At 71.8% G+C, this 113585-nt stretch carries 100 protein-coding genes, 2 pseudogenes and 1 riboswitch (2 of these 103 only partly in view); of the genes and pseudogenes, 52 read left to right on the top strand and 50 right to left on the bottom strand.

Annotation, left to right across the window (positions count from 1 at the left end; translation table 11 throughout):
* On the bottom strand, positions 1–110 hold the start of the coding sequence (locus tag ACWEN6_RS21490; protein ID WP_452572157.1) for a hypothetical protein. Its footprint begins 262 nt before the window's first position; 110 of the gene's 372 nt are visible here — the first part of the coding sequence; it begins with the start codon at positions 108–110; its stop codon lies off the left edge, out of view.
* A 223-nt stretch (positions 111–333) separates the two neighbouring features.
* A complete protein-coding gene (locus ACWEN6_RS21485) occupies positions 334–1146 on the bottom strand; it encodes an SAM hydrolase/SAM-dependent halogenase family protein (RefSeq protein ID WP_452572155.1) in 813 nt (270 codons plus the stop codon).
* Positions 1147–1562: 416 nt separating this feature from the next.
* Here ACWEN6_RS21485 and ACWEN6_RS21480 point away from each other — a divergent pair, with 416 nt between their 5' ends.
* Positions 1563–1808, top strand: a complete 246-nt coding sequence (locus ACWEN6_RS21480; protein ID WP_452572191.1) for a DUF3263 domain-containing protein — start codon at positions 1563–1565, stop codon at positions 1806–1808.
* A 22-nt stretch (positions 1809–1830) separates the two neighbouring features.
* Positions 1831–2670, top strand: a complete 840-nt coding sequence (gene otsB, locus ACWEN6_RS21475) for a trehalose-phosphatase (protein WP_354845351.1) — start codon at positions 1831–1833, stop codon at positions 2668–2670.
* An 85-nt stretch (positions 2671–2755) separates the two neighbouring features.
* Here the strand turns inward: otsB and ACWEN6_RS21470 are convergent, their stop codons facing one another.
* Positions 2756–4183: an alpha,alpha-trehalose-phosphate synthase (UDP-forming) gene (locus tag ACWEN6_RS21470; RefSeq protein WP_354845354.1), complete on the bottom strand. Its 1428-nt coding sequence runs from the start codon at positions 4181–4183 to the stop codon at positions 2756–2758.
* A gap of 164 nt (positions 4184–4347) precedes the next feature.
* Here ACWEN6_RS21470 and ACWEN6_RS21465 point away from each other — a divergent pair, with 164 nt between their 5' ends.
* From ACWEN6_RS21465 to groL, 5 genes are all read left to right on the top strand, one after another.
* Positions 4348–4914: an RNA polymerase sigma factor gene (locus ACWEN6_RS21465; RefSeq protein WP_354845357.1), complete on the top strand. Its 567-nt coding sequence runs from the start codon at positions 4348–4350 to the stop codon at positions 4912–4914.
* A 214-nt stretch (positions 4915–5128) separates the two neighbouring features.
* Positions 5129–5295: riboswitch (SAM riboswitch) on the top strand.
* 15 nt (positions 5296–5310) lie between these two features.
* Positions 5311–6603, top strand: coding sequence for a threonine synthase (gene thrC, locus ACWEN6_RS21460; protein WP_452572153.1), 1293 nt, complete (start codon positions 5311–5313; stop codon positions 6601–6603).
* Positions 6604–6616: 13 nt separating this feature from the next.
* Positions 6617–6892 (top strand): MoaD/ThiS family protein, encoded by a 276-nt coding sequence (locus ACWEN6_RS21455; RefSeq protein ID WP_354928565.1) that lies wholly within the window; start codon positions 6617–6619, stop codon positions 6890–6892.
* A gap of 393 nt (positions 6893–7285) precedes the next feature.
* Positions 7286–7486 carry a cold-shock protein gene (locus ACWEN6_RS21450; protein WP_354845365.1) on the top strand — a complete coding sequence of 67 codons (201 nt, stop codon included), beginning with the start codon at positions 7286–7288 and terminating at the stop codon, positions 7484–7486.
* Positions 7487–7881: 395 nt separating this feature from the next.
* Positions 7882–9507, top strand: coding sequence for a chaperonin GroEL (gene groL, locus ACWEN6_RS21445; protein WP_354928562.1), 1626 nt, complete (start codon positions 7882–7884; stop codon positions 9505–9507).
* Between the two features lie 100 nt (positions 9508–9607).
* Here the strand turns inward: groL and ACWEN6_RS21440 are convergent, their stop codons facing one another.
* Positions 9608–10333: a TetR/AcrR family transcriptional regulator gene (locus ACWEN6_RS21440; RefSeq protein ID WP_452572151.1), complete on the bottom strand. Its 726-nt coding sequence runs from the start codon at positions 10331–10333 to the stop codon at positions 9608–9610.
* Positions 10334–10405: 72 nt separating this feature from the next.
* Between ACWEN6_RS21440 and ACWEN6_RS21435 the strand changes: the two genes are divergently transcribed.
* Complete coding sequence (locus ACWEN6_RS21435) at positions 10406–12019, top strand: FAD-dependent oxidoreductase (protein ID WP_452572149.1); 1614 nt, start codon at positions 10406–10408, stop codon at positions 12017–12019.
* 158 nt (positions 12020–12177) lie between these two features.
* On the top strand, positions 12178–12522 hold the full coding sequence (locus ACWEN6_RS21430; RefSeq protein ID WP_452572147.1) for a hypothetical protein: 345 nt from the start codon (positions 12178–12180) through the stop codon (positions 12520–12522).
* A 337-nt stretch (positions 12523–12859) separates the two neighbouring features.
* Here the strand turns inward: ACWEN6_RS21430 and ACWEN6_RS21425 are convergent, their stop codons facing one another.
* From ACWEN6_RS21425 to ACWEN6_RS21415, 3 genes are all read right to left on the bottom strand, one after another.
* Complete coding sequence (locus ACWEN6_RS21425) at positions 12860–13498, bottom strand: TetR/AcrR family transcriptional regulator (protein ID WP_452572145.1); 639 nt, start codon at positions 13496–13498, stop codon at positions 12860–12862.
* A gap of 104 nt (positions 13499–13602) precedes the next feature.
* Positions 13603–14037 carry a GNAT family N-acetyltransferase gene (locus ACWEN6_RS21420; protein WP_452572143.1) on the bottom strand — a complete coding sequence of 145 codons (435 nt, stop codon included), beginning with the start codon at positions 14035–14037 and terminating at the stop codon, positions 13603–13605.
* Between the two features lie 26 nt (positions 14038–14063).
* Positions 14064–16115 (bottom strand): HelD family protein, encoded by a 2052-nt coding sequence (locus ACWEN6_RS21415; protein WP_452572141.1) that lies wholly within the window; start codon positions 16113–16115, stop codon positions 14064–14066.
* A gap of 166 nt (positions 16116–16281) precedes the next feature.
* On the opposite strand from ACWEN6_RS21415, the gene ACWEN6_RS21410 reads away from it, so the two are divergent.
* On the top strand, positions 16282–16626 hold the full coding sequence (locus ACWEN6_RS21410; RefSeq protein ID WP_452572139.1) for a hypothetical protein: 345 nt from the start codon (positions 16282–16284) through the stop codon (positions 16624–16626).
* Between the two features lie 233 nt (positions 16627–16859).
* Here the strand turns inward: ACWEN6_RS21410 and ACWEN6_RS21405 are convergent, their stop codons facing one another.
* From ACWEN6_RS21405 to ACWEN6_RS21395, 3 genes are all read right to left on the bottom strand, one after another.
* Positions 16860–18506, bottom strand: a complete 1647-nt coding sequence (locus ACWEN6_RS21405) for a DNA repair helicase XPB (RefSeq protein WP_452572137.1) — start codon at positions 18504–18506, stop codon at positions 16860–16862.
* 178 nt (positions 18507–18684) lie between these two features.
* Positions 18685–19539 (bottom strand): hypothetical protein, encoded by an 855-nt coding sequence (locus ACWEN6_RS21400; RefSeq protein WP_452572135.1) that lies wholly within the window; start codon positions 19537–19539, stop codon positions 18685–18687.
* 72 nt (positions 19540–19611) lie between these two features.
* A complete protein-coding gene (locus ACWEN6_RS21395; protein ID WP_452572133.1) occupies positions 19612–22002 on the bottom strand; it encodes a helicase-associated domain-containing protein in 2391 nt (796 codons plus the stop codon).
* A 237-nt stretch (positions 22003–22239) separates the two neighbouring features.
* Between ACWEN6_RS21395 and ACWEN6_RS21390 the strand changes: the two genes are divergently transcribed.
* The gene (locus ACWEN6_RS21390) at positions 22240–23436 is read left to right on the top strand and encodes a hypothetical protein (protein ID WP_452572131.1); all 1197 of its coding nucleotides are present in this window, start codon (positions 22240–22242) and stop codon (positions 23434–23436) included.
* Here ACWEN6_RS21390 and ACWEN6_RS21385 read toward each other — a convergent pair.
* Positions 23384–24028, bottom strand: a complete 645-nt coding sequence (locus tag ACWEN6_RS21385; RefSeq protein ID WP_452572129.1) for a TetR/AcrR family transcriptional regulator — start codon at positions 24026–24028, stop codon at positions 23384–23386. The genes ACWEN6_RS21390 and ACWEN6_RS21385 overlap by 53 nt on opposite strands.
* Before the next feature lie 135 nt (positions 24029–24163).
* Between ACWEN6_RS21385 and ACWEN6_RS21380 the strand changes: the two genes are divergently transcribed.
* Positions 24164–24796, top strand: coding sequence for an HAD family hydrolase (locus tag ACWEN6_RS21380; RefSeq protein WP_452572127.1), 633 nt, complete (start codon positions 24164–24166; stop codon positions 24794–24796).
* A gap of 63 nt (positions 24797–24859) precedes the next feature.
* Positions 24860–25258 (top strand): cold-shock protein, encoded by a 399-nt coding sequence (locus tag ACWEN6_RS21375; protein ID WP_354845405.1) that lies wholly within the window; start codon positions 24860–24862, stop codon positions 25256–25258.
* A gap of 84 nt (positions 25259–25342) precedes the next feature.
* Here ACWEN6_RS21375 and ACWEN6_RS21370 read toward each other — a convergent pair whose 3' ends face one another.
* Positions 25343–27142: an MFS transporter gene (locus ACWEN6_RS21370; RefSeq protein ID WP_452572125.1), complete on the bottom strand. Its 1800-nt coding sequence runs from the start codon at positions 27140–27142 to the stop codon at positions 25343–25345.
* 326 nt (positions 27143–27468) lie between these two features.
* Between ACWEN6_RS21370 and ACWEN6_RS21365 the strand changes: the two genes are divergently transcribed.
* Positions 27469–28284 (top strand): DUF3027 domain-containing protein, encoded by an 816-nt coding sequence (locus ACWEN6_RS21365; RefSeq protein ID WP_452572123.1) that lies wholly within the window; start codon positions 27469–27471, stop codon positions 28282–28284.
* 370 nt (positions 28285–28654) lie between these two features.
* A complete protein-coding gene (locus tag ACWEN6_RS21360) occupies positions 28655–31702 on the top strand; it encodes a sacsin N-terminal ATP-binding-like domain-containing protein (RefSeq protein WP_452572189.1) in 3048 nt (1015 codons plus the stop codon).
* 240 nt (positions 31703–31942) lie between these two features.
* Here ACWEN6_RS21360 and ACWEN6_RS21355 read toward each other — a convergent pair whose 3' ends face one another.
* Positions 31943–32224, bottom strand: a complete 282-nt coding sequence (locus tag ACWEN6_RS21355) for a DUF2530 domain-containing protein (protein ID WP_452572121.1) — start codon at positions 32222–32224, stop codon at positions 31943–31945.
* A gap of 151 nt (positions 32225–32375) precedes the next feature.
* Here ACWEN6_RS21355 and ACWEN6_RS21350 point away from each other — a divergent pair, with 151 nt between their 5' ends.
* Together ACWEN6_RS21350 and ACWEN6_RS21345 are read left to right on the top strand one after the other, a co-directional pair.
* Complete coding sequence (locus ACWEN6_RS21350; protein ID WP_354928517.1) at positions 32376–33851, top strand: NCS2 family permease; 1476 nt, start codon at positions 32376–32378, stop codon at positions 33849–33851.
* A gap of 448 nt (positions 33852–34299) precedes the next feature.
* The gene (locus ACWEN6_RS21345; protein WP_452572119.1) at positions 34300–34563 is read left to right on the top strand and encodes a hypothetical protein; all 264 of its coding nucleotides are present in this window, start codon (positions 34300–34302) and stop codon (positions 34561–34563) included.
* A 42-nt stretch (positions 34564–34605) separates the two neighbouring features.
* Here the strand turns inward: ACWEN6_RS21345 and ACWEN6_RS21340 are convergent, their stop codons facing one another.
* Both ACWEN6_RS21340 and ACWEN6_RS21335 read right to left on the bottom strand, forming a co-directional pair.
* Positions 34606–35928, bottom strand: a complete 1323-nt coding sequence (locus ACWEN6_RS21340) for an FAD-dependent oxidoreductase (RefSeq protein ID WP_452572117.1) — start codon at positions 35926–35928, stop codon at positions 34606–34608.
* 48 nt (positions 35929–35976) lie between these two features.
* Positions 35977–36522, bottom strand: coding sequence for a PadR family transcriptional regulator (locus ACWEN6_RS21335; RefSeq protein ID WP_452572115.1), 546 nt, complete (start codon positions 36520–36522; stop codon positions 35977–35979).
* 157 nt (positions 36523–36679) lie between these two features.
* Here ACWEN6_RS21335 and ACWEN6_RS21330 point away from each other — a divergent pair, with 157 nt between their 5' ends.
* Positions 36680–37672: an RNA polymerase sigma factor gene (locus tag ACWEN6_RS21330; RefSeq protein WP_452572113.1), complete on the top strand. Its 993-nt coding sequence runs from the start codon at positions 36680–36682 to the stop codon at positions 37670–37672.
* Between the two features lie 4 nt (positions 37673–37676).
* The gene (locus tag ACWEN6_RS21325) at positions 37677–38432 is read left to right on the top strand and encodes a GNAT family N-acetyltransferase (protein WP_452572111.1); all 756 of its coding nucleotides are present in this window, start codon (positions 37677–37679) and stop codon (positions 38430–38432) included.
* A 110-nt stretch (positions 38433–38542) separates the two neighbouring features.
* Here ACWEN6_RS21325 and ACWEN6_RS21320 read toward each other — a convergent pair whose 3' ends face one another.
* On the bottom strand, positions 38543–38956 hold the full coding sequence (locus ACWEN6_RS21320; RefSeq protein ID WP_452572109.1) for a VOC family protein: 414 nt from the start codon (positions 38954–38956) through the stop codon (positions 38543–38545).
* Between the two features lie 255 nt (positions 38957–39211).
* On the opposite strand from ACWEN6_RS21320, the gene ACWEN6_RS21315 reads away from it, so the two are divergent.
* Positions 39212–39646, top strand: coding sequence for a GNAT family N-acetyltransferase (locus ACWEN6_RS21315; protein WP_452572107.1), 435 nt, complete (start codon positions 39212–39214; stop codon positions 39644–39646).
* Positions 39647–39780: 134 nt separating this feature from the next.
* Here the strand turns inward: ACWEN6_RS21315 and ACWEN6_RS21310 are convergent, their stop codons facing one another.
* The 3 genes from ACWEN6_RS21310 to ACWEN6_RS21300 form a co-directional block, all read right to left on the bottom strand.
* Positions 39781–41283 carry an ATP-binding protein gene (locus tag ACWEN6_RS21310; protein WP_452572105.1) on the bottom strand — a complete coding sequence of 501 codons (1503 nt, stop codon included), beginning with the start codon at positions 41281–41283 and terminating at the stop codon, positions 39781–39783.
* An 88-nt stretch (positions 41284–41371) separates the two neighbouring features.
* Positions 41372–42169 (bottom strand): SGNH/GDSL hydrolase family protein, encoded by a 798-nt coding sequence (locus ACWEN6_RS21305; protein ID WP_452572103.1) that lies wholly within the window; start codon positions 42167–42169, stop codon positions 41372–41374.
* Between the two features lie 56 nt (positions 42170–42225).
* On the bottom strand, positions 42226–42789 hold the full coding sequence (locus ACWEN6_RS21300) for a PadR family transcriptional regulator (protein WP_452572101.1): 564 nt from the start codon (positions 42787–42789) through the stop codon (positions 42226–42228).
* A 198-nt stretch (positions 42790–42987) separates the two neighbouring features.
* Here ACWEN6_RS21300 and ACWEN6_RS21295 point away from each other — a divergent pair, with 198 nt between their 5' ends.
* The 3 genes and pseudogenes from ACWEN6_RS21295 to ACWEN6_RS21285 all read left to right on the top strand — a co-directional run.
* Positions 42988–43494 (top strand): helix-turn-helix transcriptional regulator, encoded by a 507-nt coding sequence (locus ACWEN6_RS21295; RefSeq protein ID WP_354928490.1) that lies wholly within the window; start codon positions 42988–42990, stop codon positions 43492–43494.
* The gene (locus ACWEN6_RS21290; protein WP_452572099.1) at positions 43491–43919 is read left to right on the top strand and encodes a VOC family protein; all 429 of its coding nucleotides are present in this window, start codon (positions 43491–43493) and stop codon (positions 43917–43919) included. The genes ACWEN6_RS21295 and ACWEN6_RS21290 overlap by 4 nt, the downstream gene beginning before the upstream one ends.
* Positions 43920–44142: 223 nt before the next feature.
* Positions 44143–45000: pseudogene (locus ACWEN6_RS21285) on the top strand (PIN-like domain-containing protein); the annotation flags it as partial.
* A gap of 58 nt (positions 45001–45058) precedes the next feature.
* Here ACWEN6_RS21285 and ACWEN6_RS21280 read toward each other — a convergent pair.
* Both ACWEN6_RS21280 and ACWEN6_RS21275 read right to left on the bottom strand, forming a co-directional pair.
* Positions 45059–46273: a cellulose binding domain-containing protein gene (locus ACWEN6_RS21280; protein WP_452572097.1), complete on the bottom strand. Its 1215-nt coding sequence runs from the start codon at positions 46271–46273 to the stop codon at positions 45059–45061.
* A 209-nt stretch (positions 46274–46482) separates the two neighbouring features.
* A complete protein-coding gene (locus ACWEN6_RS21275; protein ID WP_452572095.1) occupies positions 46483–47094 on the bottom strand; it encodes a peroxiredoxin-like family protein in 612 nt (203 codons plus the stop codon).
* A gap of 155 nt (positions 47095–47249) precedes the next feature.
* Between ACWEN6_RS21275 and ACWEN6_RS21270 the strand changes: the two genes are divergently transcribed.
* The 5 genes from ACWEN6_RS21270 (at position 47250) to thpR (ending at position 52050) form a co-directional block, all read left to right on the top strand.
* Complete coding sequence (locus ACWEN6_RS21270) at positions 47250–47876, top strand: TetR/AcrR family transcriptional regulator C-terminal domain-containing protein (RefSeq protein ID WP_452572093.1); 627 nt, start codon at positions 47250–47252, stop codon at positions 47874–47876.
* Between the two features lie 274 nt (positions 47877–48150).
* On the top strand, positions 48151–49422 hold the full coding sequence (locus ACWEN6_RS21265) for an MFS transporter (protein ID WP_354928605.1): 1272 nt from the start codon (positions 48151–48153) through the stop codon (positions 49420–49422).
* A 168-nt stretch (positions 49423–49590) separates the two neighbouring features.
* Positions 49591–50052, top strand: a complete 462-nt coding sequence (locus tag ACWEN6_RS21260) for a MarR family transcriptional regulator (protein ID WP_354928474.1) — start codon at positions 49591–49593, stop codon at positions 50050–50052.
* Positions 50049–51533 (top strand): MFS transporter, encoded by a 1485-nt coding sequence (locus ACWEN6_RS21255; protein ID WP_452572091.1) that lies wholly within the window; start codon positions 50049–50051, stop codon positions 51531–51533. The genes ACWEN6_RS21260 and ACWEN6_RS21255 overlap by 4 nt, the downstream gene beginning before the upstream one ends.
* A complete protein-coding gene (gene thpR / locus ACWEN6_RS21250) occupies positions 51487–52050 on the top strand; it encodes an RNA 2',3'-cyclic phosphodiesterase (protein WP_452572089.1) in 564 nt (187 codons plus the stop codon). Before ACWEN6_RS21255 ends, thpR begins: the two co-directional genes overlap by 47 nt.
* Positions 52051–52211: 161 nt before the next feature.
* Here thpR and ACWEN6_RS21245 read toward each other — a convergent pair whose 3' ends face one another.
* On the bottom strand, positions 52212–53183 hold the full coding sequence (locus ACWEN6_RS21245) for an aldo/keto reductase (protein ID WP_452572087.1): 972 nt from the start codon (positions 53181–53183) through the stop codon (positions 52212–52214).
* Between the two features lie 213 nt (positions 53184–53396).
* On the opposite strand from ACWEN6_RS21245, the gene ACWEN6_RS21240 reads away from it, so the two are divergent.
* Positions 53397–54566: a hypothetical protein gene (locus ACWEN6_RS21240; RefSeq protein ID WP_452572085.1), complete on the top strand. Its 1170-nt coding sequence runs from the start codon at positions 53397–53399 to the stop codon at positions 54564–54566.
* A gap of 238 nt (positions 54567–54804) precedes the next feature.
* Here the strand turns inward: ACWEN6_RS21240 and ACWEN6_RS21235 are convergent, their stop codons facing one another.
* Both ACWEN6_RS21235 and ACWEN6_RS21230 read right to left on the bottom strand, forming a co-directional pair.
* Entirely contained in the window at positions 54805–55677 is an 873-nt protein-coding gene (locus ACWEN6_RS21235) for a hypothetical protein (RefSeq protein WP_452572083.1), read from the bottom strand.
* A gap of 160 nt (positions 55678–55837) precedes the next feature.
* Positions 55838–56230 carry a hypothetical protein gene (locus ACWEN6_RS21230; protein WP_452572081.1) on the bottom strand — a complete coding sequence of 131 codons (393 nt, stop codon included), beginning with the start codon at positions 56228–56230 and terminating at the stop codon, positions 55838–55840.
* A gap of 160 nt (positions 56231–56390) precedes the next feature.
* Here ACWEN6_RS21230 and lhgO point away from each other — a divergent pair, with 160 nt between their 5' ends.
* From lhgO to ACWEN6_RS21210, 4 genes are all read left to right on the top strand, one after another.
* The gene (gene lhgO / locus ACWEN6_RS21225; protein WP_452572079.1) at positions 56391–57575 is read left to right on the top strand and encodes an L-2-hydroxyglutarate oxidase; all 1185 of its coding nucleotides are present in this window, start codon (positions 56391–56393) and stop codon (positions 57573–57575) included.
* Positions 57576–57598: 23 nt separating this feature from the next.
* Positions 57599–58300, top strand: a complete 702-nt coding sequence (locus tag ACWEN6_RS21220; RefSeq protein ID WP_354845490.1) for a response regulator transcription factor — start codon at positions 57599–57601, stop codon at positions 58298–58300.
* Positions 58297–59967: an ATP-binding protein gene (locus ACWEN6_RS21215; protein WP_452572077.1), complete on the top strand. Its 1671-nt coding sequence runs from the start codon at positions 58297–58299 to the stop codon at positions 59965–59967. The genes ACWEN6_RS21220 and ACWEN6_RS21215 overlap by 4 nt, the downstream gene beginning before the upstream one ends.
* Before the next feature lie 266 nt (positions 59968–60233).
* Complete coding sequence (locus ACWEN6_RS21210) at positions 60234–61298, top strand: cobalamin-independent methionine synthase II family protein (protein ID WP_452572075.1); 1065 nt, start codon at positions 60234–60236, stop codon at positions 61296–61298.
* 108 nt (positions 61299–61406) lie between these two features.
* On the opposite strand, the gene ACWEN6_RS21205 is transcribed toward ACWEN6_RS21210, so the two are convergent.
* Positions 61407–63554 carry an efflux RND transporter periplasmic adaptor subunit gene (locus tag ACWEN6_RS21205; RefSeq protein WP_452572073.1) on the bottom strand — a complete coding sequence of 716 codons (2148 nt, stop codon included), beginning with the start codon at positions 63552–63554 and terminating at the stop codon, positions 61407–61409.
* Between the two features lie 224 nt (positions 63555–63778).
* Between ACWEN6_RS21205 and ACWEN6_RS21200 the strand changes: the two genes are divergently transcribed.
* From ACWEN6_RS21200 to ACWEN6_RS21170, 7 genes are all read left to right on the top strand, one after another.
* Positions 63779–64972, top strand: a complete 1194-nt coding sequence (locus ACWEN6_RS21200) for an efflux RND transporter periplasmic adaptor subunit (RefSeq protein WP_452572071.1) — start codon at positions 63779–63781, stop codon at positions 64970–64972.
* 185 nt (positions 64973–65157) lie between these two features.
* Entirely contained in the window at positions 65158–65916 is a 759-nt protein-coding gene (locus ACWEN6_RS21195; protein WP_354845912.1) for an ABC transporter ATP-binding protein, read from the top strand.
* Positions 65913–67214, top strand: a complete 1302-nt coding sequence (locus tag ACWEN6_RS21190) for an ABC transporter permease (protein WP_452572069.1) — start codon at positions 65913–65915, stop codon at positions 67212–67214. Before ACWEN6_RS21195 ends, ACWEN6_RS21190 begins: the two co-directional genes overlap by 4 nt.
* Before the next feature lie 27 nt (positions 67215–67241).
* The gene (locus tag ACWEN6_RS21185) at positions 67242–67889 is read left to right on the top strand and encodes a hypothetical protein (protein WP_452572067.1); all 648 of its coding nucleotides are present in this window, start codon (positions 67242–67244) and stop codon (positions 67887–67889) included.
* A gap of 171 nt (positions 67890–68060) precedes the next feature.
* On the top strand, positions 68061–68750 hold the full coding sequence (locus ACWEN6_RS21180) for a response regulator transcription factor (RefSeq protein ID WP_452572065.1): 690 nt from the start codon (positions 68061–68063) through the stop codon (positions 68748–68750).
* A gap of 48 nt (positions 68751–68798) precedes the next feature.
* Positions 68799–70364, top strand: a complete 1566-nt coding sequence (locus ACWEN6_RS21175; RefSeq protein ID WP_452572063.1) for an ATP-binding protein — start codon at positions 68799–68801, stop codon at positions 70362–70364.
* A 193-nt stretch (positions 70365–70557) separates the two neighbouring features.
* Positions 70558–71076: a hypothetical protein gene (locus ACWEN6_RS21170; RefSeq protein ID WP_452572061.1), complete on the top strand. Its 519-nt coding sequence runs from the start codon at positions 70558–70560 to the stop codon at positions 71074–71076.
* 82 nt (positions 71077–71158) lie between these two features.
* Here ACWEN6_RS21170 and ACWEN6_RS21165 read toward each other — a convergent pair whose 3' ends face one another.
* From ACWEN6_RS21165 to ACWEN6_RS21125, 9 genes and pseudogenes are all read right to left on the bottom strand, one after another.
* On the bottom strand, positions 71159–71728 hold the full coding sequence (locus ACWEN6_RS21165) for an RBBP9/YdeN family alpha/beta hydrolase (RefSeq protein ID WP_452572059.1): 570 nt from the start codon (positions 71726–71728) through the stop codon (positions 71159–71161).
* Between the two features lie 2 nt (positions 71729–71730).
* A pseudogene (cmlS, locus tag ACWEN6_RS21160) lies at positions 71731–73431 on the bottom strand (chloramphenicol-biosynthetic FADH2-dependent halogenase CmlS); the annotation flags it as partial.
* A gap of 26 nt (positions 73432–73457) precedes the next feature.
* Positions 73458–74102, bottom strand: a complete 645-nt coding sequence (locus ACWEN6_RS21155) for a hypothetical protein (RefSeq protein WP_452572057.1) — start codon at positions 74100–74102, stop codon at positions 73458–73460.
* Positions 74099–75457: a long-chain fatty acid--CoA ligase gene (locus ACWEN6_RS21150; protein ID WP_452572055.1), complete on the bottom strand. Its 1359-nt coding sequence runs from the start codon at positions 75455–75457 to the stop codon at positions 74099–74101. The genes ACWEN6_RS21155 and ACWEN6_RS21150 overlap by 4 nt, the downstream gene beginning before the upstream one ends.
* 1 nt (position 75458) lies before the next feature.
* Positions 75459–76145 carry an SDR family NAD(P)-dependent oxidoreductase gene (locus ACWEN6_RS21145; RefSeq protein WP_452572053.1) on the bottom strand — a complete coding sequence of 229 codons (687 nt, stop codon included), beginning with the start codon at positions 76143–76145 and terminating at the stop codon, positions 75459–75461.
* 57 nt (positions 76146–76202) lie between these two features.
* Positions 76203–76553 carry a hypothetical protein gene (locus ACWEN6_RS21140; protein ID WP_452572051.1) on the bottom strand — a complete coding sequence of 117 codons (351 nt, stop codon included), beginning with the start codon at positions 76551–76553 and terminating at the stop codon, positions 76203–76205.
* Positions 76554–76616: 63 nt separating this feature from the next.
* On the bottom strand, positions 76617–77903 hold the full coding sequence (locus ACWEN6_RS21135) for an MFS transporter (RefSeq protein WP_452572049.1): 1287 nt from the start codon (positions 77901–77903) through the stop codon (positions 76617–76619).
* A complete protein-coding gene (locus ACWEN6_RS21130) occupies positions 77900–80386 on the bottom strand; it encodes an ATP-grasp domain-containing protein (protein ID WP_452572048.1) in 2487 nt (828 codons plus the stop codon). Before ACWEN6_RS21130 ends, ACWEN6_RS21135 begins: the two co-directional genes overlap by 4 nt.
* 78 nt (positions 80387–80464) lie before the next feature.
* Positions 80465–81757, bottom strand: coding sequence for a condensation domain-containing protein (locus ACWEN6_RS21125; protein ID WP_354845535.1), 1293 nt, complete (start codon positions 81755–81757; stop codon positions 80465–80467).
* Positions 81758–82290: 533 nt separating this feature from the next.
* On the opposite strand from ACWEN6_RS21125, the gene ACWEN6_RS21120 reads away from it, so the two are divergent.
* Positions 82291–84228, top strand: a complete 1938-nt coding sequence (locus ACWEN6_RS21120) for an ABC transporter (RefSeq protein WP_452572046.1) — start codon at positions 82291–82293, stop codon at positions 84226–84228.
* Positions 84225–86069, top strand: a complete 1845-nt coding sequence (locus ACWEN6_RS21115; RefSeq protein WP_452572044.1) for a GTPase — start codon at positions 84225–84227, stop codon at positions 86067–86069. The genes ACWEN6_RS21120 and ACWEN6_RS21115 overlap by 4 nt, the downstream gene beginning before the upstream one ends.
* Positions 86070–86132: 63 nt before the next feature.
* On the opposite strand, the gene ACWEN6_RS21110 is transcribed toward ACWEN6_RS21115, so the two are convergent.
* The 5 genes from ACWEN6_RS21110 to ACWEN6_RS21090 all read right to left on the bottom strand — a co-directional run bounded on the left by ACWEN6_RS21110 (position 86133) and on the right by ACWEN6_RS21090 (position 92641).
* On the bottom strand, positions 86133–87221 hold the full coding sequence (locus ACWEN6_RS21110; protein ID WP_452572042.1) for an SPFH domain-containing protein: 1089 nt from the start codon (positions 87219–87221) through the stop codon (positions 86133–86135).
* Between the two features lie 2 nt (positions 87222–87223).
* Positions 87224–87655: an NfeD family protein gene (locus ACWEN6_RS21105; RefSeq protein ID WP_354845546.1), complete on the bottom strand. Its 432-nt coding sequence runs from the start codon at positions 87653–87655 to the stop codon at positions 87224–87226.
* Between the two features lie 292 nt (positions 87656–87947).
* Entirely contained in the window at positions 87948–89153 is a 1206-nt protein-coding gene (fahA, locus tag ACWEN6_RS21100; RefSeq protein WP_452572187.1) for a fumarylacetoacetase, read from the bottom strand.
* 905 nt (positions 89154–90058) lie between these two features.
* Positions 90059–91234, bottom strand: a complete 1176-nt coding sequence (locus ACWEN6_RS21095; RefSeq protein WP_452572040.1) for a homogentisate 1,2-dioxygenase domain-containing protein — start codon at positions 91232–91234, stop codon at positions 90059–90061.
* 177 nt (positions 91235–91411) lie between these two features.
* Positions 91412–92641 (bottom strand): serine hydrolase domain-containing protein, encoded by a 1230-nt coding sequence (locus ACWEN6_RS21090; protein WP_452572038.1) that lies wholly within the window; start codon positions 92639–92641, stop codon positions 91412–91414.
* A gap of 285 nt (positions 92642–92926) precedes the next feature.
* On the opposite strand from ACWEN6_RS21090, the gene ACWEN6_RS21085 reads away from it, so the two are divergent.
* Positions 92927–93709, top strand: a complete 783-nt coding sequence (locus tag ACWEN6_RS21085; protein ID WP_452572036.1) for a helix-turn-helix domain-containing protein — start codon at positions 92927–92929, stop codon at positions 93707–93709.
* Here ACWEN6_RS21085 and ACWEN6_RS21080 read toward each other — a convergent pair.
* From ACWEN6_RS21080 to ACWEN6_RS21070, 3 genes are all read right to left on the bottom strand, one after another.
* Positions 93706–94323 (bottom strand): hypothetical protein, encoded by a 618-nt coding sequence (locus ACWEN6_RS21080; protein ID WP_452572034.1) that lies wholly within the window; start codon positions 94321–94323, stop codon positions 93706–93708. The genes ACWEN6_RS21085 and ACWEN6_RS21080 overlap by 4 nt on opposite strands.
* A gap of 2 nt (positions 94324–94325) precedes the next feature.
* Positions 94326–94892: an RNA polymerase sigma factor gene (locus ACWEN6_RS21075; protein ID WP_452572032.1), complete on the bottom strand. Its 567-nt coding sequence runs from the start codon at positions 94890–94892 to the stop codon at positions 94326–94328.
* 236 nt (positions 94893–95128) lie between these two features.
* A complete protein-coding gene (locus ACWEN6_RS21070; RefSeq protein ID WP_452572030.1) occupies positions 95129–98428 on the bottom strand; it encodes a glycosyl hydrolase family 95 catalytic domain-containing protein in 3300 nt (1099 codons plus the stop codon).
* A 358-nt stretch (positions 98429–98786) separates the two neighbouring features.
* On the opposite strand from ACWEN6_RS21070, the gene ACWEN6_RS21065 reads away from it, so the two are divergent.
* Together ACWEN6_RS21065 and ACWEN6_RS21060 are read left to right on the top strand one after the other, a co-directional pair.
* Entirely contained in the window at positions 98787–99224 is a 438-nt protein-coding gene (locus tag ACWEN6_RS21065; RefSeq protein WP_452572028.1) for a TIGR03618 family F420-dependent PPOX class oxidoreductase, read from the top strand.
* Between the two features lie 649 nt (positions 99225–99873).
* A complete protein-coding gene (locus ACWEN6_RS21060; RefSeq protein WP_452572026.1) occupies positions 99874–100329 on the top strand; it encodes a hypothetical protein in 456 nt (151 codons plus the stop codon).
* Between the two features lie 119 nt (positions 100330–100448).
* Here the strand turns inward: ACWEN6_RS21060 and ACWEN6_RS21055 are convergent, their stop codons facing one another.
* On the bottom strand, positions 100449–101075 hold the full coding sequence (locus ACWEN6_RS21055) for a DUF6518 family protein (protein ID WP_452572024.1): 627 nt from the start codon (positions 101073–101075) through the stop codon (positions 100449–100451).
* Positions 101076–101207: 132 nt separating this feature from the next.
* Positions 101208–102566 carry a helix-turn-helix domain-containing protein gene (locus tag ACWEN6_RS21050; RefSeq protein ID WP_452572022.1) on the bottom strand — a complete coding sequence of 453 codons (1359 nt, stop codon included), beginning with the start codon at positions 102564–102566 and terminating at the stop codon, positions 101208–101210.
* Between the two features lie 300 nt (positions 102567–102866).
* On the opposite strand from ACWEN6_RS21050, the gene ACWEN6_RS21045 reads away from it, so the two are divergent.
* Positions 102867–103136, top strand: a complete 270-nt coding sequence (locus ACWEN6_RS21045) for a hypothetical protein (protein WP_452572020.1) — start codon at positions 102867–102869, stop codon at positions 103134–103136.
* The gene (locus tag ACWEN6_RS21040) at positions 103133–103477 is read left to right on the top strand and encodes a hypothetical protein (protein WP_452572018.1); all 345 of its coding nucleotides are present in this window, start codon (positions 103133–103135) and stop codon (positions 103475–103477) included. The genes ACWEN6_RS21045 and ACWEN6_RS21040 overlap by 4 nt, the downstream gene beginning before the upstream one ends.
* A gap of 128 nt (positions 103478–103605) precedes the next feature.
* On the opposite strand, the gene ACWEN6_RS21035 is transcribed toward ACWEN6_RS21040, so the two are convergent.
* From ACWEN6_RS21035 to ACWEN6_RS21025, 3 genes are all read right to left on the bottom strand, one after another.
* Entirely contained in the window at positions 103606–104742 is a 1137-nt protein-coding gene (locus ACWEN6_RS21035; protein ID WP_452572016.1) for a radical SAM protein, read from the bottom strand.
* 4 nt (positions 104743–104746) lie between these two features.
* On the bottom strand, positions 104747–105520 hold the full coding sequence (locus tag ACWEN6_RS21030; RefSeq protein WP_452572014.1) for a hypothetical protein: 774 nt from the start codon (positions 105518–105520) through the stop codon (positions 104747–104749).
* Positions 105521–105605: 85 nt separating this feature from the next.
* The gene (locus ACWEN6_RS21025) at positions 105606–106421 is read right to left on the bottom strand and encodes a hypothetical protein (protein ID WP_452572012.1); all 816 of its coding nucleotides are present in this window, start codon (positions 106419–106421) and stop codon (positions 105606–105608) included.
* A gap of 290 nt (positions 106422–106711) precedes the next feature.
* On the opposite strand from ACWEN6_RS21025, the gene ACWEN6_RS21020 reads away from it, so the two are divergent.
* Complete coding sequence (locus ACWEN6_RS21020; protein WP_452572010.1) at positions 106712–107356, top strand: helix-turn-helix domain-containing protein; 645 nt, start codon at positions 106712–106714, stop codon at positions 107354–107356.
* A gap of 17 nt (positions 107357–107373) precedes the next feature.
* On the opposite strand, the gene ACWEN6_RS21015 is transcribed toward ACWEN6_RS21020, so the two are convergent.
* Positions 107374–108009, bottom strand: coding sequence for a transcriptional regulator (locus ACWEN6_RS21015; RefSeq protein WP_452572008.1), 636 nt, complete (start codon positions 108007–108009; stop codon positions 107374–107376).
* On the bottom strand, positions 108006–108401 hold the full coding sequence (locus ACWEN6_RS21010; RefSeq protein ID WP_452572006.1) for a DNA-binding protein: 396 nt from the start codon (positions 108399–108401) through the stop codon (positions 108006–108008). The genes ACWEN6_RS21015 and ACWEN6_RS21010 overlap by 4 nt, the downstream gene beginning before the upstream one ends.
* A 58-nt stretch (positions 108402–108459) precedes the next feature.
* Between ACWEN6_RS21010 and ACWEN6_RS21005 the strand changes: the two genes are divergently transcribed.
* Together ACWEN6_RS21005 and ACWEN6_RS21000 are read left to right on the top strand one after the other, a co-directional pair.
* Positions 108460–109728 carry a PEP/pyruvate-binding domain-containing protein gene (locus ACWEN6_RS21005; protein WP_452572004.1) on the top strand — a complete coding sequence of 423 codons (1269 nt, stop codon included), beginning with the start codon at positions 108460–108462 and terminating at the stop codon, positions 109726–109728.
* 128 nt (positions 109729–109856) lie between these two features.
* Positions 109857–110471 (top strand): histidine phosphatase family protein, encoded by a 615-nt coding sequence (locus tag ACWEN6_RS21000; RefSeq protein WP_452572002.1) that lies wholly within the window; start codon positions 109857–109859, stop codon positions 110469–110471.
* A 136-nt stretch (positions 110472–110607) separates the two neighbouring features.
* Here ACWEN6_RS21000 and ACWEN6_RS20995 read toward each other — a convergent pair whose 3' ends face one another.
* On the bottom strand, positions 110608–111630 hold the full coding sequence (locus tag ACWEN6_RS20995) for an aldo/keto reductase (protein ID WP_452572000.1): 1023 nt from the start codon (positions 111628–111630) through the stop codon (positions 110608–110610).
* A 290-nt stretch (positions 111631–111920) separates the two neighbouring features.
* Here ACWEN6_RS20995 and ACWEN6_RS20990 point away from each other — a divergent pair, with 290 nt between their 5' ends.
* Together ACWEN6_RS20990 and ACWEN6_RS20985 are read left to right on the top strand one after the other, a co-directional pair.
* A complete protein-coding gene (locus ACWEN6_RS20990) occupies positions 111921–112763 on the top strand; it encodes a helix-turn-helix transcriptional regulator (protein ID WP_452571998.1) in 843 nt (280 codons plus the stop codon).
* Between the two features lie 275 nt (positions 112764–113038).
* On the top strand, positions 113039–113585 hold the 5' portion of the coding sequence (locus tag ACWEN6_RS20985; protein ID WP_452571996.1) for a hypothetical protein. It continues 731 nt past the right edge of the window; 547 of the gene's 1278 nt are visible here — the first part of the coding sequence; its start codon is at positions 113039–113041; its stop codon lies off the right edge, out of view.

Here is a 113585-nt window from a genome sequence, read left to right as displayed (position 1 = left end):
TCTCCCCGGTGGATGCCGGCGGAGGCGGGGCTGTGGGCGCAGGCCGCGGCGGCCGGCACGACGATGGCGACGGCGGCGCAGGCCGTGGTGATCAGAAGACGGCGAATCATTTTTGTTGCTCCTCCCGAAGGAAACCCGTCACGGCGCCCCGGTCCAGGTCCCCTGGGAGACAGAGGTCTTTGATCAAGAACTGTCCGCGTGCGGGTGACTACTCTGGGCGCCGGTGTGACCGTACCCATCGCCCGAATGCGGATAAGAGTGATGAACGGTCAGCGGATGGCAAGGATTGCCGATCTCCGGCAGGGAGCCGCGGATGCCCGCTGTCGCGGCCGGTCAGACGTCGGTCGCCCGCGCCAGCCGCACATGGGCGCCGGGCGGCAGGCCGAGGCGCTCGGCGGCGTCGCCGGAGCGCACGGCGAAGGTGATGTGCCCCGCCGAGTCGGTGAAGGCGACCAGGCTGCCCGGCGGGACGGCGGCGAAGGTGTCGCGCAGCGGCACCGTGATCTGCCGCCTGCCCATGGAGACCGCCAGGGTGTCCCCGACGTGGACGCCGATGGAGGCGAGGTCGTCGGCGGTCACCGACAGTTGCACGTTGCCGTTGCGGTCGAGCGAGAGGACCTCGCCGTCGGCCGCCCCCTCTCCGAGCCGCGCGGTCGGCGCCGGCAGCGACAGCAGGCGGTCGAGCGGGACCTCGGGGCCGACGTCCGCGGGCTTGCTGCCGGTGCACAGGCGCGCCGCGACCGGCGCGTAGATGTCCCTGCCCGGGAAGGCCGGCGACAACCTGTTGAGGAACAGGTCGCGGTTGGAGATCTCGTAGGCCACCCGCGCGCCCCCCGCGGCCATCAGCGCCCACGAGAGCAGGCCGTTGTCGGGGCCGATGAACACGCGGTGCCCCGCCTCGACGACGACCGAGCGGCGGGCGCCCGCGGTGGCGGGGTCCACGGCGCCGACGTGCACACCGGCGGGCAGATATGGCAGCGTCTGGGCGAGGATCGCGGCGCCGCGCCGGATGTCCCCGGCCGGGACCAGGTGACAGACGTCGATGATCCGTGCCTGCGGGGCGATTCCCATGATCACCCCGTGGCAGGAGGCCACGAACCCGTCTTCCAAGCCGTAGTCAGTGAGAAGCGTGATGACAGAGGTCACACTTGGTGACTGTACGTCGTTGGACCGCGGTGTCATAGGGGCCCATCCGCAGACGCCGGCAACCTTGCCGATCTCCGTGCACGGCGGCCCGAGGCGGCGGGCTTTCGCCCCGATATGGCGGTCATCGGTGCTCGGCGCCGCCGGGCGCGCGCGGCGTTCCCCGGCGATGCTCGGGTCCGGGTCTCCCGAAGTGTCATGAACAGCCGCGAATTCCCGACTACGATTGCCACGGGCCGCACGCGCGCGTCGTGGCTCAGGGTCGCGCTCGACCGGGTGCACGACGCATCTCCCTCGCCCTGCCCGGCCCTCCGTCCACGTCTCCCGTGTACCCGACCGAGGAGGACATCTTGGACACCGCACCAGATCGTGGTGACAGCGATCCCGAGGAACCCTCCACCCCCGAGACCCCCGGCGGCCTGACCGAGCGCGAGCGCGAGCTGCTGGCCTTCGAGCGCCAGTGGTGGCGGTACGCGGGCGCCAAAGAGCAGGCCATCCGCGACGCCTTCGACATCTCGGCGACGCGCTACTACCAGCTGCTCGGCCGGCTCGTCGACCGGCCGGAGGCCATGGCGTTCGACCCGCTCACCGTCAAGCGGCTGCGGCGGCTGCGCGCCTCGCGGCAGCGCGAGCGCGCGGCCCGCCGCCTGGGCATGCGCCCGTGATCCGGGGGGTAGTGCTGAACGCGTGACTCATGATGTGTTGCCGGACATCGCCGGATTGGCGGCTATCAAGGCCGATCCCCAGGGCGCCGTGATCGGGCTGGACTTCGACGGCACGCTCGCGCCGATCGTCCCCGATCCCGCCGACGCCCGCGTCGACCCGCACGCCGCCGCCGCGCTGGTGCGCCTCGGCGGCCTGGTCGGGGCGGTGGTGCTCGTGACCGGCCGCCCCGCCGCCACGGCCATCGCCTACGGCGAGGTGCCCGGCGGGCCCGGCCTCGCCGACGTGCCCGGGCTCGTGGTGCTCGGCCAGTACGGCCTGGAGCGCTGGGAGGACGGCACGCTGAGCGCCCCCCCGCCGCCGCCCGGCGCCGATCGCGTCCGCGCCGAGCTTCCCGGCCTGCTGGCCTCGCTGGGGCACCCCGTCAGGGACGGGAGCGAGCCGGGGATCACCGTGGAGGACAAGGGCAGGGCGATCGCCGTCCACACCCGCAGGGCCGCCGACCCCGAGGGCAGCCTGCGGGCGCTGCGCGACCCGCTGGCCAAGCTCGCCGCCGAGACCGGCATGCTGGTCGAGCCGGGGCGGCTGGTGCTCGAGCTGCGGCCCGCCGGGATGGACAAGGGGCACGCCCTCGGGGCGTTCCTCGCCGAGCGCGGCGCCCGGTCGGTGCTGTTCGCCGGGGACGATCTCGGCGACCTGGCCGCGTTCGAGGCCGTCCGCCTGTCGGGCCTGCCCGGCGTGACGGTGTGCAGCGCCTCCGCCGAGGTCACCGCGCTCGCCGAACGCGCCGACCTGGTCGTGGAGGGCCCGGCGGGTGTCGCGGCCCTGTTGTCGGCGCTCTCCGACGCCCTGACCCGCCACTGAGACCGGTAGGTGGCGAAGCACTCGAACGGCGCAAAACCGTGTCAGCGCGCGATCGACCGCCTCCAGACGCGCCGGACGGCCGCGGTCAGCGGTCGAGGGCGGCGAGCTGGTCGGCGAACCACTGGCGCGGGGGCAGAGCCGTGGCCGCCGCGCGCAGGCGGGTGCCGCGCTTGGCGCGCTCCTCCTCGGGGAGCATCAGCGCCTCGTACAGGGCGCCGGCCGTGCCCGAGACGTCGTAGGGGTTGACCATCAGCGCGTCCCGGCCCAGCTCGGCGGCGGCCCCGGCCTCCCTGGACAGCACCAGCGCGCAGTTGGGCGCGAGGATGGGGCCCTCCTTGGCGACGAGGTTCATGCCGTCGCGGATGGGGTTCACCAGCAGCACGTCGGCCAGGCGATAGGCGGCGAGCGAGCGGGCGTAGTCGTCGTCCACGTTGAGGATCAGCGGGTCCCAGTCCTCGCCGGCGAACTCGTCCTCGATCTGCTTGGCGCACCGCTGCACGGCGGCGGTGTACTCGCGGTATTCGGGCAGGTCGTGCCGGGAGGGGTAGGCGAAGGCCAGGTGCACGACCTTGCCGTGCCACTCGGGATGGTCGGCGAGGAACTGCCGGTAGGCCGACAGCCCCCGGACGATGTTCTTGGACAGCTCGGTGCGGTCGATGCGCACGATGAGCTTGCGGTCGCCCACCCGCTCGCGCAGGGCCAGCATGTGCGACTCGACGTCCGGCTCCAGGGCCCGCGCCCACAGCGCGTCACCGTCGACCCCGAGAGGGTGCACGCCGATGCGGGTCGTGCGTCCCTCGTAGGTGATCGTGCGCTGGACGCGGTCGACCTGGGCGCCGAGCAGGGTCTCGCAGCAGTCCATGAACGCCGACGCCCAGCGCGCGGTCAGGAAGCCGGCCTGGTCGGCGCCGAGGATGCCGGTCAGCAGCTCGGCCGCGATGTCGTCGGGCAGCAGCGAGAAGTACTCCGGCGGCGCCCACGGGGTGTGCGAGAAGTGGGAGATGCGCAGGTCGGGGCGCTCCACCCGCAGCATCGCCGGGGCGAGCGTCAGGTGGTAGTCCTGGATCATCGCGCGGGCTCCGTGCGCGGCCTCCTCGGCCAGCGCCAGCGCGAACGCGGCGTTGTAGTCCTGGTAGGACTCCCACTCCCGGCGGAAGCGCATGTCGAACTGCGGCGAGTTGGGCGTGTCGTACAGCAGGTGGTTGACGAACCACAACGTGGAGTTGGCCACCGCGTTGTAGGCCCGGTGGAACGTCGCGGGCGGAATGTCCAGCATGCGCACCGGGCCGGTGTCGTAGCCGGCCTGGTCCAGGCGCCCGCCCGACGCCAGCCGCACGGCGCTGCGGTCGCCGTCGGACAGCGCGGCGCACACCCACAGCACCTCGGCGTCCTTGGCCACCTCGGACAGGCCGGAGACCATGCCGCCCCCACCGCGGCGCATCGTCAGCGTGCCGTCATCGGCGAGCGTGAACGACACGGGCCCCCTGTTGGAGGCCAGCAGAACTGTGTTCATCCGCCCATCACCACTCCTCGTCCGCCCTGCGGCGGTCGTCCCTCGCCGGTTCATCTCCGCTGTGACGCGCACCTGGCCGCAGATTAATTGAATTTAACGCTCCCAATAAGATGGGTTGGCGGTCAGGTCAGGGCTGGCCGCAGGCGGTCGAGAGGAGCTCCGGCATGGCGCTTGACGAGACGACCGAGGATCTGGCCCGAGCGGCCGCCGCGGGCGACCACCGTTCGCTGGGTGAGCTCCTGCGCCGCATCGAGGCCGACGTGCTGCGCCACTGCTCGCGGCTGCTGCCGTACCACCAGGACGCCGAGGAGGCCTGCCAGGACACCCTGCTGGCCGTGGCGCGCAACATCGGGCGGTTCGAGGGGCGAGCCCGCTTCTCCACCTGGCTGCACATCGTGACGACCAACTGCGCCCGCACGACCTACCGCACCCTCAAGCGCCGTGCGGCCGAGCAGACGGCCGATGAACTGCCCGAATTGCGGGCCGACCCGCGCAGGGTCAGCGTCATCGCCGGGTCGCGGCTCGACCTGCTCGACGCGATGGAGTCCCTGGAGGCCGACAAGCCCGAGCTGGCCCAGGCCCTGGTGCTGCGCGACATCTGCCAGCTCGACTACAACGAGGTCGCCGAGCAGCTGGGCATCCCGCTGGGGACGGCCAAGTCGCGCATCCACCAGGCGCGCAAGTACGTCCAGGCGGCGCTCGGCGACGCCTACGGCCGGCCCTTCGCCTAGCGGCCCGCGCGGTGCGTCACGCGCCCTCTCCTGCCTGCGCTGTTCTGGGACAGAGCTTCTCGCAACGCTTCTCGCAACGTGCTCACCTGCGGCTTCGGTTTCTCCCATCGTGCTCTCACGTCTCGGAGAATGAGACGGACGGCCGTCCGCGCCGGTGGGCGAGGTACAGTTCTTAAGGCCTGCTTGTGATACAGGCGGGATCACAACTTCATATTGCTCATCCAGAGGGGTGGAGGGACCGGCCCTGCGAAGCCCCGGCAACCCTCCCGGCTGTGGTCATCCGCGTCTGCCGAACGACGCGGCACTCAAAGACCAGTGAGACCGGCCGGGACAGGTGCCAATTCCGGCCCGTGACCAAGGTGGTCCGGGCGAAGATGAGGGGAAAGGCCTCGCTTCATGGCGCTCGCAACAGCTGAGACAACGACCACGCTCGACTTCGGCCCCGCCGTCGCTCTCTCGTGCCGCGAATGCGGCACCAGGTTCGACCTGGGACCGATCTTCGCCTGTGCCGAGTGTTTCGGGCCACTCGAAGTGGCCTACACCTGGAGCTCTCCCGGCGAGACCGGGACGGCGGTGACCCGTGAGCAGATCGCCTCGGGTCCGAGCAACATCTGGCGCTACCGCGGGCTGCTGCCGGTGCCCGCCGACGTCGCCTCCCGGCCCAACCTGGCCCCCGGCTGGACCAAGCTGGTCAAGGCCGACAACCTGGCTCGCGAACTGGGCCTGCGCAGCCTGCATGTCAAGGACGACTCCGGCAACCCGACCCACTCGTTCAAGGACCGGGTCGTCGCCATCGCGCTGGAGGCCGCGCGCAACTTCGGCTTCCACACCTTGTCGTGCTCCTCCACGGGCAACCTCGCGGGCGCGGTGACGGCAGCGGCGGCGCGCGCGGGGCTGGACGCCTGCGTGTTCGTCCCGTCCGACCTCGAAGAGGCCAAGATCGTCATGGCCTCGGTGTACGGCGGCCGGCTGGTGGGCATCGAGGGCACCTACGACGACGTCAACCGGTTCTGCTCCGAGCTCATCGGCGACCCGCTGGGCGACAAGTGGGGCTTCGTCAACGTGAACCTCCGGCCGTACTACGCCGAGGGGTCCAGGACGCTGGCCTTCGAGATCGCCGAGCAGCTCGGCTGGCGCCTGCCCGAGCAGATCGTCATCCCGGTGGCCTCCGGCTCCCAGCTCACCAAGATCGACAAGGGATTCCGGGAGCTGATCAAGCTCGGCCTGGTCGAGGACCGCCCCTACAAGGTCTTCGGCGCGCAGGCCGAGGGCTGTTCGCCGGTGTCGGCGGCCTTCAAGGCGGGCCACGACATCGTGCGCCCCGTCAAGCCCGACACCATCGCCAAGTCGCTCGCCATCGGCAACCCGGCCGACGGCCCGTACGTGCTCGACATCGCTCGTCGCAGCGGCGGCGCGGTGGAGGACGTCACCGACGCCGAGGTGGTGGACGCCATCCGGCTGCTGGCGCGCACCGAGGGCATCTTCGCCGAGACCGCCGGCGGCGTGACCGTCGGCGTGCTGCGCAAACTCGTCTCCAACGGCCTGCTCGACCCCGAGGCCGAGACGGTGGTGCTCAACACCGGGGACGGCCTCAAGACGCTCGACGCGGTCTCCGCCGAGGCGAGGCCCACCGCGGTCATCCGTCCTTCGCTCGACGCATTTCGTACGGCTGTCGCCGACCACTCCTGAAAGGGCCCGATAAATGAGCGTTTCTGTGCGGATTCCGACGATTCTTCGCACCTACACCGACGGTGCGTCGGAGGTGAGCAGTGACGGGGCGACCCTGCGCGAGGTGCTCCAGAAGCTCGACGCCGACTTCCCGGGAATCGGGGCTCGTATTCTGGACGAAACGGGCAAGATCCGCCGTTTTGTCAACGTGTATGTCGGAGAAGAGGACGTCCGATTCGTCGACGGTCTCGACACCGCAACCCCCGAAGGAACCAACATCTCGGTGATCCCCGCCGTCGCCGGGGGCTGACCTCCGCGCCCTTCTGGCCTTTGTGAGGAGGGCTCAAGTCTCACCGGCCCCATCAGTCACATCACGCCCATGCGTCCTAGCTGGACGCATGGGCGTCGCCATGTCCGCAAGGGGGGCCCGGTAGCGGGACGACTATCATAATAGAAGTGATTACCGGGTCCTCCGTTAGTGTAATTGTCAACTAACTAAACGCGAGCGGGAAATAGCCGAGTGCCGCTGAGAGCGAACGTCAAGTAGTAGTTTCCCGATTGACTCTGTTGCTTCAACCCTTGCCACAGGTATGGTCGAGAACGATCGACGTAGCCGAGGAGTTCGCATGCGTCTCGGCTCCGAAGGTCACGGACCTCGCGGAGGAGTGGGCGGGGTCCGGAGCCCAGCAAGAGGAGTCGGAAAGTGGCGCAGGGCACCGTCAAATGGTTTAACGCGGACAAGGGCTACGGCTTCATCGCGGTAGACGGTGGTAAGGACGTGTTTGTCCACTACTCAGCGATCCTGTCCGAGGGATACCGGTCCCTAGAGCAGGGTCAGCGGGTGGAGTTCGAGATCACGCAGGGGCAGAAGGGCCCGCAGGCGGAGTCCGTTCGCACTGTGTGACGTGGCCGGCGTCGCCCGGCCGGACGAAGATCCACTAGTCTCTCCCCGTCAGTAGCTGGAAGGTTCGGTCTGTCATGCACCAAGACGGGCCGGGCCTTCCTTCATGTCAGCCTGCGGGGCTGTACCGCCTACCCTGTGGGGGCGGGCCCAATATTCGGCATACGGTCGGAGAAATCCTTGTGCCGCCCAGGTCATAGGGGTTGTCGCTTGCACTCGACCGGGTAGAGTGCTAAACAGTTCGTTGGCACTCTCCTGTCGAGAGTGACAAACCTGGATCGAGGCGATGGGGCCTGGCGATCCACGGCGACAGGTGCCGTGGAGGCGCGGGTTTCATGCCGTCGCGGGCGTCGGCTCGATCCGCTGCAAGCCACCCTGTATCTGGGAGGTCTAGCCGTATGGCAGCCAAGATGATCGCGTTTAACGAGGACGCCCGGCGCGGTCTCGAGCGCGGTATGAACCAGCTCGCCGATGCCGTCAAGGTGACCTTGGGTCCCAAGGGCCGCAACGTCGTGCTGGAGAAGAAGTGGGGCGCTCCCACCATCACCAACGACGGTGTCTCCATCGCCAAGGAGATCGAGCTCGAGGACCCGTGGGAGAAGATCGGGGCCGAGCTCGTCAAGGAGGTCGCGAAGAAGACCGACGACGTCGCGGGTGACGGCACCACCACCGCCACCGTGCTCGCCCAGGCGCTGGTACGCGAGGGCCTGCGCAACGTCGCCGCCGGCGCCAACCCGATGTCCCTGAAGAAGGGCATCGAGGCCGCCGTCGAGCGCGTCAGCGAGGAGCTCTCCAAGATCGCCAAGGATGTGGAGACCAAGGAGCAGATCGCCTCCACCGCCTCCATCTCCGCCGGCGACACCCAGATCGGCGAGATGATCGCCGAGGCCATGGACAAGGTCGGCAAGGAAGGCGTCATCACCGTCGAGGAGAGCAACGCCTTCGGCCTGGAGCTCGAGCTCACCGAGGGTATGCGCTTCGACAAGGGCTACATCTCCGGTTACTTCGTGACCGACCCGGAGCGCATGGAGGCGGTCCTCGACGACCCCTACCTCCTGATCGTCAACTCCAAGGTGTCGGCCAACAAGGACCTCCTCCCGCTGCTCGACAAGGTCGTGCAGGCCGGCAAGCCGCTGGTGATCATCGCTGAGGACGTCGAGGGCGAGGCCCTGGCCACCCTGGTCGTCAACAAGATCCGCGGCCTGTTCAAGTCCGTGGCCGTCAAGGCCCCCGGCTTCGGCGACCGCCGCAAGGCCATGCTCGGCGACATCGCCATCCTCACCGGTGGCCAGCCGATCAGCGAGGACGTGGGCCTCAAGCTCGAGACCGCCACCCTCGACCTGCTCGGCCGCGCGCGCCAGGTCATCATCACCAAGGACGAGACCACCATCGTCGACGGTGCGGGCGACCCCGAGCAGATCGCCGGCCGGGTCAACCAGATCCGCGCCGAGATCGAGAACACCGACTCCGACTACGACCGCGAGAAGCTCCAGGAGCGTCTGGCCAAGCTGGCCGGCGGCGTCGCCGTCATCAAGGCCGGCGCGGCGACCGAGGTCGAGCTCAAGGAGCGCAAGCACCGCATCGAGGACGCCGTGCGCAACGCCAAGGCGGCCGTCGAGGAGGGCATCGTGCCCGGCGGTGGCGTGGCCCTGCTCCAGGCGGGCGCCAAGGCCTTCGACAAGCTCGAGCTGTTCAACGACGAGGCCACCGGCGCCGCGATCGTCCGCAAGGCGCTCGAGGAGCCGCTGAAGCAGATCGCCGTCAACGCCGGCCTCGAGGGCGGCGTCGTGGTCGAGCGTGTGCGCAACCTCGAGACGGGCGTCGGCCTCAACGCCGCGACCGGCGAGTACGTCAACATGCTCGAGGCCGGCATCATCGACCCGGCCAAGGTCACCCGTTCGGCGCTGCAGAACGCCGCCTCCATCGCGGCGCTCTTCCTCACCACCGAGGCCGTCATCGCCGAGAAGCCCGAGAAGACCCCTGCCGCTCCCGCCATGCCCGGCGGCGGCGACATGGACTTCTGAGCCTCCGGCTCACGCCACATCGAAAGGGCCGCTTCCGGATTCGTCCGGGGGCGGCCCTTTCGGCGTCCGCGCGGGCTCGTCCTTTCGGCGCGGGCTCCCCTCAGAAGCCGGGGCAGGCCCGCTCGACGGCGTCGAAGGCCCGCTCCAGCAGGGCCAGGTGGTCGGGCACGACCTCGGCCGCGCGCTCCCCGGCCATCATCCGCCGCGCGCTCGCGACGTACACCGTGCGGTAGGCGGCCAGGAACAGCGCGGCGGCCAGCTCGGCATCGACGTCCCCTGAGCCGGGGCCGCCACCGACGTTCCCTGAGCCGGCGCCGCCGTGGACGTCACGGGACCCGGCATCGACGTCGCCAGGGCCGGCGTCGGCGTCGCCAGGGCCGGGGCCGGTCGCCTCCGCGAGCAGGGCGGCGATCAGCGCCTCCAGGTCCTCCAGTGCCTCCCGCACCCTGGCCCGCAGCGCCGGGGAGTCCAGGATGACCTGCCAGAAGGCCTGCTGGCCTTCCCTGATGCCCGACAGGGCATGACCGCTTCGCAGCAGCTCGAAGATCAGACGGCGCAGCGCCGCCAGTGGCGGGCAGCCCTCGGGCCGGTCGCGGACCGCCCGGGTGACCAGCTCGACCATCTCGGGGACCCGGTCGAGGAACAGGTCCTCCTTGCGCGGGAAGTAGTTGAACACGGTCTTGGCCGAGACGTTCGCCGCCTCCGCCACCTCGGCCACCGTGACGTTGTCGAACCCGCGCATGAGGAACAGGCCGGAGGCCACGTCCGAGATCAGCTGCCGGGTCTGCCGCTTCTTGCGTTCACGAAGCCCGAGGTCGGTGTCCACGCTGTCCAATATAGTGGCTAAAAAACTACTGTTACAGTAAGTTTTTAGCCGAGGAACGGAATTGGAGGCGGCATGTCGTACGACGTGGACGTGGTGGTGGCCGGGGGCGGTCCGGTGGGGCTGATGCTGGCCTGCGAGCTCGCGCTCGGGGGCGTCTCGGCCATGGTGGTCGAGCGGCTCACGGAGGTGGACCCCACGATCAAGGCCGGAGCGCTCAACATGCCGAGCGTCGAGGCGCTGTACCGGCGCGGCATGCTCCCGGCGCTCCGCGAGGCCCAGGAGCGCAACCTGGAGCATTTCGCCGCCTTCATGCGGCAGCAGGCCGCCCATCGCGAGGGCGCCGGGGACGGACGGGCGGCAACGGCCGACGCCTCCGAGGAGGCACGGCCCCCGCGGGCGCCGCGGACGCCGCCGAAGTTCGCCGGGCACTTCGCCGGCATCATGCTGGACGCGGCCCGGCTCGACGACGCCGACCCCGACCTCGCCGGTCACGGCCCGGCCGGGGACATCGGCCTGGTCAACCAGCAGCAGATCGAGGGCATCCTCGGCGAGCACGCCGCGCGGCTGGGCGTCCAGGTGCGGCGGGGCGCCGAGCTGACCGATCTGTCGGCCGACGACGAGGGCGTCACCGTCTCGACGAGCGCGGGCCGGGTGCGGGCCCGCTGGCTGGTCGGCTGCGACGGGGGGCGCAGCGTCGTCAGGAAGCTCGCCGGCTTCGACTTCCCCGGCACCGACCCCGAGATCACCGCCTACCAGGTCCTCGGCGAGATGGAGGGCGCCGAGGGCCTGGGCGTCGGCTGGCACGCCACCCCGACCGGCGTGTACGCGCACGGTCCCGTCCCGGGACGCATCCTCACCGTCCAGTTCACCGGTCCGCGCGCCGACCGCGACACCCCCGTCACCCGCGAGGAACTGCAGGAGGCGATCCGGCACGTCACCGGCGTCGAGGTGACCGTGACCGCGATCAAGACCGCCACCCGCTTCACCGACAACGCGCGCCAGGCCTCCACCTACCGGCTGGGCCGGGTGCTGCTCGCCGGTGACGCCGCGCACGTGCACTCGCCGTTCGGTGGCCAAGGACTGAACCTCGGCCTCGGCGACGCGGTGAACCTGGGCTGGAAGCTCGCCGCGACCGTGCGCGGCTGGGCGCCGCACGGCCTGCTCGACACCTACACCGCGGAACGGCACCCGATCGGGGCCTGGGTGCTGGACTGGACCCGCGCCCAGGTCGCGCTGATGCGCCCCGATCCCCGCGCCAGGGCCCTGCGGAGCGTCGTGAACGACCTGGTCGAGACCGTCACCGGCACCACCTACTTCGCCAAGAAGATCTCCGGCGTCTGGCAGCGGTACGACCTGCCGGGCGACCACGCGCTGGTCGGCGCCAGTGCCCCCGACCTGGAGCTGTCCGACGGATCGCGGCTGGCCGACCACCTGCACGACGGCAAGGCGCTGCTGCTGGACCCCAAGGGCGAGCTGCGCGACCTGGCCGAGAGCCACCGCGACCGGATGACCGTGCTCGCCGCGAGCGCGGACGAGCGTCCCGAGCTCACCGGGCTGTTCCTGCGGCCCGACGGGATCGTCGCCTGGGCCGGTGAGCAGGACCGGGACGACCGCGGCGCGCTGGAGAAGGCCCTGGCCACCTGGCTCGGCGCACCGGCCGCGGACGCCGGTGACCAGCGGCGTTAGCCGATTCCCAGCGCGGCGGCGACCTGGCGGGATACGGCCAAGGCGACCTTAAGCGGCCTCCCAGCCCGCCCGGACACTCTTGGTTCATCGGGACGCGCGACCGGCCGCGACAGCGGCGGGCACGCCTCCAGGGAATCCACGAGTCTGAGGAGAACGTCATGAAGGTCCGTCACAGCCTCCGCGCCGTCGCCGCCGCCACCGCTCTGGCCGGAGGGCTGCTGGCCGTCGCCGGCCCCGCCTCCGCCGCCACCATCGCGAAGATCTCCAACTACACCCCGATCGCCCCCGGCGCGACCACGTCGATGCGCCTGGTGTGCCCGTCCTACGCGCCCACCATGCTGCTCGACACCGTCGCCTTCACCCCCAAGGCCGGGGTCACCGTGACCGGCACCTCGCTGGACACCTCCTCCGACGCCTTCCACCGCCACATCCTGACGATCACCGCGCAGAACGGCTCTGCGGCCTGGAGCGGTCTGACCGCCCTCGCCACCTGCACCAGCTGACCGTCCGGCATACCCACGGTCGCACACGCAAGCCGCCCGGGGAGAAACGAACGGGGAGGGCCGCCGGGCGGATGGAAGGTGAACCAAGGGGAACGGGGCACGCGAACCGTGAAGGATGGGGGGAACGGGGCCCACGAACCGGGCCACGGACACGGGGCGCGAACAGGGGACGCGGCGCGCTGACCGGGGGCGAGGGGAAGGAAGGGGGAACGGGGTCCACGAACCGGGGCCGTCGAACCGGGGCCACGGACAGGGGACGGGGCGCGCTGACCGGGGGCGACGGGGAAGGGAGTGGGCACGCGAACCGGGGAACGGCGGCGCCGGTGAGCCGCGAGGCTCAGCCGGCGCCGTAGCGGCCGAGGCCCTTCTCCAGCAGGCCGAAGGCGAGCAGGGCCTGGGCGCGGACGCCGGCGACGACCTGCTCGTGGCCTTCCCCCGCCGCCTTGCGGCGCACGCCGTCCGCCGCCAGCCGCCGCGTGACCGCGCAGATCTGGGCGGCGGCCAGCACCGGCATGACGTCGTCCTCGGCGGCGCCGGTCACCTCCGCCAGGGTCTCCGCCAGGCGCTCCTCCCGGCGTTCGGACAGCTCGCGCATGCGCGCCTGCAGCGAGGGGCTCTGGTCGATCATGCGGGTGACGACCTCGGCCCCCTCGTTCAGCCCGGAGCGCCAGTCGCCCTCGTCGAGCGCCTGGAGGTAGTCGCGGCGCAGCGCCTCGATCACGGACTCGCCGGGGCGCCGCTCGCGGACGATGCGGCTGGGCTGCTCGACGAAGGCGTCCTGGCGGTCGAGGAAGAGGTCTTCCTTGGTCCTGAAGTAGTTGAACACCGTGTTGACGGAGACGTCGGCCACCCGGGCCACCTCGGCAACGGTCACGTTGTCGAACCCGCGCATCATGAACAGGCCCATGGCGATGTCGGCGATGCGCTGCCGCGTCTCGCGCTTCTTGCGTTCGCGCAGGCCGAGCCGTTCTTCCATGCGCCCGATCCTAGGCAAGGAAAATGGGGCGGCACCACCTATGGGGCCGCCCCACGTTCGCCGGGGCGTGCGGCCGGGTCACATGTGACCGCGGCGCGGCGGGGTCACAGTGGCTTGACCCAGCGGCCCCACTGGGGCTGGCGGACGTAGCCGGCCGCGGTCCAGGCGTGGTGGGCGAGCGTGTTGTCGTCCAGGACCATCGCGTCGACCCGCATCCCGCCGTGCTCGGCGAAGCGCTTCTCGGCGGTGTCCAGCAGGAAGCGGGCGATGCCTCTGCGGCGGTGGGCGGGATCGACGGCCAGCCGGTACAGGTGGCAGCGCCATCCGTCCCATCCCGCGATCACCGTGCCCACCATGCGCCCGTCCAGCTCCGCGATCAGCAGGGCCTCGGGGTCGCGCTCCATCAGCCGCCGAACGGCCGGCTCGCTGTCACGCCGGTCGGTGCCCTCGGCGGCGTGGGACCAGAACGCCAGCACCGCCTCAACGTCCTGCGCCGTCCCGGCCCGCACCGTGAGGGCCTCGTGCATCGCATCAGTCACGACGGCCACGCTAACCGACTGTGGCGTTATGTGAGTTCGGCGGGCAGGTCGCGGGTGTGCAGGACGGTGAGGGAGGTGACGGCCCGGGTGAGGACGACGTAGAGGCGGGCGAGGCCGCGGTCCTCGGCTTCGGCGATGTCGGCGGGCTCGACGACGATGACGTGGTCGTACTCCAGGCCCTTGGCGAGCGAGGCCGGGATCACCGAGACGCGCTGCTCGGGGACCCCGTCCGGGCCGAGCAGGTCGTGCGGGAGGCCCGTGGCGGCCAGGACGGCGGCGACGGCGTCGGTCGCGGCGTCGGCGGCGATCACGCCGATGGAGCCCTCGCGCTCGGCGGCCTCGCGGGCGGCCGCGGCCAGGCCGGCGTCCAGGTCGGCGGTGCGGCGCAGGGACAGCGACCCGGCGCCGGGGCGCAGCGACCTCGGGGCGGCGAGCGTGGGGGCGACCGAGGGGAGCAGGCGGGCGGCGAAGTCGAGCACCTCGCGGGGGACGCGGAAGCCGAGGGTCAGCTCGGTCACCGCGCCTTCGGCGAAGCCGAGGTGGCCGAGCACCTCCTCCCAGGACCGGGCCGACCACGGGGTGGTGCCCTGGGCGAGGTCGCCGAGGACGGTCGCCGAGCCGGTGCGGCAGCGGCGGCCGAGCGCGCGCAGTTGCATGGCCGACAGGTCCTGCGCCTCGTCCACGACCACGTGCCCGAGGGTGGGGGTGCGCTCGATGAGGTCGGCCAGCTCGTCCAGCAGGGCGGCGTCGGCGGCGGACCATCGGGCGGACTTCCACGACCGGGCGGGCTTGGCCCAGAGCAGCCTCTGGCACTCCTCCGGCGTCAGATCGGACTTCGCGGCGGCGGCGGCGAGGAAGTCGCCGTCGGACAGCAGCCGGAACAGCACCTGCTGGGGCGTCACCCGGGGCCAGATCTGGTGGATGAGCTGCTTGACGGGCTTGGACCTGGCCACGGCGTCCTGCACCCGGTCGTCGGGGGACTCCCCGCGCTGCTCCATGCGCACCAGCACCGCGTGCGCGAGCCGCTGGGCCAGGGCGGCGCGCCCCGGGCCGTACCGGGTGGTGCCGCGCAGCGAGGCGACGATCTCGCGCACCTCGTGGTCGGGGACGCGGAAGCGGTTGACGCCCCGGGTGATCAGCAGGCCCTCCTCGGGCTTGCTGATGTGCAGCCACAACGCCCGGCGGAGCACCGGCGCCATGCGGGCGTCGCCCTTGAGCGTCGCGACGGCCGGCGCCTCGGGGGCGGCGTGGTCGCCGAGGATGCCGGCGACGGTGGTCTGGTCGACCTTCACCTCGCCGAGGGCGGGCAGGACGGAGGAGATGTAGGAGAGGAAGGCGCGGTTCGGACCGATGATCATCACGCCGGACCGGGCGAGCTTCTCGCGGTGGGTGAACAGCAGGTAGGCCGCGCGGTGCAGGCCGACGGCGGTCTTCCCGGTGCCGGGCGCGCCCTGCACGCAGACGGTCTGGGTGACCTCGGCGCGGACGATCTCGTCCTGGTCGGGCTGGATCGTGGCGACGATGTCGCGCATGGGGCCGGTGCGCGGCCGCTCGATCTCCTCGGTGAGGATGCGCGACTCCTGGAGCGTGGCGCCCTGGTCGAGGGGCTCGTCCTCGTAGGCGGTCAGCTCGCCGCCGTGGAAGCCGAACCGCCTGCGGCGCAGCACGCCCATCGGGTCGGACGGGCGCGCCTGGTAGAAGGCGCGGGAGACCGGCGCACGCCAGTCGATCACCAGGGGCCGGCTGTGGTCGTCGTGTACGTGGCGGCGGCCGACGTGGATGGTCAGGGGCAGGTCGTCGTCGCCGGCCCGGTCGAGGCGGCCGAAGAACAGCGGGGTGTCGGGGTGGTCGGCCAGGGCGGCGACCCGCTGGTCCAGCAGGCCCTGCAGCACCTGCTGGGAGACCCAGTCGCCGGCGGCGTCGGCGGACAGCGACTGGGCGTGTTCGCGCATGGCGCGCAGCGCGGCGCGGGAGGCGGTCAGGTGGTCGCGTTCCGCCCGCAGCACGCCGGCGGGATCGTCTGGGTGGCTGGTGGAGTCGTCGCCGGATATGTCGGGGGCCAATTGGTGTCCGGGCATGCCGAAGCGCTCCTTGAGGGACGGAGGTGGTTGACAAAGGCAGCGAACCCACAAGCTTATATGCTTACGCCGCTCGGGGTGCGTGCTCATCGGCCGCGCCGGAGCGACGGGCGTACGATGCGACGCTTGTGCGGAGTTTGCCTGGTCTTGACCTTTGGGTACTCGAGTGAGGGTGACGATGCGAGCCCCGGTGGCGGTGTCCCCGGTCATTCCCGCTCTTGCGAACATGCTGCTCGGCGGCCTGTGGACCTTGTCGGTCTTCGCGGGCTGGGGACTGGCGGCGTTCTGCGGGACCGGTGAGATGCCGGACGCGTGCATGGACCGCCTGACCCTGGTGTCGATGCTGTCCGGCCTCTTCGCGTTCCTCGGGGCCATCGGCACGGCGGGCGGCCTTCTGCCACCCCTAATGCGCAGATATCCAGAAAAGTCGCTGATACTTGTGGGAATCGCGACCGCTTCCTGGCTAATAGCCCTGGCCGTGCTTTACGTCGGCGGGTTAGTCGGTCGGTGATGTGGCCGACACGTTGCGTTAGCTTCTCTCAAAATCCTGAAAAAGCGGGACAAACCTTGTGATTCGATTGAATCATGGGGGTATGTCGCAGTTGGCGCCGAGGCAGCCAATAAGCGAGGGGGTGATGTGGTTGAACAGGGCCCACGGTATTTCCTGGACCTGAATGCCCGTCGCCTGGGGGGAGCCTTTCCTGGGACGGGTTGGGGGGTCGGCGGCGTGCCGCTCAGCGAAGGTCACTCGCTGGCGAGCACGTCGTCCGCGTCGATGATCTGGTACGCGTATCCCTGCTCGGCCAGGAACCGCTGGCGGTGCGCCGCGAAGTCCTGGTCGACGGTGTCCCGGCTGACCACGGAGTAGAAGCGCGCGCCCCCGCCGCTCGCCTTCGGGCGCAGCACCCGGCCGAGCCGCTGCGCCTCCTCCTGACGCGACCCGAACGTCCCCGACACCTGGATGGCCACCGACGCCTCCGGCAGGTCGATCGAGAAGTTCGCCACCTTGGAGACCACCAGCACCTTGATCTCCTTGTCGCGGAACGCCTGGAACAGCCGCTCGCGCTCCTTGACCCGCGTCTCCCCCTTGATCACCGGCGCGTCGAGGTGCTCGGCCAGCTCGTCCAGCTGGTCGATGTACTGGCCGATGACCAGCACCTGCTCGCCCGCGTGCCGCCGCACCAGCGTCTCGGTGACGTGCGCCTTGGACGGGGTCGTCGCGCAGAAGCGGTAGCGCTCCTCGGGCTCGGCCATGGCGTAGGCCAGCCGCTCCTGGTCGGTGAGGGTGACCCGCACCTCCACGCAGTCGGCCGACGCGATCCAGCCCTGGTTCTCCATCTCCTTCCAGGGCGCGTCGTACCGCTTGGGGCCGATGAGGGAGAACACGTCCCCTTCGCGGCCGTCCTCGCGGACCAGCGTCGCGGTCAGCCCCACCCGCCGCCTGGCCTGCAGGTCGGCGGTCATCCGGAAGATCGGCGCGGGCAGCAGGTGCACCTCGTCGTAGATGACCAGGCCCCAGTCGCGGGCGTCGAACAGCTCCAGGTGCCGGTACACGCCCTGGCGGCGGGTCGTCATCACCTGGTAGGTGGCGATGGTGACCGGGCGGATCTCCTTCTTGGTCCCGGTGTACTCGCCGATCTCGCTCTCGGTGAGCGAGGTGCGCTTGAGCAGCTCCTGCTTCCACTGGTGGGCGGAGACGGTGTTGGTCACCAGGATCAGCGTGGTCGCCTCGGCGTGCGCCATCGCCGCCGCGCCGACGAGGGTCTTGCCGGCGCCGCACGGCAGCACCACGACCCCCGAACCGCCGTGCCAGAAGGCGTCGGCCGCTTCCCGCTGGTAGGGGCGCAGGTGCCAGCCATCCTCGGCCAGCGTGATCGGGTGGTGCTCGCCGTCGACGTACCCCGCGAGGTCCTCGGCGGGCCAGCCGATCTTCAGCAGGGCCTGCTTGATGTTGCCGCGCTCGCTCGGGTGCACCGCCACGACGTCCTCGCCGATGCGCTCGCCGAGCATCGGCTGGATCTTCCTGGACCGCAGCACCTCTTCCAGCACGGCCTTGTCGGTGCTGGTCAGCGTCAGGCCGTGGTGCTCGCTCTTCTCCAGCCGGAGCCTGCCGTACCGGGACATCGTCTCGGCGATGTCGACCAGCAGGGCGTGCGGCACCGGGTAGCGGCTGAAGCCGATCAGCGCGTCGATGACCTGCTCGGCGTCATGCCCGGCGGCCCTGGCGTTCCACAGCGCGAGCGGGGTGACGCGATAGGTGTGGACGTGCTCGGGCGCCCGCTCGAGCTCGGCGAACGGCGCGATCGCCTTGCGGCAGTCGTCCGCCCTCTCGTGCTCGACCTCGAGCAGCAGCGTCTTGTCCGACTGGACGATCAGCGGGCCATCAGACACGTTTCGATCTCCTGGGGTTCGCGTACGGCCACCGTGCCGGCGGTCCCGTCCGCTTATCCAACAAGACGGCGGCCCGGATCAGTCCCGCTTTCCCGCGCCTTGACGCCGCTACGGCGTTGCGCGGGAGATGTCCAGGGCCGCGGGCGCCCGGCCGCCGTGCGACCAGGGCGCCTCGCGGTCAACTGGAGGTGACGCCGACGACGATGAGGACGGCGACGCCGATGACCACCAGGCCGATGTTGACGCCGATGGCGACCCAGCCCCACTTCAGCAGCGACCGCGCGCGGTCGGGCTCGGTGTCCACCTTGCCGAGCGCGATGCCGGACAGCACGGCCCCGGCGATGCCACCAAGCGAGACATAGCAGCTCATGGCCAGCACGATGCTGATGACCAGGGCGACGATGGCGTGGGTGCGCGGCCCGTCGCCCGCCGGCCTGGCCGGGTGACCGTAGGGCTGGTAGGGGGTCGCGTATCCGTACTGCTGGTCGTAACCGGGCTGGCCGGAACCGGGCTGGCCATAACCCTGCTGACCGTAACCGGGGTCGCCGTAGCCCGGCTGGCCGTAGCCCGGCTGGCCGTAGCCGGGCTGGCCGTAGGGCTGCTGCCCGCCGGCCGGGTAGGACGGCTGCCCGGAGGCGCCGTACTGCTGGTCGTAGGGTTGCCCCGCGGGGCCGTACTGCTGGTCGTACGGCTGTCCCGCGGCGCCGTACGCGTCATAGGGCTGCCGCGCGGGCGCGCCGTAGGGCTGCTGCCCGGGGGAGCCGTAGGGCTGCTGGTCGTAGGGCCCCTGCCCTGGCGTGCCGTACGCGTCGTAGGGCTGCTGCGCGGGGCCGCTCTGGTCGTACGGCGTCGGTCCGCCGTACTGCTGCCGGCCGTATCCCTGGTCGTAAGGCGACGACGGGCCGCCGTTGCCGTCCTGCCCGCCCTGCGATCCGTGGGGACTCTGCCAGCCGTTCGGGGAGTGCCCGGCGGGCTCGGGAGTGCCGCTGCTCAAGATCGTCTCAATTCTGATGATGGTGGAGCTGATCAACATTTACCACGCCATGGGGTTGTCGTGCCCCGGCAATGCCGGGAACGTGATCCCCGTGGACGGCGCGGGCGCCCGTCAGTTGACGTCGGCGACGCCCGTGATGCGGTGCAAGGCGAACCGGTGGACCGCCGCGCGGGTCTCGTCGTAGGCGGTCAGATAGCCGCCCTCCATGCGGGCCGGCTCCAGGATGCGGCTGGTGGCGTGCCCCTGGGAGTCCATGTAGCCGATCCAGACGCGCGTGCCCTGCCGGATGGCCTCCTGCAGCGCCATCACCGTGCCCGTCGAAGGAGAACGCGGCACCTGCCCGTCGGGGGCCGCCACCGTCTGCCTGCGCGCCTGGTGGGCGTCGTCGCCGGCCCTGATCGCCCGGACGGCCGCCGCCACCACGTCGGCCTCGGGACCGGCCGCGCCCGGCGCGGGGCGGGCCGCGGGCGGGCGGTCGGTGCGCTTGGCGTCGGCCCGGGTCACCAGCACGTCGCCCTCGGAGGACTCGGCGACCGGGGAGTACCCGAGGGCCCGCAGCGTGTCGACCACCACGGCCCGCGAGCTGCGCGAGGCGATCACCGTGGGCGCGAGCCGGCGCAGCCGCAGCGGCACGGCCCGCTTGTCGGCCATCACCTCGTCCAGCACGGCCGGGTCGTCGCAGCGCACGTAGGAGCCCGCCGTGCCGACCCGGACGCGGCCGTGCCTGCGGGCGACGTCGGCCACCAGGTAGCGCAGCGGCTGCGGCACCGGCGTCGTGGAATGCCTCTCGAGCGTGGCGAGGAGCTCGTCCGCGCTGGACCCGGCGTCCAGCGCCCGCCGGACCGACTCCTCGCCGAACCGGTAGACCGTCGCGCCGCCCTTCGACTCGACGTCGGCGGCCAGCGACAGCCAGCGTCCCAGCTCGCTGGTGAGCGGACCCGGCGCGACGGCCGTCAGGTCGGCCTGGAGCAGCACGTGGTCGACCGGTTCGGGCAGCAGCGGCGCCAGCAGCCGGGCGGGCTCGCCCGCGGTGGCCGGTGGGAGCAGCACGCGGCCGAAGCGGGACAGCGCGCCGAGCCCGGTGAGCCCGAGCTGCTCGGCCTCGCGCAGGGTGAAGTCGACCAGCCGGTCGCGGTAGGCGCCCCGGCGGCGGGGCTGCTCGAACGCCAGCCGCTCGCGCACCGAGGCGGCGGAGGGGGCGAGCCCCGCGGCGGCCGAGGCGAGCACCCGCAGCGTCCGCAGCCGCACCTCCGCCGCGGCCGGACGGCGCAGCTCGGGATGCAGGACGTTCAGCAGGCGGTCGCGGTCGTCCCGCTCGCCGACCAGGCCGGGCACGCGGTCGCCGGCCAGCCAGTTCGACGCCAGCACCTCCCAGCGGTCCTCGGTCGCCTTCACCCGCCAGACGTCGTAGCCGGTCGTGGGCAGCCACTCGCCGTCCACCGGCGCGCTGGAGGCCACCAGGCTCGCGGCGTAGGCGACCTCCACCACCAGGGCGGCCGTCCACTCGGGCAGGTCCAGGAGCTGCGCGGTGCGCTTCAGGTCGCGCACGGCGACGCCGCCCGCGCGCAGAACGCCCGGCCCGTCCACGCTCCAGTGCTCGCACAGCTCCTCGACCATGCGCACGAAGGTGAACGCCTGGCCGGCGGCCGTGCGGTCGGCCAGGGACCGGTCGCGTTCGGCGCCCTCCAGCGGCGGGGCGCACGGGCGCAGGTCGCGGTGCACCCGCCCGCCGCGCAGCACCAGCGCGACCTCACGGGGCAGGACGACGCTCTCTTCGCCGGTCGCGGCGAGCAGGCCACGGGCGAGCAGTTGCTCGATCGGCGACTGCGCGGTGGCCACGGTGACCTCACGCCGGGCGTTGGGCAGGCGGCCGGTCGGCGGGCCCCACGCGAGCTCCTCCAGCGCGGCGCGGGCCTGCGGGCCGACGTCGCTCAGCAGGCGCTCGACGATGCCGCCCTCGGCGAGCAGGCCCGCCAGGCGCTCGGGGACGGCCTCCTCGCGGCCGGTGTCGCCGCGGTGGATGGCCTGGATCAGCTCGCGCAGCCGTTCGGGCGGGTGGTGCCGGAACACCTCGGCCACCGGCGGTCCGAGCCCGGCAGGGGACTCGGAGACGTCCCGCACGCCGGGGGCCAGCCGCAGGGCCGAGGCGGGGCCGAAGACCAGGCCGAGCGACAGCAGCCCGTCGACGGCCTCGCGCAGCGGCCCGTCCAGCCGCGCGGCATCCTGCTCGGGCACCGCGCCGGCCATCGCCGCGCGCAGGTCGTCCTGCGACAGGCCGGGACCGTCCTCGGCGGTCATGACCAGCAGCGTCTCGACCACGGCCAGGGCGAAGCGGTCGAGCCGGTCCAAAGCCCTGCCGGTGGCCGACGGGCTGGTCGCCCGGATCGCCAGGCCCTCCACGTGCGCGGGAACCGGGGTGATGAGCTCGGGACGGGCCGCGACCAGGGCCCGCAGCCGGTCGTCGCCGAGGCCGCGCAGCCAATCGGTGAACTCGGTGTTCATCGCTCCACCGAACCCCCTGTCCACCGGCATCCGCCGCACGCCCCACGCCGTGGGAGCGTCCCCTCCATGGTAGGAGCCCATGGGCCGTCGTACGCCAGCCTGATCACCGGTGTTCGCCCGCGCCGGGCCGCGGCGGCGTCCGGACGGGAGGCGCGTAGGCGAGGCATGGGGAGCGGTGAGGATAGTCATTTCCGCGAAACGGTGCGCGGGCCGGAGCGCTGGGGCAGTATGGCGAGAGTGATCGAGCGCGCCGATCAGCTGGTCCTCGAGTACGTCGCCAAGGTGGCGGACGCCGCCCACGGCGTGCTCCGCACCGATCAGCGCCTCGACTTCGTGCAGCGGTTGCGCGCACGCATCGAGGAGGAACGCCGGGGCAGCGAAGACCCGGCGGCCGTGCGCAGAGTGCTCGCCCGGTTCGGCGATCCCGCGGTCCTGCTGCAGCGGGAGGTCGCGCGGCTGACCGGCGCCGAGCCCGAGCCCGCCCGGCGGGCCGCCGGCGTGCGGCGTCCCGGCGGCGTCCGCGGCGGCCGTCCTGGGGCCGTGTCCCGGCCTTCGTCTCTGTCCCCTCCTTCGTCCCTGTCGCGTCCGGCCGCCGGGTCCGCGCGGCCCGGTTCCGTACGGCCCGGCTCCCCGTCGTCCGCCTCCTCCGTGTCGCCCCAGGGCGGGGGGCCCGGCCCGGACGGAGCCGAGGGCCCGCCGGTCGCGCCGGTGGAGGAGGCCGCCACGTCGGTCTTCCCCCCGGTGCCGGTCTCCGGCCCCGCGACCGGTCCTGTCGCCGGTTCCGCCGCCGGCGACGAGTTCGGCGACTCGGCGACCGAGGTGCTTCCCGCCGTGGTGGACGACGGCCGGCCGAGGGGTCCCGTGCGGCCGCCCCGCCCGCCGAGGCCCCCGCGCCCGCTGCCCCGCGGCGCCGCCCCCGGAGCGCGCCGTCCCGTGCCGCGCGACGCGCCGGCTCCGCTGCTGGGCCGGTTCGGCCGGGGCGCGATGGCCGTGCCCAAGGCCGCCGACGGGCGCGACGCGCGGACCGTCCTGGCCAACGACCGCCGCGCCGTCGCGGGCATGGCCCTGCTGCTGCTGTCGGGCCTGCTGGTGCCGCTCCCCCTGCCGTCCATCGCGATCTTCCCCGTGCCCGTGCTGGTGTGGGCGCTGGCCGCGCTGACCGTGCTGTCCTGCGACGCCTGGGTGTTCAAAGACCGGATGACGGGGCTGTTCACGCCGATCACGGCCTATGTCGTGGGCGGCGTCCTGCTCGGCGCCCTGCGGGCCCCTGAGACGCCCGGCGACGGCTTCACGGCGTTCGTCACCTCGTTCTGGCACGTCAGCGGGCTGATGTTCATGCTGGGCGCGGCAGGCGGCGTGGCGTGGCTGGCCTATCGCCTGTTCAACCCGCCACCTCCGCCACCCCGGCGGCAGACGCTGGGCGTCCTGCGCTGAGCAGCCCGAGCGACAGGCGCACCCACGAGGCGACGAAACGGTCGCGGTCGGCTCGTCCCGGAGGCTCGCCGACGGTCTCCTGGAACAGCCGGTAGTGCACCACCGCGCCCCCCAGCACGGCGCCGATCGCCGGCCAGTCGAGGTCGGCGTCCGCGTACTCCGGCTGGGTGCGGAACCACGTCGTGATCGCGTCGAACATGGGCTGGAGCAGGCCCTCGCGGACGACGGCGACCAGCTCCGGGAACTGGCTGAGGTCGCGGAAGAAGACGCGGGTGAGCCGGCTCTCGTCGCGGACCTTGGCCAGCCCGGCCCGGCACAGGCGGTCCAGCCGCTCCTCGATCGGTATCGACGTGCCGACGGCCTCCACCTCGACCAGCGCCTCGGTGACCTGCGAACGGGTGCGGGCGGCGTGCTCGTTGATAGCGGCCGCCAGCACCTCGTACTTGGACCGGAAATGCCGGTACAGGCCGCCGGCCCCGGGGGACAGCCCTGAGGCGGCCTCGATCTCGGCGACCGACGTCGCCGAGTAGCCGCGCTCGGCGAAGAGCCTGAGGGACTCGTCGATGATCCGTTCGCGCGTCGATCTGGTCATTGCCCGTGGTCACCTCCGGCCCCGACTTTATGTGGTCAAAGTGTGTCAGTTGCCGTCGAATCGGCGTCGCGGGTCGCCCGAGCCGTAGGGGTTCGCGGGGTGCCGTCCATTTGGCATCCTTCAAGGGTGTGTTCCGTGGGATTCGACCTTGACCTGACGCTCGCCGACACCCGCGCCGGGATCGCGGCGGTGTACGAGGAGGTGGCGCGCCGTCTCGGCGTGCCGATCGACACCGCCGTCGTGGTCGAACGGCTCGGCCCGCCGCTGGAGCAGGAGCTGGCGCACTGGCTGCCGGCGGAGGCGGTCCCGGCCGCCGCGGCCCTGTACCGCTCCCTGTATCCGGAGGTTGCGGTCGCGATGACCACGCCGATGGCCGGCGCCGCCGAGGCCGTCGCGGAGGTCCGCCGGCGCGGTGGACGGGTCATCGTGGTCACCGGCAAGCACATCGTCGGGGCCGGCAGGACTGTCAAGGCGCTGGGCCTGGACGTCGACGAGGTGGTGGGATCGGTGTTCGGCGCGGCCAAGGGCGTGGCGATCTCCCGCTTCGGCGCCGCCGCCTATGTCGGAGATCACGTGGCCGACATCGAGGCGGCCCGGGCGGGGTGCGCGGTGAGCGTCGCCGTGGCGACGGGCCCGTACACCGAGCAGGCGCTGCAAGATCACGGAGCCGATGTGGTGCTGCCCGATCTGACGCGCTTCGGAAGCTGGTACAACGCCTGGTGCGTCTCGCGGAGCCCGGAAATCAGGGCCGTTTCGACGGTCATGTGATGCCCCCGGTGGGCATAACCTACATCCATTACCATTCATGACAGTCTGAACGAGGTCACCCCTGTGCCTACTGGCAAGGTCAAGTGGTACGACGCTGACAAGGGCTTCGGATTCCTCACCCGCGACGACGGCGGAGAGGTGTTCGTACATTCATCAGCGCTTCCCAAAGGCACGGAAGCGCTCAAGCCGGGTCAGAAGGTCGAGTTCGGCGTGGCCGAGGGCCGCCGTGGCCAGCAGGCGCTTTCGGTTCGCGTACTGGAGCAGCCGCCGACGCTCGCCAAGACCGTGAAGCCGAAAGGTAAGCGCAAGAAGCCGGACGAACTCGTCGTCATCGTCGAGGACCTGATCAAACTGCTCGATGACGTCTCTAATTCGTACCAAAGGGGCAAGCACCCCGACGCCGCGCACGCCAAGAAGATCGCGACGGTGCTGCGGGCCGTCGCCGACGACATCGACGCCTGAGCGCAGGCGTCCGCGCTCCTCTCCCCGCCCCATCCGTCAAGGTCACGATGGGGCCTCACCGACATGCCCGCCCACAGGCGCGTGTCATTGATGGGGATTGGTCAACGGCTTGGTCGTCCCAGGCTTGGCGCCGGGCGCCTGTCCCTCCCGCCTTGCCTGCCCGTTGTGCGCTTCTCGCCCGTTGTGCGTCCAGGGTCCGCCGTGGGCGGCCCCGTCTTCCCGGGCCTCCGGTCCGCCGTGGGTTGCTCCGGCCCCCCGGGCCTCCGGTCCGCCGTGGGTGGCCCCGGCTTCCCGAGGTTCCGGCCCGCCGTGACGCTGGTCCCGTTCGGGTGAGTCGGGCCCGTGCTCGGCGAGGACGCGCTCGGTGTGGGCGCGCAGCCGCCGGCGCCGCGTGAGGACCAGCCAGAGCAGCGCGGCGGCCAGCGCGGCCGTCACCACCGCCAGGCCCACGGGACCGGCCGAGGGGCCCGAGAGCAGCGACAACATCAGCCCGGCCAGGCCGCCGCCCACCCAGGCGATCTGCAGCAGCGCCTCCACGACGCCGAAGGTGGAGGACCGGACCTCCTCGCCGATCTCCCGTTGGACGGTCGCGTCCAGCGCCAGCTTGCCGATCTCCTGGGCGAGACCCGCGATCAGCGCCACCCCGACGGCCGTCCACAACGAGAAGAAGAACGCCGCCGCCCCCACCGCGACCGTGGAGAACGCCAGCGCGATCAGCGCGATGAGCTGCGGGGAGCGACCGCGCGTCCAGGACGCGACCGCCGCGCCGAGCAGGCCGCCCGCACCGGCGCCGCCCGCGAGAATCGCGATCATGACCTGCTCGGGCAGGCCGGTCCCCCGCAGGTTCCCATCCTGCACGAGGAAGAGCAGGAAGAAGATCAGGAAGCCGGACAGGACGCGGATGGCGGCGTTGGCCTGCATCGCCTCGGACACCACCGGCCCCACATTGAGCAGCGTGCGCCAGCGCGCCCGCCCCCTGCCACGCCCGGCCCTGCTCCCGCCCTGGTCGCCGCCCCTGAGCCTGGCCCGGTCGCCCTCACCGCCCGGCGGCCCACCGGCCTGACCGTCCGGGTGGCCGGCGGCGCGGCCGTCCGGGGGCTCGCTCGCGGCGCCGTCCGCGATCTCCTCGGCGGCCTCGTCGTCCGGCCCGAGATCGGGGGCGTCGACATGGCGGGGCAGCCGTACGGCGGCCACCCCCGCCACCAGGAAGATCACCATGGTGACGCGCAGCAGCCAGGCGGCGCCCGGCCACGCGGTCAGGCCGACCGCCACCGGCGCCGCGAGCGCGGCGCTCACCAGCGAGAACAGCGCCACCCGCGCGTTCGCCGTGACCAGCGTGATGTCGGCGGGCAGCACGCTCGGCATGATGGCGGCCCGCGAGACGTTGTAGGCCTTCGACAGCACCAGGACGGCCAGTGCGGCGGGGAACAGCGTCAGCCCGTCGGCCGGGCCGATCGCCGCCGCCATGGCCCAGCAGAGCAGCCCCCGCGCGAACAGCGTGCCCGCCATGACGTACCGGCGCCCCGACCGGAACCGGTCGAGGACCGGCCCGACGAACGGCGCCACCACGGCGAACGGCACCATCGTGATCAGCAGGTACAGCGCGACCTGGCCGCGCGCCTGGTCCACGGGCAGGCCGAACAGCAGCGTGCCGGCCAGGCCGACGGTGATGAGCGCGTCCCCGGCGCTGTGGGCCGCCGTCAGCTCGATCAGGCGGCCCAGCCCGGTGCGGCCGGCGCCCTGGGCGTGGGTCAGCTTGCGCGTCGCCCGCCCCACCCCACGGCCGGCGCGCGCCGTCCCCCGGGCGAGGGACCGTCCCGCGCCCGCGGTGTTACGGGCGGCCGAGCGACCGGCGCGGACGGCGCCGCGGCCCGCGTCCGCCACGGCGCGCCCCGCGCGCCCCAGCGATGCCCGCCCACGATGCCAGGACGCCGCCATCACACGCCTACGGGGGAAGCGCCGCTGCTGGCACCGGTGGCCGGACGTCGCACGCGTTTCCCCTTTCCTGCTCGCTCGTCGCCGCCGGGGATCTCCGCCGCCCGGCCCGTCCGCGTTCTTGTCTACTCAGGTGCCCGTGGCCCGGGCCGGCGAGTCGGCGCGGGCGGTTCCTTGGCGGTGGATCTTCCGGTTGATGGCGTGCCGCTTCGGTTTCCAGTCTTACCCGACCCATACGCGTGATGTCCGCTCGCCGCATGGGTGAGAATTGACATGTGAACCGCACTCGTTCCCGCACCTTCACCGCCGACCAGGCTTGCGCCGCAGCCGTGGAGCCGGCGCGGGCCGCCGCCGAGGAGATCGCCCGCCCCGGCGAGGTGGGCGAGCATCTCGGTTTCCAGGCCGAGGGTGAGCGCGTCGTCACGCACTACTTCGCCTGTCTCGACCGCGCTTACCGCGGCTGGCGCTGGGCCATCACCGTGACCCGTGCCTCCCGCGCGCGTAACGTGACCATCAGCGAGACCGTGCTGCTGCCGGGCGCGGGCGCGCTGCTCCCGCCGGCCTGGGTGCCGTGGAGCGAGCGACTGCTCCCCGGCGACCTCGGCGTCGGCGACCTGCTGCCCACCTCCGACGACGACGACCGCCTCGCGCCCGGGTTCACCGAGACCGACGACGACGCCGACCGCCAGATGATCTTCGAGTACGGCCTCGGCCGGGCTCGGGTCCTGTCGGCGATCGGGCGTGACCGCGCCGTGCACCGCTGGCACGCCGGCGACTCCGGCCCGCACACCCCGCTCGCCCATGCCGCGCCCGCGCAGTGCTCCACCTGCGGCTTCTACTGGCCGCTCGCCGGCGCGCTGCGCCTGGGCTTCGGCGTCTGCGCCAACGAGTACGCGCCCGACGACGGCAAGGTCGTCGCCGCCGACCACGGGTGCGGCGCGCACTCCGAGGCCGCCGTGATCGCGCCGGCCTCCGTCGAGCAGCCGACGCCCATCCTGGACGATCTCGGCTACGACCTGATGCCCGAGGAGAGCGTCCCCGCCGCGGGGTCGGTCGAGGACGAAGGCGCCGAGCCGCTCGGCCATTCCTGACCGCCGGCCGCGTCCCGGTGAAGGCGGCCGGTCTCCGGGCACGCCGTCCGGCCCCCTCACCGGCCGGCCGCGGGGCTACCGGCATCCCTCAAGGTCGTGGCCCGGGGACGCCAGTCCTCAGGGCCATAGGCCCGGAGGTCCCGTCCCAGAGGGTCGTAGGTCCGGGGGTGTCGTTCCTCAGGGTCGTAGATCCGGGGATGCCGTTCCCCGCGTCACGGGCTTCGGGGGGACGTTGCACAGGGCCGTGGTCTTGGGGCGTCGTCCCCGGGGTCGCAGGCCGCGAACCATCCGATCGCCGGCACGGGGGCGGCCGGCCCGTCTCCTCCACCTTTGGACATGACTGGTGACTGACATCTTTGGCACCGAACGCATGCGCGACACCGTTCTCGCCGCGTGGACGGCCTCGCCCGCGCGCTTCCGCGAGGACGCCAACGCCGAGGAGGACTTCGCCCTCGGCGGCTACCGCGACCGGCTGATCGTCGAACTGGCGCAGAACGCCGCCGACGCCGCCGCGCGAGCGGGCGTCCCCGGGCGGCTGCGGCTGACCCTGCGCGACGGCGTGCTGAGCGCCGCCAACACCGGAGCCCCGCTGGACGAGTCCGGCGTCGAAGGACTCGCCACGCTCCGGGTGTCCGCCAAGCGCGACGAGACCGGCTCCATCGGCCGGTTCGGCGTCGGCTTCGCGGCCGTCGTGTCGGTCTGCGACGAGCCGGTGATCGCCTCCCGGGCGACCGGCGCGGTCCGCTGGTCGCGGTCCGAGACCGCCGCGCTCGTCGCCGCCGAACCCGCCCTGGCCACCGAGCTGGGCGTCCGCGGCGGGCACGTGCCGCTGCTGCGCCTGCCGTTCTCGGCCGGGCCGGTGCCCGTGCCGGACGGCTTCGACACCGTCGTGCGCCTGCCCCTGCGCGACCCGTCCGTCGAACCGGCCGTGCGCCAGATGCTCGACGAGACCGGCCCGGCGCTGATGCTCGCCATGCCCGCCCTCACGGTGATCGAGATCGAGGCCGGCGGCGAGACGCGCACGGTCACCGCCGACGGCTGGCAGGTGGTCGAGGAGTCCGGCCGCTTCACCCCCGAGCAGGTCGCCGAGCTGTTCGCCGGACGTCCCACCGAAGAACGCGCCCGCCCCACCTGGCTGGTCCGCTGGGCCGTCCCGGCCGCCCACGGCGACCTGCCCAAGGACGTCGCCCCGGTGGTGCACGCCCCGACGCCCAGCGACGAGCCCCTGGACCTGCCCGCGCTGCTCATCGCCACCTTCCCGCTGGCCACCGACCGGCGGCACGTCGCCGCGGGACCGCTCACCGACTTCCTGGTCGAGCGGGCCGCCGAGACCTACCTGCGGCTGCTCGCCACGCTGCCGCGCACCCCCCGCCTGCTCGACCTCGTTCCCGGCCTGATGGGCAAGGCCGAGCTGGACGCGGCGATCCGGCGGGCCATCCTGCGCCGCCTGCCCGACGCCCCACTGCTCCCGGCGCTCTCCCCGCCCGCCGACCAGGGCGACGCCGGGGACGCCGGGACGCGGTCACCGGCCGCGCAGGCCGCGCCCGCCGACGGCGAGGCGCCGTACGTCGTGTCCGGCCGGCAGGCGTCGGTCGTGGCCGGTCCCGCCGAGTTCCTCGACAAGATCGCGTACGTGGTGCCCGGCCTGCTGCCGGCCGGGTGGGCGTCGCGGCACCCGGCGCTGAACGCCTTGGGCGTCCGGCGCCTGGAGCTGTCCGACGTGATCGACCTGCTGTCCGGCGACGCCGTGGGGGACACCACCCCGGGCTGGTGGCGGTCGCTGTACGACGTGGTGCCCGCCGACGACCGCGAGGCCCTCGGCGCCGTACCCGTCCCGCTCGCCGACGGCCGCCTCGTGCGCGGCCCACGCGGCACGCTGCTGCTCAGCGAGGGGTCCTCCCTGGACCCCGCGCTCCTCGGCCCGCTCGGGCTGCGCGTCGTCCACCCCGAGGCCGCCCACCCACTGCTGCTGCGGCTCGGCGCCGCCGAGGCGACCCCGAGGAGCGTGCTGGAGGACCCGCTGACCCGCGCCACCGTCTCGGAGTCGCTCGACAGCGCCGACCCCGAGCCCGTGGCGCAGGCCGTGCTCGCGCTGGTCGACGCCGCCGGGCTGTCGGCCGGCGAGGCCCCGTGGCTTTCGGCGCTGGCCCTGCGCGGAGCCGACGGCGAGCTGTACCCCGCGGGAGAGCTGCTGCTCGGCGAGGGGTCGCTGGCCAAGCTGATCGACCAGGACGTCCCGTTCGGCGTCGCCGCCCCCGACCTGGTCGAGCGCTACGGCTCGCGCGTGCTGTCGGCCGCCGGCGTGCTGGACGGCTTCGCCGTGGTCAACGACTCCGACGTGCTGCTCGACCCCGACGAGTGCGACCACGACCTCGACGCCGAGGACGAATGGCTGGAGGCCGTGCTCGACCTGCTGCCCGGAGCCGACGTGCCGCCGGTCGCGCGCGAGTTCGCCGCGATCCGCGACCTGGAGTACGTCGCCGACTGGCCCTCGGCGCTGGCGCTGCTGTCGCGTCCGCCGCTGCGCGCCGCGCTCCAGCCGCTGCGCGCGCTGGTCGCCGGTGAGGTCGTCGAGGTGCCCTCCTACACCGCCTGGTGGCTGTCACGTCACCCCGTGCTCGACGGCGGACGGCCCACCTCGCTGCGCCTGCCCTCCGGCGACCCGCTGCTGTACGGCCTGTACGGCGACGCTCCCCAGGGGATGGACGAAACGGCGCTCGCACTCATCGGCGTGCGCACGACGCTGGCCGAGCTGCTGGCCTCCCACGGCGGTCCTGACGAACTGCTCGACCTGCTGGCCGACCCGTCGCTGGAGGTCGACCGGGCCCAGCTCCGGTCGCTGTGGATGGCCCTCGCGGCCGTGGAGCCCGCCAGGGTGGCGCCGCCCACCGCCGTGCGGGCCGTGCTGAACGGCGAGATCGTCGTCGCCGACGCCGAGGACGGGCATCCGGTCGGCGGCAACGGCGGCCCGGTTCCCGAAGGGCTGACCGCCACGGGCGGGCCGGTCGTCGTCGAGGCGCCCGACCTGCTGCCGCTGGTGGCCTCCCGCCCGCTCGTGCTGGCCCCGTTCGACCTGGCAGAAGCGCTGTCGGAGCTTCTCGACCTGCCGGTGATCGGCGAGGAGGTCGCCGCGGAGATCACCTCGTCCGGGCTCCAACGGCCGGTGCCCGCGCAGGTGCGCTCGCTGCTGCCCTCGTCGCCGTCGAGCTACGTCGAGCACGCCGAGCTGACCGTGGACGGCGTGCCGGTGCCGTGGCGGTTCCACGAGGGCGTCGTCCACGCGAGCGGAGTCGAGGGCCTCGCCCGCGGCCTGGCCTGGGCGAGCGGGCAGTGGGGGGACCGGCTCGCGGTCGCCGCCCTGCTGCGCGACCCGCAGGCCGTGCCGCTTCTCCTCGCCGAGGCCGACCTCGACGGCTGAGCCCCGCCGTACGGCCCCACCCCTGGGCCGCGCCCTCTGACTCTCCAGACTGGGCGCGGCCGGTCGACCTTCGGCCTCGGGTTCCGGCCTCGGGCTTTCGGCCTGGCGTGAGGCTTTCCTCCGCCCAGGGGCTTCCCTCCCGGCCTCTCAGGACGGGCGCGGCCAGGGCGTCCGGTCCAGTGCCAGGCCAGGCCAGGCCGGTCCGTCCGGCTTCCGGTCCTCCGGTTTCCGGCCGGGCTTTCAGGACGGGGTGCGGCCGGGGACGGAGGCGTCGTCGCGGGCGCCGTCCGGGGCCGTCTCGGCGCGTGCGGCGCGCCGGTCGCGACGGCGGACGAACCAGTACCCGAAGATGCCCAGGCCCACCCCGGCCACGCACGTCCAGATCCACCACTGGTGGTCGGGGGACGGGCGGAGGATGAGCAGCACGACCAGCGCGACCACCCACAGGCCCGTGCCCGCGATGATCGTCGCGGCGTCCTTGGTCTCCAGCGGAGTGGGATCCGGGGGGCGCGGCTCGTTCACGCGTTCCAGCCTAGGCGAGACACGGTTCCACCAGGCTCGGCGGGTCGGATAACCTCCTTCCGAATCCGAACTGCACACAAGTTGGTCTCATTCGGACCACGAGCGCCTCAGGGGTCTTTCCGACTGTGATACCGCCTGTCAATCTGCCCGCGTGAGCGAGATAACCGCACCTGTGACCCGGCCGGCCGGACTGCTCGGCTGGCTCGACCGCTATTTCCTGATCTCCGAACGGCGTTCGACGCTCGACCGTGAAATCCGTGGCGGCCTGGCCACGTTCTTCACGATGGCGTACATCGTCGTGCTGAACCCGTTGATCCTCGGCGGGGCCAAGGACGCCGACGGCCAGTTCCTGGGCGACGGCACCGGCTCGGCGAACATCGCGGCGATCGCCGCGGCCACCGCCCTGACGGCCGGTGTGCTGACCATCCTGATGGGCTTCGTCGGCAAGGTGCCGTTCGCGCTGGCCGCGGGCCTGGGCCTGAACGCCTTCGTGGCCTTCGGCATCGCCTCCCAGATGTCGTGGGAGGACGCGATGGGCCTGATCGTCCTGGAGGGCATCGTCATCACGATCCTCGTGCTGACGGGCTTTCGCACGGCGGTCTTCCACGCCATTCCAAGCCAGTTGAAGACCGCGATCAGCGTGGGCATCGGCCTGTTCATCGCCCTGATCGGCTTCGTGGACTCCGGTTTCGTCCGCAAGGCGGCCGGCACGCCGCTGGAGCTCGGCATCGGCGGCGCGCTGACCAGTTGGCCCATCTTCGTCTTCGTGATCGGCCTGCTGATCACTGCGCTGCTGGTGGCCCGCAAGGTCAAGGGCGCGATCCTGATCGGCATCATCGGCACCACCGTGATCGCCATCATCGTCGAGGCGATCGCCAAGGTCGGCCCCTCCATGGGCGGCAAGAACCCCACGGGCTGGAGCCTGGTCGTCCCGGCGATGCCCGATCAGATCATCGGCGTGCCCGACACCAGCCTGATCGGCCAGTTCAGCCTGTTCGGGTCGTTCGGCAAGATCAGCGCCGTGCTTGCCGTGCTGTTCGTGTTCACGCTGCTCATCACCGACTTCTTCGACACGATGGGCACGGTGGTGGGCGTCGGCGCCCAGGCGGGCCTGGTCTCCGAGGAGGGGACGCTGCCGCGCACCCGGGAGATTTTGCTGGTCGACTCGATCGCGGCCGCGGCGGGCGGCGCGGCGTCGACCTCCTCCAACACCACCTACATCGAGTCGGCGGCCGGCGTCGGCGAGGGCGCCCGCACGGGCCTGGCCAGCGTCGTGACCGGCGCCCTGTTCCTGCTCGCCGCCTTCCTGTCGCCGCTGGTCAAGATCGTCCCCTACGAGGCGGCCGCCCCGGCCCTCGTCGTCGTCGGTTTCCTGATGATGACCGCCATCAGGGCCATCGACTTCAACGACTACGAGATCGCCATCCCGGCCTTCCTCACCATCGTCCTGATGCCCTTCACCTACTCCATCTCCAACGGAATCGGCGCCGGCTTCATCACCTACGTCCTCATCAAGCTGGTCAAGGGCAAGTCCCGCGAGGTCCACCCCCTCCTCTGGCTGGTGGCCGCCCTCTTCGTCATCTACTTCGCCATCGGCCCCGTCAAGATCCTGCTGGGGCTCGCCTGACGATGCCCATGAGGCCGTCGCGATGACCCGAACGGTCACCCGCGACGGCTTCACGTCGTTTCACTGGTCCTGCGAGAGCTGTCCCGGTTCGTACCTGGTTGGGGAGGAACGGGGAGGTCTGGGCTGCGCTTCCAGATGCGCAGGGAGCAGGAGAAGAGCGACCGAATCCGGGAAGAGGTCCACCGTTGGTCCAACCCGATCCTCGGATCTGTACGCGACCTCCGGGGCAGGCTTGACAACATCCTCCGTGGTGGGGGCCATGTCGCGCTCGCCCCTGAGTATCAGCCGCCACCTAACCGGTCGATCGGCCACGACTACTTCTGCAGTGGGTGTTTCGAGTCGGCCATCGTACCGGTGCTCTTGCGTTGGTGATCGAGAGGCTCCATGCTGCGGACTTCGCTGGTCGCGGTAGGGAGCGGTAGGGAGTGACGGTGTGAAGAGGCGAAGTATGGCCTCCCTGCTGATCGTCGCATTGACGGCTGTGCCGACGCTCAGCACCGCAGCCCCACTGGATTGCCGAGTGCAGCCGTACAAAGAGCCGGATTACCGTGTGGCCCAGAAGCGGTTCATACAGGAGATGCAGAAAAAGGGAGTCCTGCCCAGTCCGATGCCTTCCGGGATGGTGTCGGGTAGCTACATATACATGCCTGATGGCGGGAAGGTGGGGTTCGTGGCGCCCATGGGTGTCGAGGTCCTCCCGCCGCCAGGCTGAACTGCCTCGGCTCCTGTTCCGAGAGCGGGAGGCGCGGCAGGCTCAGTGTTCTCCGAATACCGCTCGGCCGAGGGGTGGGACGGCTCCGCAGGCGCGGAAGAACCACCGGGTCGCCGACCGCTTGAGAGGGCTGCGGATGATCGCGGCGTTGGTGTTCCGGACGACGTCGCGGACGGTGCGGAACCCGTGGCGCAGCATGTCCGCCTCGTAGGCGTGCAACGCCTGTGGCAACGGCTCCTCGCCGCGGTCGGCCGCGGTGAGCGCGGCGCAGAGTCGGTGCGCGTCGCGCAGCGCCGTGTTGCCGCCGAGTCCGCCGACCGGGGGCATGTGGTGGACGGCGTCCCCGAGTCCGGTGACGTTGCCCGTCTTCCACGGCCGGAGTGGTTCGGCGGCGGTGAACTCGGTCCGGTAGAGGGTGTCCGGTGTTGATTCGGTGAGTAACCGGCGCAGGTCGGGATGCCACCTGGCGGTCCGTTGGGCCAGCATCTGCCGCACCGCGGCCGGGTCGGCCTGGGCTTTGGAGGTGAAGTCGCCCGGAAGGGAGTCACGGTGCGCGATGAACGCCCACAACACGTAGTCGTCGTCATGCGAGTTCGCCAGCAGTTGCTCCGGCTCCAGTTCGAGGGCCCGCAACCGGTCGCCGAGCCTGGCGGTGATCGCCGCCGGGTCTTCGCGCCTGCGGAAGATCGCGGTGAACAGGAAGTCCTGCTGTGGCCAGAAGACGTTCATGCCGGCGAGCAACCGCTCCGGCAGCCATCGTCGGTTCTCCTCGGTGAGGAAGAGTTTGCCGGCGACGGCCGTCGCCGGAAGTGTGGTCCGGCCCGCCGAGGGATGGAGTTGCGCCCACACCCGGGAGTTGGCGCCATCGGCCGCTACGAGCACGTCGGCGGTCGCGGTGGTGCCGTCGGCGAACTCCGCCGTGACCGTCCCGTCGTCCACCCGGGTGAAACCGGTGAACTCCTTGCCGAAGCGGACGACGTCCCCCAGGCCGGCCAGCAGCAGCTTGCGCAGTGTGACGCGGCTGACCGCGTGCCGGCCGGTCGTGGGGTCCAGCGGGTCCGGGACCCGGCCGTCCTGGCCGATGCGGACGAGCGGTCGCATCCGCTCGTCGAGGAAGCTGATCCCAGGTCCAGGGTCGCCCGCGCTGGCCACCAGCACCTCCCATAGCGCGGGCGGTAGGCAGGCGTGCAGGGCGAGACTCCCGGCCGGCTCGATGTTGAGCCGGAAGCCCTGGAGCCGGGAGTCGGGAGTGAGATCCCGTTCGTACACGGTGACGTTCACGCCGGCCTGCCTCAGGCCATGCGCTAAGCAGAGCCCGCCGACGCCGCCGCCGATGACGGCGACGTGTAAACGCCTAGGTGACATTGGTTTCCGCTTTCTGGTAGAGGGCGCCTCTTCGCGGTGCCCGTGCTGTCAGGCCGGCTCGGCCGTGTCCGCGAGTTCCGCGAGCAGGCGGTCGTGCCAGGTCAGCTCCGTCTCCAGCCGCATCAGGGTGTAATCGAAGGCGATGGCCTCCAGCCTGGTCAGGTATGGCTGGGCTTCGACGCGCAAGGTGCGCCAGAAGTGGAGTTGCGTGGCGTAGGCATCGCGGCGCTGCTGGATGGCCGTGTGCAGTTCGTCGGGGCCGATCGCGCCGCCGTGGAGGAGCACCACCTGGATCGGATCCGGCCGGAGCCTGGTGTCGGCGAGGATGGATCTGATCAACGAGACCAACTCGGTGCGGCCCTTGTCGGTGATGCCGTACACGGTCCGGGCAGGGAGATTGCCTTCCTGTTCGGTGCGGACCACCTCGACGCTGCCTTCGTCCGCCATCCGGCGCAGCGCGCCGTACAACGATCCGGGCTTGATGTCCGCCCACAGCTCCACCCGGTCCATCTGCGCGGCGGCCCGGATCTTGTGCCCGTGCATGGGGCCGCCGTCGGCCAGGGCGCCGAGAATGAAAAGGCGTGTTGCTCGCATATGAGTACTCAAACACGAGCACTCCCTCAAGGTCAAGAGAGAGTACTCAAATGTGAGTGATCGGAGTGACTGTGAGGCAAGGGCTGCCTACGCTGAGTCGCATGCGAGAACTCGCGACGCGGAAGAACCTGTCCAGCGGGCGGACTAAAGTCATGCCATGCCGCCGCTCGAATCGAAATGGGAGACTCAGGCATTGGTCCGGGCCGCCCAGCTGGGCGAACGGGCAAGCTTCGCCGAGTTGTTCGAGCAGCACTATGCCGGGATGCTGGCGGTCGCCTATCGGATACTCGGCTACGGGCCCGACGCCGAGGACGCCTGCCAGGACGCGGCGATCACGGCGTTCGGCCGGATCGGTGAACTGCGCGACCTCGCCGCGGTGCGACCCTGGCTGCACGCGATCGTCCGCAACAACTGCCGCACGATGCTGAGTACGCGAAGGCCCATCCCGGTCGGTGTGGCCGGAGTTGATCTTCTCGCCCCAGAGCTGGACGACCCGGCCGCCTACGTCGAGCGCAGTGCCCAGCGCGACTGGATCTGGCACGGCCTCCAGCAGCTCTCGCCGGCCGCGCGGACCGTCGCGCTGCTGCGCTACTTCACGGTTCAGAACTCCTACGAGCAGATCGCGATGTTGTGCGGGATCCCGGTCGGCACCGTGCGCAGCCGGTTGAGCGAAGCGCGGCGGCAGCTCGCCGTCGTCCTGCCCCGGGTGCGGGACGAGCGGCACGACGGCGCCGCGACCCTGGTCGCCGAACGCCGCGATGAGGCGACGACGATCCTGTCCGCGATCGTGAACGGCGTGCCGCTGGGTCAGGTGAGTGGACGCTGGGCCGACGATGTGACCATCTGGTGGCCCAGCGGCGCGCGGCTGACCGGGCTGGCGTCGCTGTTCGCCGTGATGCGACGCGACTATGACGCGGGCGTCCTCGCCCGGCTGACCGGGCTGGTCGCCGGGCGTGGCATCACGGTGTGGGAGAACGTCTTCGTCAACCCGCCGGAAGACCCCGACCACTGCCCGCCCGGCGGTACCTTCCTGCTGCGGGAGAACAAGGGGCTGGTGAGCGAGGTACGCCTGCTCCACGCGCCGCGTCCGGCCTGTCCGGAAATCGGTGGTCCGCCGGATCGAACTTTCGCCCGCCGGCCCAAGTCCTGAGGGTATGACGACACTTTCCATCCATGATCTGGAACCGCAGCTCGCCGCCAACCGGCGGTTCTGGTGCGGCTGGGCCGGTGACCGGCCCGACACCGATCTGACCCTCTACCGCACCGACGTCGATCACGTGCTCTTCAATGGAGTGCTGCGAGTATGCGACCAACCGCTCGACCAGGCGGTCGAGAAGGCGAAGAAGCACCTGGCCGGCACCCGGTGGAGTTGGTGGGTGAGCGCGGACAGCGACGAGGGCACCGCCGACGGCCTGGCCGCTCGCGGCGGCGAGCTGATCAGCGACATGCCGGTCATGGCGATCGACGTGACGACCGTTCGCGACGCCCGGATGCCGGAGGGGCTGACCATCCGGCCCGCGGCCGGCGACTCCGAGGTGCACGATTACGTGTACGCCTACGCCGGCCCCCTCGGCCTCGAGGGTGACCTCGACCTGGTGGTCGACCGGGAACTGAGGTTCAGCTACCCGAACATCATCCGCCTCGCCGGCATCGTCGACGGTGAGACCGTCGGCACCTGCACCGTCTCGCTCGGAACCGGCGACGTGGGCGCCCTGTACTGCATCGCCACCGACCCGGCGCACCGCCGGCGTGGGATCGCCACCGCACTGACCCGAGAGGCGCTGCGGATCATCCGCGAGTCCGGCCGGCGCGTCGCGACTCTCCAGGCGAGCAGCGAAGGGGAACCGGTGTACCGGAACATCGGCTTCGAGACGGTGTCGCGCTACCGCCTCTTCACCTTCCCCGAGTGAGCACCGCCAACGCGACTTCCACCAGCGGTTCGGCGCCAACGGCGTACCGTCGACGCCGAACCTCCTGTTCGTGCCGGTCGCCCCCGCGTCCGCGGAGGCTGTCACGGCGGCTACTCGGCGTAGGGCTGGTCCTTTCCCTGGGCGCTGTATCCGAGGCTCCAGATGTAGCCGTCCGGGTCGGCGAAGGTGCCGCCGTAGCCGCCCCACGGCAGAGCGCCGGCGGGCTTGAGGATCGTGGCGCCGGCCTTCTCGGCCTCGGCGAGGATCTCGTCGACCCGTGCCTCACTGCGGACGACGTAGGTGAGGACGAGCCCGCTGAAGCCGCTGCCTTCCGGGTTCGTTCCCACCTGACCGGCCAGGCCCTCGCGGCCGTAGAAGCCGACGGGCGAGGCTCCGTCCGACTCGAAGAACACCGAGATGCCGTAGTCGTTCTGGATCTTCCAGCCGAGCCCTTCGGTGTAGAAGCGCTTGGCCCGGTCCATGTCGCGGACAGCAAGAAGAATCGAGCTGACGTGTGCTTTCATGCCTTGTCTCCTTGATGCATAAGGGATCGTGCACATGCAGCTCAGGCTACGAAGGACCCCTGATCCGGCGCTTCTCCATTCCTGACCGGTTCGGTCATCCCGCAGGGCTGTGGCGTCATCGCGGTGGCTTGTTGAGATGATTCGATCGTGGATGTGAGGACGCGGGCGGACGGGGTGCCGGCCGGGGGAGTGGTGGCCGGCCGCGAGTCGGGTCGGTCCACGGGATGGGCCTTGCGGCCTGCGGAGCCGGGGGATGTGGAGGTGATCGCAGAGCTGCGGGCCATGGTGATGCGCGCTGATCTGGAGCGGTTGGGCCGGTTCGACGAGCACCGAGTGAGGCAGCGGCTGCGGGATGCCTTCGCCCCGCAGTACACCTCGGTCATCTCGGCCGATGGCGTTCTCGCGGGGTGTGTCACATTGCGACCGGCCGAGGACGGGCGGTGGCTGGAGCACTTCTATCTGGCGCCGCACCTCCAGGGCAGGGGGCTCGGTTCGGCCGTCCTGCGCGGCCTGTTGAGCCGCACTGACGCCGACGGCGTGCCCGTCCGGCTGCAGGTTCTGCAGGGCAGCGCCGCCCGGCGGCTGTACGAGCGCCACGGGTTCACCGTGGAGACGCAGGACCCGATCGACGTCTACATGGTTCGGCGACCGGAAGCGGACGCCTTCCAGTTCGCTGAGATGCAGACTTAGCTCGTTCGAAATGGCCGGTCAGCAGGCTTCCGCATGGTCGGCGTCGCATCGTCCCTACTTCTCGGCATCCGCCGGTACGGGCGGCCGGTCCCCGATTGCGGTTCTCGGTTTTCCGGCGGCCGGCACCGGTCGGGTCACTTCGGCATGACAAGCGGTTCTTCTCTTCCGAAGAGGGTGGGCAGGCCCACCAGCAGTACGTCGCCCCGCCGGCGTGCGGTTGATACCAGGTCAGCCTGAAAGCCCTCCATGGAGAAGATCGCCAGCCGGGTGCCGGTGACGTCATGTCCTTGACCGCCAAGGATTTCCTTCATCCGGTCGAGTCGTTCCAGGTCTGCGGGGCCTCGCCGTACGAGAGTCGCTTTCGCTTCCCCGATGAGCCCCACGGTGGCACGTCCGGACGATCGCTTCACACTGATCACGTCGATCTCATGTTTGGCCCGTCCGCCTTGATCGTTGACGACCGTTGAGGCGACTACGCTTGTTCCTCCTCGGAGCGAGGGGTCGGCACGACGAAGCCACTCACGTGAGCACTCTTCGAAGTGAGGGCCCAGAATGCGGGAGACGAACGTGGGCTGGGATTCACGCCATGCCCGGAGAGAATCACCTGTCTCGATGAGATCCCGTCTCGGTACGGTGATCAAGTTGTGGAAGCGGATGATGGGATCGGCGATGGTGATCAAGGGACGCCGTTCCCAGAGCGGGTCTGTCGAATATTCGAGGTAGCCGGAGCTTCTCAACATCTCAAGAGGGCGGCTTAGTGATGTGCGATCACGTTCCAGCAGGCCGCCGATCTTCGCGGGACTGGTGGCTCCGGTCGCGACCGCATTGATGATGGCGTAATGGAGGGCACTGCCAGTGAACTGCGGGTCCTCCCTCAGCAGGTATTCGGCCTCACTGCGTGAGTAGAGCGCTTGGCCGGGGTTGAGAATCGTGGCCGAGACCCACCTGTCGAACTCCTGGACGCTCTGGGGAGGCAATGACGAGGTGAGGGCGCGATATCCGGGGGATCCTCCCAGCGTGGCGTGCAGTCGGAGCGCGGTTCCGGGATCGTCGATTCCCCAGTGTCGTGCGGTCGTAACCAGATCGAAGGGGTGGAGACGCATGTCCACTGCGGCTCGACCGCGCAGTGCCTTCGTACCCGAGAGCAGGGTGGTCATCACCGACATGGCGGATCCACAGAGGATCACACGCCCGCCATCGTGGCCGTGGCCGGTCTGCGAACGGTCGTAGAGCAATTGGAGTAGACCGGGCAGCTCCGGAGAATGTCTCATCCAATAGGGCAGCTCATCAATGATCAGCAATCCGGACGCTCCGCGCCGTTGCCTGGTCAGGCTGATGGCCGAATCGAGAAGGGGTTCCCAGCCGACATCGTCGCGGAAAAGATCAGAGCCGACTCCCGCATATCGAGCTATATCGGCGGCGAACCTTCTTCGCGCGGCCACAGGACCTTCTTCGGTGACCGCGGAGACGTAGAGTCCGTCTGCCGAGTCGGCCAGGGCGCGGAGGAGGTAGCTCTTGCCGACGCGCCGCCGCCCAGAGAGTACGCCCAGTCGTAGGTGCGGATCGGGATGGAGGAGGAACTCGGAGAGCAACGCCCATTCCGAGTCTCGGGCGAGCAAGTGGGACGGCTTGGACATCAAGGCCCCCTAAGTTGTATGTCTCGAAGCATACAAGTTAGGTGGTCTGACGGTGGCCCAAGGTCTCGCTCTGCTCGGACTGAGTTTCTCAAGGCCTGTGGGAGCCACGGGGGCCGGGGGCTGGAGGCACGGGTTGGAGGTGGGGGCGTTTGGCGGTGCGGCCGTCGCCCGAGGAGCGGCCGCGCAGGCGGCGGACCAGCCACGGGCCGAGGAAGCCGGCGGCCCAGGTCAGTTCGGTGTGGGCGCGGCGCCAGGCCGGCGGGGGCGGCAACGGGGGGAGCGGGGCGGTCCAGGAGGAGTCGCTGCCGGGCAGGGCCAGCGCCTCGGCGACCGCCGCCGCGATGAGCGCGTGCCCCCGCGGGCCGGCGTGCAGACGGTCGGGGCTCCACAGCCGGGGGTCGGTGGTCACCGGGTGGGGGAAGGTGTCCACCACCAGGGCGCCGTGGCGGCGGGCCGCGTCGCGGACGCGCTGGTTGAAGTCCACGACCCGGGGGCGCAGGTGCCGGGTCAGCGGGGAGATCGCGGCGACGTCGGGGAAGGTGAAGGTGACCACGCGGGCGCCGGAGGCGGTGAAGGCGGCCAGCATCGCCTCCACGTCGGCGGCGACGGCGGAGGCGTCGCACCCCGGCCGCACCAGGTCGTTCATCCCGGCCATGACGGTCACCAGGTCGGGTTCCAGCGCGAGGGCGGCGCCGGTCTGCTCGGCGCGGATCCGCGCGGCGAGCCGGCCGCGGACCGCCAGGTTGGCGTAGCGGAACTCCGGCTCCTGCGCGGCCAGCAGTTCGGCCAGCCGGTCGGCCCAGCCGCGGTAGCCGGTCCGCTCGTCGCCGTCGTTGAGGCCCTCGGTCTGGCTGTCGCCGACCGCGACGTATCTCAGGTACCTCATCAGTCCACTTTCATCGTCGGAAACGGAACGCCGGTGGGATGCCGGGGAAAGGCGGGTCAGGTGGCGGGGGCCGAGCGCCGCTCCAGCACGGCCATGGCCCACCGGCACCACTGCGCGTTCTCGCGCTCGAAGGCGAGGCCGCGCGTCAGGGTTAGATAGGGGCCGATGCGCTCGGCGTGAGCGAGGAACTCCTCCTCCTCGCGGCCGTCGAGCAGCCGGGTGCGGAGCCGTTCGAATCGGGCGATCTTGGCCTCTGCCCAGGCCATGCGCTCTTCGATGGCGGCGCGCACGGCGCCGGTCTCGCCGGCGTCCACGGCCTGCACCTTGACCATCAGCTCGTCGCGGATCGCGCCGGGGCGCGGCGGCGCGGCGGTGAACTCGCGCAGCACCCGGCGCCCGGCCTCGGTGAGGGAGAACAGCCGCTTGTTGGGGCGGCGTTCCTGCTGGACGACGCGTGCTCGCACCAGGCCCTCGATCTGCATTCTGTCCAGTTCGCGGTACAGCTGCTGCGGGGTAGCCATCCAGAAGTTGGCCACGGACGCGTCGAACCCCTTGGCCAGGTCGTACCCGGACGCTTCGCCTTCAAGAAGCGCGGCCATCACCGCGTGGCGCAACGACATGGCATCACGATAACGCGTAGTTGATTACTTGTCCCGTTTGATAGTCAATTAATTGCATATATGGGTGCACATGGCGGTCGAAGTCAACCACCCGCCGAGGGTGGGAGCGCCGCAGGCGACCGGCGTGCGCGTCCGGTGACGTTCCGGTCGCACGCTGCCATGGCGAAAAGTGTCGGGGCCGTCGATTAGTGTCGGCGGGTGGCCGCCAAGGGGGAACGGACGGTGCCGGTGGAACTGCTGCCCCGGCTGCGGCTGGCGCGCGACCACATCGACCGGCACTACCAGTCCAAGCTCGACCTCGACCGGCTCGCGGCCGTCGCCGGCATCTCCAAGTTCTACTTCGTCCGCTGCTTCGAGTCGGCCTACGGCGAGACGCCCAACCGTTACGTCCTGCGCCGCCGGCTGGAGCGGGCGCAAGATCTGCTGCGCTTCGCCAACCTCACGGTGACCGAGATCTGCATGGCCGTGGGCTTCACCAGCCTCGGCTCGTTCTCCTCCAAGTTCACCCAGGTGGTCGGCGAGAGCCCGAGCGCCTACCGCGACCGGTGGGCCGCCCACGGGGCCCCGACGGTCCCTGGGTGCTACCTGTTCATGTCCGGAGCGCTCGATCCGGCCGGCACCGTGGCCCCGCGCGAGCAAGATCGCGATTTGTGCAATATTGGAGAAGTCCCTGGTGAGGGGCAGGGAGTAACTTTCTCGGCATGATTACGAACGTCAATCTCGTCACCGTCTACTGCCTCGACCAGGACCAGGCCCGCGACTTCTACGTCGACGTCCTCGGCTTCGCCGCCGGCACCGACGTCACCATGGGCGACGACTTCCGCTGGGTCACCGTCATCCACCCCGACCACCCCGAACTGCAGGTCACGCTCATGAAGCCCGGCCCCCCGCTCGACACCGAGGCCGCCGACTTCGTCCGCCGCCAGCTCGAGAAGGGTCAGATGGGCGGCCTCGGCCTGCGGGTCGACGACTGCCGCAAGACCTTCGAGGAGCTCACCGCCAAGGGCGTGACCTTCCTCCAGGAGCCGTCCGAGCGCCCGTACGGCGTGGAGGCCGTCATGCGCGACAACTCCGGCAACTGGCTGGTTCTCGTCGAGCCGAAGGAGTACGCGCAGAACACCGGCGGCTGAGCCGGGCAGGGGGTCATGATGGCTCGGTGACCACTCCCGAGAGCACCGCCGGGAAGGCCGAGGCGCCTTCCGTCGACGTCGGCACGCCGTTCGGTCTGTTCGACGGCTTCGAGGCCTACCGCACTCCGACCGAGCAGGATCATCGCGACCTGCTCACGACCGGCCTGGTGGTGCCGGACACCAATGTCCTGCTCAACCTGTACCGGTACAAGACCGCACCCGGCACGACCTGCTGGACGTGCTGCGCGGCCTGGGGAAGACCCTGTGGGTGCCCCGGCAGGTCGTGGTGGAGTTCTGGCGCAACCGTGAGGCCGTGCTGGCGGACCCGCGCGAGTCCGCCAAGACCACGGAGGACCTGGAGCAGAGGCGGGAGGGCGCTCTTCGCGTCCTGCGCGGCTGGGCCGGTCGGGTCGATCTGCCGCAGGAGCGTTGTGACGAACTCGTCGACGGGCTCGCGCGGGCGTTCGGCACGGTGATCGCCGCGGTGGGGGAACTGGACGACGCCGAGGCCGCCGCGTTCGTCGGCAACACCAGCGACGACTGGGTGCTCAGCGCTCTGGAGGAGATCCTGCGCGGCCGGGTGGGCGCCCCGTTGGGCGAGGATGAGCACGCCGAGGCGCTGGCCGAGGCCCGGCGGCGCGGGCAGGCGAGGATCCCGCCGGGGTACATGGACGCGGCCAAGGACCCGGAGGCGGCGGCCGGCGACTACCTGATCTGGGTCCAGACGCTCCGCGAGGCGCGACGCCGGCGCGTGGACGTGCTTCTGGTCACCGGCGACCTGAAAGAGGACTGGTGGCGGCGGGAGGGCGGCGAGCCGCGGGGTCCCCGGTACGAGCTCGCCGAGGAGATGGCGGCCGTCGCCGGTGTCGGGCTGTTCCTGCTGAGGCCGGACGATCTGCTGAGGCGGGCCCGGTCGATCCTGCGCGTCGCGGTGCGGGAGGAGTCGGTCGAGAACGTCGAGAGGGTCGGCCGTTCGCTCGCCGAGGCGGTGGACGAGGACCGGTACCCGGGCGCGGACGTCCCCGCGCCTCCGTTCCCTCTGACAGGCGGGCTGGACGACCAGGCGGACCTGGTCGACTGACGGCGGTCCGTCGCCTCCCGGGGGGACCTCCGGGAAGCGACGGCCGGGCCGGGCCCGGTCAGACGGTGGCGCAGGGGACGCCGTTGACCAGGAATCGCGTGGGGACCGGGGCATGTCCGTTGTGGGCGGCGTTGAAGCCCATCAGCACCGAGCCGCCCGGTGGTATGACCTTGTTCCACGGCAGGTTCGTCGCGGTGATCCGGGAGCCGGTCTGGGCCCAGATCGCCGAATGGGCCGTGGTCAGGATCAGGTCGGGCGCCGCGTACTCGATGGTCAGCGTCCAGCCGTCGATCGGCGTGGTGCCCGTGTTCTTGATCGACAGCCAGGCGCTGAGCCCGGTGTTCCACACGGTGGCCGCGTAGGTCACGGCGCACGACAGACTAGGCGTCGGCGTCGGCGTCGGGGTGGGCGTCGGTGTGGGGGTGGGTTTCGGGGTCGGCGTGGGCGTGGGGGTCGGGACGGGGAGGCCCGCACGGGCGGTGGCCACGATCGGGACCGAAGGCGCGCTGAGGTTGCCGGCCGCGTCCCGGGCGACCACCACATAGGTGTAGCGCGTCCCGGTCACCAGGCCGCCCTCGGTGAAGATCAGGTAGGACGAGGGGTTGACCGTCCCGGCCTTGAGGTACCCGGTCGCGGTCTCGCGGTACACGTCGTAGGCGGTGACCGCGACGTTGTCGGTCGAGGGGTCGAAGCAGAACGCCACGCCGGGGAAGTCGGCCAGGCACCCTTCTCGCAGCCCGGTCGGCCGGGACGGCGGCACGACGTCGCCGGTGGGCGTCGGGCTCGGCGAGGGCCCCGGGCTGGGCGTCATGCCGGTGCTCGCCCCGACGGTGATCAGAGCGGAGGGCGGGCTGATGTTGCCCGCCGCGTCCTTGGCCACGACGTACAGGGTGTACGCGCGGCCGAGGACCCCGGAGAACCCGCCCACCGTGCCGGTCGTGCTGCTCGCCCGCACGAAGCCGCCGGTCTCCAGCCGGTAGATGTCGTAGCCGGTGACTCCCTGGTCGTCGGTCGAGGCGGTCCAGCAGACCGCGACGTACCCGGTGGTGGCGCTCGGCACGGGGCAGTTGACCAGCCCGGTCGGCCGGGACGGCGGCGTGGTGTCGGCCGCGCGTGCCGTGAGGGCGCCGGCCGCGCTCTCGGAGGTGCCGGTCGCGCGTTCGCCGGACGTCGTGGTGAAGGCGGCGGCTTGTACCGCGGGGGTGGCCGCCAGGACGGCGGTGAGGAATGCGGCGGCGAGGGCGGCGCACAAGGGCGGTGTGCGGAATCTCATCGTTCCCCTGTCGGTCAAGGACGGCCCGTGGGTGTCAGCACCGAGCGTGAGGCGGCTCAGGCGGGGCGTAAAGGGCCAGGCCGGTCGCGGCGGCGGACGCGCTGGTCGCGGGTGAACGGTTCACCGGTGCGGCCCCGCGCCGGGAAGGGGCGCTGGTTCGGCCGTGTGCGGGGAAGTGTTCACGGGTTCGGCCGTGTGCGGGGAAGCGTTCACGGGTTCTGCCGCGCGCCGGAGGGAGAGGTGGCGGAGTGGGCGCGGGCGAGGGCGAGGAGGGTGTCGACGGGCCACTGGTCGTAGGCGTGGTCGCCGTACTTGACGGCCAGGACGCGGCCCTCGCCGTCGATCAGGAGGTCGGCGGGCAGGCCCAGGTTTCCGCCGGACGGGACGAGGGAGGGAGCGGGGCGGCGCCGGAGCAGGACGGGGCCGAGGTCGCGCAGCACCCCCCGGATGATCGCCCACAGGGCGCGGGGGTGCAGGAGCGAACGCGGCGCGGCCTCGACGCCGAACTCGGCGTAGAGCCGCTTTCCCAGGTCGGGGACGACGGCGAAGGGGAGATCGGCCACGTGCGGGCGGAGGTCCTCGGCCGAGGAGTGGAACACGACGACCTCGCGGATCCCCGCGGCGAGGATCTCGTCGTGCCGTGCGACCACCGAGCGCAGATGGAGATTGCACACCGGGCAGCCGGCGAAGCGGCGGAACTGCAGGTGGGTGAGCCGTCCGGCCTCCGGGACGGCGACCGGTCCGCCGCTGACCGTGGCCAGGCGGCGCCCGGTGATCGACATGCCGGGCGTGACGCGCCGGGTATTCGCGGGTCGGGACATGGTGCACCTTCTCAGAAGCGGGATGCGGGCCCGGGGGCCCTTGAGGTGGCCGAGTAGCCGTGGGGGGCGAGGCGAGCGCCGAGGGGAAGGCCGGGATCGTAGGAGTGCGGTGTACGCCTACGACGCTATGAGCGTATGTTGTACGCTGTCAAGCCGTGCCCCGACCTCGTTCGCTGACCCAGGACGACCTGGCCGCCGCCGCGCTGGCGGTGATCGACCGCGACGGCCTCGCGGCGCTCTCCATGCGCGCGGTCGCCGTGCGGCTCGGCATGGGCACGATGTCGCTGTACCGCTACGTCGCCGACCGCGAGCAGTTGGAGGGGCTGGTGGTCGAGCTCGTGCTGTCCGGCGTGGACGTCCGGCCGCCGCGCGGCTCGTGGACGCGGCAGGTGACCGCCCTGGCGGAACGGGTGCGCGCGGCCGTCAGCGCCCACCCCGAGGTCGTGCCGCTGACGCTGACCCACCGCCACACCTCCCTCGCCGTGCTGCGCTGGTCGGAGGCGGTGCTCGCCGTGCTCGCCGGCGCCGGGTTCACCGGCCGCCACCGCGTCGTCGCCCTGCGCGCCCTGCTCGGCTACCTGATCGGCTCCATCCAGATGGAGCACCTCGGGCCGCTGTCCGGCGCCGGCACCGCGCGGATGGCAGAGTTGCCGCGCGAGGAGTTCCCCCTGCTGGCGGAGACGGCCGTCGAAGGGCGCCGCGTCCCGGTCGCCGAGGAGTTCGGCGAGGGGCTGGCGGTCATGCTGGCCGGCCTGCGCGCGATGGCTCGCGGGGAGGAATGAGCCGGCGGGACCGCCCGCCGGCCGCGCGGGCGCCGCACTGGACGCTCGCCCATGCGGGCGCCGGCCCCTCGGGCGCACTGGGCGCCCGCCCATGCGGGACGGTCGCGTGACGGAGACCGGCACCATGAGGAACCGCTGCTCATGTGGGGCGCGTACTCTGGTCCGCGGGCCGCTCAGCTGGGCTGACGTGCGTGCCGGGCGGTAAATCGATTGCCCGCCGCGCGCGGGCCCGGTTACCGTCGAACGTCGCTTCCAACCCGATCGGACCGTGGTCATGCTCTGGCGCGCCCTTGCCCGCCGCTTTCCGGTGTTCGAGATCCGCGACTTCCGGCTGCTGCTCGCCGATCGCTTCCTCGCGCCGGCCGCCGTGGCGTTCTCGCTGGTGGGCGTCTCGTTCGCCGTGCTGGACCTCACCGGGTCCACCGCCGACCTGGCGTACGTGCTCGCGGCCCAGATCGCGCCGTCGCTGGTCTTCACGCTGATCAGCGGGGTGATCGCCGACCGCGTCCCGCCGCAGCGGGTCATCGTCGCCGCCAATGTCATGATCGCGGTGGCCGAAGGACTGCTCGGCATCCTGGTGCTCACCGGCCAGGTCCGGCTCTGGCACATGATCGTCCTGGAGTCCCTGACCGGCGTCGGGCTGGCCGTCTTCTACCCCGCCTCGCAGGCCCTGCTGCCCAAAATCGTGCCCGATGGGGTTCTCCAGCAGGCGAACGCCGTGAGCAGGCTGGCGATGAACTTCGCCCAGATGGGCGGCGCGGCGGTCGCGGGCGTGGTCGTGGCGGTCGCCGGGCCCGGGTGGGCGCTCGCCGTCTGCGGCGTCGGGCTGCTCGGGACGATCCCCATGCTGCTCTCCATCCGGGCGACCGGGCACGGGCGTGCGGGGGGCGGCAGCATGATCGGCGACCTGCGGGACGGCTGGTCGGAGTTCGTCTCGCACACCTGGCTGTGGGCCATCGTGGTGCAGTTCTGCGTCGTCCTCATGGCCTGGTACGGCGGCTTCATGGTGCTCGGCCCCGCCGTGGCCAAGGCCGAGATGGGCGGTCCGGCCGCGTGGGGGCTGATCAACTCGGCCGAGGCGCTCGGCCTGATCCTCGGCGGCGTGGTGTCCCTGCGCTACACCCCGCGGCGTCCCATCCTGGCGGTGGCCATCATCGGCGCGTCGATAGCCGTCGCCCCGCTGTCGCTGGCCATGCACTGGCCGCTGCCCGTGGTGTGCGTGGCCGCGGGGCTCCTCGGCCTCGGCATGGAGGTCATGATGGTGCAGTGGAGCGTCGCCCTGGCCCGCAGGATCCCTACCGAGCGGCTGGCCCGTGTCTCGGCCTACGACGCGCTGGGCTCGGTCATGGCGATGCCGCTCGGCGCGCTGCTCGCCGGGCCGATCGCCGAGCACATCGGGCTGTCGCCCACGCAGTACGGCGCCGCGGCGCTGATCGTCGTGGCCTCGGCGCTCACCCTGCTCTCGCGCCAGGTGCGCACCATGCGCGCCTCCGAGGGGATCGCGGCGGAGGATCTGGCGGCCGCTCCCGCCTCCACCGCGCCGTGATGGCCGGCCGCTCCCGCCTTCACCACCCCGTGGCGGCCGGCCGTTCTCGCTCCCTCTGACCTGCGGCCGCGGCCGCCCGGCGCTTTCCGTGGTGACGCGCGTCTCGAAATCCCTCCTAGCCATCGGGAATCATGTGTTGTCGTATATAGTTAGCGAAGGTAATGACCTATGCTAACGAATACCCCAAAGACGGAGCGCCAGTTGGACCTGCGCAGCGACGCCGGGCTGGCGTCCGCGCTACGCGTGTCACTGGCGCGGCTGACCAGGCGGCTCCGGCGTCAGGGCGGAGCCCACAAGCTGACCCCCACGCAGGCCGCGACGCTCGCCGCCGTAGAACGGCACTCAGGGATCACCCCTGGAGAATTGGCCGAGCTCGAAAAGATGCAACCCCCTTCGATGACCCGGGTGATCGCCGCGCTGGAGGAGCGGGGCCTGGTCGCCCGGGCTCCGCGGCAGACCGACCGGCGGCAGGTGACCGTCAGCGTGACCGAGGCCGGGCGAGGGCTGCTCAAGCAGGAGCGCCGGGGCAAGGAGGCGTGGCTCGCCCAGCGGCTGATGGAGCTGACGCCGGAGGAACGGGCGGCTCTGCGGGCCGCGGCGCCGATCTTGGAGAAGCTTTCGCAGATGTGATCGAACCCAAGGCCGCGGACGACGGGTCCGCCGACCCTCTGGAACCCGGCACGCCGGCCGCGGCGCCCGATCGCCTCGCGGCCGGCCCCCGGGCGAAGGCCGTGCGCCGGTCGGGAGCGGTACGCCGGTCGAAAGCCGGTCGCCGGGCGCAGGCCGTACGCCGCTCGGAGTTCGCGGAGGTCCAGGCCGAAGAGACCCGCGGCGCCGAGACCGTGCCGCGGACCGGCGGGGGCATGTTCCGCTCGCTGCGCAACCACAACTACCGGCTGTTCGTCTCCGGCAGCGTCGTGTCCAACGTCGGCACCTGGATGCAGCGCACCGCCCAGGACTGGCTGGTGCTGGAACTGGCCCACGGCAGTTCGGCCGCGCTCGGCGTGACGACCGCCCTGCAGTTCCTGCCGGTGGTCCTGTTCGGGCTGTGGGGCGGCATGCTGGCCGACCGCTACCCCAAGCGCTCGCTGCTCATGGTCGCCCAGTCCCTGCTGGGGTTGCTGGCGCTGACGATGGGCCTGCTGACCATCACCGGGCACGCCCAGGTGTGGCACGTGTACGTGATGGCCTTCATGCTCGGCTGCGTCTCGTGCGTCGAGGTCCCGACCCGCCAGTCGTTCGTGGTGGAGATGGTCGGCCGCCAGGACCTGTCCAACGCGATCGCGCTGAACAGCTCCACCTTCAACCTCGCCCGGGTCGTCGGGCCCGCGATCGCCGGCGTGCTGATCTACGCGCTGGGCGGGACGGGGCCGATCTTCCTGGTGAACGCGGCGTCCTTCGCCGCGGTGATCACCGGCCTGGTGATGATGCGCGGCTCGGAGCTGCGCACCCCCGAACCGCTCGCCCGGGCCAAGGGGCAGTTGCGCGAGGGCCTGCTGCACGTCTGGGGCCGGCCGGAGCTGCTGATGCCGATTCTGCTGGTGGCGTTCGTGGCGATGTTCGCGACGAGCTTCTCCATGAGCATCGCGCTGATGTCCAAGCAGGTGTTCGGCCAGGACGCCTCCTCCTTCGGCGTGGCCTCCAGCGTGTTCGCGGTCGGCGCCCTCGGCGGGGCGCTGCTCGCCGCCCGGCGGGCCCGGCCGAGCCGCCGCCTGCTGATCGGCGGCGCGGTGTGCTTCGGCGTCGCCCAGATCGCCGCGGGCCTCGCGCCGGCCTACCCGGTGTTCCTGCTCCTGCTCATGCCGGCGGGCATGGCGATGATCACGACGAACACCGCCGCCAACTCCTCGGTCCAACTCGCGGCCTCACCGGAGATGCGCGGCCGGGTCATGGGAATCTATGTCCTGGTGTTCACCGGTGGCGCCCCCATCGGCGCACCGCTGATCGGCTGGGTCGGCGAGCTCGCCGGGCCCCGCCTCGGAGTGGTGATCTGCGGAGTGATGTGCCTGCTGGGCGTCGGTCTGGCGATGCTGCTCACCCGGTTCGCCGAGGGAAGGACGCGCGATGCGGCTGTTCGTGGCGTTGTCGCCGCCTCCGGAGGCGCTCGCTGAGGTCGCCGCGGCCCTCGAGCCCCACCGGGACGGCTGGCCCGAGCTGCGCTGGGTCGCGCCGGAACTGTGGCACATCACGATGAGCTTCCTCGGCGAGGTCTCCGGGGAGGTGGTGCCCGAGCTGTCGGCGCGGCTGGCGCGGGCCGCCGGACGCCACCCGGCGATGAGGCTGTCGTTCGGGGCCGCGGGCGCGTTCTCCTCCCCGGCGCGGGCGAAGGTCGTGTGGCTGGGCGTATACGGCGGCGGTCCCGGCCTGTCGCGCCTGGCCGCCTCGCTGGCCGCCGGCGCCCGGCGCGCCGGGGCCGGGCCGCCCGACGACAAGCCCTTCCGCCCCCATCTCACCCTGGCCCGGGCCCGTCCGCGCACGGGCGCCGACGTCCGACCGCTGGTCGAGGCGCTCGCCTCCTTCGCCGGGACGCCGTGGCGCGCCGACGCCGTCCATCTCATGCGCAGCCACCAGGGGCCGTCCGTGCGCTACGAGCCCCTCGGGGCCTGGCCACTCACCGGACGCGGCTAGGCTCCAAGGCGTGGACCGTCCCCGTCGCTGGCTGCTGCCCACCGTGCTCGCGCTTCTCGTGGTCATCGTGGTGATCGGCGCGCTGCTGTCCTAGCGGGCACCGGTCCGGGGCCTGCGGTCCTCCGCCTCGGTGAGCGGCGCCGTGGCGCGCTCCCCGATGGTCACCAGGCGTAGGCCTCGGGGGCCGGGCCGCCGGGGCCGGGGAAGATCTCGTCGAGGGTGGCGAGCGCCTTGTCGTCCAGCTCGATCTCCAGCGCGCGCAGGCTGCCGTCGAGCTGCTCGGCCGTCCGCGGCCCGATGATCGGCCCGGTGACGGCCTGCTGCAGCAGCAGCCAGGCCAGCGCCACGTCGGCCGGCTGCTCGCCCAGCTCGTCGCAGAACGCCTCGTATCGCTCGATCTTGTCGCGGTGCTTCTCGAGCGCGGCGGTGACCTGCTCGGAGGCGGAGCGGCCCTTGTCGATCTTGCGGAGGATGCCGCCCAGCAGGCCGCCGGCGAGCGGGCTCCACGGGATCACCCCGAGTCCGTACTCGTCGCAGGCGGGGAGCACCTCCAGCTCGACGGTCCGGGTGAGCAGGTTGTAGTGCGACTGCTCGGAGACCAGACCGGTGAAGTGGCGCCGCTTGGCGGCCTCCTGCGCCTGGGTGATGTGCCACCCGGCGAAGTTGGACGACCCGACATAGATGATCTTGCCCTGCTGGCGCAGGACCTCCATGGCCTCCCAGATCTCGTCGATCGGGGTGTTCCGGTCGACGTGGTGCATCTGGTACAGGTCGATGTAGTCGGTCTGGAGCCGCTTGAGCGAGGCGTCACAGGCCCGCCGGATGTTGAGCGCGGACAGCTTGCCGTCGTTGGGCCAGTCGCCCATGGCGCCGTTCAGCTTGGTGGCGATGACGGTCTTCTCGCGGCGGCCGCCCCCCTGGGCGAACCAGCGTCCGATGATCTGCTCGGTTACGCCCTCGCCCTTCTTCCAGCCGTAGACGTTGGCCGTGTCGAAGAAGTTGATCCCCAGCTCGTGCGCCCTGTCCATGATGGCGAACGAGTCCTCTTCCGAGGTGACCGGCCCGAAGTTCATGGTGCCGAGGCAGAGTCGGCTCACGGACAGTCCGGCGCGTCCAAGGTGTACGTATTCCATATCACTCACCCTAAACACCTGGAGTGCACTCCAGCCCAGCCCCGTGCCCTGTGCCCCGTACCCGTGCCCTGTGCCCCGTGCCCTGTGCCCTGTGCCCGTGCCCTGTGCCGCGCTCGGGCCCAGACGGTGTCCCGACCAGACCTATCCCAACTCAGTACCGAACCGCGCGGTCGCTGCGGCGCGCCGGTGGGAACCGCGGGGCATGATGTGCCAATGGGGAGCAGCAGACGGGTGGCCGCGGTGGTTCCGGTCCTGGCGGCGTTCGGGATGTCGGTGGCGGGGCCGGTCGCGGCGTCCGCCGCCGCCACCACCGGCACCGCCTTCACCGCCACCGGCACCGCCTTCACCGCCACCGGCATTGCGGAGCACGGCGCCGTGCGGCCGCGCGGCACGGGGGGCGACCGGCCGGAGGACGGCAAGCCGCGCCTGCTGTTCCGCTTCAAGGACCCGCGCATCGGCGAGTCCAGCGGCCTCGCGGTCTCCCCGACGCACAAGAACGTGGTCTACACCCACAACGACAGCGGGGCCGGGCCGCAGTTCTACGCCGTCGGGACCGACGGCCGCACGCTGGCGACGTTCACCGTCGCCGGCGCCGCGGCCCGTGACTGGGAGGCCATGGCCGCCTCCGTGGATCCGGCGACCGGGCGCAGCGTGCTGTGGTTCGCCGACATCGGCGACAACCTCAACGGCGGCTGGCCCGACTACTCGATCTACAAGGTCGAGGAGCCCAAGGTGCTGCGGGACGCCACCCTGCCGGCGACCCGCTACCGCTTCCGGTACAAGGACGGCAACCGCAACGCCGAGGGCATCATGGTCCACCCCACCACGGGCCGGCTGTACGTCGTGAGCAAGGAGTTCGCCGGCTCGGTGTACGCCGCGCCGGCCAAGCTGCGCACCGACAAGGTGAACATCCTGCGCCGGGTCGCACCGGCGCCGATCATGGCGACCGACGCCGCCTACGCGCCCGACGGGTCGAGCTTCGTGATCCGCACCTACTTCTCGGCGTCGGTCTACCGCGCGCCCGGCGATCTGATCACCCGCGTCTCCATGCCGTCGTTGCAGCAGGCCGAGTCGATCGCCTACACCCGGGACGGCAGGTCGCTGCTCACCGGGACCGAAGGGGCCGGCAGCCCGGTGTACCAGGTGCCGCTCCCGGCGGCGGCCCTGTCGGGCAGGGCGGCGGGCGGGCCCGCGCGCACGGCGTCGCCCCGGGCGAGCGTCACGCCGTCCGAGGCGGCGACCGCGCCCGACGTCGCCGCCTCCCACGCGGCGGCGAGCGACGGCGACGACGGGGGAGTGCCCACGGAGCTCATCGTCCTGTGGCTCGGCGTCGCCCTGGGCGCCACCGGCATCATCGCGGTCATCGCCCGCCGCGTCGGCTGAACCCCGCCGCGTCGGCCGAACTCGCCGGTTCGGCCGCACCCGCCGCGGCGGCCGAACCCGCGCCGTCGCGCGAGCTCGCCGCGCGGGCCGCACCCGCCGCGGGCCGCACCCGCCGCGCGGGCCCGTGCCGTGGGGCCGCCCTCCGGGGCCGGTGCACGCGGTCCCGGAGGGCGGCCCCGGCTCTCGCGCCGGGATCAGCCGCTACGCGTCCATGGAGCCGTCGCGGAGCGGCGCCGGCTCATCGCGCCGGGCGCGGGAGGATCGAGTCGGCGCCGATGGGCCCGGGAACGGGGCTGATGGGCTCGGGACGCGACGGGCGCCCGTGGTGGGAGTGCCAGGGCCGGGTGACGGGAGTGCGGTACAGCGGCAGGCCCCAGGCGTCGCACGCCCGGTGCAGGAGCCGGCCCTTCGGGCACGGCGGGCTGCAGGTCACCTCCACCGAGTCCAGGAAGTCGCCCAGACTCGGGGTGCCTTCGGCCGACGACACCGCCTCGACGGAGAACCGCGTGAGCCTCTGGCCCTTGGGGACGCGGTAGATGCCGGTGTGGTGGCCCCACGAGTCGCCGCCGTCGGCGATGTCGGTGCCGGTCTGCCCCAGCGGGATCTGGGCCGTCGTGCCGCCCGGCGTGCCGATCCTGACGCGGATGACGTCCTTCTGGCCGGGACCGGCGCTGCGCGCGCGGTGCGCCAGCCGCCAGACCAGGACGGTCTTCGGGGTGGTGGCGATGTCCTGGTAGAGGCTGGACGCCTGCGCGCCGTTGATCGCGGCGAAGCTGGTGCCGGAGTCGGCGGCGACCTCGTTGCCGGTGGCGGGCGCGTTGCCGGGCCCCCAGACCTCGATGACCCGGTCGGTGGAGGTGGTCCGCCAGTTCGGGATGTCGGTTCGCATGTTGCCGGCGCCGCGCAGGCCGGTGGGCTCCTCGAACCCTCCGTTGCTGATCACGCAGGCGGGGGCGGGCGCCGGCGGGGTGGCCGGGAGCGCCGCGGGCGCGGAGGGGGACGACTGCGCCGATGCGGAGGAGATCCCCAGGGCGGGGACGGTGAGGAGCGCCGTGGCGCCGGCAAGGAGGACACGCTGTGGCAGGGACGCCAGAGCATGGGCTGAATTCATGAACTTCCCCTCGATCCGATGACATGCCCCGGGAGGTCGGGGCCGGAGGGCACGCCGGAACATCAGTGCGGATCATGCCGGCGTGCCTGTCGTGGTATGCCCTGCGGAAACACCGAACCGAGGGGAGGGGGAGACTCTTGGGCCGCGGCGCCCCAGGGTTTTACCTGGACGATCTTGTTTGTCCCGAGGTGTCCATGCGGGCGACGAACGGCTCGCCGCGCAGGGCGTGCTCGACCAGCTCGATGGAGGCGGCCAGCCGCACGAGCCGCGGGCCCTCGCGGCGGTAAGCCTCCAGGACGGCCTCGACGGCGTGCGGGGGCAGGTACTCCTTAAGCTCGACCGCCGCGCGCCGGTAGCCGGTGCGCGCGGCCTCCACCGTGGCGTTCACGTGGTACGACGCCATGCGGGCCAGGGCCACGGGGTGGCGGCGCAGCACGCCGTAGGCCCGGTAGTCCGGGGGGACCGCGTCGAGCAGCCACGCCACGGCCGAGGTCTCCCAGTCGGGGCTTCCCGGCGGGCGGACCTCGGGCGGCCATCCCGGTGGTAGGTACACGCCAGAAAGTGTATCGAATGTCTGTTCGAGAGTCTGCTGGCCGTTATGCCGCTTTTCCCGGACCTTTCCGAGCCTTTGCCCGCGTCATGTCCGGCGGCCGGCCTCGGCCGGACGCCGGTCGTCTGGCGCGGCCTGCGCGAACAGAGCAAAATATCCGCTTGTGAGCGAGCGAATCGGAATCATCGGTGCGGGCATCCTCGGGCTGGCGGTGGCCCGTGAGCTGGCCGCGCGCGGTGCCACGGTGACGGTCCTGGACAAGGAGGACCGCGTCGCCGCTCACCAGACCGGCCGCAACAGCGGCGTGGTGCACGCCGGCATCTACTACACGCCCGGCTCGCTCAAGGCCAGGCTCTGCCGCGAGGGCGCCGCGCTGCTGCGGGAGTACTGCGCCGAGCACCACATCCCCTACGAGGAGATCGGCAAGCTGGTCATCGCCGCCACCGCGGCCGAGCGCGCGGGCCTGCGGCGCATCGCCGCCCGCGCCAGGGAGAACGGCGTGCCGGACGTCGCCGAAGTGGACGCCCTCGGACTGCGCGAGATCGAGCCGCACGCGGTGGGCGTCGGCGCCGTCCACTCCCCGCGCACCGCCATCGTCGACTTCCCCGCCGTCGCCCGGCGCCTGGCCGAGGACATCGCCGCGAGCGGCGGCACCGTGCGCCTGGGGCGGCCGGTGCGGGCGCTGCGCGAGACCGCGAGCGGCGTGGAGGTGCTGGCGGGCCGGACGCGGCTGGTCTTCGACCGATTGATCGCCTGCGCGGGCCTGCAGTCCGACGCCGTCGCCGCGATGGGGGGATACGCCGGAGACGTGCGCATCGTCCCCTTCCGCGGGGAGTACTACAAGCTCGCCGGTGCCGCCAAGGGCCTGGTCCGCGGGCTGGTGTACCCGGTGCCCGACCCGCGCTACCCCTTCCTCGGGGTGCACCTGACCCGCCGCATCGACGGCGAGGTGCTCGTCGGGCCGAACGCCGTGCTCGCGCTCGCCCGCGAAGGCTACTCCTGGCGGCACGTGTCGCCCGGCGACCTGCGCGACATCCTGACCTGGCCGGGGACCCGGCGGATGGCCGCCCGGCACTGGAGGACCGGCCTGGCCGAGGTCTACGGCTCGCTCGCCAAGCGGGCGTTCCTCACCGCCGCGCGCCGCTACGTGCCCGTCCTCGCGCCGCACGACCTGGTGCGGGCCACCGGCGGGGTGCGCGCCCAGGCCGTCGGCCGGGACGGGAGCCTGCTGGACGACTTCGTCGTGGACGTCCACGGCCGGGTGATCCTCGTGCGCAACGCCCCCTCGCCGGCCGCCACGTCCAGCCTGGCCATCGCCCGGCACATCGTTTCTTTCATCTCGGCTTAATCCGGGCAGGCCACTATAGGAAGGTGAGCGAATCGCCTGAAGCCCGCCTGCTGGTCGTCGAGGACGATCCGAACATCCTGGAGTTGCTGTCCGCCAGCCTGCGCTTCGCCGGGTTCTCGGTGACCCCGGCCGGCAACGGCGCCGAGGCGGTGGAGGCGGCGCAGCGCCGCCGGCCGGACCTCATCGTGCTGGACGTCATGCTGCCCGACATGGACGGCTTCGACGTCGTGCGGCGCCTGCGGGGCGGCGGGGCGCACACTCCGGTCGTCTTCCTCACCGCGCGGGACGCCACCGAGGACAAGATCAGGGGGCTCACCCTCGGCGGCGACGACTACGTGACCAAGCCGTTCAGCCTGGAAGAGGTGGTCGCGCGCATCCGGGCGGTGCTGCGCCGCACCGCCGGCGACCCGGCCGCGCCGCCGCCCCGGATGACCTTCGCCGACATCGAGCTGGACGAGGAGAGCCACGAGGTGTGGCGGCGGGGCACGGTCGTCCCGCTCTCGCCCACCGAGTTCAAGCTGCTGCGCTACTTCATGGCCAACGCCGGACGGGTGCTGTCCAAGGCGCAGATCCTCGACCACGTGTGGGACTACGACTTCCGCGGCGACGCCGGCATCGTCGAGTCGTACGTCTCCGTGCTGCGCAGGAAGATCGACAACACCACCCCCCGGCTCATCCACACCCTGCGCGGCGTCGGGTACGTCCTGCGCACCCCGCCCCCATGACCGCGCCCGCCTCCCCTCCGCCCGCCTCCTCACCGCCCCTCTCGCGGGCCGTCCGCGGCGGCGGGGCGGTGGCGTCCGCCCTCGCCCGGCGGCGGGCGGTCGTCGCGTCCCTGTTCGCCCGGACCCCGCTGCGCATCAAGCTGATCGCCACCATGCTGGCGCTCGTCGCCATCGCGCTCGCCGGCATCGGCGCGGGCAGCGTGTCGGTGCTGCGCGGCTACCTCGTCGACCGGGTCGACCAGCAGCTCGCCACCTTCGTCCAGGACGTCGCCCACCGCCTGCAACGCGGGCCCGGCCTCGGCAGTCGCGTGCCCCCCGACGGGTTGATCCAGCTCCGCGACGGTGAAGGGCGGGTCGTCGCCACCCTCGCCGGGCTGGAGGCCGAGCACCGGCCCGGGCCGGTGCTGCCGGACCTCGCCGCCTCGGCGTGGCGCCCGCAGACCGTCCCCGCCGAGTCGGGCGGAGGCGAGTGGCGGCTGCGCGCCGCCTCGGTGGCGGGCGTGGGCAGCGTGGTCGTGGCCATCGACATGTCCTCGGTCGCCCAGATCACCGCCCGCCTCGCGCTCACCGAACTGCTGGGCGGCGGCCTGGTCATGGTCGTCCTGGCCGTCCTCGGCGTGGTCATCGTCCGCAGGAGCCTGCGGCCGCTGGTGGAGATGGAGCACACCGCCGCCGCCATCGCCGCCGGCGACCTGGCCCGCCGCGTGCCCGACCGCGACCCGCGCACCGAGGTGGGCAGCCTGGCGGCCTCTCTCAACGGCATGCTCGCCCAGATCGAGGCCGCGTTCCACGCGCGGGAGATCTCCGAGGCGGCGGCCCGCACCTCCGAGGAGCGCATGCGCCGCTTCGTCGCCGACGCCTCGCACGAACTGCGCACGCCGCTCACCTCCATCCGCGGCTTCGCCGAGTTCTACCGGCAGAATCCCGCCGGCGACCCGGCCCGCCTCATGCGCCGGGTGGAGGACGCCGCCGCCCGCATGGGGGTCCTGGTCGAGGACCTGCTGCTGCTCGCGCGCCTCGACCAGCAGCGGCCGCTCACCATGAGCCCGGTCGACCTGCTCGCCCTGGCCGCCGACGCTGTGCAGGAGGCCCGCATCCTCGCCGCCGACCGCGAGCTGGTGCTGGAGGTGGCCGGTGACGTCGCCCCGATCGTCTCCGGCGACGAGGTGCGGCTGCGCCAGATCATCGGGAACCTCGTGGGCAACGCCCTCACCCACACCCCCGCCGGCACGCCGATCACCGTGCGCGCGGGGACGGACGGCGCCGCCGCGTTCCTGGAGGTCGCCGACAAAGGCCCCGGCTTGGCCCCCGAACAGGCCGAACGCGTCTTCGAACGCTTCTACCGTGCCGACCCCGCCCGCGCCCGCGCCCCGGGCGCCCGGCCGACCGCGAACCCTCGCCCGCAGGAGGCGGGCGGCGGGGGTGCCGCGGGCGGCGGGAGTGCCCCGGGCGGCGCGAGTGCCCTGGGCGGCGGGAGTGCCGTGCGCGGTGGGAGTGCCGCGGGCGGCGGGGGTGCCGCGGGCGGCAGCGGCCTTGGTCTCGCGATCGTCGCCGGCCTCGTCGCGGCGCACGGCGGCACCGTGACCCTGCGCACGGCCCCCGGCGCCGGCGCCACCTTCCGCGTGACCCTCCCCCTCGCCCCCGACGTCCTGCCCCCATCCCTGTAGTGTCCCGCGCCGGATGCTTTCCCATCCCTGGCCAGGTGCTGAAGGTGATCGGCGCCGGGTCGGCGGGTCGTGGTACGGCGATGCCGGCGCCGTTCACGGCGCCCGAGCCGGTGAACGTTCCTGGACGGCGCGTCAGGGGCTCCTGCGGTCTTGGCCGGGGCCGCCGTTCAGGGCGCCGATGGGTGGCGGGCGGGGCGGGTGTCGGCGGGCGTCCGATTCCGGACCGATCGTTGATCGGCCGGACGATCGTTATCTACGCTCGCGAAATGAGCATCCCCACAGAACCCATTGGCAGTATTCCCCGGCCCTCCGCCCTGCTGACCGCGATGGCGGACCACGCGGCGGGCCGCTTAGGAGATGACGACCTGGCCGCGGTGCAGGATGCGGCCGTCGCCGACACCATCGCGAGGCTGGAGAGCATCGGCAGCCCCGTCCTGGTCGACGGCGAGCAGTCCAAGCCGAGCTTCGCCACCTACCCGATCGCCGGGCTGGACGGCCTGGCCGCGGACGGGGCGGTCATCCCGTTCGCCGACGGCCACACCCGGCAGCTTCCCCGCCTGACGGCCGGGCCGTTCCGCTACCGCGAGCGCGCCGCGACCTACCTGCGGGCCGCGCGCCGCCACACCGCCCTGCCGGTCAAGCAGGCGGTCATCGCCCCCTCGGCGCTCAGCCTGCTCTACCCGGCCGACGGCATCGCCGGCTATCCGCGCAAGGCCTTCGTCGACGACCTGGTCGCCGAGGCCGAGGCGGACATCCGGGGTTGCCTGGACGCCGGAGCGCACGTGGTGCAGCTCGACTTCACCGAAGGGCGGCTGTCGCTCAAGCTGGACCCGAGCGGGGGGCTGCTGGAGCAGTTCGTCGCCCTCAACAACCAGGTGCTCGAGCGCTTCACCGACGCCGAGCGCGCCCGCATCGGCGTGCACACCTGTCCCGGAGGCGACCAGGACTCCACCCACAGCGCGGACGTCGACTACGCCGCTCTGCTGCCCACGTTGTTCACCCTGCGGGCCGGCAACTTCTACGTCGAACTTGCCGGCGAGGCCGACCCGGGGCGGGTGCTGGACCTCATCGCCGCGCACCTCCCCGCGCAGGCCCGGATCTTCGTCGGCGTGACCGACCCTATCGACCCGGCCGTCGAGACGCCGGAACAGGTGCGCGACCGGGTGCTGGAGGCCGCGCGGCGCCTGCCCGCCGAACGGCTCGGCACCTGCGACGACTGCGGTTTCGCGCCGTTCGCCGACGACACCTCCACCTCGCGCGACACCGCGTTCGCCAAGATCGCGGCCCGGGTCGAGGGCACCGCCCTGGCAGCGGAGGCCCTGGGCGTCTGAACCACCCCGGCCAGGGGTCCCGTCGCGCTAGCGGCGGGCCCCTGGGCACCGGGTCGGCGGCCTTTCACGGCCAAGCCCGGCGTCGAGCGGAGCACGGCGGTGGGTGCCTCAGGGGGTTCGTGAGGGGGACGGTATCGGGGAGGGGAGACCGGGGAATCCGTCGGCGGGGAAGCCGCCCGCGGTGCCCGGCAGCTCGACCTGGTCGCCTGCCGCCAGGCCGGAGGTGACCTCGACGTATTGGTCGCCCCGCACGCCGAGCTCGACCGCGCGCTCGACGGTTCGCCCGCCGTCGCGGACCAGGACCGTCGCGACGCCGTCCGCCCGGGTGCGCACGGCCTGCGCGGGCACGTAGACCGCGTCCCGCGCCTGGTCCAGCGTCACCTGGACGGTGGCCGACTGCCCGAGCAGCAGTCCCTTGGGCCGGCGGACGAAGGCGATGTTCACCCCGTACTGGACGAGCCGGTTCGTCGCGGTCGCGGTCACGTCGATGTGGGCGACCTTGCCGCGGTAGGCGACGCCGGGCCGGGTGGCCAGGGACACGGTCGCGGGCTGGCCGACCTTCAGGCGCACCACGTCGGTCTGGGAGAACATGGCCTGCACCTGCAGCTCGTCGAGATCGCCGAGCGTGATGAACGGCGACCCGACCGTGGCCGCCGCACCGGCCGCGCCGGAGACCGTCAAGATCGTGCCCTTGGCGGGCGCCTTGATCGTCACTCCGGCCAGCGCCTCCTCGGTCCGCCGCAGGGTCGTCTCGGCCTTGGCGATGTTCACCTCCGCCTCGGCCACCGTGGTCACCGCCTGACCGCCCTGCCGGATCTCACCACCCTGGACACCCCGGCCACTCTGACCGCCCAGGCCGGCGCGCCCGGTCCGACCGGCCTGGCCGGACCGTCCGCTCCGTCCGCCATGGCCGTTGCCGTCGCGGCCGTTCTGCCCGTCATGACCCTGCAGGTTCCCGTCGGGACGGCCGTCCTGGCCCGTCGGCGTACCGCAGGTGCGGGTGGGACGCGGGGCCGGTGTGCCGCTGTCCTGCGGGCCGGGCGCCGAACCGGTCGGCGACGGGTCGGCGGGAACGACGGTGGGAACGGGCCTCGCGGTGTGCGACCTCGTGTGGTCGGGCGTCGGTGCGGCCGTGGGCCGGGGCGTAGGAACACCGGACGGTAAGTGGGTTCCGGCCGGCTTCAGCCCGTGCCGTCCTGCGGCCTTGTGGCCACCGGCGCCCCCGTCCCTATCGTCCGAGGCGGACGGCCGTGCGGCGGACGCCGCCGGCCGTGGTGTGGAGAGGGACCGTCGAGGGGTGGTCGGCTTCGGCGATCGTGGCGATCTCGTGCTGGACGGTCGCGGAGTCGGAGTCGGAGTCGGGGTCAAGGTCGGGGTCAAGGTCGGGGTGGGCGTTGGGCTCGGTGTGAGGGTGAGGGTGGGCTCAGGGTGGGGGGCGGCATCGTGTTCACGGGACGGCTCCCCGGCGTCGGCGTGATCGACGCCGGTCACAGGGCCTTCGCCGCCGGCCGCACCGGCCCCCGAACCGCCTGCGGACCCGTGGCCGCCGGCGTAGGCCAGCGGGACGACGTCGGTCGCCGCGGCCAGGCGCACCGCGTTCGGCGTGATGGTGAACCCCACGCTGGGAACGGCGCTCGGCGAGGGGGTGCCGGGGGCCGCCGATCCCGGAGGCCGCGGCTTCGCGCTGGTCCGCGGACACGCTGGCGCCCCCGTAGGCGAGACCGACGGCCCTCCGGAGGGCCGTCCGGTCGGTCTCCCTGAGGGCCGCTGGGAAGGCCGTCCGGAGGGGGCGCCGGAGGGCTGACCCGTGGGGGTGCGGCCGGTGGGGGGTGGGGTGCCGGGGCCGGCTCGGTCGCGGGCGCCGGTGGGAGTGTTCTGGGCTTCCTCCAGTTTGTCGCGGGTCTCCTCCGCGGCGGCGAGGGCGGCCTTGGCGGCCGTGTGGTCCTCCTGGGCGATCGTGTCGTCGATGCGCGCGAGCACCTGCCCCTTGCGCACCTTCTGCCCGACCGAGACGTACACCTTCTCCACCGTGCCGTCCGCGCCGAAGGCCAGGTCGCGGATGTGGGCGTCCACGGTGCTGCCCGCCGCGGAGGCGCCGCTGACGATCGTGCCCCGCCTGGCCGACGCCAGCTCCACGCGGGCGGCCGTGGGGGCGTCGCCGCCGCCCAGGTAGACCAGCCCGGCGGCCGCCAGGACGACCCCGGCGAGCGCGAGTCCCCCGACGCGCGCGACGGTTGGCGGATTGCTCGATCTCATGGGGCCAATCCTGGTCACCGGACGTGACTCCAAGCTCAGCCCGGCCTGAGAGTTTCCTGTGTATCGCCCTCGCATGCGACCCTTCTGAGCTGCGGTTTCGATCCTCAGGGGCAGGCGGGACGCGGCCCCGCGGCGGTCAGGGGCCCGCGAGACGCCCGGCCTTTCAGCAAACCTTCAGGGACGGCGGAGGTTCGCCCAAGCGGCGTGGTCCAGGCTCAGTGGTCGTGAAGCTGTCGACGAAGCGCAGAGCGCTGATCGTGAACGGCGCCCTCGGGGTGCTGTTGCTGGGAGGCGCGGGCGTCGCGTACGCCTCCCTGAACGGGGGCTCCTCCGCGGAGGCGGCGCCCTCCACCACGCCGGTCACCCGGGGCACCGTCCTGTCCTCGGTCTCGGCCTCCGGCGCGGTGGAGAGCGCGAACACCCGGTCGCTGAGCTTCGGCACGAGCGGCACGGTCGAGAAGATCTACGTCGAGAGCGGCGACAAGGTCACCAAGGGCCAGATCCTCGCCCGGGTCGACGACACGGCGGCAGAGGAGGACCTGGACGCCGCGGCGGCCTCCCTCAGTGCGGCCGAGGACGGCGACACCACCACCGCGTCGGGCTACTCGCAGTACATCCAGGCGAGGAACGCCTACCGGGACGCCAAGCGGACGCTGGACGGCACGGTGCTCAAGGCGCCGTTCGGCGGCACCATCACCGCCGTCAACGGCGCCGTCGGCGGCTCGTCCGCAGGGTCGGGCGGCTCCTCCACGGGTTCCTCGGGCGGTACGGGCTCCTCGGCCGGGTCGGGCGCGCGGGCGAGCGGATCGTCCGGCGGCTCCTCGGCGGGCTCGGGCTCCTCCGGCTCCTCCGGGTCATCGGGGTCCTCCGGCGGCTTCATCGACATCGCCGACACCAGGAGGCTCCAGGTCGTCGGCGACTTCACCGAGTCGGATGTGACCAAGCTGAAGTCCGGTCAGACCGCGACCGTCACCTTCGACGCCCTGCCCGGCGTCACGGCCTCCGGCAAGGTGACGGTGATCGACCCGGTGGCGCAGACCAGCAACAACGTGGTCCAGTACGCCGCCACGATCTCCCTCACCGACGTGCCGAAGACCGTGCGCCTGGGTCAGACGACGAGCGTCCAGGTGATCGTCGCCAAGGCGGACGACGTGCTGACCGTCCCCACCTCGGCGGTCAGGACGGCGGGCGGCCAGGACACCGTCACCGTCCTGTCCAACGGCAGGCAGGTCGCCAAGACCGTCGAGGTCGGGGTGAAGGGGGACACGCTGACCGAGATCAGGTCCGGCCTGTCGGAGGGCGACGCGGTGGTGCGGAGCACGACGGCCGGCACGGGCGGCCTGCAGGGCGGCTTCCCCGGTGGTGGCTTCCCCGGCGGCGGCGCCGTCCGCATCGGCCGCGGCGGAGCAGGCCAGTGACCCCCTGGGAGAGCGCCGGCGGCGGCCGGGACGGCGCCGCGCCGCGCGCCGGCGGCCAGGGCGGTGGAGACACGCGCGCCGGCGGCCAGGGCGGTGGAGACACGCGCGCCGGCGGCCAGGGCGGTGGAGACACGCGCGCCGGCGGTCAGGACGGCGGCGTGCCGCACCATGGGTCCGGCCTGCCGGTGCGGCACGCGGGCGGCCGCACCCCGCCCGTCCTCGACGTGCGGCGGGTCACGAAGGTCTACGGCGAGGGGGACACCGGCGTCCAGGCGCTGCGCGGCGTCACGCTCGCGGTCGAGCGGGGCGACTTCGTCGCCATCATGGGCGCCTCCGGCTCCGGCAAGTCGACGCTGATGAACATCCTCGGCTGCCTGGACGTGCCCAGCGCCGGCGCGTACCTCATCGACGGCACCGACGTCGGTGCGCTCGACGACCGGCAGCTGGCGATCCTGCGCAACCGGAAGATCGGTTTCGTCTTCCAGTCGTTCAACCTCATCCCCCGCATGACCGCGCTGGCCAACGTGGAGCTGCCTCTCGCGTACGGAGGGGTCGGCGCGGGCGCGCGCCGGCGGCGGGCCCTCGCGGCGCTGGACCAGGTGGGGCTGTCCGACCGCGTCCAGCACGAGCCGAACGAGCTGTCCGGCGGCCAGCAGCAGCGGGTCGCGGTCGCCCGCGCCCTGGTGACCGCGCCGTCGCTGCTGCTGGCCGACGAGCCGACCGGCAACCTGGACACCAAATCCACGGCCGACGTGCTGGCCATCCTCGACCGGCTGAGCGACGCCGGCCGCACGATCGTCCTGATCACGCACGAGGACGATGTGGCCACGCACGCCAAGCGGGTCGTCCGCCTGGTGGACGGCCAGGTCGTCGAGGACCGGCGGCAGGCTCCCGTCGACGGACCGCCGCCCCGGCTGTCCTCCCAGGTGGTGAGGGACCGATGAACGCCCTGGAAGTCCTGCGCTTCGCCGTGCGCGGCCTCACGGCCAACAAGATGCGCAGCGCGCTGACCACGCTGGGCATCCTGATCGGCGTCGCGGCGGTCATCATGCTGGTCGCCGTCGGCGAGGGCTCCTCGCAGGCGATCCAGCAGAACATCCAGCGTCTGGGCTCCAACACCCTCACCGTCATGCAGTCGTTCACCGGCGGCGGAGCGCGTGGCGGGGGTGGCGGCGGCGGGGGCGGCGGAGGGTTCTTCGGCCTCGGCGGCGGGGGCGGCAGGAACCAGCAGCAGGCCGCCACCGGCCCGCGCACCCAGGCCAAGGAGCTGACCCTGGACGACGCCAGGGCGCTGGCCGACCCGGCGAACGCCCCGTCGGTCAAGAGCGTGTCCCCCGTCGTCACGGCCTCGGCGCAGACGGCGACCTACCAGGGGGCGAGCCACGCGATCGCGCAGCTCGTCGGCACCTATCCCAGCTACTTCGAGGCATCGAACAAGCCGGTGGCCAAGGGGTCGTACTTCTTCAACGAGGACGTGCTGGCCGCCCGCAAGATCATCGTCATCGGGCGGACGGTGGCCGACGACCTGTTCGGCTCCGTGGACCCCGTCGGCAGGCAGATCACGATCAGCGGGGTGCCGTTCACGGTCGTGGGCGTGCTGAAGACCGCCGGGTCGGCCGGCTTCCAGGACGCCGACGACGTCGCGGTCGCGCCGCTTCCGGCCGTGCAGCAGAGCCTCACCGGGTTCGGGCCGCTCGGCCAGATCATCGTCCAGGCCAAGAGCGCGACGGCGGTCGACGCGGCCCAGTCGGAGATCACCCAGACCCTCGACCAGCGGCACGGCATCACCGGCACCGCCACCGCCGACTACCGGATCCTCAACCAGGCGACGCTGCAGGAGACGGTCAGCGCCGCGACCGGCACCTTCACCGTGCTGCTGGGGGCCGTCGCCGCGATCAGCCTGCTGGTGGGCGGCATCGGCATCACCAACATCATGCTCGTGACCGTGACCGAGCGGACCCGCGAGATCGGCATCCGCAAGGCCATCGGCGCGCCGCGCGGCGCGATCCTCGGCCAGTTCCTCGCCGAGGCCACGATGCTCAGCCTGATCGGCGGGCTGCTCGGCGTGGCCATCGCGCTGATCGGCACCAGGTTCACCATCGCCGGCGTGCGGCCGGTCGTGGTGCCGACGTCGATCGTGCTGGCCCTCGGCGTCTCGGTCGCGATCGGCCTGTTCTTCGGCAGCTATCCGGCGAACCGGGCGGCGAAGCTGCGTCCCATCGAAGCGCTGCGGCACGAGTGACGTAGGGCCGTCGCACAAGGAGTGATCATGAGTACGAGCAGGCGCAAGCCGTACACGACGGAGGAACCGGTGACGGCGCACGAGCTGCTTTCGACCTCGCCCTTTCAGGACGACCTGGACGACGAACTCGCGGCCCGCCCCGAGCGGCGCCGGATGTCCACGCTGACCATGGCCCTCGCCGCGGCCGTGCTGCTGGTGGCGGGCATGGTCGTGGGCATCCAGCTGCAGAAGCTCTGGGGCGCGGCGAGCTCCCGGCAGGCCGCGATCCAGGGCCTGCCGGCCGGCGCGGGCGGCGGCGCGGGCGCCGGGCAGCGGGCCGGCGGGGGCGGCAGGTTCGGCTTCCCCGGCGCGGGCCAGGGCCAGGGCAGGAACGGAGGGCAGGGGCGGACTGGCGCCGGGGGCGCGGGCGGCGCGTTCGGCGACCTCACGGTCGGCACGGTCAAGCTCGTCGACGGCGGCAAGATCTACCTGGAGACCACCGGAGGCGGCATCGTCACGGTCAAGACCTCCGGCGGCACCAAGGTGCAGGTCAGCAAGGAAGGCAAGGTCAAGGACCTCAAGCCGGGCAGCACCATCGTCGTGCAGGGCGAGCGCGGCAGCGACGGCTCGGTCACCGCCACCTCGGTGAACCAGGGCGGCGCCGGCGGCTTCGCCGGCCCCCGCGGACGCGGCTGATGGACGCCCCAGCACGCCCTGGCCCCCCGGCGAGCCCCGCCTCCACCGCACGGGGTGCCTCCCTGGCACGGAAGGCCTCCCCGACGTGGAGCGCGTCCCCGACGTGGAGCGCGTCCCCGGCATGGAGCGCGTCCCCGGTACAAAAGGCTTCCCCGGTGCGGGGAGGTTCTCGTGTCCGGTGAGGCCAAGCTGCTCGTCGTCGACGACGAGCCGAACATCCGCGAGCTGCTGTCGGCGACGCTGCGCTACGCGGGGTTCGACGTCGTGACCGCCGCGGACGGGCGCGAGGCCGTGCAGCTCGTCGACCGCGTCCGGCCCGACCTGGTGGTCCTCGACGTGATGCTGCCGGACATGGACGGCTTCGCCGTGGCGAACCGGCTGCGTGCCGGCGGCAGGCGCACCCCGGTTCTCTTCCTCACCGCGCGGGACGAGACCGAGCACAAGCTGACCGGGCTCGGGCTCGGCGACGACTACGTGACCAAGCCGTTCAGCCTGGAGGAGGTGCTGGCCAGGATCCGGGCCGTGCTGCGCCGCACGCGGGGCGACCTTGACCTGCCCACGCGGCTCCAGGTGGCCGATCTCGAGCTGGACGAGGAGGGCCACCAGGTGTGGCGCGGGGGCGTCCGGGTGAAGCTGTCGCCGACCGAGTACAAGCTGCTGCACTACTTCATGGTCAACGCCGGGCGGGTGCTGTCCAAGGCGCAGATTCTCGACCACGTCTGGAACTACGACTTCGGCGGGGACCGGAACGTGGTGGAGTCCTACGTCTCCTACCTGCGGCGCAAGGTCGACACCGTCGAGCCGCGGCTGATCCACACGCTCCGGGGAGTGGGCTACGTCCTGCGCGCCCCACGCCGGTGACCGTCCTCCCGCACCTCGGATGAGCGCACGATGAGCCCGGTCCGCAGGATGAGCCCGATCCGTGCGACGAGCGCGCTCCGCAGGATGATCCCGGTCTGGGCGATCAGCCCGGTCCGCAGGATGATCCCGGTCCGTGCGATCAGCCCGGTTCGTGCGATGAGACGGTGGGCGGCCCGGTCGCCGTTGTGGCTGCGCCTGGTCGCGGGGACGCTGGCGCTGGTCACCCTCGCGATCGCGCTGACGGGTGGCGCCGCCGTCCAGCTCCTGCGCGGCTACCTCGTCGACCGTGTCGACCAGCAACTGCGGGTGGCCGCGCAGCTCCGGCGCGACCCCGCGGTCCAGCAGCAGGTACGCGACGTGACCCGCCCGCTCAAGCAGTTCGGCCTGTTCTACATGGCCGTGCTCCGGCCGGACGGCGGCGTCGAGCGCACCCTGCAGGAGCCGCCCGGCTCCTCGCCGCCGGTGCTGTCGCCGGCCCAGGCCGGCGGGGCGGCCTCCGCGCGGCCCCGCCCGTTCACCGTGGAGTCCGGCGAGGGGACGCGCTGGCGGGCGATCGTGGTCGCCGACGACCGGCGGATCCGCGTGATCGCCGTCCGCATGGACGACATCGACGCCACCGTCACCCGGCTCGCCGTCATCGTCGCCAGCGTCGGCGGCGGCGCGCTGCTGGCCCTGGGCCTGGCCTGCAACTGGCTGGTCCGGCGCAGCCTGCGTCCCCTGGGGGAGATCGAGCGGACCGCCGGCGCCATCGCCGGCGGCGACCTGTCCCGCCGCCTGCCCCCGCGGCACCGCCGGACGGAGATGGGACGGCTCGGCAGGGCCATCAACGGCATGCTCGCCCAGATCGAGGCCGCCTTCGACGACCGCGAGGCCTCCGAGATCGCCGCGCGCAAGTCGGCCTTCGAGGCCCGCCGGTCGGAGGACCGCATGCGCAGGTTCGTCGCCGACGCCTCCCACGAGCTGCGCACCCCGCTGACCTCCATCAGGGGCTTCGCCGAGCTCTACCGGCACGAGGCCCCGAGCCTTGAGGAGGCGGCCAGGCTGCTGCGCCGCATCGAGGACGAGGCCACCCGCATGGGCCTCCTCGTGGACGACCTGCTGCTGCTCGCCCGCCTCGACCAGCAGCGCCCGCTCGAACGGCAGCCGGTCGACGTGCTCAGCGTGGCCGCCGGCGCCGTCCTGGACGCCCAGACGCTCGCGCCGGACCGCGAGATCGACCTGGTCCGCCTGGACGGCTCCGACGGGACGGTCACCGTGACCGGCGACGAGGCGCGGCTGCGCCAGGTGGTCGCCAACCTGGTCGGCAACGTCCTGCGGCACACCCCCGCCGGCACCGCGTTCCGCGTCGGCGTGGGCAACCTGGACGGGCACGTCGTCATCGAGGTGGCCGACGAGGGGCCGGGGCTGCCGGTCCAGGACGCCGAGCGGGTCTTCGAGCGCTTCTACCGCGCCGACCCTTCGCGCACGCGCAATGGGGCGGGCGGGACGGGGCTCGGCCTGTCCATCGCCGCCGCCCTGGTCCAGGCCCACGGAGGCGTGATCACCCTCGACAGCGACCCCGGCCACGGCGCCACCTTCCGCGTCGCCCTGCCCACCGACGCGACCCCGTCCTGACCACGTCCCGCTGCTCATCGACGCTGGCCCGTCCTCACCGCACCGGAGCCGTCCAGTGACGGCGACCCCGTCCTGACCGCGCCGGGGCTCGGTGTTGACAGCGGAAATTCAGCTTTGTCGTACCTGGCGCTGAGTTTGGTGGCCTTCCATGGATACCGCCAGAGTCCCTCGGTCCCCCGATGGAGTTCACTTCGTGAATGCGTTGCCTCATGTCATCGGCGTCGCGGCGGTGGCCACCGTCCTGCTGGCGTCCGGCTGTGGTTCCGACTCCGCCACGACCGGCGCCCAGCCTGCACCGGGCCGGACCGGTGGCGCTCCCGCCGCGTTCGTCGAGTGCATGCGCAAGAACGGCGTGAACATGCCCACAGGCCGCCCTGGCGGCGCACCCACGGCTCAGCCGGGCGGTTCCCCGTCCGCTCGGCCGAGCGGCGGACCGAGGGGCTTCGGCACCATGTCACCGCAGATCCGCAAGGCGTTCGAGGCGTGCCGCTCGCTGATGCCGCAGGGCCGCGCGGGTCAGGGCGGCCGGCGCGGCGGCTTCGACCCCTCGGTGCTCGCGGCCTTCCGGTCCTGCATGAAGGACAACGGCGCCGACCTGCCGGCCGGCGGCGGCGTGCGCCGGTTCGACACCAAGGACCCGGCCGTCGCCAAGGCCCTGGAGAAGTGCCGCCCCCTCCTGCCCACCCCGGCCGTCACCCCGACGGCCGGCTAGGGGCCGTCCGTCCGGGTTCGCGGGGGTTCATCCAGCCGGCCTTGGCCGCGAGGACGGCCGAGGCGGCGTACTCGGGACGTGGTCAGCCGGGGAACGCCCCGGTGAAGCCGGGGAAGCTCCCGGTGAGCAGGGCCCACCCCTCCGGCCAGTCGCCGAGGCCGGAGTCGGCGTTGATATGACCCTTGCGCCCAATGGGCACGAGGTCCGCGCCGATGGTCGCGGCGACCTCGGCGGCGTGCCCCGGGGAGCCGTACGGGTCGTCGTCGCTGGCGACCACGACCGTCCTGAACGGCAGCCGCCGGTGCTTCGGCGCGTCGAAGCCCACCGCCTGCGCGGGGAAGTCCGGCCCGTGCACGTCGGGCACGGCGACCAGGAAGGCGCCGGCCACGTCGTCGTTCTTGTGCTGCGCGGCCCACTCCGTCACCAGCGTGCAGCCGAGGCTGTGCGCGACGAGGATCACGGGACCCTCGACCGCGCGCAGGGCCTGGTCGAACTCGCGCACCCACACGTCGCGGACCGGGGCGTGCCAGGAGGAGTGTTCCACCCAGAGGCCGCCCGGCACCCGGGCGTGCCAGATGGCCTGCCAGTGGCCCGGGCCGGAGTTGCCGAATCCGGCCAGGTACACCAGGGCGGGCCCGTGTGTGGCGTCCATGCTCAGACCTCGTACTCGACGCCGACGCCGTCGAAGCGCAGGCGGTCCTGGATGGCGACGCGTTCGTCGTTCTTGTCGTAGCCGGACAGCAGGCCGGCCTCCATCAGCCGGATGACGATCTGCGAGCTCACCTCCCGCACCCCGGAGTCGCTGAGCTGCTTGATCAGGGTCTTGTAGCTCACCGTCTCCTTGACGACGCCCTGGAAGATCTCGCGCTGCTCCTCCTCCACCGGGAACTTGATCATGTCGGTGCCGTCCTCGTTGGCCAGCACCTGCTTGCGCTCCAGCCGGAAGCTCGTCGGCTCGACCTTGTAGTACGGCTTGAGCCGCACCTCGTCGCCGGTCCACCGCAGCCGCGTGATGCGGTTCAACTGCTTGGTGAGACCGCTGATCCAGCGCATCCGGGCGAAGTTGAGCTCGTTCTCGGAGAACTCGTCGCTCAGCTCCTTGCGCTGGTGCCGGCCGATGGCGATCATCGTGGACGCCCGGTCCCGGAAGTCGGCCACCGACGTCGTCGGGTTCTCAAGGTCGTCTTGGACCAGCCGGTCGAACCAGCGCAGGCGGGACAGCCGGGCGTCGTCGGACTCGCTGATCCGGCGCTTGCGCCAGAACTCCGACTCCGGCTCGGTGAAGGAGGCGAAGGTGTAGAACGAGGCGAGGAACTCGTGGTACTGCTCGTAGGTCTCGCGGTAGCTGCGGTTGTACCAGGCGTGGACCTCCTCGCGCTCGTCCTCGAACCGCGTGATCCGGTCGATCGCGGACGCCGCGCTGACCGCCGACTGCGTGGCCAGGTGGACGCCCTGGGAGAACAGCGGGTCGGTGAAGCACGCCGCGTCGCCGCACAGGAAGTAGGCGCCGCCGGAGAACCATTCGGAGTCGTAGGACCAGTCGTGGACGATGCGCACCTCGTCGACCATCTCGGCGTCCCCGAGGATGGCGGTGGCCCGGACGGCCTGGGCCAGGGTCTCGCGGTAGAAGCGGTCGGGGCCCAGTTCCTTGACCTCGCCCGCCTTGGAGCGGTCTACCACCAGGCCGACGCTGTAGAGGTCGCCCTTGAGAGGGATCATCCACACCCAGCCGTCCTGGAAGGTGATGGAGAAGGTGGTGCCGTTGAGGTCGCCCTCGAAGGGCTGCTTGCACTTGAAGTAGGACCACACCGCGAAGTTCTTGTAGAACTCGTCGTAGCGGCGCACCTTGAGCTGCCGCGCCAGCGGGCTGCCCGCGCCGCCGGCGTCGATGACGAAGTCGCTCTCGACCACGCGGGAGTCCTCGCCCTGCCGCACCGTCAGCGAGACGCGGCCGGGGTCGGAGATGTCCACGTCGCTCACGGCGGCGCCCTCGAAGACGGAGATGCCGCGCTCGCGGACCTCGTCGAGCAGGAGGGCGTCGAACTCCTCGCGCTTGACCTGGATGGCGTGGTCGAAGACCCACGGGGCCGTCTTGGGGGTGGCGAAGGAGAAGGTCCAGGGGGCCTGGTCCTGGCCCCACAGGAAGGTCGCCGAGGGCTTCTTCACGAAGCCCGCCGCGTCGATCTTCTCCTGCAGGCCCAGCCGGTTGAGGATCGACAGCGTTCCGGGCAGGAACGACTCGCCGATCCGATATCGGGGGAAGTGGCCCTTCTCGTAGACCTCGACCTCGTGGCCGAGCTTGTTCAACGTCAGGGCGGCCACGCACCCGGCGGGACCCGCGCCGATCACGGTGACCTTCGCTCGCTTCATGATTGCCTTCCTCAGGACGTCTTGATCGACTTGATGCGGTTGGGAACCAGGTGGGAGTGGCCGCTCGGCGCGTCCTCGAACAGGGTGATGCCGGCCTGGAACCTGCTGCCGCTGCCCGCGTCCACTCCTGGGGCGACGGTGCAGCTCAGGCCGAAGAAGTTGTCGTCACCGATCTCGACGCCGCTCCCGCAGTGGAAGTTGGGCGCGAGGAAGTTGTTCGAGCCGATGCGCGAGTGGTGCCCGATGGAGCAGTGGTAGTGGACGATGTTGAACCCGCCGAGAACGGCGCCCGCGCCGATGTAACAGTCAGGCCCGATGATGTTGCCGGGGCCGAGGAGCTGCGCGGTGTCGACCCGGGCCGCCGGGTGTACGACGTTGACCGCGTCGAGGTCGTGGTCGTCGACCAGGCCGTCGATCAGCCGCCGCCGCTCGGCCGGGTCGGTGAGGGCGAGCACGACGCGGACGCCGGGGTGGGGCTCGAAGTCCGCGAAGGGGAGGCAGCGTTCCACGGGCGCGTGCACGGGCTCTCCGGGAACGGCCAGGTAGCGTGCCACGCGGTGGTCGTCGTGCCCGGCGGCGACCAGGTCGTCGAGGTAGCGGGTGACCTCGACCGCGAACGTCCCCGCCCCGATCACGACGAGAGCGGCGTCGGTCATGGCGTCGACCTCTTCTTCTTGAACCGCTCCGACACGGTGACCGAGTCGATCAGGTTGACCTTGGTGGGCATCTTGAAGGCGTCGACCTTGCCGGTCAGGAAGTCGGCGACGTGCCTGCGCAGCTCCGCGCGGGTCATCTCGCCGCGCGGCCTGACGTCCGCGCACACCGACTGCCCGGTGATGGCGTTGGGCCTGCCGTAGACCACGCAGTCGTCGATGAGCGGGCTGCCGAGCAGGATCGACTCCAGCTCCAGCGGCAGCACCTTCTCGCCGCCGACGTTGATGACCTCCGTGGCGCGGCCCTTGACGGTCATGTAACCGTCGGCGTTCTGCTCGACCAGGTCGCCGGTGCGGAACCAGCCGTCCTCGGTGAGCGCGTCGCTGGGGTAGTTGAGGTAGCCGAGGAACTGGGTGCGGCTCTTGAGCTGCAGCTCGCCGTCGACGACGCGGTGCTGGACGTTCGCGTCGTCGATCCGGAAGTAGGTGCTCCGCGAGGACTCGCTGGTGGTCGTCGAGATCCCGGTCTCGCTGGTGCCGAACGTCTGCAGCAGCCTGACCCCGGGGAAGGCGGCGTTGACCCGCGCGAGCAGTTCCTGCGGCATCGGCTCGGTGCCGTAGGTGATCAGGCGCAGGCTGCTGAGGTCGTACTCGCGGTGGTAGCCGCCGATCAGGATCAGGTTCAGGAACGTCGGGCTGGTGGGCAGCAGCCTGATCTTGTGCTTCTCGATGAGCGCGCAGATCTCCTCCGGCGTGCGGCGCCGGGGCACGATGGCGGCCCCGCCCATGCGCAATGCGCCGAGCAGCGAGTTGAGGCCGCCGATGTGGTCGAAGAGCAGGAACATCAGGATGTTGGCGGGGCGGCCCGCCGTCCGCGCCCGGGTGCCGAGCTTCTCGGCGACGATCGCGTCCAGGTCGTGCAGGATCGCCTTGGGTTCGCCGGTGCTGCCGCTGCTCAGCAGGACCAGGCCGGAGGCCCCGGCGGCGATCAGAGAGTCGTAGGCGCCGGTGGCGGGCGCCCCGGCGATCGCCTCGATCTCCACCTCCGCGCCCACCCGCATCAGGTGCCGCGGCGAGCAGGACCTGGTGACGGTGGCGAGCACCGGGTCGGTGAGGTTCACCACGGGCACCAGGACGTTCCGGTTGAGGTAGAGCGCCAGAAGCGCCGCGATCGAGCGGAAGGAGAAGTCGCCGTTGAGCACCACGACGTCGTGGGGCGGCACCCCGTGCTCCGCCAGGAACGTTCCCAGCCGACGGGTCTCGTCGGCCAGATCGCGGTAGCCGTACGCCGCGTCCGCGTCGACGACCGCGGTGCGGTCGCCGAGTTCGTCGAACCGGGCGAGAATCGCGTCCCGCATTTCAGTGAACACCCCCAAGGAAGAGCGTCTCGCCCGTGACGAACGAGGACTCCGGAGAGATCAGGAACTCGACCGGCCCGGTGATGTCGGCCATCGTGCACATGCGTTTCAGCGTCTGCCGCCCGATCAGGGCGTCGATCTTCTCTCTCGGCACGGTGCGGGTGAGGACGGTGTGCACCGGCGGCAGGCCGATGCCGTTCACCCGGATGCCGAGGTCGGCGACCTCTTTGCTCATCACCCGCGTGAGCTGCTCGACGGCGCTCTTGCTGGCCGAGTAGACCAGTTGCCCGGCCAGCGCCCAGGGGACGGCGACGGTGGAGACGTTGAGGAGGGCCGGGGAGCCGCTGCTCTTCTGGAGCAACTTGACGCTCTCGCGGCAGCAGTTCAGCACCGCGAAGAAGTTGACGTCGAAGATCCGCCGGGCGACGTCCTCGGGCGTCATCATGAAGTGGTTCATGGTGGCGACCCCGGCGTTGTTGACGACGGCGTCGAGGTATCCGTGCTCGGCCCGGACGGCCCGGCACATCGCCTTGATCCCTCTGCTGTCGGTGAGGTCCACTTCGTGGTGGCGGTAGCCGGGATGCTCGATGGTGGAGGGCCTGCGGCTGCACCCCACCACGTGGTGGCCGCGGGCGAGGAAGTGCTCGGCCAGGGCCTTGCCGATACCGGTCCGGGTGCCGGTGATCATTATGATCATGACGCGGTGCGGCCCGCCCCGTCCGTGCGGTCCGTCGTGGTCACCGGCTCAGCCGCCCAGCCGCACCGGCTCGGCGTCCGCACCGGGCGCGTCGCCGGCGTCGCCCCCGGCGAGCCGCATCTCCTCCTCGATGAAGTCGATCAGCCGCCGGACGCTGCTGAACGGGCTCATCCGGCGGGAGACGGCCTTCTCCGAGGTCAGCGAGATCTCCACGTCGTACTCGTCCTCCAGTTCCTCCTCCACCCGGGCGAGGAAGTTGACCAGGTGCATGGAGTCGAACACCCCCGCGTCGCCGTAGAGCACCACGCCGGGCAGGTTCTCGGTCGGGATCTTCTCGCCCCTGCGCTCGTTGAGCTCCTCGACGACGCCGGTGATCAACTCGAGCAGTCGGTCGTGCATGACGGTGCCTTTCGTTCGGGCTGGGCGAGCGGACTTCCTGCCCGCCCGGTGGCGGGGCCGCGGTCACGCCACGGCGGGCTCATCGGGTTCCGGTTCCTGTTCGAGCGCGTCATGTCGCTCCGCGTGCCTGAGCCGCGCGCCCACCACGGTGGCGGCGGCCGCGGTGAGCAGGAACAGCGCGGCCAGGGCGACCATCCCCGAGGTCCGCAGGCCGAGCACGACGGCCAGGAGCACCGGGCCGACGATGCCCACGGCCGCCCCGCCGAGGCTGAACACCGAGAGGTACTCCGTGCGCAGGTCCGGGGGCGCGTGCCGGTAGGACAGCTCCCAGCCGCCGACCGCCTGGAGCATCTCGCCGCAGGTCAGCAAGATGGTGGCGACGACCAGCAGAGTGATCGTCAGCCAGGCGTGGGAGTACGACGCGGCGACCAGGACCAGGCTGGAGGCCGCCAGCGTGACGCCGGCGCCGCGCAGCGCCCGGGTGCCGCCGCGCGAGTCGCCGACCCGCTTGGCGAAGTGGACCTGGAGGGTGATCGCCAGCACCGTGTTCACCGTGATCAGGCCGCTGAGCAGGCCGGGCGGGGCGTCGGTCGACTGCACCAGCCAGAGCGGCAGGCCGATGCCGAACAGCACGGTGTGCAGGAACAGCACGCCGTTCACGGTGGTCAGCGCGAGGTAGCGGCGGTCGCGCAGGACCGGCAGCAGGCCGCTGTGCCAGCGGGCGGGCCGGTCCGCGGGGGCCGCCACCTGTACGTGGAGCAGGCCGAAGAGCCCGGCGGAGGCGACGCAGCACAGGGCGCCGATCAGCAGGATCGACCGGAGCATCCAGACGCCGCCGAGGCTGAGGAACGGCGCGGCGGCCAGGGCGCCCAGGCACATGCCCACGTTCGAGACCGAGCCGATGACCCCGAGCGACTTGGTCTGGTCGCGCTCGCCGGCGACGGCGCCCACCACGAGCTGGACCATGGGGAGCACCGGCCCCTGCGAAATCATGAACAGGGAGGCGAAGAGGGTGAAGGTCCAGACGTTGTCGGCGAAGGCCAGGGCGGCCAGCCAGGCCGCCCGCCACACCTGCACCATGCGCAGCAGTTGCAGCGGCCCGAAGCGCCTGGCCAGCATGCTCACCGGCACCGTGGTGAGGAACCCGGCCAGGCCGGCGACGGTGAGGCCGGTGCCGACCTGCGCGGTGCTCAGCCCCACGCCCCTGACCAGGAAGACGGTGCCGCCGGCCAGGTAGAGGCCGCTGCCAGTGGCGTAGACCACGACGGCGGCCACGATGAGGCGGCCGTCCCTGCTCGGCAGGATGTAGCTGCCGAGCAGGCGCCGCAGCGCGTTCGAGAAACCGCTCACGAGGCGCCCCCGATCGGCTCCATCTCCGCCCGCACCAGCTCCGACGCCCGGTCCAGCGCCCGCCCGCAGTCGTCGGGGGTGTCCCCGGTGACGATCACGGCGGCCAGGCGTGGCACCACGCCGCGCGGCGGCAGCAGCAGTCGCGCGCCCGGCTCCGCGAGCCGGACCACCTCCACCACGCCCGGCACGGCCGCGGCGCCGGCCACCTCGAGGGAGCCGACCACGCCGTCCTGGGGCGGGTAGAGGAAGCGCACCTCCGCGCAGATGTCGCGGGACTGTCCCGCCTCGGGCCGCAGGCCGAGGGCGAGGTCGATCGCCGCGGCGGTCAGGTCGACGCCGGTCGCCAGCTTGCCGAGGTAGGGGATGAAGTCGCCGCCGAGGCGCCCGTTGAGCTCGACCAGACGCGGCCCGGCCGCGGTGAGCCGCACCTCCGCGTGCGTGAGGCCGGTCTGCACGCCCAGCGCCCGGTGCGCCTCGACCAGCAGGTCGATGAGGTCGTCCGCCCACGGCTCGGCCCGCCAGGGCGAGACCAGGTGGCCGACCTCCTCGAAGAAGGGGTCGAAGCCGAGCCGCTTGCGGGCCACGTTCACCGGCCGCGCGTCCCCGTCGTGGACGACGGAGTCGACGCTGATCTCCGGCCCGGACAGGAACTCCTCCAGCAGCAGGCCCTTTAGGGGGTCAAGGCCCGGGTAGGCCGCCTCGATAGCGTGGTGGTACACCTCGGTCAGCTCACCGGCGTCGTGCGCGATCACCACGCCGACGCTGCCCGCGAGCGATCGCGGCTTGACCACCACCGGGTATCCGATGGCGTCCGCTTCCCGCAGCGCCTCCTCCCGGCTCCGTACGTGGGCGAAGCGGACTCCGGGAAGCCCGGCCTCGCGCAGCAGCCGGCGGGTGGCCAGCTTGTCACGGCAGTTGCGCGCCGCGGACGGGGACATGTGCGGCAGGCCGAGCCGCGCCGCGGCGGCGGCGGTCACCTCCAGCAGCACCTCGTCCCAGGTGAACACGCCGGCCGGGCCCGGGGCGCCGGCGACGCACTCGCCCACCGCCCGGGTCAGCGCGTCCGCTCCGGAGTCGGCCACGGTGCGGTGACCGGCGAGGTAACCCGACTGCCAGGTGGGTTCGGCGGCGGCGACCAGCGTCACCTCGCAGCGGGCGGCGGCGTCGGCGAACGCGTACTCCCGGTAGGGCCGGCCGCCGCTGCCGACGAGCACGACACGCTCGGGCGCGTCCGGGGCGACCGGGACGCAGCGGAAGTCGAAGTCTCTGATCGTCCGGCGGATCGCCGCCTCGACCTCGGCGGTGGTGGTGCCCCGGTAGCGGAACCGGGCGCCGGAGTGCTCGTATCCGGCGTGGCCGGCCAGTGTCCGGCCGACCACGGGCACGCGCTCGGCGTAGGGACCCGCGTGCTCGCCGTCCGCCGTCCGGCCGGCCCGCTCCCCGCCGGACGGTCGCGGCCCCGCGGCGACGACCCGGCACGGCCGGGCGACCGGAGTGGGCACCAGCAGCCAGCCGCCGCGTTCCGTCCCGCTCAGGGAGCGGCAGGCGCCGGGCAGGGGCTCGCCCATCTGGAGGGCGAAGGCGGCCGCCATCAGGTCGACACCATGCACCTCTTTCCAGACGAACGGCACCTCCGCGCCGCCGGGGCGCGCGCCGACCTCCAGCACCTGAAGCTCGGGCCGCTCGGGCGTCCCCGACAGGAACAGCTCCAGGTGGAACACCCACGGGTCCGGTGACAGGGCGCGCACCACGCGACCGGTGAACGCACCCACCGCCTCGATCAGCAGCGGATCGTCCAGCTCCACCGAGCCGAGGGCCAGCCCCTCGGTGAACTCCAGGCAGGTGTTGACGTAACGCGACGCCCGCCAGGCGCCGAGGCCCGTTCCGGTGGACACGCCGTCCACGTGCAGGATGTCGTGGGCCAGGTAGGGCTGCACCAGCATCGGCATGTCGCGCGGGAAGGCGTACGCGTCCAGTTCCGCGGGGGAGGCGAGGCGGGTCACTCCGGCACTCGCGGTGCCGCGCACCGGCTTGACCAGCAGAGGCCAGCCATGGAGGGCGGCGAAGGCGGCGACCGCCGCCCGGTCCGGTGCGGGCGCGGTGGCCGGCACGGGGACGCCGGCCTCGGCCAGGCGCCGCGCCATGACCAATTTGTCGCGGAAGGGGGCGAGCTCGCCCGGGGTCTCTCCGGGGACGCCGAGTTCCCCGCGCAGTTCGGCCACGATGTCCAGATCGACCTCGTGCAGCGCGATGATCCGTGCCGGCCGGCCGAACTCCTCGACCAGGGATGCGACGGCGGCCCGCACCTCCTTGCCGTCCTCCGTGCTGCGGACGATGCGCACCGCCGCGGCCCCCTCCGGCAGTGACCCGGCGGCACGGCCGGTCGTCACATAACTGACGTGGAGGGCGTCGTGGTCGGCGTAGGAGGCGTAGTCCGCGTAACGGTCGCTCCATCGATGGATGACGATGATCTGGTCGGGCACCGACCCTCCCTGTGGTTGACGGACGACGATCGGTCTGCGGACGTGCGGGACGGCCTTGCGCGGCGGGAGGGGCGCCGCCTACTCGGGATCGGCGGCGGCGACCAGGATGTCCCGCAGGAGGAGCAGCAGTCCGGTGACCTCGTCGAAACCGGTGCCGGCCGAGTTCTCGCGCAGGGTGCAGGTGAGCGCCTCCCCGTCCTGCACCTGGAGGTAGAGGGGAGCCCCGATGTTGCGGCCGGCGGTGCCGGTGCGGATCTCCTCGTCGACGGAGGTGTGCTCCTGCTGGTACCGGCCGAGGTAGTTGAAGAAGTAGCGGAAGAAGCCGCTGACCGACCCCTCGAAGGTGCCGTTCACCGAGCCGGTGTAGCCGTGGGCGCGTCCGGCCTCCAGCACGTCGTCCACGTTGTACACGCTGTGCCGGTAGGAGCGCAGGGAGTCCCAGTGGACCCGGCGCACCAGCTCGTCGAAGTCCTCCCCGGCCTTTGGTTCGACCAGCAGGGGGACGATCTGGTTCTGGGCGGCGACGAGCGTCTCCCAGCGGGGGTCGCTGCGGTTGTGGGCGTAGACCGCCACCAGCAGCCGGTCGCGGCCGGTGCGGCGGTGGACGGCCAGGCAGAAGGCGGCGAGCACCACCGAGGGCAGCGAGACCGTCAGCCGGTCGGCGATGCGGCCGGCGGCGTCGGCCGCCTCCTTGGAGCCGAGCCGCGCCCAGCGGGTGGACAGCGCCGCCCTGCCCTCGGGCCCGTCGGTCCCGGGCTCCCGCTCCATCGCCGGGGCCGCCTCGAAGACGCCCGTCCAGAACTTGCGCGCCGCTCTGCGGCGGCGCTCCCGTTCCGGCGACCACTGGTCGGCGGCGAGCTCCCGGCCGCTGGGCGCCGGCTCGGGGATGCTCAGCCCGTCCAGCAGCGCGAGGAACTCCTGGTGGAGCTGGTTGATGGCCCACGCGTCCACGGCGATGTGGTGGAAGCAGATGACCAGACGGACGGGAACCTTCTCCACGGTCACCGCGCGGGCGCGCCAGGAACGGTCCACCGCGAGGTCGAAAGGATCGGCCCCGGCCCGTTCGGCCGCCTCCTCCGCCACGCGGACGGGGTCGTCGTCTCCGTCGATCGTGTCCAGGTGGATCGGCGCGGGCGGCCAGACGGCCTGGACCAGGTCGCCCTCGCCTGCGGGTTCGTAGCGGGTGCGGAGCGACTCATGGCGTCGCTCCAGCGCCTCCAGCGCCTGCTCGACCGAAGCCAGGCTCGCGCCGTCCGGAAGCGTCCAGATCTGCGGCAGATTACAGGCCTCCGGGGGAAGCCTTTGGATCGATCGCCATAAGGAAAGCTGGCCGAATGTCAACGGCGCGCGAATGACCGACAGATGCTCCACGACCTGAAACCTCACCGAAACAAATGGGTTTTGAGGAGCACACAGGCAGCGGCCCGGCCGCCCGAATGCCTCGCGGAGGGCGTCGTCTTCGTCGCCCAGGAAGAAAGTGAAAAGAATTGTCGCCGGGGGCGAACGGGCTCACCGTCTTGCTTCCGCGAAGACGCTAACGCAGCGCCCCCGCTGGAGAACAGAATGTTCTCAACAGCTGAGACGGACAGATTACCTGCTTTGATCTCAGATTATGACAATCCATGCTTTTGGTAGGCGCTCGCCGCTACCAATGGGTATGAGCCGACGCTATGGATGCCGCTCGACCCGGTATTCCGGCTGCCCGGTATCGGGGCCTTCGCTCACCCCCAAACCGGGAATCTGTTCTCACAATAGTGCGGCATCACGTGAAACACCGGCCGGATGTGAGACCGTTACCGACGGCCGGACGGCCGGTCGTCCGGCGGCGGGCCGATCACCGCGCCGCGCCCACTCGTTGGCGGCCGGTGGGGATACCTTGTCCCCGCTGGGGCATGACCGGTCGTATGGCAGGGAACAACGGGTTGCTCACGGCCCTTACGGCCCTGCGACGTCAGCTCGATCGCGATCTGTTCCCCCTCGCGATCGGGGACGTCGCGTCGCATCGTCGTGCCCTCAAGGAGCTGAGAGGCCAGCTCGACGACTACCTGCTGCCGCGCGTCGCCGCCATGGACGCCCCGCTGCTGGCCGTGGTGGGCGGCTCCACCGGGGCGGGCAAGTCGACCCTGGTCAACTCCCTCGCCGCCGCCGACGTCACCGAGCCGGGCGTGCTGCGCCCGACCACGCTCGCGCCCACCCTCGTCGCCAGTCCCGCCGACGAGGCGTGGTTCACCACGCAGAGCGTGCTGCCCGGCCTGGCCAGGACGACCGGGCGGGGACGCGGCGAGCCGGGCACGCTGCGCATCGTCACCGCCGGCAGCCTGCCGGCCGGACTGGCGCTGCTCGACGCCCCCGACATCGACTCGGTGGTCACCGCCAACCGCGAGATCGCCGCCCAGCTCCTGGCCGCCGCCGACCTGTGGCTGTTCGTCACCACCGCCGCCCGGTACGCCGACGAGGTCCCGTGGGGCTTCCTGCGCAGCGCGCGCGAACGCAGCACGGCCCTCGCGGTGGTCCTGGACCGCGTCCCCCAGGAGGCGCTGGACCCGGTGACCGCCCACCTCACCCGCCTGCTGGACGCCAACGGCCTGGGCGGGACGCCGCTGTTCACCGTCCCGGAGGTGGCGCTGCCCGAGGAGAACGCCCGCCTGCCCGAACAGGCCGTCCGCGAGGTGCGCGGCTGGCTGGCCGCGATCGCGGCCGACGCCCAGGCACGGGCCGAGGTCGTGCGCAGGACGCTGTCCGGGGCGCTGGACAGCGTCGCCGCCCGGGTGCCCGCCCTGGCCGACCAGGCCGACCGGCAGCGCGCCGGGCTCGCCGACCTGCGGCTGTCGGTGGAGTCGGCGTACGGGGCGGCGATGGCCACCTTCGACGACGGCATCCGCGACGGCTCGCTGCTGCGCGGCGAGGTGCTGACCCGCTGGCAGGACTTCATCGGCACCGGTGACCTGATGCGCTCGCTGGAGTCGCGCATCGGCTGGCTGCGCGAGCGCATCGTGGCCGCGTTCATGGGCACCCCGCCGCCCGACACCCGGCTGCGGGTCGCCCTGGAGACCGGGGTCGAGTCGCTGATCAGGTCCGCCGCCGACGCCGCCGCCGAACGCACGCTGGAGGCCTGGTCGGGCATGCCCTCGGGCCGTGACGTCATCGAGCGCGCCGGCGCGGTCACGGCCGGGCGGCTCGGCCGCGCGTCCTCGACGCTGCCCGACCGCGCCGCCTCGGCCGTGCGGGCCTGGCAGGCCTACGTGCTCGACCTGGTCGCCAAGGAGGGGGCCGAGAAGCGCACCACCGCGCGGCTCGCCTCGTTCAGCCTGAACGGCCTCGGGCTGCTGCTCATGCTCATGGTCTTCGCCTCGACCGGCGGGCTGACCGGCATCGAGGTCGGCATCGCGGGAGGCACGAGCGTGCTCAGCCAGAAGCTGCTGGAGGCGGTGTTCGGCGACCAGGCCGTGCGCGCCCTCACCCAGGCCGCGCGCGACGACCTTCGCGAACGGGTGAGCGTGCTGCTGGAGGAGGACGCCGCGCGGTTCACCTCGCTGCTGGAGGGCGTCGAGCTGCCCGAGCAGGTCTCGGCCGATCTGCGCCGCGCCGCCCAGGCCGTCCGCGACCACCGCGACGAGGTCACCACCCGCCCCACCGGCTCCCCGGAGGACGCGGCCCTCACCGGCACGCCCGGGAATCCCGAGGAGGCCATGCCCGCTCCAGGGACGCCCCAGGACTCCACCCGCTCCGACGGCTCGGCGCAGGACGCGGCCGGTTCCGAGGGCCCGCCCGGCGACGCGCCGCCTGTCCGGGATGAGCCGCCCGGCGGTTCCGTCCGGCCGCGCTCGGTGGACCGGTCGTGAAGGTCCTGAGGCGGACCAAGAGCGTGCCGCTGGACGAGCGGCTCGCCGCGCTCGCCGAGGCGGCCGAGCTGGCCGAGGGACGGCTGCAGGCGGCGGCGGTCGCGCGCGCCGCCGGCGTGGTCGCCCGGGCCGGGACGCGCCGGAGCCTGTCGGTCGAGCACACGGTCGTCGCCCTCGCCGGAGCCACGGGAAGCGGCAAGTCCTCGCTCTTCAACGCCCTTTCCGGCACCTCGCTCGCCACGGTCGGGGTGACCCGGCCGACCACCTCCACCGCGCAGGCCGCGATGTGGGACCCCGAGGGCGCCGGACCGCTCCTCGACTGGCTGGAGGTCCCGCGCCGCCACACGGTCGGCGAGGACGGCGGGATGGACGGCACGCTGTCCGGGCTCGTCCTGCTCGACCTGCCCGACCACGACTCGATCGAGGCGGCCCACCGGCTGGAGGTCGACCGGCTGGTCTCGGTGGTCGACCTGCTCGTGTGGGTGCTCGACCCGCAGAAGTACGCCGACGCGGCCGTCCACGAGCGCTACCTGCGGCCGCTGCGGCGGCACCGCGACGTCATGCTGATCGTGCTGAACCAGGTGGACCGGCTGTCCCCGCCCGCGGCCGACCGCTGCGTGCGCGACCTGCGGCGACTGCTGGAGGAGGACGGACTGTCCGGGGTCCCGGTGGTCGCGACCTCGGTCCGGGAGGGCCGGGGCGTCGCCGAGCTGCGGTCGGCGCTGGCCAGGCGGGTGGCCGACCGGCACGCCTGGGCCGCGCGCCTGGAGGCCGACGTGCGGCAGGCCGCCGACGTCCTCGCCGCCGCCTCCTCCGGCGTCCTGACCGCCGAGACCCAGGATGGGGCCGCCTCGCCGGCCGCCCTCACCGCCACCGTGCCGCCTGGCGGCGCCGCGCCGGTAAGCCGTGCCCGCGCGAATGGGACCCCAGGAAACGGGGTGACGAGAATCGAGACGTCGGCCGGGGCGCCCGCGCTCGGGGCGCCGGCCGCGCCGCCGGGGGAGCCGGAGACGTGGGCCGAGGCGTCGCGGGCGCTGGAACGGCGAGCCGAGGCCGCGGAGAAGGCGCTGCCGGACGAGCTGTCCCGGCCGCTGACCGCCGCGCTCGCGGAGGCCGCCGGCGTTCCCACCGTCGTGGAGGCCGTCCGCAAGGCCCACCGGCACCGGTCGGTCGCGGCCACCGGCTGGCCGGTCACCCGCTGGCTGCGCCGGCTGCGGCCCGACCCCCTGCGCCGCCTGCACCTGGGCGGGGCCTCGGCCGCCGCCGGCGGGCGCACGTCCATCCCGGCGGCCTCGGGCGTGCAGCGGTCCCGCATGGAGACCGCGATCAGGGACGTGGGCTCGGCCGCCTCCGCGGACCTGCCCGAGCCGTGGGCGGTGGTCGTCCGGGGAGCGGCCCGGTCACGGGCGGACGACCTGGCCGAGACCCTGGACCGCGCGGTGGCGACCACCTCGATGGGCGCCGGACGGCGGCCCCGGTGGTGGCGGGCCGTGGGCGTGCTGCAGTGGCTGGTGTTCACCGCCATGCTCGCCGGGGCCCTGTGGCTGTTCGCGCTGTTCGTCATGGACTACCTGCGGTTCCCCGAGGTCCCCACCCCGACGCTGGACGCCGTCCCCTGGCCCACCGTCCTGCTCGTCGGCGGCGTGCTCGCCGGGTTGCTGATCGCCCTGCTGTCGCGCGCGGCGGCGGCCGTGGGCGGCGCCCGCCGGGCGCGCAAGGCCAGGCGGGCGCTGTGGGGCGGCGTCGACCAGGTCGGCCGCGAGCTGGTGCTCGACCCGGTACGGGACGAACTCCACCGCGCCCGCCGCTTCGCCGAACTCCTCACCACCGCCCGCGGCTAGTTGTACTGACCACGGAGGTGCTCACCCCCAGAGGGACCGCCCAGGGGCCGACCCGGTGCGAAGTCAGGATCCAGGAGTGCTGTTCGGGGTGGGGCGGACGGTCTGGTCGGCGGTGGCGGGAGCGGTGAGGGGGTCGGGGAAGGGCGCGCCGGCGGTGATGCCGCGGGGGCCGGACTCCTCGGCGTCGGCGATGGCCTCCTCGGCGGCCTTCTGCGCCTGCGCGGCCTCGGCCTGGGCGGCGGTCTTGCCCTCGGTCACCTCGCGGGTCGCCGCGGACCTCGGCAGCGACTCGGTGAACGCCTTCGACACGCCCTGCAGCGCCGAGGTGACCTCGCTCGGGATCACCCAGAAGGTGTTGCCCTGGCCCTGCGCGAGCTGCGGGAGCACCTGGAGGTACTGGTAGGCGAGCAACTGCGGGTCGGGGTCGTTGCGGTGGACGGCCTGGAACACCTCGTCGATGGCCTGTGACTGGCCCTCGGCCTTGAGGATCGCCGCGGTGCGGTCGCCCTCGGCGCGCAGGATCGCGCTCTGCTTCTCGCCCTCGGCGGTGAGGATCTGCGACTGGCGAAGGCCCTCGGCGGTCAGGATGGCGGCGCGCTTGTCCCGCTCGGCGCGCATCTGCTTCTCCATCGCCTCCTTGATCGTCTTGGGTGGGTCGATGGCCTTGATCTCCACCCGGTTCACCCGGATGCCCCACTTGCCGGTGGCCTCGTCCAGCACCCCGCGCAGTTGGCTGTTGATGGTGTCGCGCGAGGTGAGGGTCTTCTCCAGGTCCATGCCGCCGACGACGTTGCGCAGCGTGGTGACGGTGAGCTGCTCGACGCCCTGGATGAAGTTGGCGATCTCGTACGCTGCGGCGCGCGGGTCGGTGACCTGGAAGTACAGCACCGTGTCGATGTCGACCACGAGGTTGTCCTCGGTGATGACCGGCTGCGGCTTGAAGGAGACCACCTGCTCGCGCAGGTCGATGAGCGGCCGGACCCGGTCGATGTAGGGGATCACGAAGTTCAGGCCGGGCCCGAGGGTGCGCGAGTAGCGGCCGAGGCGTTCGACGTTCCCCGCCCTGGCCTGCGGGACGATGCGGACCGACCGCAGGACGGTGAACACCGCGAGAAGGACGATCAGAATTCCGGCGATCAATGCGGCGTCCATGCTCACTCCCGGGGATACACGAGCGCGGTAGCGCCCTCGATTTCGATCACGTCCACCGTCGCGCCCGCCGGGATCACCAGCGTCTCGTCATAGGCGCGGGCCGACCATTCCTCCCCGCCGATGCGCACCCGCCCGTTCATCCCGGTGACCTCACGGGTGACGTAGGCGGCCTTGCCCACCAGGGCGGACACGCCGAAGCGCTGGACCGGCGGCTGCTTTATGTGGCGCTGGGCGATGGGACGCAGGACGACCAGGCCCGATATGGAGCCGAGAATGAACACGGCGAGCTGGATGCCGGTCGGCAGGCCGATCGCGGCGACGGCGGCGGTCAGCAGGGCCGCGGCGCCCAGCAGGCCGAGCGCGGCGGTGAGGGTGAACAGCTCGGCCGCCCCCAGCGCCGCCGCGAGTATCAACCAGAAGATCCATGACTCCATAGCCCCGGCCCTCCTATGAATGAGAACGCGTTCCGGGCTCCGGTGGTTCCTGAAACCCACGGTAGCTCCGTTTTTCCGGGCGCGGCATGACAAATGAGTCACAGCGCTCGGATCGCGGCAGGGCTCGCGATGACCTCCTCCGGGGCCGTGCTTCCCATCAGGCGGGGCCGGGCGGAATCGTGCCCGTCACCTCATGCGGGGCCGGGCGGAATCGTGCCCGTCACCTCATGCGGGGCCGGGCGGAACCATGCCCGTCACTTCACGCGGGGCCAGGCTGAATCATGCCGTCATCTCACGCGGGGCCGGGCAGGATCGTGCCCGTCACCTCCCCGAGGGCGATGCGCGTCCCGCCCGCGCCGGGAGCGGTCGCGGTGATCGTCACGGTGTCGCCGTCCTCCAGGAAGGACCGCGACTGCCCGTCGGACAACTTGACCGGCTCGGCGCCGTTCCAGGTGATCTCCAGCAGGGACCCGCGCCGCGCCGGCTCGTCCCCCGAGACGGTGCCGCTCGCGTACAGGTCGCCGGTGCGCAGGGACGCGCCGTTCACGGTCAGGTGGGCGAGCATCTGGTCGGGCGTCCAGTACATCTCGCGGTACGGCGGGCTCGACACCGGTTCCCCGTTCAGCGTGATCTCCATGCTGATGTCCAGGCCCCACGGCTCGCTCCGCCGCAGGTACGGGAGCGGCTCGGGGTCCTGCGCGCGGCCGGGGACGCGGGCGGCCTCCAGCGCTTCCAGCGGGGTCACCCAGGCCGAGACCGACGTGGCGAACGACTTGCCGAGGAACGGCCCGAGCGGGACGTACTCCCACGCCTGGATGTCGCGGGCGCTCCAGTCGTTGAGCAGCGTCACGCCGAACACGTGGTCGGCGAAGTCGCCCGCGCTCTCACCCAGCCGCGTCGGCGTCCCGACGACGAATCCCAGCTCGGCCTCGATGTCGAGCTTGGCGGTGGGCGCGAAGACGGGCTCGCCGTCCGGCGTGGCGACGCGCTGGCCGCGCGGGCGGGTGACCGGCGTGCCCGACACCACGACGGTGCCGGACCGGCCGTGGTAGCCGACCGGCAGGTGCCGCCAGTTGGGCATGAGCGCCTGGCCGCCGGGCCGGAAGATGCGGCCGACGTTGGTCGCGTGCTCCAGCGAGCAGTAGAAGTCGACGTAGTCGCCGATCTCCACCGGCAGATGGAGCCGCACCTGCCGCAGCGGGATCAGGTGCGGTTCGAGCGCCGCCCGGTTGGCCGGGGCCTCCTTGGCGTCCGCCGACAGCAGCCGCTGCAGCAGCCGCCGGGTGTCCTGCCACGCCGTGCGTCCCCTGGCCATGAAGGCGTTCAGGCTCCCGGTGGCGAACACCTCGTCGTGCAGCACGGGCGCGAGGTCGAGGACGTGGTCGCCGATGCGCACGCCGGCCCTGGCCGGCTCGCCGGGACGGGAGAACACCCCGTAGGGCAGGTTGGCGACGGTGTAGGGCGTCGCGTCGGCGCCGGGCACCCAGGTGGCGGTCACGTTGTCCTCTCTGGCGGTCACGGCCGGGCCGCGGTCGACGGCGAGCCCGAGCGCGCGCAGGTCTTCGGCCGGTGTGGCGGTGTTGCACGACCCGTAGGAGACCAGCAGCTCCCTGGCGCGCCGCGCCACCTCCACGGGTGTGGCGCGGACGAGCGCGACCAGCTCGGCCTTGTCCATGATCTCCAGGACGGGCACCGGGTCGCGTCCCTGGACGGCCGCGCACACGGCGAGCACGAGGTTCAGGAACCCGTGCCGGTAGACCCCGAGGCTCGGGTCGGGGTGCCGGACGGCGTGGTGCAGCCCGGCGGTGGCCTTGAACGGGGTGCCCTGCTCGACGCAGGCGCGGACGAAGGCGCCCAGCTCGTGCGTGGAAGGGTGGTTCTCGGGCGCGGCGCCCCCGCAGCGGACCTTCAGGCCGACCCCGGGGGGCGCCTGGTGCAGGTCGGTGGGGGGCACCTCGACGAACAGCCGCACCGCCGGGCCCGCTTCCGCCCGCCCCGCTCCCGCCTGCCCGGGTCCGGCCGGGTCCGCTTCTGTCGCCGCGTCGCGCGGCCCGCCCGGGGCCCGCGTGAGCAGGCGCCGCGCCACGGCGGCGAGGGCGGAGCCCGGGGGCAGCGGCGCCTCGAACCAGTCGACGGTGAGGGCGGGGTCCGCGGTCGCCAGGTCGGCCAGATCCGGCGGCTCGGGCGTGTCCACGATGACGCCGAGCCGTATGGGACGGGTCAGTTCGGCGCGCAGTTCGTCCAGCCGGCTCGCCGGGCACAGCAGGCGGTGGGTGAGCATCGGGTCGCCCGCGTCCTGGTCGGCGTAGTGCCGGGCCAGTGCCCGCGACATGGGCAGCGACGTGGGCGGGAACAGGCCGGCGTCGTCGACCAGGACGCCGAAGAGCGCCGCCGCCGTGTCCGTCATCGGGCCCACGTCCAGGCGTAACCGGGGTCCTCGCACGCGAGCGCGGCGTCGCCGAGGTCCAGAGGCCGGAAGGTGTCGACCATGACGGCCAGCTCGCTGGTCATGGTGTGGCCCTGCCGCACCGCCTCGACGACCGCCTCCACGGCGCCCGGCTGCGGGCCGTGGGTGAAGCCGGCCGGGTGCAGCGAGATGGAGCCGATGTCGATGCCCGACCCCTTGCGCGCGGTGTAGTCACCGCCGACGTAGAACATGAACTCGTCGGAGTCGACGTTGTGGTGGTTGTAGGGGATCGGCACGGCCTCGGGGTGGAAGTCCAGCGGGCGCGGGCAGAACGAGCACACGACGAAACCGGGGCCCTCGAAGGTCTGGTGCACCGGCGGCGGCGCGTGGGTGCGCTTCACGACCGGCTCGAAGTCGGCGATGTTGAAGGCGTAGGGGTACAGGCAGCCGTCCCAGCCGACCACGTCGAACGGGTGGTGGGCGTAGGTCAGCCGGGTCAGCCCGCCCCGGGTCCTGACCAGGACGGGCGTCTCGGCGTCCTCGATGGTCAGCGGCTCGGACGGCGCGCGCAGGTCGCGCTCGCAGTAGGGAGCGTGCTCCAGGAACTGGCCGTACTGCGACAGGTAGCGCTTGGGGGGCCGGATGTGCCCGGACGCCTCGATGGTCAGCGCCCGCACCGTCGTGCCGTCCAGGGGCACCCACCGGTGGATGGTGCCGGTGGGGATCACGACGTAGTCTCCCTCGCCGGCCTCGATCGCCCCGTAGGTGGACTCGAACCGCACCCGGCCGCCGGCGATGTAGACGCACTCGTCGCCCTTGGAGTCGCGGAACAACTCGCTGGGCCGGTCGGCGGCCGCGTACGACATGCGGACGTCGGCGTTGCCGGCCAGCGGCTGCCGCGAGGTGACCAGGTCGCCGCCGGTGGGCAGGTTCTGGGTGCGGAAGTGGCGCGGTGACAGGGGGAGGTTCGGGGACAGCGCGGTGCGCACCATGTCCGGCACGGCCTCCGCCTTGACGATCGCGGTCGGCAGGTGCCGGTGGTAGAGCAGCGAGGAGTCGGAGGAGAAGCCCTCCTCGCCCATCAGCTCTTCGGCGTACAGGCCGCCGTCGGGCTTGCGGAACTGGATGTGGCGTTTGCGCGGCACCTCGCCGACGGTGCGGTAGTACGGCATCGTCCCCTCCTGGCGTACGCATATCGGACAACGATGTCCTCTATACGTACGACGATCCGCCATCCCCCGAACGATGTCAACCTGCCCACGCCGCCACACCTGGGACATTGCCCTGATCTGGGACGCAGGCGGCGGCAGGGATCGTCAGGCGGGTCGCGCCTTCGGCCAGGGGCCGGGTCAGGCGTCGATCGCCTGGTACACCGTGGTCCAGAAGTCGTGGATGAGCCGTGCGGAATCGGGGACCGACATTCCGACCTGGGTGAGCAGGATTCCGGTGAGCCGGTTCCGCGGGTCGGCGTAGGTCGAGGTGCCGCTTCCGCCGTCCCAGCCGAACTGGCCGATGGGCGCGTAGTCGCCGCGGTAGGTGCGCACCGCCATCCCGAAACCCCAGCCGCCGTGCTGGCCCTGGCCGAACGACAGGTGGACGTTCTCGGTGGCCATGGCGCTTCGGACGGCCTGCTGCTCGGGCGTGAGGCGGTTGGTGGTCATCAGCTCGACGGCGGGCCGGGACAGGATCCGCTCGCCGCCGTGCATCCCGTGATCGAGCAGCATCCGGAAGTACGCGTGGTAGTCGTCGGCGGTGGAGACCAGTCCGCCGCCGCCGCCCTGGAAGGCCGGAGGCTGGCTCCAGCGTCCCCCCTTGGCCTCGTCCCACACGTTGAACTCTCCGCTCTGCGGGTCGGGGGCGTAGAGGGTCGGCATCCGGTCGATCTGGTCGTCGGGTACGTGGAAACCGGTGTCCTTCATGCCCAGGGGGCCGAAGACGCGTTCGCGCAGGAACGTCTCGAACGGCCGGCCCGTGACCCTGGCGACGAGCACGCCGAGCAGATCATTGCTGATGTGGTACTGCCAGCGCTCCCCGGGCTGGTGCATCAGCGGCAGCTCGCCAAGGCGGCGCATCCACTCGTCCGGCTCGGGCATCGGCGTCGGCAGGTCGGGGGTGAGCCCTTTTTCGAAGATCGCGCTCATGATCGGAGTGCCCAGTGACGTCATGTCCATGCCGAGGCCGAACGTGGAGGTCAGCAGGTCACGGACGGTGATCGGCCGCCGCGCCGGCACGGTGTCGTCCAGCGGGCCGTCGAGTTGCTTCAGCACCCGCCGGTCGGCGAGTTCCGGCAGCCACGGATCCACCACGTCGTCCAGCCGCAGCCTGCACTCGTCGAGCAGCACCATCGCCGCCGCGACCGTGACCGGCTTGGACGTCGAGGCCATACGGAAGATCGTGTCCCGGCGCATCGGCGCGCCGCCGTCATGGCGCATCGTCCCGATCGCTTCGACGTGCGTCTCGTCGCCCCGGCCGACCAGAGCGACGAGCCCGGGGATCTTCCCGGAGTCGACATGCCGCTCCAGCACCTCGCGCAGCCTGCGCAGCCCCGTGGTGGAGAAGCCGCCGTTGCCGTTTCCCATCGTGACTCTCCTCATGTGCGGCGTTCGATCCGCCGGTGTTCACCATCGTTCGGCAATCGCTGAACGTTCGCGACACTACATTGCGTTCACATATTCGTCAATGAACGACGAAGGCTTTTCTGCCTGTAAACCAAAGATATGGATGCCTTCATTGCAATGAGTGTGACGCTGAACGCAATGAATGACCGGCATTGGCTTTGCAATGGGTAGCAAGTGAACGCATACTGTGCGGCGGGTGTGCGCGCGGGGCGCCCGCGCACGTCGACAGATGGGAGACCGGAACCGATGCCCGGAGGCAGACTCACCCCCGAGGATCGTCGGCACATCGCCGCGGGCCTGGCCGAGGGGCTCGGATACGCGGAGATCGGCCGGCGGCTGGGACGGCCCGCGTCGACCATCATGCGAGAGGTCACCCGCAACGGCGGACCCGACGACTACGGGGCGGACCGGGCGCACGAGGCCACCCGGCACCGTGCGCGGCGGCACAAGCAGGCAAGGCCTGCGGCCCCGCCGATCTCCGACGGCGGCCATGGGCGTGATCCTGAGGCGGTGCGGGACTTCGCGGAGTCCTTCACCGCTCTCCTCGTCGAACAGGGCCTGCCCCGGATGGAGGCCAGGGTGCTGGCCTGCCTGTACATCACCGACGCCGGCGCTCTCACCGCCGCCGACCTGGTCCAGCGGCTCCGCGTCAGCCCGGCGTCGATCTCGCACGCCATAGCCTTCCTCGAGCAGCAGGGAATGCTCAGGAGGGAGCGGGCTCCCGGCGCGCGACGCGAACGCTATGTCATCGACGACGAGATCTGGCTCCGGTCCCTCACCGCGTCTTTGGAGATGAACGACGCCCTGGCGACCGCGTCGCGACGCGGGGCCGAGATCCTCGGAGCGGCGACCCCCGCGGGCGCCCGTTTCCAGTCCTCCACCGAACTCCTCGCCCTCGTGAGCGAGGCATTCCGCCAGGTCATCGACCAGTGGCGGCAAAGCATGGCCACCCGCGGCACCCGGCCCCCGGAGACGCCGGTGGGCGGGGGCGATTCCGGGATCGCCCCCGCCCTGCGACCGCCGCCCTAATGAGGGTCTTCGACCGGCGTGCACGGCTTGACGGAGGAGCCCGCCTGAGCCAGCCAGGCGCCGAGCCGCCAGGGCACTTGTGCGTCGTGGTTCTCGCGGAACTCCACCACGAGGGTCTCGCCCGGCCTGATGTAGCGCGGAGAGATCCGGATCGTCCGTACAGAGGTCACCCGGACGGCCTTGGACGAACGCGACTCACTCACGATCGAACGCACCTCATCCGATCCCGCGGCGGGCGGCCCGCCGTAGGTCCCGTCCACGCCGGCGAAACGAGGAGCCGCGCAGTGCGTGCCGGCGGCCAGGAACGTCACATCGGCCGTGATGCCGGCCGCGCCCAGCTTGGCCTCCAGCCCCGAGGGGTCGCGCAGCTCGTTGACGGTCACGGCGACCGTGCCGTCCGGGTTCTCGGCCACCGCGTAGGCGGGGTTCCCCGTTCCGCCGACCAGCGGCGTGATGAGGAGCGCCGCCGCGACACCGGCCGCGACCAGCAGCCGGGGACCGGTGACGAGGCGCTGCCGCGGGCGCATCCCGTCGAGCAGCCGCTGCCGCGCTCCGGCGAGTTCCGTGGGGGTGGCCGGCGGAATGGTGCTCCACATGGCCTTGAGCTCATCCATGGTCATTCTCCTTGCTGGTTCAGGGTGCGACGGATCTGCAGACGGGCCCGGTTGAGGCGCGAGGCGACGGTTCCCGGCGGGATGGCGAGCGCGGCGGCGACCTCCTGGTAGGTCAGGTCCGCCCACGCGACGAGCAGCAGCACGTCGCGATCGGCCTGGGCGAGCCCCAGTAACGCCCTGGCCAGCGGCCGGTTCACGGCCAGGGTGTTGACGCCGTCCTCCACCTGAAGGCCTGACGACTCCGCCGGATGCACGCCGCTGCGGAGGTAGGCGCGGTAGAGGCCCATTTCCGTGCGCCGCCGTTTGCCGATCACATTGGAGGCGATCCCGTACAGCCACGGCCGGGCGTCGCAGCGGCTTCGGTCGTAGTCGCCCCGACGTTGGAAGGCGGCCAGAAAGGTGTCGGCCACGACGTCCTCGGCCTCGCCGGGCCCCAGGCGTCTGGCCGCGTACCTGTACAGGAGCGGTGCGTGCCGGTCGAACAGAACGGAGAAGATCTCGGGATCATCGAGCGATCTCTCGATGATGGTCGCATCATGGACCTCGACAGCTTCGCGGGGGATTGTCATGCATACCGGCCTTTCTTGGCGTATGCGGTCACTCGTACTTACCGCGCCGGGCCGAAATGCTTCACGAGGGCCGTCCCGCCGATTCTGAGCCCGCTGGGCGCCCTACCGCCGCCTCAAAGCACGAACCGCCGCAGCCCAGAGGGCTGCGGCGGTTGAGCGCTCTGCCGGAGAACCGCGACGTGGGCTTGTGGCCGTGTCGCGGCCCTCGGGTCAGGGCGCCGGGCGGTGCGGTGGTGTCAGCCGCCTATCGCCATGGCGAAGATGTGCATGGTCGCGACGCCCGAGGCCGCCTGCTGGCTGATGTTGGGCAGGTCGACGCGGGAGACCTCCTTGTCCTGCAGCGCCACGCCCGCGAAGTAGATGGTCGCGGCGGTGTTGGCCCGCTGGTTTCCCGGCCGGTTCTGGTAGGCGGCCACGGCGGCGGCGACGCCCTCCGGCCTCGGCGCGCCGTACCAGTCAGGGGAGCTGAGGGTGAAGGTCTGCCTGGTGCCGTCCTTGTAGACGATGGTGGCCGGCCCGGACACCGCGCCGTAGGTTCCGGTCAGCAGGAAACCGAGCGTCTTGCCGGTGCCGGTGACCTTGATGGACTGTCCCGAGGCGATGGCGTTGTCCGGGCTGCCCACCGGGACGTCGGGCCAGGTGAAGTTCACCCCGCCCTTGCTGACCGTGCCGCCCGGGGTGACCCCGGCCTGGGCCAGCGCCTGGGCGGAGATGCTGGCGCCGCCGCCGTCGAAGTTCCCGGGGTCGGTGTTGGTGTCGTCGGTGACGCCGACGTTGCTGAAGCTCTCCGAGAGCGGCGCCTCCCGGCCGTCCCACACCCGGACGGTGGCCTTCGCGGACGCGGCCCAGTCATGGCCGCTCACCGTGGCGACCAGGACCACCGCGCCCGCCGGCTCGCTCGCGCCGGGGGTGAGGGTGAACTCGACGGTGGTCTCCGAGTTCGGCTTCAGCGGCCGCAGCACGATCTGCGCGGGCGTCACCTTCCACCCGTCCGGGGCATCCAGGGTCACGGTGGCCTTGGGCGCCATCGGCATCTCGACCGCCCGGACGGTGACGGCGACCTTCGCCTCCTGGCCCGAGCTCACCTCGGCGGGTGCGGCGAGCTTGATCTTCTGCAGGGTGTACGCGCGGTAGGTGTGCCCGGCCTTTCCGGTGAGCTCGATCAGGTCGGCCCCGGTCTTCTTGACGTGGGCATGGCCGTGGGGGGTGTCGCTCACCTTGTAGCGGCCGGCGAACATCTCGCCGCGCAGCTTGACGACGCCGTCGCGATCGGGCGTGATGGTGAACTCGTCGGCCTGCCCGTCGCTCCACGCGGCGCCCACGGTGTGGCTGCCGCGGCCGCGCAGCCCCTTGACCCGACCGCTCGGCCAGGCCTCCGGCAGCGCCGGCAGCACGTGCAGCTCGCCGGTGTGGCTCTGCAGCAGCATCTCGGCGATGCCCGACGTGGCGCCGAAGTTGCCGTCGATCTGGAAGGGAGGGTGCAGGTCGAACATGTTCGGCGCGAGCCGGGCCGGAGTAACCAGGAAGCGGACCAGGTCGTGGGCCCGCGTGCCCTCTTCCATCCGCGCCCAGTAGTTGATCTTCCAGGCGAGCGACCAGCCGGTGCCGTCGTCGCCGCGCAGCTCCAGCGTCCGCCGGGCGGCCGTGAACAGCTCGGGGGTGCCCCGCTTGGTGATCTGGTTGCTGGGGTGCAGGCCGTACAGGTGGGAGATGTGCCGGTGGTTGCGCTCGGTCTCCACCCAGTCGTACAGCCACTCCTGGATGTTGCCGCGCGAGCCGATCTGCATCGGGGCCAGCCGCTTGCGGGTGGCCGTGATCTGGGCCCGGAAGTCGGCGTCGACGCCGAGGACCTCGCTCGCCTTGGCGCAGCCGTCGAACAGGTCGCGCAGGATCTGCATGTCCATGGTGGGGCCGGCGCACACGCTGGCGTCCGGGTGGTGGCCGAGCTCGGGGGAGTTCGACGGGTTGGTCACCAGCCACCCGAGGGTCGGCTCCTCCACCAGGGTGTCGAGGAAGAACTGGGCGGCGCCCTTCATCGCGGGGTAGTTCTCCCGCAGGAAGCCGAGGTCGCCGGTGAACAGGTAGTGGTCCCAGATCAGGCTGGACAGCCACGCGCCGCCGCTCTGCCACATGCCCCAGAACGGGCCGTCGACGACCGAGGTGGCCCGCCACGCGTCGGTGTTGTGGTGGGTGACCCAGCCGCCGGCGCCGTACTGGGCCTGCGCGGTGCGGGCGCCGGTCACCGCGAGGTCCTTGACCATGCCGAACACCGGCTCGTAGCACTCCGACAGGTTGGTGGTGTCGGCGGGCCAGTAGTTCATCGGCAGGTTGGCGTTGATGGTGTACTTCGAGTCCCACGGCGGGGCCATCTGGTCGTTCCAGATGCCCTGCAGGTTGGCCGGCTGGGTGCCCGGGCGCGAGGAGCTGATCAGCAGGTACCGGCCGAACTGGAACAGCAGCGCGGAGAACTGCGGGTCGTCGGCGGAGGCGTACTGCGCGATGCGCACGTCGGTCGGCTGGTCGGCCGCGGCGGTGCGGCCGAGGTCGAGCTCCGTCCGGCCGAACAGCTTGCGGTAGTCGGCCACGTGCCGGCCGCGCAGCGCGTCGTAGTCCTTGCCCTGGGCCGCGTCGAGGTGCTCGCGCGCGATGCGCTCGTAGTCGCCGCCGACGTCCTTGTAGTCGACGTAGCTGGTGCCGATGGAGATGAGCACCGTCACGCTGTCGGCGGCGGACACCTGCAGCGTGCCGCCGGAGCTGGTCACGCTGCCGCCCTCGGCGACGGCTCTGGCCAGCGCCAGGAACCGGACCGAGCCGCTCTTGCCCTCGAAGTCGCCCGAGATGCCGTCGAGGCCGACCGTCGTGCCGTCCGGGCTTGAGCGCGTCGTCCGCTGCGGGCTGTCGAAGGTCGCGGAGAAGGTGATGGAGCCGGGCTTGTCGGCGGTCAGCCGGATGGCGATGACCTGGTCGGGCGCGCTCGCGAGTACTTCGCGCCGGTACCGCACCCCGTTCTGGACGTAGGTCGTGGACGCGGTGGCGGAGGTGAGGTTGAGCTGGCGGTTGTACTCCGAGACCCCGCCGGTGCCGCCGGGGAAGCTCAGCCTGAGGTTGCCGACGGGCTGGTAGGCCAACTGGCCCGCGGGGCTGCCCAGCATGGTCTGGTTGATCAGGTTCTGGGCCTGCGCCCACTGGTTCTCGAAGACCAGCCGCCGGATCTCCGGCAGCGCCGCCGCGCCCTTCGGGTTGCTCTGGTCGTACGGTCCGCCGGCCCACACGGTGTCCTCGTTGAGCTGCAGGCGCTCCTGGTCCACGTTGCCGAAGACCATGGCGCCGAGGCGTCCGTTGCCGATCGGAAGCGCGCGCAGCCAGTCCGTGCCGGCGGCCTCGTCGTACCACAGCGCCAGGTCGTCAGCGGCGCGTACCTCGGGTGGCGCCACCGAGGCGGCCCGGGCCGCCGCCGTCCATTGCATCGGCAACAGCAGAGCTCCTGCTCCGGCCGCTCCGAACTTCATCAGTTGCCTACGCGTCAGATCTGCCATCTCGCTTCTCCAAGCGCCTGCGGCCTTGCGAGCGGCCGGCGCCGCACGCATGCGGAGACGAGCTCGACGTCGGTGAGGAAGGCGAGCTCAGCGGAACCGGCGGCATCACGAAGCACTCTTCTGGGGAGTGATCACCAAGCTACAAACATTCGATGTATCGGTCAACAGTTGTACTAATTAACGCCAAAACTCCACTGATACGCCGCATGCCAAGCCATAGACATCCAATGTCTGTGCGTGCCACCCGCCGTGGCGACCCGGACATCGGCAGATCATGGGCGCTCGGCCGGCGAGGCCGCCGGAGTGTCGGCGCCGCCATGGCCCCGCACGGTGGCTGGTGGGGGTCAGGATGGTGGGTATGACAACCTTGGACGAGTTCGCCGCGCTGGCGGCGAAGGAGCAGGGCCTGGTCGTCGTCTCGACGCTGCGGGCGGACGGCACGATTCAGGCGTCGCTGGTCAACGCGGGCGCGCTGCCCCACCCGCTCACCGGCGCTCCGGTGCTCGGGTTCGTCACCTACGGGAAGGTCAAGCTGGCCAACCTGCGGGCGCGCCCCCAGGTGACCGTGACGGCGCGGTCAGGCTGGACCTGGGCCACCATCGAGGGCACGGCCGAGCTCATCGGGCCGGACGATCCGGTCGAGGGCATCGACGGCGAGAGGCTGCGACTGCTGCGGCGCGAGGTGTTCACCGCCGCGGGCGGCACCCACGAGGACTGGGAGGAGTACGACCGCGTCATGGCCGAACAACGCCGCACCGTCGTCCTGCTCGCCCCGGCCCGCATCTACAGCAACTGAACGACGGCCGGTCGCCCGCCGTTGACGGCGCGACTGAGTGGGCTGATGGCATCCGGTGCCCGGGTATGTGATGAAGGCTCGCTGTTCTGGTCGTGGTCCTCGCGGCGGCGCGCTTCGCGCATCGACGCGAGGGCGGTGTTCTGTGGGGGTTCCCCCCACACCCCCGGCGAAGGGCCTCCGGCCCCTCGCGCTCCCCGACCCGTTCTGTCCGTGCGGCGCGCGCTGGAACACCACCGTCGGGGGAGCGGGAGACGGTAGCCGCCGCCACTTCTCTGACATCGACGTTGCCCGGGCGGCGGACGTGGTCGCAGGAGAGACGGTGACCAACCGGAGCCATTGCTCAAGACAGTGGCCACTTGCCGTTCCGTCCGGCCGCACAGGACCGGAGCGGGTTGCATAGCCTGGTGTCATAGCGCTCCAGGCGGGAGGCACGGTGATGTCGCCGTTACCGAGTCCGTGGGTCACAGTGACTCCGCGACCGAGTTTCACGATCCCGGGTCCGCATCAGCCTGCAACGTGTCCGGTAGGGGAGATCTGGCATTGGGCTGCGCGGCAGTGCTTGCCGCCCTCACCTCAGCCACGCCTGATACCACCTCCGACGACGCTGCAGCGGTCGGCCGATCTAGTTGGCCCCTTTTCCTTCAAGACGGTGCTGGTCCTGCTCGCCGTCAATGCCTGGTTGTTGATCGTGCTGGTCATCGCCGGCCTCGTCGATGAGACGTCCGCACAGCACTCCATCGTCTGGCGCCGGGTGTTCACCCTGACGCAAGGCTGGCTGATTCCCCTCATCCTGGCCGGGTTGACCTGGCTGACCACGGCTGTCGCGGTCCTCCACTTCGCGCGAGATCGCCACGCCGATGCGGCCGGCTGGCTGCTCCTGGGAATCATGTTGCTGGCGGCGCTACCGATGATCGGCGATCTGGACTTCACCTCGGCGACAGCACGAGTTTGTTGGATCGCGATGACGGTCGCCACATACGGCGTCGGCATGATCGCGGTGGACCAGAAAGGATCTCCCGAGGAGATACATCGCACCCGGGACAGCCACCAAATGGAATCAGTCGACAGGTTGGAGCCGAGGCCCATCCCTGTGCGTGGTCGATGAGGCATGAGCCGCCGACCGGCACTTCGGACCGCACGCCACGCTGACGCCTGGTGTGCAACGCTTACTGATAGTGGCCTTACTGCTGAGGGGCGGGTCTGGCTCGCCGCGCCGGGGCCCGGTCACATGGCGATGAGGTAACCGGCGGCGCCGAGCAGTGCGAGCGGGATGACCAGCGCCAGACTCTCCAGGCGGTGACGTAGCGAACGACCGAGCGCGATGGGCGCCACCAGCGCGATCACGGTCAGGATCAGCGCCGTGGACCAGCCGAAGACGCCCGTTCGCAGGTCTCTGAGCGCCTCGGCGACGAAGACCCCGCTCAGCGCGGCGAGGCCGATGTTCGCCCGCCATCTCCGGCTGCTCCTGAACCAGGCGCCCGCGACGCCGAAGACGACACCCGCCAGTACCCCGAAACCCATCCACATCAGGGCCACCTGGTTGTACAGGGTGGCGCCGTCATCGTGCCGGAAGACGACAGCCGCGGCGTAATAGCTCTCGACGGCGAGGACGAGCATGAGCGCCGCGGCGACGGACACGCGCACCAGACCTTGCATGCCCCAGGCGCCGAGGGCGAAGGCGGCGACCGCCCACACGGCCGGCGAGTTCGCGAGGTTGGCCCACGGATAGGGCAGGACCACCTGGGCGAGCAGGTCGACAGGACCCAGCAGGAGCCCTCCGACCACGGCCACGACCACGAGAACCCACGTCCGGGGCGGGGCGCTTCCTTCCTCGGCATTCGCTCTCGGCAACGGAGGCATCGTCCTGATCTCTGTCGGTGCAGTCGGTGCGGTCGGCGTTGCTCGCAGGCGGCGTGCGCCGGCGCGGCCGTGCCGACTGTACCCGCAACGCTGTGACTAGGACGACGACGGGTCGGCGTTCGTTCAGGGGGCGTTGAGGGCGGCGCGGTAGTCGGGGAGGGCGGGGAGAGCGGCTCGTTTGTCGGAGGGGACGGTGTCGAGGACCAGTCGGGCCGTGTGCAGCATCGGATGGGTGCGGTACGCCGGGTCGAGGCCGGACATCACCTCTGTGGCGAGAGTGAGGGCCTCGTTGTGGCCCCCGCACACGCCGACGCACAGAGCCTCGTGCAGCCGTACGTTAACCGTGCTCTGGTAGCGGGCGGCGCAGGCGAGGACCTGCTCGCGGGCTTGCCCGGCCTTGTCGGCCTGTGCACAGTACGAGTAGACCCACGACGCGGTGAACCAGACGGCGTCGTCCGTCCAACTGAACTCCGCGGCCGACGCGATTCGCCCCGCCAGCTCGAACAAGTCGTGGAGGCGGCTTTCGGCCTCTCGTCGCCTGCCCATCACAGCCAGCGCCTGCGCTTCGGCGGCCACGGCTCGCAGGAGGCCGGGAGTAACCCGGTCTCTCGTCAAGGACTGTGCCGCTCGAGCGAGATTCACGGGAGTCGTGAGCGGGAGCGGCGAGTAGAGCGAGAACACGGCCTCCGTCCCGCGGACCCACACTCGCATATCGAGATCTAGTGAGGCATCCGCCGCGTGTCTGGCGGTGACCAGCCAGCGGTGGCCGGCGCCGTACCGGCCGGTTCGCATGAGCACATTGGCGTACATCGCCGACAGCCATGCGGTGATGCGTTGCAGGTCGGCCCCTTTGCCGGGGGCGCTGCGCGCGAGGCTCCGCTGGACGCCGATGAGATCGATCAGAAGGTCGTCACAGACCGTCGCCGCTGGCCGGTTGAGGATGGCGTGCATGTGACTGGCGCACCTGGCCTCCCAGTCGTCCGCCAGAAGGTCCTCGGGCGTGCCTAGGGCCTGCTCCAGCATTTGGCGGATGTGCTCGCCGTTGGTGAAGATGCCGGATTGGGCGAGAAGGCCCCATCCGGCCAACTGGAACAAATGGCGGCGTTCCATGTCGTCTCCTCCGGCGAGGGCGCAGGGTGCGTTTTCACGGTAACCCGGAATGATGCGCTTTGTCGTTGCGGCGAGTTCTTCCAGGGGGCGGTGGCCCAGGCGTTGCACCAGGGGCCAGAGCGTTTTCAGTTGGCCCCCGGCATGCAGAGCGTCGTCCAGGGACTCCACGCGCGTGCCCGACTCGGGGAGGGTCTCGCCGCGCTCGATCTGGCCGATCATCGATGCCGAGTAGCCGGTGCGGGCCGACACGTGGGCCATGGTGAGCGGCTCGCCGACCCGTGACTCGTACGAATCGCGGAGATCGCGAATAAGCGCGCCGAAATAGTGCGCCATCGACTGATAACGGTCACTGCTCTTCCGGGGGGCGGGCATGCCGTTTCTCCTTTCCAAGGGGCGGCGATCGACAGTGGATCAGCACTGTCGATCAGCTCTTGTCCGGCGCCTGGACGCGTACGAACGTACTGATGACTCTAAATGACGAGTCGATTACAGAACGCCAGTTCGCCGAGTTGTCCACAGGTCGATCAGGAGTACGACATGGCCCTCCTCGATGCGCGCCGCCGTCCCGGCCGCGGCCGCCTTCCGTTCTCTCGACGTCCTTCCACGGGCCGGCACCGCCTGCGACGGCGCGCGACCGTGCCCGAGCCTCCGGCCAGGCACGAGGGAGAGAAGGTGCGGGACGAGAGGCAGAAGGCCAGGGCCGGGCAGCTCGGCCTGCTGGAACCCGGGTGGCTGGTGATCTACGGGGTCTACTCGCGCCGCTTCTCCGCCATCGCCCGCACGGCCGACGTCGCCGAGCCGTTGGTCGAGGCCGCCACCCCCGAAGAGCTCCGCGCCCTCATGCGCGAGTCCGAGACCACGCGGCGCGTGCCCCGGCCTCGCCCGCCGGAGGCGGGGGCGCCGCGCCGCGGGATGAGCGGTCGGGCGGGGAGCCGGGGATGACAGGGACACTGATGTACGGCATGCCGGAGGGGCGGGCCGAGGAGCATCGCCGGGCGCTACGTGAGCTGGCCAAGCACATGGAGTCCCATGGCCTGCGCTGCCGCCACGTCGAGCGCGTCCACCTCCCCATGCGGTGGGGGTTCGACAGGGGCTTCCTTCTGCCGCCCGAGATGGACGTGTACGGGAACGGCCGGCCGGTGGTCACCGTCGGGGTGGTCGACGTACCCGGCGGCGGAGCCTGGTACCTCGTCAAGCGACCCGACGGGCTGCCCGTGCGGGCGTGCGCGGCGGGCGACCCGGCCCGCGCCGCCGAGGACATCGCGGCGGACGCGGCAGGGTGAGCGCACGCCCCTGAGCGCGACTGAAAGGGGCATCACGCCATCGGAGCTCAGAGGGCCGGGTCGCGCCCGCCCTCTTCGTCCTGTGACCTGGAATCCGGTCACGTTCGCCGGTGGACGGCAGGGCGATGTCACCTGGTCATGTCGAGCCCGGCCTTCGGAGGCATCGCCTGGTCGATGACCGCCGGCGCGAGGTACTCGTCCAGCCACAGGGTCTGTGCGACCGTCCCGATCATTTCGTGGCCGTGCTCCTGGATGACGGCGCGGACCTTCGGATCCTGGTAGAGCCGATGACACGACTGGCAATGATGCGCGTACATGCCCTGCCACTGGATCGAGGGATCCTTCTCCGCGGCCCACTGCAGGACGCGGTCGGGTCCGAGAGAGTGGATCCACAGCTTGAGCACGTCGGACTCCGCGGCCTGCACGGCGCGGCCGAGGAAGTCGGGCTCGTCGATGGTGGTGACGTTGAGCTCGTTGATGGCGCGCATGCCCAGCCCGCAGCACGCCGCGACCCTGCCGTCGGACTGCAGGGTGTACGTGCGCAACAGGCTGTCACATCCGGGCCGCTCCGATATGTTGGCCGAATCGGTCGTGAGGCCATCGGGATAGCGCTCCACCTGATGCGGATCGAGCGGCATCCACGGGCTCTCCACCACCTTGACCATGTCCCGCTGCGCATCCGACAGCGCGCGCAGTTCGGGGCGGCCGAGGACGGTGTCCCGCGTCACCGCACGCTCTGCTCTCAGCTCGACCATGACGTGCACGGGCAGCCGGCGCTTCACCGCCTCGACGACCGCGATCGCGACGCGGTCGATCGGTACGAAGCGGATGTGCTCGTCGCCGGTGCTGTAGTTGATCTCGGTGAGGCCGGCGGTCACGAGCTCATCGATGACCCGCGCGGCCTTCTGCGGGCTCCGTGCCCAGTATGCGTTGGTGACCAACCGGGTCGGCAGGTCGAGGCTCGTCGCGTAGGCGATGGCGTCGAGCAGGTCGCGTCGCTGGAGCGTGGCCTCACCGCCGGTGAAGACCACGATCCCGAAGCCCAGCCGGTGGGCCTCCGCTATGGCCGCACGGATGGCCTGCGGGTTCAGCACCGTGCGCTCCGCCGGACTGCTGTAGGTGCCGCAACTGGTGCAGGCCGCCGTGCAACGGAACGTCGGCATGATCGACAGGACTTTGAGTCCGCGGACGAGCGATTGCTCGTCGGGTTGGAGCGGGTTGCCGTCGGACGTCGTGACGCCGTCGGCGTCGGTTACCTGCTCCATGAGGTCACCAGTCCTCTTGGCGGAGATCGGACAGCACTCCGGCCTGCGACAGCTGTTGTGCCCGCGTCGTCAACCGCTCGGCGAGCTGTCGCAGGAGGGTGGAACTGATCACGGATGGGGGACCGAGGCTCTCCCCTATGCCGTTGAAATTCTGGGAACTCTTGGCCTCCATGGGACCCGACACCGGGGTGATGAGGATGGTTCCCGCCGCATTGTTGATCAACGCCTGGTTCGAGAGCGGTCCGAAACCACCGCCCGGAACGGGTTGGCCCACGGTGGCGGACTCGACCATCGCGGTGATCAGGTTCGGATCCCCGAAGCTTCGGATGGCCGCCGATATGTCGTTGGCGGCCTGATACGGAGGCACTCTCGTGCCCATGTGCTGCGCCGCATAGGAACGCAGCCACTCCCGGAAGGCGGAATTGCTCAGGATGGAGAACAGCAGCCGGTTCGCGGCCGTGGTCGCATCGGCCGGCAAGGTGTACCGCATGCCGTACTGGGCCAGCACGCCGGCCGGATCTTGAATGAACTGCACCTGCATCGAGTTGTTCGTCATCATGGTCGTGTACAACGACCTCAGGTTGGAATAGACCTCGGTCGCGGAGATCTGCAACGGCGAGCCGGGGCAGTCGGTTACGGCCGCCGCACCCGCCGCGGCCGGCGCGGACGCGGCCGAAACGCCGCCGATCGCGGCGAGGGCCCCACCGCCCATGGCGATCGCCTTGCGGCGGGAGACGTGTTCGGGGAGCCGGGTGCTGTCGGATTCGTCGCGAGCCACTGAATTCCCTCTTTTATGCACGCAAGCGGATGATCATTCAGATCGGTTCGGGTCCACCGCGCCGCGGGGAGTGCCGGCGCTCCTGTCAGAAGATTCGGGTGCGGAGATCGGACAGGGTTCCGGCACTCGACAGTTGCTGCGCCCGGGTCGTCAACTGCTCGGCGAGCGTCCGCAGGAGAGTGGAACTGATCACGGACGGGCTGCCGAGGCTCTCTCCTGTGCCGTCGAAGTTGGAGGAACTGTGGATGGTCTGGTTGCTGGTCGACGGACTCGACACCGGGGTGACGACCGTGGTTCCGGAGGCGTTGGTGACCAGCAACTGGTTGGCGAGCGGCCCGAAACCAGCACCCGGAATGGGTTGACCCACGGTCGCGGACTCGACCATCGCGCTGATCAGGTTCGGATCTCCGAAGTCCCGGATGGCCACCGTGAGATCTTGAGCGGCCTGCCTGGGATCCACCCTCGTGCCGATGTGCTGCGCCGCGTAGGAGCGCAGCCACTCCCGGAAGGCGGGGTTGCTCAGGATGGAGAACAGCAGCCGGTTCGCGGCGCTGGCCGCCTCGTAGGTCAGCGACGAGGCCATGCCATATTGGACCAGGACGCTGGACGGATTCTGAATGAACCGCGCCTGTAGCTGGCTGTCCCCGAGCATGGTGGTGTAGAGCGACCTCAGCCGGGAACTGACCTCGCTCGGAGAAATCTGCAACGGCGGTCCGGGGCATTCGGATGGGCCACCCGGACCTCCCGCGGCCGCAGCGGTGGCATTCGACCCGCCGTTGGCGGTGACGTGGGAAGGTGCGGCCCCGAACGCGGCCAGAACTCCACCGCCTATGGAATTCACCATGTCACGACGGGACATCTTCGCGGGGGCCTCGGCGCCGGAAATTTCGTTGCGATCCACTGAGCGTGATCCTTTCACATAATGGATAAGGTGATCACTCAGGGTTGGGATTCCAACTTGATGGTGCACCGCTGTCAGGCGCCTGTCAATGTGTGCATTTCTGGTGAATAAAGCATCGTCGAATTCATTTCGGCTAGGCCGTCATCACCACATCGGCTGTGGCTTCGCGATATCCGCGAGGTCTCCTGGCCCCTTTATCACAAGCAGCGGTCACCGGGTGGGTCCCGTCGGTACGGGGCGCGCGGGGTGCGAGGGGCGATGGTGAGGGCGGGGGCCGGATAATCGGGAAGGTGGATCACAAGGGGAGTCCGGAGTCGGCGCAGACGCTGGAGCGGGGGCTGCGGCTGTTGCGGCTGCTCGCCGACGGCCATCGCGCCCGTACTCCCACCGAGCTCGCCCAGGAGCTCGGGTTGAGCCGTCCGATCGTCTACCGGCTGCTCACCACGCTGCAGAACGAGGGCTTCGCCCGCCGGGACGCCGAAGGGCGCGCCCATCTCGGCTTCGGCGTCCTCGCGCTGGCCCGCGCCGTCCAGCCCCTGCTCAGAGCGGCGGCCCTCCCGGCGCTGCGCCGGCTCGCCGAGGACGCCGGGGCCACCGCCCACCTGACCGTGGCCGAGGGCGACGAGGGGCTGGCCATCGCCGTGGTCGAGCCCACCTGGACCGACATGCATGTGGCCTACCGCGAGGGCGCCCGCCATCCTCTGTCCCGCGGCGCCGCGGGACTGGCGATCGTGGCCCTGCGCGAGGGCCGTACCGACTACAGCGTCACCGAAGGGCAGCTCCAGGAGGGCGCCCGCGGGGTCGCCGCTCCGTTGCCGAGGTTGCCGTGGCTGGAGGCGTCGGTGGGCATCGTGACCTTCGGCGCCCTGGACACCGCCACCCTCGGCCCGCGCGTCGTCGCCGCGGCCGTCGAGCTGAGCGAAGCCCTCACCTGAGCTCACCTGAGCGAGGTTCAGGGAGCGGCGTGGCGGTCGAGGCCGAGGGTGGCGATGAGGTCTTCGTGGAGTTCGAACCAGACGCGGTGGCAGGAGTCGACGTCGGTGTGGTCGACCCAGGCGCCGTCCCCGGCTCGCGCCCGCTCCAGAGCCGCGGTGAACCGTTCGTCGTAGCCCTGGAAGCGGACTAGGACGCGTGAGAGCCGGTACGCCAGTGGCGTGAGCGCGCGCCCGATGTCGCCGAGCTCCCGCAGGACCCTGGCGTCCCAGGCGTGGTCGGAGTGGTCGTTGGCGGCGAGCCGGTCGCCGGCGGTGGGCCGGAGCTGCCAGTCGGTGCAGGCCTGGAGCAGCAGGGCGTTCAGCGGGAGGAACGCGCGGTAGACCTCACGGACCTCCTCGGCGCCGCCGGCATGTGCCAGCTCGGCCGCGAGCCGGCGCTCGTTCTCGGCCTTGCCCCGCTCGGTCAGCGACCACCCCGCGGTGCCGGCGAAGGCGGTGTGCTGGACCCATCCGTACGCCTCGGCGTCGCGCAGCGTCTCTTCGGTCTCGGCCGGGTCGAGCCCGTACCGGCGAGCGATCACCGGGGTGTCGGCGAACCCGGTGACGCGTACGGAGTGCAGGACCAGCAGGTCAGGTGCGGAATCCCGCGTCATGAGCCGGCCTCCCGCCGCGTCGTCAGCCGGGTGTAACGCTGCTGGCATGCCTGCGGGGAGTTGAACCCCATCGCCTGCGCCATCTGCGCCCAGGTCAGCCCCGCGCTGCGGGCCGTGAACAGCAGGCCGGCCTCGAGCGCGTCGACCTCGGCGCGCGCGGCGGGCATGAGGGTGAGCGCGCCCAGGAGGTCCTCCGGGGTCAGGTCGGCCCAGCGCCAGACGGCGAAGTTCACCAGGTCCACCGCGGACGGCGGGACGGGTGGGGGGCGCCACGGGCGGGCCTCGATCGCATCGGCGCCCAGCGTCAGGAGACGCTCACGCGCGTCGCGCTCGTGCTGGGCCTGGGCGTGGTCGGCGCGCTCGGTGTGAGCGATTTCCTGCTTGCGTGACATGCGGATCATGATGCAGAATCAACAAAAAGTTGTCAACAAAACGTTGAAGGGTGGACGGGTGATCGTACCCCTCGGGGAGGCCGTCGCGGACACTTGCGGGGGCAAGGCCGGCGCGCTCGGCGCGCTGCTCCGTGCGGGTCTGCCGGTGCCGGACGGCTTCGTCCTCCCGTACGCGGCCCGCGGCCTGGACGGGCGGGCGATCGAGGCACGTCCGGTCCACGCCACCGTCATCGACGCGGTGGGGCGCGCACTCGGCGAGCTCGGCGATCCGCCCGTGGCGGTGAGATCATCGGCGGCGGGCGAGGACACCGGCCAGGCGTCGGCGGCCGGGCAGCACGAGAGCTTTCTCGCCGTGCGCGGAACCGCCGACGTCACCGAGGCCGTACGCGCCTGCTGGGCCTCGCTGTTCTCTCCGCGTGCCATCGACTACCGCGACGCCTCCGGCCGGCCGGCCGGCGATCTCGCGATGGCGGTCATCGTCCAACGCCACCTGGACGCCGAGGTGTCCGGAGTCATGTTCACGCCCGCGCACGCGGACGACCCGACCCTGATCGAGGCGTCCTTCGGCCTCGGCCCCAGCGTCGTCGGGGGCCAGGTCGCCCCGGACGCCTACCGCGTCGCCGGTGACGGTTCCGTCATGCGCACCATCGGGGGCAAACGGACCCGCCTCGATCGGCACGGCGCGCGGCTCGTGGTCTCCGAGGTGCCCATCCGCGCCCGTGAGCGGCCGGCGATCGACGACGCGACCGCCGAGCGGCTGGCCGGGCTGGGACGGCGGATCTCCGCCGTACTGGGTGGGCCGCAGGACATCGAGTGGGCGATCGCCGACGGCCGCCTCTGGGTCCTGCAGGCGCGGCCGGTCACCGCCGCACCCCCGCCACCGGCGCCGCCCCCCGTCGCCCTGGACGCCGAGGGCACCGAGGACACCGAGGACATCGACGACGTCCACGACCCCGAGAACCCCGAGAACCCCGAGGATGCCAAGGACGGCGCGCACACCCTGCACACCGTGCTCAGGGGGACCCCGGGCAGCCACGGGAGCGTGACCGGCGCCGCGAGGATCGTCCGAGGGCCCGGCGACTTCGCGCGCGTGCGCGCGGGCGACATCCTCGTCTGCCCGTTCACCGACCCCGCGTGGACGCCGTTGCTGCGCGTCGTCGCGGGCGTCGTCACCGAGACCGGGGGCGTGCTCTCCCACGCCGCGATCGTCGCTCGCGAGCAGGCCATCCCGGCTGTCCTAGGCGTCCCGGACGCGATGAGCAGGCTGCGCGACGACACCGTCCTCACCGTCGACGGCACCGCCGGAACCGTCACCGCCGCCGGCTGACGAGCGGTGCGCCGCCGGCGGGCCGGAGGTGGCGCGGCGTCGCGCCCGTACCATCGCCGGGCCCGCACCCACGATCGGAAGGAGAGGGGAGACGGGCCCGTACAGGGCGCCCCGTATCCTCACCGCTCATGACGACGCGACACCTCTACCTGGTACGCCACGGCGCGGCCGACGCGGCCGGGGAGCTGACCGACATCGGGCGCCGGCAGGCGGGCCTGCTGGGCGAGCGGCTCGCCGGCGTGCCGGTCGACGCCGTGTGGCACTCCCCGCTGCCGCGCGCGGTGGCGAGCGCGCACGAACTCGCCCGGCACCTGCCGGACGTGCCCGTGGCCGAGGCCGCCGAACTCGTCGACCACGTGCCCTACGTTCCCACCGCGGCTGAACTGCCCCCGTCCCAGGCCGGCTTCTTCGACGGCTACGACGACACCGAGGTGGCTTTGGGCCGCAGGCTCGCCGACGCGCTGGTCGCCCGATTCGCCAAGGCCCCCGCCTCGCAAGGGACCGGGACCGGGGCCGACACGCACGAGGTCCTGGTGACGCACGCCTTCCAGATCGCCTGGCTGGTGCGGCACGCGCTGGACGCGCCGCCGTCCCGGTGGCTCGGCCTGAACAGCGGCAACACCGCGCTGACGGTCATCGACTACCGCGACGGCCTGCCGCCGGCGATCGTGATGTTCAACGACATGAGCCACCTCCCGGCCGATCTGCGCTGGACCGGGTTCTCAGAACGCGTGAGGCCGTGAGGCGGCTCTCGCCCTCCGTGGGCGTTCCGGACGGGCGCGGTGGTGGAACGGTGAGTGAAGCAGGTCGTACGGGTGCGTGAATTCCGGGTTCGAACCAGCGTGTCGCGAGGCGGAGCCGGGCGGCCGGCCCGGCCCGTCAGGCGGCGGTGCGTTCGCTGATGGGGCGGCGGCGGAGGTTCGGATTTTGGAGGGGTGGGGGCACGTAAGCCTGGTCGAGCGTGCCGACGTCGGTGCCGGGCGGGACGATCTCGTCGATCCGGTCGAGAATGTCGTCGGTGAGGGTGACGTCGGCGCCGGCGAGCAGGTCGTCGAGATGGCTCATCGTACGTGGCCCGACAATCGCGCTGGTCACGCCAGGGTGGGCGATCGCGAACGCCGTCGCGAGGTGGGTCAGCGGCAAGCCCGCCTCCTCGGCGAGCGAAACGAATCGCTCGACGACGTCGAGGCGACGCTCGTCGTTGAGGTGTCTCACGAGGCCCGCGCGGCGAAGTTCGTTCTGCCGGCCCTTGCGCACGCGCCCGGTGAGCAGTCCCTGCCCGAGCGGGCCCCACACCAGCGTGCCCATCCCGTAGCGTTGGGTGATCGGCAGCACTTCGCGTTCGATGCCGCGGTTGAGCAGCGAGTAGGGCGGTTGCTCTGTGTGGAGCCGCTCCAGGCCGCGCCGCTCGGCGCCCCACTGGGCTTCGATGATGTCGGACGCGGGCATGGCGGACGACCCGATCGCACGCACTTTGCCGCTGCGGATGAGGTCGGTGAGCGCGGAGAGAGTTTCCTCGATGTCGGTGGTGGGGTCCGGCCGATGGACTTGATAGAGGTCGAGGTGGTCGGTCCGCAGGCGGCGCAGCGAGTTCTCGACCGCGGTCGTGATCCAGCGCCGCGAGGCGCCTTGCTGGTTGGGGTCCTCACCCATCGGGCGGCTCACCTTGGTCGCCAGGACGACGTTGTCACGCCGCCCTTGGAGCGCTTTGCCGACGACCTCTTCCGAGTCGCCGTAGACGTCGGCGGTGTCGATGAAGTTGATCCCCGCGTCCAGCGCTTTGTGGATGATTCGCACCGAGTCGTCGGGGTCGGGGTTGCCGATGGACGTGGCGAGCATCAGTGCGCCGAGCGCGTAGGGGCTGACCTTGATACCGGTCCGGCCGAGCGTGCGGTATCGCATGCGATCTCCGCCTTTCTTCGTGGGTGATGCGGGGTCGTTCGTCCGACCGGCACATCCAGGGATGCCGGATCCGGATGTGGCGTGTCATGGAGGGGCGTGTCATGGAGGGAGGTGCCGCGTGCGGCGTGCGGGACCTCGGCTGTGCTCGTCTCGTCGCACCCGCGGGGCGCCGCCGGTCCGCCGGGGCGGTTCTCATCGTGCGGCAGGTGCGGGCGCCGGCGGGAGAGACGTCCTTATCCTGGGAGCGGCCGTCCCTGGCTGCGGCGGGCGTTCCGAGGCATGGTGGAGGTGTGGACAGACCCGAGCTGGCCGACTTCCTGCGCCACTGCCGCACCCGCCTGACCCCCGCCGCCGTGGGCCTGCCGCATGGCGCCCGGCGCCGTACTCCGGGGTTGCGCCGTGAGGAGGTGGCGCAGCTGGCGGGCATGTCCACCGACCACTACACGCGGCTGGAGCAGGGCAGGGGCTCGCGCCCGTCCCGCCAGATGCTCGCCGCCGTCGCCCGCGCGCTGCGGCTGGCCCGCGACGAGCGGGACCACCTCTTCCATCTGGCCGGCGAGGAGCCCCCGCGGGACCGGCCGACCACCGAGCACGTCCGCCCCGGCCTGCTCCTGGTCCTCGATCGGCTGACCGACACTCCCGCCCAGGTGGTGAACGACCGCGGTGACATCCTCGCGCAGAACGCGATGGCCAAGGCGCTCCACGGCGATGCGTCCGCCCGCCCCGAGGCGGAGCGCAACATCGTCTGGCGCTACTTCACCGACCCGTCCGCGCGCGAGCTGTTCCCGGCGGAGGACCACGGCCGCGCCGCCCGCGTGGCGGTGGCGGATCTGCGCGCCACACTCGCCCGCCGCCCGGATGACGCGCGGCTGGCGGGGCTCGTCCGGGGGCTCCGCGCCAGGAGCGAGGAGTTCGCGGCGCTGTGGGACGCCCATGACGTCGCCGTGCGCCGTTCCGACGTCAAGCGCTTCCTGCACGCCGTCGTCGGCCCACTGGAGCTGGATTGCGAGGTACTGCTGAGCCCGGAGCACGACCAGCGGCTCGTGGTCTACACCGCGCGTCCGGGCAGCGAGTCTCATGAGCGGCTCGAACTGCTGCGCGTGGTCGGCCTGCAGGACCTGACCCGCGGCTGAGCCGGTGCGCCGGGTCCGTCCGCCTGGGGCGGGCGCTCGGGCGCTGCCGGAACTGCGGGTGACGCAGGGGATACGGGTCGGTGGAATCCGGCCGGGGGGGCGCAAGGGACTGCGCGGGTCCTGCGAGTTGGGAGGGGGGTCGGCGCGCCGGGCGGGGTTCCTGTGTTGACACGATCCCTTCGTTCCTCTGGTCGAGTAGAGATGTGCCCGATACAGTCGTTTCGATCGTTTTGCACGATCATCGGCCGTATCGCCCCCGCCCAAGGAGACGCTTGATGCGAATCAGGAGAGCCCTCGCCCTCAGCGCCGCCCTCACCGTTCTCGCGGTGGGCATCCCGGCCGCCACGGCGTTCTCCGAGGACGGTGCCGAGGACTGCAAGAACGTCACCAACGGCGGCTCGCAGTCCGACCCTCAGTGCTTCTGGATGGCCGACCCGGGCGAGGCGCTGGACATCGTCCGGTTCTGGGCCAAGGACGACGGCGCGAAGCTGAAGGAGGCCACCGAGTACCCGGTCGGCTGGATCGACTGCACGGTGGAGCAGTGCTCCGCCGAGGGCGAGGGCGACGGCCAGGCGCACGGTGACGGCGACCCGGCTCCCCAGGACTATCAGGACGACAGCACCCCGCCGGCCTGTCAGACCGCCGGCGAGAACTGCTCGGTGACCCCCCAGGAGATCGCCGCCGCCGCGCAGACCCCCGCCGGGCAGGCGATCGCCGCCGCCGCGGCGAGCAACATGCGGGTCTGGGTCGACACCGAGCTGCTGGACGACTACAAGGCCGGCGCCGCGGCCTTCGCCGCGGCGGTGCGCAAGGTCGGCGCGC

Source organism: Sphaerisporangium sp. NPDC004334 (assembly GCF_053602655.1).
The sequence above is the reverse complement of the archived record's forward strand: the minus strand, read 5'-3'. Positions and strand labels throughout refer to the sequence as shown.

Bases quoted from the DNA above. Each gene is read 5' to 3' on its own strand.
- ACWEN6_RS21465 (WP_354845357.1), top strand. From the start codon at position 4,348: ATGGCGCTTGACGAGACGACCGAGGATCTGGCCCGAGCGGCCGCCGCG.
- ACWEN6_RS21340 (WP_452572117.1), bottom strand. From the start codon at position 35,928: ATGTCACCTAGGCGTTTACACGTCGCCGTCATCGGCGGCGGCGTCGGC.
- ACWEN6_RS21040 (WP_452572018.1), top strand. From the start codon at position 103,133: ATGACAGGGACACTGATGTACGGCATGCCGGAGGGGCGGGCCGAGGAG.
- ACWEN6_RS21275 (WP_452572095.1), bottom strand. From the start codon at position 47,094: ATGTCCCGACCCGCGAATACCCGGCGCGTCACGCCCGGCATGTCGATC.
- ACWEN6_RS21185 (WP_452572067.1), top strand. From the start codon at position 67,242: ATGAGTACGAGCAGGCGCAAGCCGTACACGACGGAGGAACCGGTGACG.
- thpR (WP_452572089.1), top strand. From the start codon at position 51,487: ATGCGGCTGTTCGTGGCGTTGTCGCCGCCTCCGGAGGCGCTCGCTGAG.
- ACWEN6_RS20995 (WP_452572000.1), bottom strand. From the start codon at position 111,630: ATGCGATACCGCACGCTCGGCCGGACCGGTATCAAGGTCAGCCCCTAC.
- ACWEN6_RS21065 (WP_452572028.1), top strand. From the start codon at position 98,787: ATGACAACCTTGGACGAGTTCGCCGCGCTGGCGGCGAAGGAGCAGGGC.
- ACWEN6_RS21150 (WP_452572055.1), bottom strand. From the start codon at position 75,457: ATGCGGGACGCGATTCTCGCCCGGTTCGACGAACTCGGCGACCGCACC.
- ACWEN6_RS21035 (WP_452572016.1), bottom strand. From the start codon at position 104,742: ATGGAGCAGGTAACCGACGCCGACGGCGTCACGACGTCCGACGGCAAC.
- ACWEN6_RS21155 (WP_452572057.1), bottom strand. From the start codon at position 74,102: ATGACCGACGCCGCTCTCGTCGTGATCGGGGCGGGGACGTTCGCGGTC.
- ACWEN6_RS21265 (WP_354928605.1), top strand. From the start codon at position 48,151: ATGCTCTGGCGCGCCCTTGCCCGCCGCTTTCCGGTGTTCGAGATCCGC.
- ACWEN6_RS21085 (WP_452572036.1), top strand. From the start codon at position 92,927: ATGCCCGGAGGCAGACTCACCCCCGAGGATCGTCGGCACATCGCCGCG.
- ACWEN6_RS21425 (WP_452572145.1), bottom strand. From the start codon at position 13,498: ATGGAAGAACGGCTCGGCCTGCGCGAACGCAAGAAGCGCGAGACGCGG.
- ACWEN6_RS21435 (WP_452572149.1), top strand. From the start codon at position 10,406: ATGTCGTACGACGTGGACGTGGTGGTGGCCGGGGGCGGTCCGGTGGGG.
- ACWEN6_RS21345 (WP_452572119.1), top strand. From the start codon at position 34,300: ATGGCCTCCCTGCTGATCGTCGCATTGACGGCTGTGCCGACGCTCAGC.
- ACWEN6_RS21050 (WP_452572022.1), bottom strand. From the start codon at position 102,566: ATGCCCGCCCCCCGGAAGAGCAGTGACCGTTATCAGTCGATGGCGCAC.
- ACWEN6_RS21000 (WP_452572002.1), top strand. From the start codon at position 109,857: ATGACGACGCGACACCTCTACCTGGTACGCCACGGCGCGGCCGACGCG.
- ACWEN6_RS21120 (WP_452572046.1), top strand. From the start codon at position 82,291: ATGGCAGGGAACAACGGGTTGCTCACGGCCCTTACGGCCCTGCGACGT.
- ACWEN6_RS21260 (WP_354928474.1), top strand. From the start codon at position 49,591: ATGCTAACGAATACCCCAAAGACGGAGCGCCAGTTGGACCTGCGCAGC.
- ACWEN6_RS21215 (WP_452572077.1), top strand. From the start codon at position 58,297: ATGACCGCGCCCGCCTCCCCTCCGCCCGCCTCCTCACCGCCCCTCTCG.
- ACWEN6_RS21335 (WP_452572115.1), bottom strand. From the start codon at position 36,522: ATGCGAGCAACACGCCTTTTCATTCTCGGCGCCCTGGCCGACGGCGGC.
- ACWEN6_RS21075 (WP_452572032.1), bottom strand. From the start codon at position 94,892: ATGACAATCCCCCGCGAAGCTGTCGAGGTCCATGATGCGACCATCATC.
- thrC (WP_452572153.1), top strand. From the start codon at position 5,311: ATGGCGCTCGCAACAGCTGAGACAACGACCACGCTCGACTTCGGCCCC.
- ACWEN6_RS21360 (WP_452572189.1), top strand. From the start codon at position 28,655: ATGCGCGACACCGTTCTCGCCGCGTGGACGGCCTCGCCCGCGCGCTTC.
- groL (WP_354928562.1), top strand. From the start codon at position 7,882: ATGGCAGCCAAGATGATCGCGTTTAACGAGGACGCCCGGCGCGGTCTC.
- ACWEN6_RS21235 (WP_452572083.1), bottom strand. From the start codon at position 55,677: ATGAATTCAGCCCATGCTCTGGCGTCCCTGCCACAGCGTGTCCTCCTT.
- ACWEN6_RS21070 (WP_452572030.1), bottom strand. From the start codon at position 98,428: ATGGCAGATCTGACGCGTAGGCAACTGATGAAGTTCGGAGCGGCCGGA.
- ACWEN6_RS21090 (WP_452572038.1), bottom strand. From the start codon at position 92,641: ATGGGAAACGGCAACGGCGGCTTCTCCACCACGGGGCTGCGCAGGCTG.
- ACWEN6_RS21110 (WP_452572042.1), bottom strand. From the start codon at position 87,221: ATGGACGCCGCATTGATCGCCGGAATTCTGATCGTCCTTCTCGCGGTG.
- ACWEN6_RS21400 (WP_452572135.1), bottom strand. From the start codon at position 19,539: ATGTTGATCAGCTCCACCATCATCAGAATTGAGACGATCTTGAGCAGC.
- ACWEN6_RS21240 (WP_452572085.1), top strand. From the start codon at position 53,397: ATGGGGAGCAGCAGACGGGTGGCCGCGGTGGTTCCGGTCCTGGCGGCG.
- ACWEN6_RS21165 (WP_452572059.1), bottom strand. From the start codon at position 71,728: ATGGACGCCACACACGGGCCCGCCCTGGTGTACCTGGCCGGATTCGGC.
- ACWEN6_RS21395 (WP_452572133.1), bottom strand. From the start codon at position 22,002: ATGAACACCGAGTTCACCGATTGGCTGCGCGGCCTCGGCGACGACCGG.
- ACWEN6_RS21010 (WP_452572006.1), bottom strand. From the start codon at position 108,401: ATGTCACGCAAGCAGGAAATCGCTCACACCGAGCGCGCCGACCACGCC.
- ACWEN6_RS21280 (WP_452572097.1), bottom strand. From the start codon at position 46,273: ATGAGATTCCGCACACCGCCCTTGTGCGCCGCCCTCGCCGCCGCATTC.
- ACWEN6_RS21210 (WP_452572075.1), top strand. From the start codon at position 60,234: ATGAGCATCCCCACAGAACCCATTGGCAGTATTCCCCGGCCCTCCGCC.
- ACWEN6_RS21095 (WP_452572040.1), bottom strand. From the start codon at position 91,234: ATGCCGTACTACCGCACCGTCGGCGAGGTGCCGCGCAAACGCCACATC.
- ACWEN6_RS21105 (WP_354845546.1), bottom strand. From the start codon at position 87,655: ATGGAGTCATGGATCTTCTGGTTGATACTCGCGGCGGCGCTGGGGGCG.
- ACWEN6_RS21325 (WP_452572111.1), top strand. From the start codon at position 37,677: ATGACGACACTTTCCATCCATGATCTGGAACCGCAGCTCGCCGCCAAC.
- ACWEN6_RS21245 (WP_452572087.1), bottom strand. From the start codon at position 53,183: ATGGAATACGTACACCTTGGACGCGCCGGACTGTCCGTGAGCCGACTC.
- ACWEN6_RS21470 (WP_354845354.1), bottom strand. From the start codon at position 4,183: ATGAACACAGTTCTGCTGGCCTCCAACAGGGGGCCCGTGTCGTTCACG.
- ACWEN6_RS21140 (WP_452572051.1), bottom strand. From the start codon at position 76,553: ATGCACGACCGACTGCTCGAGTTGATCACCGGCGTCGTCGAGGAGCTC.
- ACWEN6_RS21330 (WP_452572113.1), top strand. From the start codon at position 36,680: ATGCCGCCGCTCGAATCGAAATGGGAGACTCAGGCATTGGTCCGGGCC.
- ACWEN6_RS21290 (WP_452572099.1), top strand. From the start codon at position 43,491: ATGATTACGAACGTCAATCTCGTCACCGTCTACTGCCTCGACCAGGAC.
- ACWEN6_RS21145 (WP_452572053.1), bottom strand. From the start codon at position 76,145: ATGATCACCGGCACCCGGACCGGTATCGGCAAGGCCCTGGCCGAGCAC.
- ACWEN6_RS21080 (WP_452572034.1), bottom strand. From the start codon at position 94,323: ATGGATGAGCTCAAGGCCATGTGGAGCACCATTCCGCCGGCCACCCCC.
- ACWEN6_RS21205 (WP_452572073.1), bottom strand. From the start codon at position 63,554: ATGAGATCGAGCAATCCGCCAACCGTCGCGCGCGTCGGGGGACTCGCG.
- ACWEN6_RS21015 (WP_452572008.1), bottom strand. From the start codon at position 108,009: ATGACGCGGGATTCCGCACCTGACCTGCTGGTCCTGCACTCCGTACGC.
- ACWEN6_RS21305 (WP_452572103.1), bottom strand. From the start codon at position 42,169: ATGAGGTACCTGAGATACGTCGCGGTCGGCGACAGCCAGACCGAGGGC.
- ACWEN6_RS21320 (WP_452572109.1), bottom strand. From the start codon at position 38,956: ATGAAAGCACACGTCAGCTCGATTCTTCTTGCTGTCCGCGACATGGAC.
- ACWEN6_RS21190 (WP_452572069.1), top strand. From the start codon at position 65,913: ATGAACGCCCTGGAAGTCCTGCGCTTCGCCGTGCGCGGCCTCACGGCC.
- ACWEN6_RS21415 (WP_452572141.1), bottom strand. From the start codon at position 16,115: ATGCCCGGACACCAATTGGCCCCCGACATATCCGGCGACGACTCCACC.
- ACWEN6_RS21310 (WP_452572105.1), bottom strand. From the start codon at position 41,283: ATGTCCAAGCCGTCCCACTTGCTCGCCCGAGACTCGGAATGGGCGTTG.
- ACWEN6_RS21175 (WP_452572063.1), top strand. From the start codon at position 68,799: ATGAGCCCGATCCGTGCGACGAGCGCGCTCCGCAGGATGATCCCGGTC.
- ACWEN6_RS21430 (WP_452572147.1), top strand. From the start codon at position 12,178: ATGAAGGTCCGTCACAGCCTCCGCGCCGTCGCCGCCGCCACCGCTCTG.
- ACWEN6_RS21385 (WP_452572129.1), bottom strand. From the start codon at position 24,028: ATGACCAGATCGACGCGCGAACGGATCATCGACGAGTCCCTCAGGCTC.
- ACWEN6_RS21300 (WP_452572101.1), bottom strand. From the start codon at position 42,789: ATGTCGTTGCGCCACGCGGTGATGGCCGCGCTTCTTGAAGGCGAAGCG.
- ACWEN6_RS21455 (WP_354928565.1), top strand. From the start codon at position 6,617: ATGAGCGTTTCTGTGCGGATTCCGACGATTCTTCGCACCTACACCGAC.